The sequence below is a fragment of the Pseudalkalibacillus decolorationis genome (assembly GCF_024609785.1).
Lineage (GTDB): Bacteria > Bacillota > Bacilli > Bacillales > Fictibacillaceae > Pseudalkalibacillus > Pseudalkalibacillus decolorationis.
Genome location: NZ_JANHJQ010000011.1, coordinates 57672 through 169985, shown reverse-complemented (window position 1 = coordinate 169985; position 112314 = coordinate 57672). Strand labels below are relative to the sequence as shown.

Genomic DNA, 112314 nt, shown 5'->3' with positions numbered 1-112314 from the left:
TCGTTGGGTAGGTTCCAATTGATATAATTCATGCAGGTCAAACAGGCTTTCTTGTCGTATAATAGTCATAGGGAGTCTTCCTCCAGTCTTAGAGTTTGTTTGGTCACTTACTCATTTCGACTTGTTAGGGAGGTACTCCTTTTTATGTGTCTTAAACCCCTTGAAGCTCTAAGGAGTTAATTTATGAAATTGATTCAATTGTAAAAAGATTTTAAAAATAGGCAAAAGTCTTTTGACAATTGATTCAGAATGGTATAAAATTTCTAAGGAACTAATAAATTACAATTAATTGAAAGGAGCGTGACGTCATGCGTAGGTATGTAGATATTTCAGTACAACTGGTCAGTTCAGATTCTCGTGTATACAACTTAACAAGGCATGGCGTGGAACGTTGAGATTCCTTTCTTAATTTAGGATTCGTGTCTTTTCAGCTCATGCCACCTCTATCGGCGTGGGCTTTTTATATTTTCTATTAACCTTTGGTGTAGAAGAAGTATGTTGCCCCCGTGTAACATACTTTTTTTATTATAGATAATGTTCAAAAGCACCTAGTGGTAATTTTGTAGCGACTTTTTGAACTCTCATTATTTAAAATTTGAAAGGAGAAATTTTGATGAATGTAACGAAAAAGAAGGAAAGAGAAGTAAGTCTGCTGGGTCGGATTAAAGGCGGTTAACAAACGAATGGTGTGTGGATGAAAGGAGAGAAAGCATGTTTTCAGTATTAGGCAAATTAGGGTGGTTTTTCAAAAAACATTGGAAGCGATACACGATAGCAATTATTTTGCTCCAAATAGTAAACGTTTTTGAGGTTATTCCTCCGAAATTAATCGGGATAGCGATCGATGAAATGACAATCGGAGCAATGACAAAAGAGCGATTATTTCAAATTGTAGGGTTTTATTTAGGCTTGATGATTGTCAATTATATATTGTGTTATGTATGGATGTACCAGTTGTTCGGTGGTTCTTTTCTCGTGGAAAGAACAATGCGTTCAAGCTTTATGCGACACTTACTTAAGATGACACCGACGTTTTATGAGAAATATCGAACCGGTGATCTGATGGCCCGTGCCACGAATGATTTAAAAGCGATTTCGATTACCGCGGGCTTCGGGATTCTTACACTTGTTGACTCAAGCTTATTTATGATTACGATACTGTTAGTTATGGGATTCACAATCAGCTGGCAGTTAACGATTGCAGCACTATTACCACTGCCGATTATGGCCCTCTTGATGAATCGTTATGGAAAGCTTATTCATAAACGGTATACATTGGCACAGGATTCCTTTGGGGAACTGAATGACCAGGTGCTTGAATCGGTTTCAGGTGTAAGGGTGATCCGTGCTTATGTTCAGGAAAAGGCAGATAACAAACGTTTTGCTAATATGACAGATGATGTTTATAAGAAAAATATAGAGGTTGCTAAAATTGATTCGTTATTCGAGCCGACAATCAAAGTCCTTGTTGGAATCAGTTACTTAATCGGATTAGGCTATGGTGCCTATCTTGTTTTCCATAACACGTTAACGCTCGGACAGCTCGTTTCATTTAACGTCTATCTTGGAATGATGATTTGGCCAATGTTCGCTGTCGGAGAATTAATTAATATTTTGCAGCGCGGTAATGCTTCATTAGACAGGGTTAATGAAACGTTGGATTATAAGCCAGACGTAAAGGATACCGAAGATGTTGTCTCATTTCACAATCCAGATGAAATTATTTTTGATCAAGTAACCTTCCGTTATCCGAGTTCACAGGTTGATAATTTAAAGGATATCTCTTTTTCATTAAAGAGAGGCCAAACACTTGGTATCGTTGGGAAAACAGGGAGCGGAAAGACAACTCTCGTGAAACAATTTCTAAGGGAATACCCACCGGGGACTGGAAAGGTGTCGATTTCCAATGTACCGATCGAAGAAATTTCACTTTCACAGCTTCAAAGCTGGTTAGGGTATGTACCACAACAGCAAATTCTGTTTTCACGATCTGTTAAAGAAAATATTTTATTCGGAGTCTCTGATACATCAGAGAAACGGTTAAACGATGTTGTTGAGCTTTCCTCGTTGGCAGGCGATATCGAAAACCTCCCGCAAGGCATGCAGACACTTGTAGGGGAAAAAGGGGTTGCCTTATCGGGTGGACAGAAGCAACGTATATCGATTGCTCGTGCTTTATTGGTGAACCCGGAAATTTTACTATTAGATGATGCAATGTCTGCAGTTGATGGGAAGACAGAAGCAAAGATTATTAACAGCATACGTAATGAACGGGCAGGTAAGACGACACTGATTACAACACATCGGTTGTCAGCAGTACAACATGCGGACTGGATTCTCGTATTGGATGAAGGCCGGATTGTTGAAGAAGGAACACATAAACAGTTATTGGAAAGTGGAGGCTGGTACTTAGAACAATATGAACGTCAACAGCTAGAAGCTGGTCTCTCAGAAGGCGTGGTGTAAAAACGATGAACGTAGGAAAACGGCTATATAAATACGCATTGCATTATAAAAAGACGATTATTATTGCATTAATCATGCTCGCACTTGCAGTAGGAACAGAACTTACGGGTCCTTTTATTGCAAAAAAGATGATCGACAACCATATTCTCGGAATTGAGGAGCCGTGGGTAAAAGTCAAAGATTCTGGCGAGGATACCGTTCAATATAAAGGAGATCTTTATGTTCGTACTGAGTATTACGAAGGGGATTCATCGGAAAAACCAACAGTAAGAATCCTCCAGGTGAAGCGTGATTATTACTTTATTGACGAACCTGTGCCCTTTGATGGGGAACGTTCCATTGATAACGGAACAATGACCATTGAAAATGGGGAGAAAAGTGCAACTTATGAAGTCGATGAACTGACGAATAACCAACTTCTTGGCTTTTACCAGCCAGAAATTAAAAGGCTTATTTACCTTAGTGCACTTTATCTTGGTCTGATGGTTATCGCATCATTTTTCACTTATGGACAGAGCTATTTGCTGCAACGATCGGCGAATCGAATTATTCAAAGAATGAGAACAGATGTCTTTGGCCAAATCCAACGATTACCTGTCAACTACTTTGATAATCTTCCTGCGGGTAAGGTGGTTTCAAGAATCACGAATGATACCGAAGCAATACGCGAGTTGTATGTTACGGTATTGGCACAATTTTTTACTGGGATTATCTATATTCTCGGAATCCTTACTGCCTTGTTTTTCTTGGATGCACGACTCGCATTAATCTGTACGATTATTATCCCAATTCTATTTGTTTGGATTATCATGTACAGAAAGTTTGCGTCTAAATATAACCATCTGATTCGATCGCGGTTAAGCGATTTGAATGCGATGATTAATGAATCGATTCAAGGGATGACGATCATTCAAGCTTTCCGTCGACAAAAGGAAACGACAAAAGAGTTTGAAGAGGTTAACGAGGAATATTTTCAGTATCGTAATAAGTTACTAAACCTTGAAGCGATCATGTCACATAATCTAGTGAATCTGCTTCGAAATGTCGCATTTGTAACATTAATCTGGTACTTTGGTGGTGCTTCGTTAACAGCAGGAGCAGCGGTTTCAGTTGGTGTGTTATATGCATTTGTCGATTATTTAAACCGAATGTTCCAGCCGGTGACTGGGATTGTAACCCAACTAGCTAATCTTGAACAGGCACTTGTATCTGGAGAACGCGTTTTCCGATTGTTGGACCGGGAAGGTGAGAACGTCTCGAACACAGCCCTACCTCGTTATAAAGGGAATGTCGTGTTTGATGATGTAACGTTCGCCTATAAAGAGAAAGACTATGTTCTGAAAAACATTTCATTTGAAGCGAAGCAAGGTGAGACAGTTGCTCTTGTAGGTCACACTGGATCAGGTAAGAGCTCGATCATGAACCTGCTGTTCCGCTTTTATGATATTAAACACGGTAAGATTATTATTGATGGTCAGGATATCCAGAAGATTTCAAGGCAGGATCTTAGAAAGCATATGGGAATTGTCCTTCAGGATCCATTTTTGTTCACAGGAACAATTGCATCGAATGTAAGTCTTGATGACCCTTCTATTACTCGTGAGCAAGTTGAAAAGGCGCTGAAGGATGTTGGAGCAGAACCGTTTATTAGCCAGCTTCCGAAAGGGTTTGATGAACCGGTTGTTGAAAAGGGAAGTACCCTATCAGCTGGTCAGCGGCAACTCATCTCCTTTGCACGGGCACTTGCCTATAATCCAGCGATTCTTATTCTCGATGAAGCGACAGCTAATATCGATACAGAAACCGAAGCGATTATTCAAGAAGCTCTTGATGTCCTTAAGAAGGGACGGACGACGTTTATTATTGCCCATCGACTATCTACGATCAAAAGTGCAGATCAGATCCTTGTCCTTGACCGCGGACAAATTGTTGAACGTGGAAACCATGATCAACTCATGAAAACACAAGGGAAGTATTATCAAATGTATCAATTACAGCAAGGAATGAAGGAATCGAAAGCAGTATAATTGAATATATTAGAGGACTAAGGGGCTGACCCAGAAGGACATTCATTTGTTCCTCTAGGGTTAGCCCTTTTGATTTCACGTTAAGAAAGTATAAAATTTTGCTAAAGAAATAATGTGGTTTATAAAATTTTTAACCAAAATTTTAAAACTAATAGAAAAAGGTTAACCGGAATCAAAAATAGAATTAGATAGATAAACTGAAAACCTACAAAAGGACATACAATGGTACTATGGGAAGTAGGTTATAGAGGCAAGAAATGGGGGGTGTTGATTTTTGAAACGTAAAGAAATTTATTCATGGTCGATGTATGATTGGGCAAGTTCGGCTTTTGCAACAACCATCATGGCAGCTGTTCTTCCTATTTATTATTTTGATGTAGCTGCAAAAAACTTGGATAGCACAACAGCAACCGCTTTTTGGGGATATTCACAATCGATTGCAGTACTTATCGTGGCTCTTTTAGCACCAATCCTAGGTGCAATTGCAGATTATTCTAGTTCGAAGATGAAATTTTTACGATTCTTTGCTTATATGGGCATGGTTGCGAGTGTACTACTGGCATTTGTTGGTGAAGGGGATTACATTCTCGCATCACTTTTGTTAATCTTCGGTACAATTGGATTTTCGGGTGGAAATGTTTTTTATGATGGATTCCTGCCTGAAGTAGCGCAGCGAGATGATATTGATAGAGTTTCAGCTAGAGGCTATGCATTTGGTTACCTTGGAGGGGGCGTGCTGTTACTTATTAATCTCGCGATGATTATGTTCCCGAGCGTATTTTTCCTCCCAAATGCAGGGGTTGCATCACAGATCTCTTTTGCGAGTGTGGGGATCTGGTGGTTTATCTTCTCAATACCAATGTTCAAAAATATAAAAGAAAAAAAGCATGAACAGCCGAAGATGGAAGGCTCTTATGTAAGTATTGGTTTTAACCGTCTAAGAAAAACATTTAAAGAAATTCACCAGTACAAACAGCTATTGTTATTCCTGATTGCATTCTGGTTATTTAACGATGGGATTTCAACTATTATAAAAATGGCGACAATTTACGGTAGAGACATTGGGATTGGTACAACGGACTTAATTGCTGCGCTTCTAATTACGCAGTTTGTCGGCATTCCATTTGCATTTTTGTTCGGTTACCTTGCAAGACGAATACAGGCGAAAAGAGCATTGTATATTGCACTATGGACTTATGTTCTTATTGTGTTACTCGGTTACTTTATGGAAACAGCGGCACATTTTTACGCGTTAGCCATACTAGTCGGACTTGTTCAAGGCGGTGCCCAGGCACTTAGTCGTTCAATTTTTGGAAGTATGGTTCCAGATAACCGGCATGCTGAATTTTTTGGCTTTTATGGAATATCGGCAAAGTTTTCAGCCATATTCGGACCATTTGTGTTCGGACTTGTTGGACAATTGACAGGTTCAAGCAGACTGGGAATTTTCTCACTCGTCATCTTCTTCCTTATCGGGATTTTCCTATTGAGCAAAGTGGATATCGAGCAGGGGAAAAAAGAGGCAGGTAGTAAGGTTGTAAATGGTGAGATCCCAATGTAACACGTAATTAACGTGTAAAAAAATCAGAGAGTCGACTCTCCGTTATGAGTGTCTCACTCTCTGATTGGTATTTTGTGATTATAAGATTGGTTCAAAGTTTATACATTCTATAGCTAGTGTACAGTCTTTGCCAGTGTCGTAGGATATGTTGCCAATTTTTTGTTCGAGTTGATCAATTGCATCAGCCGAGTCTTCAAACCAATAGGCTCCAAGCACTGATAAAACCTTAATACCTTCTTGTTCGGCTTGTTCAAGTAAATCAAAAAAGGTCTGCTCAGAGTGCTCATCTACTTGAGCAGGGTGTGACCAACGGGAGTTTGATTCATTTAAGTAATCGCCACTTCCAATGTCTTTCTGATAAGAAAATGGATCGACTCGTTCTTTCAAGAGTTTCCTTTTCCAGCCTAGTGGATCATATAAAATTTTGAGTGCTAGCTGCATATGGTTATAAGATCGTTCGATATAATTGATTGGAAGCTCTTTGTGAAGGTCCGGGAAGAAAGTTTGAATCGCCTCTGCTAGCATTGCTTCTACAGATGTGTCTAGTTGACTGCCGATATCAAGCTGCTTATAGACAGGTGTATTCCAGGTTTCGATACCGCGAAATTTCTTCATTAATAATGTATCGATAATGATTTCAAGTTTTTGATGGCGGTTGCCTTCATTCCCTGATCGGAATATGATGTATGGATGTGCATTCCGATCTAGTATGTGGTGTGTAAGGAACCCCGTAGTAAAGGCAACTAACTTGCGATCATTTAAACGAGCTGTCGTATATTGGATCAACTTCATTAAAAATGGCCCACATTGTTCGTGAGGATTCGATCTCCTACTTTTGCAACTGGTGTCGATTTCCATGGCCAAAAATTATGATAAAAAAATGGATCTGGCCCTTGGGTTCCGAAACGGAAATAAGGACCTGTTTCATGGTCAAGCCCTATAATTCCGGTTTTTTCCAAGAGCTTCTCGCCAAAATGAATATGTGTCCAAACGTTTGGCATGGTTGTTCCGACCTTTCTCCAATAAAGTTACCTTCTGGGGTTAAAGGTTGATGCTAACCCAATTTGTCTACCTAAGAACGGCTAATCTAGCTTGTTTATCGGTCGATGCTCCTACTGAGTAGCCGATACGTTGCCCCATTTTAATGAATTGCCCAAGGGAGATTGTTTCGTCCATCTGCAGTAAGTTACGTTCAAATAAGACGATTACAGTAGACCCAAACTCAAAATGTCCGATTTCTTCACCTTTGTTAAAATAGGGGAGGCTTTTGAGTTTTTGATTGATGAAACATCCTTTATGCAGTCGTTGAACCTGCTCTTTGTAGGCAACCTGTACACTCCCGACAATAAATGCACCAACTTTAACAATAGCTACGTTCCCTGCTGCAGTATTCATATACGTTATGAGACGTTCGTTTTTTGCATAAAGTTCGTTGATGGATTGAACGCCTAAACGATTAACTGGGTACAGACGTCCAGGAATGTATGAAAACTCGGTTACGTTGCCACTGATAGGCGCATGAACACGATGATAATCCCTAGGGCTTAGATAGATAGTCATGAAGGATCCATTTTGGTATGTTTCTGCTTTTTCTGAGTTAGCGAGCAAACCCTCAACAGAATAAGTAACCCCTTTTGCTTGGATTAAAGATCCATCTTGTACAGCCCCGGTTTGTGTAATCATTCCATCTGAAGGGCTGATAATGGAATGGTCTTTATTGTCAATGGGACGCGATTCAGGTTTTAATTTTCGCGTGAAGAAATGGTTCAAACTCCTAAATTCCTTCATAGGTTTTTCTATGGAAGCGAGATCGATTTTATAATATTTAGCATATGGTTTTATTGCTAATTTGCTTAATCTTGTCCTTGTAATTCTTCCGGTTAGGGATGAAACGTGATGCTGTGGTAAACAGCTTAAGAACCTACCAGTAATGTATTTCATTTAAAACTCCTTAAAAGAGGTTAAGTTCATTTCATGTTGCTATTAGTATTTACGAAAATTGTATTTATGAATACCAACATTATACTGTTTTATTAAGGACGTGTTAAGCAAATGTTGAATGAATACAATATTATTTATCCGTATGGGGGAGAGACTAACATTAATAGAGGTTGTGTCCGCCTTTTTAACACGTTAAGAAAGTATAAAAATACTTTCTATAGTATAAGCGCAACTAAGGCTCAGCCGGCGCCAAAGGCTTGGCTTTGCCAAGTTTTCTTTAACACGCATTACTAGTTGTTTTTTACAAAAGGGTTTTCACATATACAAAAGTTCGGTACTATAGATTCATTATGAGTAAAAACTAATAAAAGGTTGTTAACTGATGCAGAAAAAAAGTTTCCGAAAATCAAGGCTTACATCTGTCCAATTAATCGTTTTGTATTACCTTGGAGCTGTCATTATGGCGACATCGCTATTAAGTTTGCCTTTTGCACACAGGGATGGTGTTCAATGGTCATTTATAGATGCGTTATTCACAGCCGTTAGTGCAATAAGTGTTACAGGATTATCAGTTATTTCAACGGCTGAAACGTTTAATGAAATCGGCTATTTTATTCTTGCCTTTGTTTTACAGTTTGGCGGGATAGGAGTTATGACATTAGGTACATTTATTTGGTTGATCACTGGTAAGAAAATCGGATTGCGTGAACGCCAATTAATTATGACGGACCAAAACCGTTCAACCTTGCAGGGTTTAGTCAATTTGATGCGTGAAATATTAGTATTAATCTTAGTAATTGAATTGATTGGTGCACTTGTATTGGGAGTGTATTTCCTTAATTACTTCCCAACTTGGCAGGAAGCATTTATGCATGGTTTCTTTGCTTCGGTAAGTGCAACGACAAATGCGGGGTTTGATATCACCGGTCAATCGCTTATACCCTTTGCAAATGATTATTTTGTGCAATTTATAAATATTATCCTCTTAATTTTAGGTGCAATTGGATTTCCGGTTTTAATTGAATTAAAGGAATATATTACATCGAAGAAAGGAAAGTATCAATTTTCGCTTTTTACAAAACTAACTACTCTCACATTTTTCTTGCTTGTTGTAGTTGGAACATTTCTTATTATTGTATTAGAATACAAGTTCTTTTTTGCAGGGAAAAAGTGGCATGAAGCATTGTTCTACGCTTTATTTCAGTCGGTCTCAACAAGAAGTGGTGGGCTAGCAACAATGGATATGAACTTATTTACTGAACCGACTCAGTTGGTTATGAGTGCTATGATGTTTATCGGTGCCTCTCCAAGCTCTGTTGGTGGAGGGATTCGAACGACTACGTTTGCGATTGTGATTCTCGCAATTCTTTCATTCGCAAAAGGGAACCAAACAATTAAAATTTTTAAGCGTGAACTTTTAGCAGAGGATATTCATAAGGCTTTTGTAGTAATCAGTGTTGCCATAATGTTATGTGGTGTCTCAGTTATAACACTAATGATTACGGAGTCCGCTACATTGGTCGCGATTGTTTTTGAGGTTACATCAGCTTTCGGAACATCTGGTCTATCAATGGGAATAACCTCAGAGCTTTCGACTATTGGCAAGGTTATTATTATCATGCTGATGTTTATAGGACGTGTTGGAATCTTATCATTCCTATTCTTAATTCGAGGGAATATTGTAAAAGAAAAATACCATTATCCAAAAGAACAAGTCATTATCGGATAAGTTTGTAAGGAGGCTAACCCAATCAATCGGTTAGCCTCTTTTTTCTTTCACGTTAAGAAAGTATAAAAGTTTGCGGCATGGATGTAATGTCCAGCTTCAGCGCCCAACCACTTGGATCACTTCAGGCCTCCTGCGGCGGCAACAGCCTCCTCGTCGGTCTTCCAGTGACCTTCGTGGCTAAGCAGGGCGCTTGCGCTTTTCTTAGAAAGAATTTCCAAACTTTTTATGTATAACCCGTTTTGAATGACACAAACTATGCTTACCAAGGAGGAGGTGAGATTAATGGCTCAAAATAACAGCAATCAATTAGTAGTACCTGGCGCTCAACAAGCACTTGACCAAATGAAAACTGAAATCGCTTCTGAATTTGGAGTACAACTTGGAGCAGACACTACTTCTCGTGCTAACGGTTCAGTTGGTGGAGAAATCACTAAGCGTCTAGTTCAAATGGCTCAACAAGGACTTGGTGGAAGATAACCATTATATTTTGGCTTTGAAGGGGTGGATTCTGTCCACCTCTTTTTCCACACATTAAGAAAGTATAAAAATACTTTCTATAGTATAAGCGCAACTAAGGCGATCGCCTGCGCTAAGGCTTGGCGCTAGCCAAGTTTTCTTTATCTAATTTTCAAAACACGTTAAACAACTATAACTTCCGACAGCCTCCATGATAGCCATCCAAGTGAACTGCATGGCATCTGGGGCGCTTTCGCATTTCTTAAGTTGTAAATGCCAACTAAGACGATCGCCAGCGCTAGCCAAGTTTTCTTTATATCAAATAGAAAAGGAGTTCATAAGAAATGTCAATGTGTCCTATTTGTAACCAGCTAAGCGTAACACAATATCGTTGTCCAAGCTGTCTTGGTAAGATGGAGGATAGTGGAAGGGTTATGGACTATTATGATGACTATAGCGCTTACCTGGAAATCGACGGTATGAAATTAGAGGACGGATATCCGGAGGACGAAAAAGAAAAACAATGTCCTCATGTTTTCTATTGTTCGCAATGCACCACAGAAAATGTGTTGTTAATCCATGAGTGGAGAAATGAATGCAATTAAAGAAACCTATGAAAAAAAAGGGTAACAGCAAATGTGCTATCGACCCTTTAAGAACTCACTCGAAGTTTGCGTTCTAGATACGTTTGTACCAAACCTAATAATGTGGTTAATGCCCAATACATAAACAAAATCTCAAGGAAAATCCAAAACACAACCAGATTAGAAGCAGCAATTTGCTCCGCTCGTGCCGTTAGTTCTGGGACAGCAAGGACAGAAGCAAGAGAAGAAGCTTTAACAACGTCAATTAGAGAGTTCCAGACAGGTGGAATTGCTCGTCTCCACGCCTGTGGAAGGATTACTTCTTTTAATGTTTGCCATTTATTCATCCCGAGTGAATACGACGCTTCCCACTGTCCTTTTGAAATCGAGAGGATTGCAGCTCTATATGATTCCGAAATATAGGCGCTAAAATGAAGAATAAGGCCGATAATGGCAGCTTGAATTCCGGTTAAGGTATAAAGCCAAGTAAGCCCGAAATATAAAATAAGTAATTGTGTCAGCAGAGGAGTTCCTCTAAAGAATGATACATAAAACCGTGCAATCATCGATAAAATCCTCGAGTTTGATATCCGTAATAAAACAATAAGTAACCCAAGCAGGAGTGAACCAAAGATAGCAATGACACTTAAGAAAACAGTAACTTTAACTCCCTCCAGCAAAAACGGAAGGGAGTTAATCATTAGTTGAAGAGTTTCGTTATTCACTTATATCTTCCCCAAAATACTTTTGAGAAAGTTCGGCAATTGTACCGTCTTCTTTCATTTCTTTTAATGCATTGTTTACTTTCTCGATAAGCTCATCTTGATTCTTCCGGAATGCAAATGCCATTTTCGTTTTGTTAAAAGGTTCACCAACAGGTTTGACTTTGTAGTTTGAGTCTTTCAACTCTTGTTGGACAAAGAGTCGATCATTTAATGCTGCGTCAATCCGTTTGACATTTAGATCCGCAAGTACTTGTGCAATACCTTTGTAGTATTTAATTTTCGCACCCGCTTCTTCCGCAGCCTTCGCATAGTTACTACCTTGTGTTGTACCAACTGTTTTTCCTTTAAGGTCATCAATACCTTTAATTTCGGTATTTTCTTCATGAACGATGACTTGTCCACCAGATATAGCATATGGGTTTGAGAAGCTATATTTTTCTTTGCGTTCATCTGTAATCGCGACCTGGTTTGCAATCATATCAAATCGTTTTGAATCAAGAGAAGAAAACATACCCTTCCATTCTGTAGGAACAAACTCTACTTTCATACCAATTCTTTTACCGACCTCACGTGCTACTTCAACGTCATAACCCGTAATTTCATTTGATTCAGCATCCCGATAACTGAAAGGCGGGTACGTTGCCTCTGTTCCGATTGTGAGTGTTTCGCGCTTTTCTCCTGTTTCAGTTTTATCTTCCCCTGTGCCTGTCCCGCAGGCAGCTAACAGCCCTACGATTAGTGTAAAAGATAATACAGTCAGCCATTTATGTTTCATTATGGATTCCTCCTTAAATTGATAATAATGAAGATAATTGCATAGTTGCAATGTCTAGCTCCAGCACCCAACCCCTTGGATCACTTCAGTCCTCCTGCGGCGGCAGCAGACTGAATTACTCCATGTATATTCCCACGCAGGGCCGAACTTGTTTGGACCGAGCCTCCTCGTTGGGCTTTCAGTGACCTTCAGAGCTGAACAGGGTGCTTGCGTTTTTGTTACATGTTAAAAAAGTATATAAATTAGGCTGCACGGTCGCTTCGATTCCTCCACAAACACAAAAAGCGTGTTATGTTACAGAATCTCCAGCGCTTGTCCTAAGCAGGGCGCTTCCGCTTTTCTTATTCCGATAAAAACGGTAGGAAAACTATTTACGCTTTATAATTGTATTCAGGAAGTTCATCAAAGTCAATCATTATGTATTATGTTCAAAAATAGCTCATTGTAAAAAAACTTGGCTAAGTCAAGCATGGCGTGGACTGAGCCTTAGTCCCTAAAGGAATCACCTAAAGGCCAAGGCTTGGTGCTAACCAAGTTTTCTTTAAGTCTAAAAAATGTCTCAAAAGGTTCGATAAAAACCTTTTGAGACAGTCCCAGATAAAATGTTATGGTCGAATTCTTTCCTCTGATGTGGCATCGAAGAAGTGACATTTGTTTAAATCAAAAGCGAGTTCAAGTTTTTGTCCATTTTGTATGTCGGATCTCGAATCCACCCGTGCAATAAAGTCTTGACCAGCTATTTTAGAATATAAGTATGTTTCTGCACCCATCAGCTCGGCTACATCGATGGTTGCAACGAGCTTGGATTCTTGTGAGGATTCGATAAAAATCGGTTCATCATGAATATCTTCTGGACGAATCCCAAGAATGATTTCTTTTCCAACATATCCTCGTTCACGTAGTACTTTCATTTTACCTTCAGGGACAAGAACTTTCACCTCATTGATTACAAGATGGCGTTCCTCAAGTCTGCCAGTCAGGAAGTTCATGGCTGGTGAACCAATAAACCCGCCTACAAACACATTATCAGGTGTGTCATAAACCTCTTTCGGAGTACCAACCTGCTGTATAACACCGTCCTTCATAATAACGATACGGGAGGCCATTGTCATCGCTTCAGTCTGATCATGGGTAACATAGATCGTAGTGGATTGTAGACGTTGGTGAAGCTTTGTAATTTCAGAGCGCATTTGCACCCTTAGTTTCGCATCCAAGTTAGAAAGTGGCTCATCCATTAAGAACACCTGTGGATCACGGACAATCGCTCTTCCAAGAGCCACACGCTGACGCTGACCACCTGACAACGCTTTTGGTTTGCGATCCAGGTATTCTTCGAGACCGAGAATCTTCGCTGCATTTTTAACACGAGTTTCAATCTCGCTTTTACTAAATTTACGAAGCTTTAAGCCAAATGCCATATTATCGTACACATTCATATGAGGATAGAGTGCATAGTTTTGGAATACCATTGCAATATCTCTGTCTTTTGGAGCGACATCGTTTACACGTAGATCTCCAATAAACAAGTCACCTTCAGTGATATCCTCAAGACCTGCAATCATTCGAAGCGTTGTGGACTTTCCACACCCCGAAGGACCGACAAATACAATAAACTCCTTATCCTTGATGTCCAGGTTGAAGTCTTGTACCGCTGTTACATTCTTTTCGTACTTTTTCATGATACTGTTCATACGAATATCTGCCATTAAATACGACCTCCTAAATATGTAAACGTTTTATTTATATCTTTAGTGTACGTATAATTGGAAAAGTCGTAAATTGTAGAGTTGCACAAAGTTTATCGAATTGTTTTGTGCATATTGTACAAATATTCTAAAAATTAATTCTTTAAAAGTAGTAAATAAGCCGTTACTGCATCGGGAATTGTCTTTACATCAAGACCAGTTTGTTCTGTAAACTTGTCCATACGATATTGCAAGCTATTCCTATGAATAAACAGATTTTTGGCAGCCAGTGAATAATTTAAGTTGCACTTTAATAACATTTTGACCGTGTCTTTTAACTCTGGTTCAATTGTATGAAAGATGTGGTTACGAATAAAGTTATAATCATCATCGTCCATTTGACTAAGTAAATAGTTCGGAAAAGAGGACGCGAGGGTATAAACCTGATTTATATTTTTCAAAGATAAAAATGATTGAAAGATCCTCGCTTCTTTTTCAAAGCTCTCAACAGAATCCTGAAATGTATGAAAGGCAGTACCAATAAATACAACAGCTTTTATAAAAAAGTCACTTTCAATCGTTTGCATAAGTCCTTGGAATTGTTGTGCAGATATAGGCTCATCTTTAAATGGCTCGATGACAATAAGAGAATATGTATTTTTCCATACGAAAATGAGATCGTCTGACAGCATGTTTTCAATAGCCTCTTGAAAGAGCTCTTGGTCCGCGTCTTTACTCAAAATTCGGAATTGGAGAATTCGACTTGGCTTCAATGGAGACTTCGAATCAGGTTGCGTACCTTCAAATAAAAGCTGTTTCCACATTGTTTGTTCGGTTGAAAGCTGTAAATAATATGCGGGCAGGGGAGTTACAAAGATTTCAAGCAGGTTTACTTCGTATTCTGTTAAGGAGTGTTTACGTATACCAAAAGGCTGATCTTGAGGGGTTTTATACCATCTATAATTATTTACAGATTCTACATCGGAAAACTCTTCAACAATGCGATCCCCGAACATTTCCTTTATTTTATCGATCATTTTGAGTGTTCCTTTCCTTTTCAATTCTGATAACATTAATTATAGGGGAAGTTTAAAAAGGGTCAACCCTTTAAGAGTCAACCCTGATGGCGATTATTTCTATTCTTTTTCTGATCTTTTTCAGTGATAACAACGGGGGGATCCTCTTCGACCAGGTCTAAGCTTTGTTCGATTTGTTCATGATCATACTTACCTGTAACGGTTCCACCCGCCATCCCTTCATTAATCATGCGGTCTACATCCATATACGCTTCTTCTTTTCCCTCGTACTGAGGTCCTTTATCAGGCATCGATAACAGCTCCTATATAATTTTTAAAGAAAACTTAGCAAAGCCAAGCCTTTGGTGCCGGCTGAGCTTTAGTCCCTAAAGGGATGACCTAAAGGCCCTTGCATTATACTATAGAAGGTATTTTTATACTTTCTTAACGTGTAAAAAAGGATTCATGCAAAACTTCGGGTTATTCTTTTATAGTATGACTGATCGAGGTAGTGAATATGTCTGAAGCATCAAATCCTGTAAGCAGCAATGCCTGACGATAAAATTGCCTGGTAGCTTTCGTCTGGATGTGGGGCTCATCAAAGACCATTGGCTTCGAATTGACCTCAAAGATCCAATAATGAGAAGAACAGTCTAAACCGAGATCCATTGAGAATTCTCCCACCGGGGGGCAAGCTTTATCAAGTGACAATCCGACATTTGTTGCGATTTGTTTAACAACATCTGTGTCGACCTGAACATCTTCAATTGATAGAATTCTTCCACCTTCCGGAACATGGGTTGTCAGTTTTCCATAGCCTGCACACCTTACACCAATTCCGGTCATGGTCCATTCATCTGCCACCTTCTGCATAAGCACTCGGAAGTCGTAAGGATACCCTTTATATCGAATACGGCTAATCAACGGTTGCATTAAGTGTTGTGTGGAAGTTAAGCAGTGATTTACAGATAGTTTCTCGAGGTTCTCATACGTACAATGTTTTGTGTTTGAGAAAAACAAAACCTGATTGTTTTTCTTTTTCATTAAACTGAATATCCCTTTCCCCTGAGAGGAAGAGGTTGGTTTGATAATAATCTTCCCATAGGCATTAAGGAAGTTTTGAACATCATCAATGGAAGTAATCAGCTTCGTTTCTGGTAGGTACGCTGCCAATTGAGATTGTTCTTTTAAAATACAATGGGTCTTCCACTTTGAAAAAAATCCGCTATTAAAAAAAGGAATCGAATGGTTGCTAATTGCATGAAGGAATGAGTGATAGTTTGGGTTCAGCTCATCTATTTGGTAAGCAATTCGATTGTACACAAAATCGGGTATGGGGAAGCGTGCATTTATCCATCGGTTGGTGCTTAGATCGTAGACAAAACCTTTAATCGAGTCTTTGTGGCAATCATTTATAGTGAAAATGAAAACAAGCCCACCCTGTGAATGGACGAACGTAGAGAGACGTTGGTACGTTTCTAAATTTCCTACAAAGGGAAGACCGGTTTTTTTTGATGAAAGGATACCTATAACTGGACCTGCTTTCATCTTGGCAGTGTTCCTGAGAGGAAAGGTAGAAGAACGTGGAGGTGCAGGAGAAAAAGGTACTTTCTCATTATTTGCACCCCAAACAATTTCATGACCCTTTGCATGGTGCACCCATTGTTTCAAGGTTTGATTCCAACTAACATCTATCATTGGATCACCGTTTGTATTCGATTCTTGCGTTGTTCAAATAAATAGATCGAAAATTCAATGGGAAGGCTCCTTGTTTTATAATCATATCCCTTCATATCAGGGTGTGAAAAGATGCTTCGCCCAGGTTTAGAATTCGCCTCAAACATCCATATATGTCCTGCTCGGTCGACCCCTAGGTCAAAACCAATTTCACCAATAAGTCCGTCAATCGTATTACTGAGGGAATCACTAATTTCTAAAGCTATTTGATGAATATCGTTCACGGTAGATTTTGGCTGACCAATTTCATGAAACAACTCTTGCACACTAAGTACACGACCACCATTTGTGACATGGGTTGTTATACTTCCATCTCCTGCTAGCTTCGCTGCCATCGCACTTACTCGCCATGCTCCTGATCGATCCCGGTTTGTATGAATACGAAAATCAATCGGCTTTCCATTCCAACTGATCAGTTCAATACCACGTTGAGCCATGTAAGAGCTCATACCATTAGGAAACTGCTTATGAAGTAATCTCCGTAAGCTCGTATATCGTCTCAACCTGTTTTTCGAATTGGTTTGGAATTTACAATAATAATGTGTGTCATCTTTCCTTTTAAACAGGTGTTGGATGCCGATTCCAAGACTCCCGTTTGTTGGTTTAATATATACGCTCCCGTATTGATTAAGTAGTGATCCGATTATGCTTTCGTCAGGATCAATGTGTGTTTCTGGTAGGTTTTTTTGTACAGTTTGGGCTTCCGTAAGGAGCTGGTGAATGTTCCATTTATCGAAAAAGCCTGGGTTAAACCAGTCTATAGAATAATCTTCTTGAAAGCGGAGTTTCGTTTCTAATGATACGTTCATCGATTCCGTTTTTCGATTCGGTAACCGATCATAAATACTATCAGGAAAAGGATATGCTTGTTGAATCCATTGATTATTTTTATAGGTATATCCGTATATCAGTTCAGCTTTCCAATCAATATGATGCGCTCCAAACACAAATGCTGTACTTCCCATTTTTCGAGCGGTTACTAACATTTTCGCAAACATAATAGAGCGGTCTTTCAGCGGACGGGCATTGGAACTTGTAAATCCTGCAGTGAAAATCCCAACAATGGGGCCAATTTTCAAAGCCTCCTTGCTTTCAATAACATAAAAGGATTGTTCCTCAGAGATTTGTAGTTTTTTTGCCAATGAATTCGTAATCATAAATTCATGTTTTTGATCAGGATGAGGATGAAAGGTACAGTTTAGCTTGTTAGCGCCAAAAATGATGGTTGCAGGGAATGCCTGCTGTTCGACCCACCTCTGAAACAGTGAAAAAGGGACATATACGATCTCTTCCTTTTCCTCAATTATACGTAAATGCTGTGGTACATTCATCACAATCTCTCCTTATGTGTAAAATAGAGATTAATTAATGGAAGATAGGGATTCGGAAGAGTGAAATGAGGTTTCGGCTAAAAAACGTGCAAATTGAAATACCCCTCTTGCAGAAGGACGAATCCCGGATGTTCGACTTTCAACTAAGTATTGTTTCGAAGGCTTTGTATTAATTTCAATAATCCATGGGTGTCCTTTCGTATCTACGCCGATATCGATTCCGAGCTCCCCAAATATCCCTCCGGCATGTAAGCTAATACATTCAGAGACGTCTATAGCGATTTCGAACATTGTTTGGATTAACTGGTGTGTCTTCTTTTTATCAAAAAAACGTTCTAAAATCTCGATACTTGGGTACACCTTTGCCCCTTGTGAAAGGTTGGAAACAAAGCGATCTTGAGCAGATAGACGCGCTATACTTGATGAGATATACCATTTGCCTTTGTCGTTCCTGTTACAAAGAATACGAAAGTCGATTTTTCCACCTTCATACTCAAGGAGTGGAATCCCTTGCTGTACGATATGGGTTTCTTTTGGGAGAAGGTCTTCGAAGAATCGAATTGCCGTCTTTTGCAAAACAGTAGATTTCATCGTATTTCTTTTACTAGAAAAATCAAGTTGAACCTGCTCGGTGTTGGTTTTTTGAACTCTAATAATTCCTTTACCTTCTCGTCCGTGTATCGGTTTTAGAAAAACAATAGGGTGTTTATCGATTAATACTAAAGATTCAATCCCCTCGTATAAGTGTGTCTCCGGTAAGTATGCAGCAACCGTATCTAATTCAATTAATATGCGAAGGGTTTCCCATTTAGATAAAAAATGATCATTGAAAAAGGCAATTCCGAGATCCTTGCACCGCTCAAAGAACTGGCTGTATTTCTCAGAACGCTCGATGCTTCTACTTGAAATTCGATTGTATATAACATCTGGCAGAGGAAATGTACTTTTGGTGATCCCGGTTTCATCAAGCGTATAGCCATGAATCCGATCTTCTTCAATATCATCTAGTGAAAATAAATACAATGTCATTTGGTGTTCTAGACAAAGCAAATAAAGTTCCCTGGAAAAATCGCTTATATTGCCAAACATCTGTATATGATCGGGCGTTTTCTCTGTCAACAGGCCGATAATTATACCTAGTCGCAATTCCTGTAAATGTGGAAAATATGTGAATGTATAATGCCCTGCTTTTATTGGAAAACAATGAGACCTTCCGAGAGCTGAAGGGAGGTGAATATGAGAACCTTCATCGATGGTGAAAAGGTGTTTACATCGTACCTGTATCCGCTCACTTCCCAACCTAAGCCAAATATTTTGCCCTTCCTTGATATCTAATTGCTCAAGCAGATAGGTACTTAATAAAATTTGATAAGGATTTGAAGAGGATGTATGAATTGACCTAAGCTGTGCAGAAATCCGTTCCATTGTTCGAACTCCCTTTATTCATAGCAAATAGACTTGCATTTATAGGTTAAGAAAGTATAAAATTTGGATGCATAGATGTCCTGTCTAGTTTCAGCGCCCAACCACTTGGATCACTTCAGGCCTCCTGTCAGGTTACGAGAAGCGAGAAGTTCAAGGAAGTGAAGTTCAGAGGACCGGAGTTTAGTTTATCTAAATGAGGACCGTATGAACAAAACTGACGAAGAAATTCGACGCTAATCGTAGGTTGACTCAGGCGGCAACAGCCTCCTCGTCGGCCTTCCAGTGACCTTCGTGGCTAAGCAGGGCGCTTGCGCTTTTCTTATAGGCAACTGCGGATATCGTATACTATGTTAAGAAAGGATTAACGGTGACATCAATAAGTAGCAATTTATCATTCGTCTAACTGAACGGAAGGTTGATATACATGGAAGTACTATGGGTTATTATCATGATGATTATCGTAGGAGCAGCAATCGGTGGATTTACAAACTTTCTAGCTATTAAAATGCTCTTTAGGCCTTATAGTCCTATAAAAATTGGCCAATTTCAGCTGCCCTTTACGCCTGGATTGATACCGAAGAGGAGAGAAGAGCTCGCAATCCAACTCGGTGATATGGTAGTAAAACACTTGATAACTAAGGAAGGCTTACAAAAGAAGTTGACTGAATCAGAGTTCCGTGATGAGTTGATTCGCTGGGCTCAAAGTGAAGTCTCAGTCCAGTTGAAGAGTGAGAAAACTATTAACGATTTCGGTTTAACCTTGTTGAATATTGAGAGTTTTGAGACCCAGGTAGAAGGTAAGATCAGAGAACTTCTTGACGAACGGTTTTCAACAGTATTTCATGCATATGAAGCACAATCACTTGGTGCTGTTATACCAGATTCATTACATCGACGTGTTGAGGCTTATATTCCACAGTCAACTCGATTTATTCAAAATAAGTTGATCGTTTTTGTGGAGAGCAGTGAAGGAAAGCAACAATTCAAGCAACTGGTTGATGAGTTTCTCGCAGGAAGAGGCATGCTTGGTAATATGATTAATATGTTTTTAGGAAACGAAAGCTTAATTGATAAGGTGCAGTCTGAGCTTGTGAAAATTCTTGAAAAAGACACTGTGGCACGTATGATGGAACGAATTTTAAAAAAAGAATGGGAAAATGTAAAGAATAGGCCAGTGGGTGAACTTATTGAGCAGTTAAATCTTGAAGAAACGAAACAGGAGGCAATCGACTGGATAGTGAAGCAAATCAATGTAAACGAGTTATTGAATAAGCCAATGGTAGAACTGACGGCAGTTTATCGTGAGCCAATTATCGGAAAAATCGTTCCTGCTCTTGTGGATCGTTCCCTAGTATATGGTGGTGATCAGATTGAAGGAATCATGGAAAAGCTCAAGTTATCTGAACTCGTTCGTCATCAGGTCCAAACCTTCTCACTCCAACGTGTTGAGGCCATGGTGCTCTCTATAGCAAGTAAGGAATTAAAAATGATCACCTATCTAGGAGCATTACTCGGCGGAGTGATCGGGCTTCTACAAGGGTTGTTGGTTTACTTCATTACCTAAAGATTGTTATAGTGTGTAAGAATCCGTTTTGTTACGGCGTAAAATGAACCCTTAGGAGGCTAATTATGAGTAAAAATGTCCATGATGCGGCATATGATTTAGAAAAAGCATTAGGTGAAAGCGATGATTTTCAAGAGCTTAAAAGCCTTTACGCTCAAGTAAATGCCGACGAAAGTGTTAAAAGTATGTTCGATAACTTCCGCAATATGCAAGTTGAGCTTCAACAAAAGCAAATGCAGGGAGAACAAATTTCTGAAGATGAGGCTCAAAAAGCACAACAGCTTTTTGAACTCGTTCAGCAAAACGATGTAATATCGAAGTTGATGAGTGCTGAGCAGCGCGTAAGTATGCTCATTCAAGACATCAACAAAATCGTTACAAAGCCACTGGAAGAATTGTACGGAACTCCAGAGCAACCAGAACAATAAAAAACAGATCTAAGAGGATGATTCACCTTATTAGGGGAGCATCCTCTTTTTCCTTTTCTTAAATGTGTATCCAGAGCCAGTTTATCATCATTTGTGTGCTGAACTTTTGTTTTAAACAGCTAAACTCGAGGTACTTTCTGAAAATCCCTTATCTAGATTTTCTTACAAAATGAGGCCGACCTCTTGTTCACTCCATATCCATAGCTTTTTTGCTAATTCCGGATCCTTTGCTCTTGAAGATACTGGAGCTATTTTTTTTTTATAAAAGTATTCACCGCTAATTGCTCGTACTTCATCACTCGATGCCAGATAGATTGCTGTTTCTGCACCTTCAGCAGGGGTTAAGAAGAAAGAGCGCAATAGGGTATGTACAGATTTACCAAAACCAGTTTTCCGGTTCACACCAAGACTAGTTCCCACTGCACCAGGGTGAACACAATTAGTGGTCACATTCGTGTCTTTTAACCGACGAGCAAGCTCTTTTGTAAATAAAATATTAGCCAGTTTCGAGTGGGCATATCCTTTCCAAACTCTGTATCCTTTAGAAAGGTAGGGGTCATCGAATTGAATTCGACCAATTTTATGTGCTCCTGATGATAAAACGATGATTCGTCCCTGTGGAGCGCTTATTAAAAGGTCAAGCAGTAGATTTGTGAGTAAAAAGTGACCAAGGTGATTAACTCCCATCATACTTTCAAATCCATCAGATGTTGTTTCCCGCTTCACTGAAACGACACCAGCATTATTAATCAAAACATCTACTCTATCGTAGTTGGCACGGAACTTTTCCACGAATGCACGGATACTTTCCAATGAGCCGAGGTCACAGATCAATAGTTCAATTCGATCGGATCCGCTTTGTTGTTTTGCTTCTTGTAATGCACGCTCACCACGCTTAGGGTCTCGGCATGCCATGATAACCTGGTAACCTCTCTTCGCCATGTTCACAGTTGTTGCCAGCCCCATCCCAGAATTCGCTCCAGTTATAATTACATTTTTATTCTGCATGACCGTCTCCTTTGTTTAGAGTTGTGTTTCCAACTGAATTTAACATTACTTGAGTAAAGAAAGTATAAAAGTTTGCGGCATGGATATAATGTCCAGCTTCAGCGCCCAACCACTTGGATCACTTCAGGCTTCCTGCTGCGGCAACACACTGAAGTACTCCATGTATATTCCCACGCAGGGCCGAACTTGTTTGGGCCGAGCCTCCTCGTCGGTCTTCCAGTGACCTTCGTGGCTAAGCAGGGCGCTTGCGCTTTTCTAATTGCTTTTATACCTTTTCAACCAATCCACAGCAAAATCCACAGAATCCTTTTGATTAAAAAGCAAGCTTGGTGCGGAACCGATTTTTCCTTCTAGTATTTCTGTTTCTTTTTTAAAATCATTTCCAATTCTCTCGAAATCTTCATCATCATAGTCGATTTCACTATACGTTTTCCACATTTGTTCCCCATTTACTGCAACTGGAGCACCTTTAGTTATATGCTTCCGTACACCTGAGAGCGTTTCAGCTAAATGAAACGATGTATGTGAATCGAATCCTGTGCCAATAAAAAGGACAGAGGCGTTAAGCTTGCAGGCCTTTGCTAAGGGTGATTGTTGACCGAATCCATAATCTAGAGAATGATTGCTCGTGATATATTCCGCATCCTTACCCCAGGCAGATACAGAAACGGAAGGATGGCAGCTCCGTAAAACCCCTGGAAAGGTTCGGAATTGCTCAGGGATCTTGCCTAAGTTATACGTTGAAGTCGTCTTTGGATCGAACGGAGGCATCGTTTGACGAACGGTTTCCCACCAAGATTCAGGAATGGCAGGATTCCCCCATTCTGATGGATCGGAAAGATCTGCAGAATGTGCTTGAAAGAGTATGGTTCCCTCATCAGTAACGGTTTCCATCAAAGCAAGGATCACAGTCTTTGCCCCACCGTTTACCCAACCAATCGATTTTAATGATGAATGGACGAGAAGCACCATACCTTTTCTCACACCGAGCGATTGCATGTCTTTTATTAACGATTCTTTAGTTCTAGGATAATCTGTTCCCTGGACAAGACTTTTCATATCCATATGTATACCCCCTGATTTAACGAATGTTAGCCAAGTATTCTTTAGAAAGGATTAAATTCATTGTATAGCATCCGGATTATTCTGTCTTGAATTGGAAGCTGATCGCTTTATTGTCAGGGAATTGACGTAGTTCTATATTGAGGTCAGCAGACATAGAAATAACAAAGGAAGAGTCCAATATCATCTAGGAAAGATTGGGGGGATTATCCTGGTTTATCGCATGCTTGTCTTAGACATCGATGGAACCCTGCTGAGAAGCAACTTCAAGATTGATCGGACTACCAAAGAAGCTATTGAGTATGTAAAGAACAAAGGGGTATACGTTACACTGGCTACAGGACGGAATTTTCCTTCAGCACAAAAGATTGCAAGAGCATTAAAGCTGGATAATATTTTGATTACACATAATGGAGCATTTCTTGCGTCGTCAATTGATGAACCGTTTTTCGAAAAGCGTATTTCATCAGAAAATGTTTTAGAAATCGTTAAAGTGTTGGAAAAGTATGATGCTCACATCCGTCTCTTGCATGAACGTTATTCAATTGGGAATCAGGTTCAGCAAAAATCACAAATTGTAGCTAAGATGACGATGGGGATTGGGGATCCATTATTTTATCCAGTTACCTTTACCGAACAATTAAGTGATCATTTAGAAACAAAACCAATGACGTTGCCAAAAATTGATGTTCAGTTTTTTAATAAAGAAGAACAGGACCTTGCTTACGAAGAATTGACTGAATTAATCGATGATATCCGAATTACTGCGTCTACGAGATGTTCATTTGAAATTATCGACAAATCGATCAGTAAAGCAAAAGGACTTCAGCTTCTTGCCCAGCATTTGGGAATATCGAGAGAAGAAGTCGTAGCTGTTGGCGATTATACGAATGATCTTGAGATGATCCGACATGCCGGACTTGGGGTAGCAATGGGTAATTCTACAGATGAGATGAAAAGAGCAGCGGACTGGATTACTCGCTCGAATAATCAGAACGGTGTCAATTATATGATTCGTGAAGTATTCCGTAAACAAATGAAGCTGCAAATCGAAGAACCGCTCGAATACTAGCGGATAATTTATGTTAACTTTTAAACACAAGCCTGACTGTAAAGCTTAGCGCTATACGGCCAGGCTTATTTCGTTATTAACGATCATAGGAGGTTTTGTGACACGAGGTGTTGAGTGAGATTCATTGTGTCAAAAAAATAGGTAAAAATCGTACGGATGCAAATTTTGTAGTTTTTTATCGAGGAAAAGATTATTACAATATTGTAAAATGAAAGGTTTTCCTATTCTTTTTCGAGAATAAGTGAGATGCATCTTATTTTTGAGGAGGATGAAAATGGAAAAAGTTTTAGACGTTCAGTTAAAGCCAAAAGTCGCAGAATTTTTGAACGGTACGAAAAAGTTGTTCATCAATGGGGAAATGGTTCCCTCGGCATCGGGCAAAACATTTAAGACGTTAAACCCCTCAACTGGTGAAGTCCTTGCAGTAGTGAGTGATGCAGGTGAAGAAGATGTAGATCGTGCAGTAAATGCTGCACGTAAAGCATTTGATGAAGGACCTTGGACAAAGATGAGTGCAGCCTCGAGAAGTCGTTTGATTTATAAGCTTGCAGATCTAATGGAAGAAAATAAAGAAGAACTAGCACAATTAGACACACTCGATAACGGGAAACCGATTCGTGAGACGATGAATGCCGACGTTCCGTTAGCAATCGAACATTTTCGCTATTATGCTGGTTGGTCGACAAAAATTGTTGGACAGACCATTCCGGTATCGGGTAAGTATTTCAATTATACACGTCATGAACCTTTAGGAGTCGTAGGCCAGATTATCCCTTGGAACTTCCCGCTTTTAATGGCGGCCTGGAAACTTGGAGCGGCCCTAGCTAGTGGATGTACTGTTGTGTTAAAGCCTGCTGAACAAACACCATTATCCGTATTATATCTAGCGGAATTAATGCAAGAAGTAGGATTCCCTGAAGGTGTTGTCAACATTATTACAGGATATGGTGAAACAACAGGTGCACCGCTCGTTGAACATAAGCTTGTCAATAAGATTGCTTTTACCGGTTCAACAGAAGTAGGGAAGATGATCATGCGTACAGCTGCGGATGACATGAAACGGGTAACACTTGAACTTGGTGGGAAATCGCCAAACATTATCCTCCCAGATGCCGATATGACAAAGGCAATCCCAGGAGCGATGATGGGAATTATGTTTAACCAAGGACAAGTATGCTGTGCAGGATCCCGTCTCTATATTCAAAAAAAGGAATTCGATAATGTTGTAGCTGATCTCGTTTCCCATTCAGAAAAAATCAAGCAAGGTGTAGGGCTAGATCCTGATACAGAAATGGGACCTCTTGTATCTGAAGAACAACATAATCGCGTAATGAGTTATATTGAAAAAGGAAAGAGTGAAGGTGCAGAAGTTGTCACTGGTGGAACGAAACCGTTTGATCAAGGGTATTTCGTGTCACCAACGGTTTTTGCTGATGTAAATGATTCGATGTCGATTGCAAAGGAAGAAATTTTCGGTCCTGTTGTAGCGGCAATGCCGTTTGATGACCTTGATGACGTTATTAATCGTGCAAACCTATCTGATTATGGACTCGCTGCGGGTGTATGGACAGAGAATGTACGAAATGCCCATTATGTTGCTAACCGCTTAAAAGCTGGAACAGTATGGGTTAACTGCTACAATGTCTTCGATGCCGCATCACCATTTGGTGGGTACAAACAATCAGGGATCGGACGAGAAATGGGTTCTTACGCCCTTGATAATTACACAGAGGTAAAGAGTGTCTGGATCAATATGGGATAATTGAATAACTTAAAACCGGGCATATCCAAAAAGGACATGCCCGGTTTTTTAATACGTTAAGACAGTATAAAGTTTTGCTGCATTGATGCAATGTCTAGCTCCAGCGCCCAACCCCTTGGTTCACTTCAGTCCCCTTCCGGCGGCAACAGCCTCCTCAGTGGCCTTCCAGTGACCTTTGTGGCTTCCCAGGGCGCTTGCGCTTTTCTAAGTAGGATTACTAAAGTTAAATGTTTTTTTCGATATAGTTAGGGTATCTTATGAATAAAAGGCCAAAGGAGGAATCATAATCGTGAAGCGAATTTTGTCGGTGCTATTGTTATCATTTGGTTTATTAATCGGATTGGCTGCCTGTGGTGGTGGCGGTGAGGAAGAGGGTTCTGAGCCACCAACTGAATCTGACGGCGGTGGTGAAAGTACGACAGTCGATGTAGAAGCAGCTAAAGCAAGCTTCCAACAAAGCTGTGCATCTTGTCACGGGAACAACCTTAGAGGGGAAGGTAATGCCCCTGCACTTGATACCATCGGAAAAGAACATACCCAAGAGGAAATCTTAGCACAAATCAAAAACGGTGGTGGCGGAATGCCTCCGAATCTTCTTGAAGGAGAAGAAGCAGAAAATGTTGCAGCATGGCTAGCGAGTAAGAAGTAAAAAGGAAAATAAAAAATCAGACCATCCAATTACATAAACCAAATGGATACGGTCTGATTTTTTATTTCAAGATTCTTTCACAAACACAAAGAGGTGTTTTGAATGAAAGAAGATAGATGGCACGAATAAGGAGGAATCGTTCCCTTTTTGTACGCAAGAAGCAGCTCGTAGGCACGAATAAGGAGGATTCATCCCCTTTTAGTACAAGATGCAGCACAAGAATACAGCCCTCGGTCACGGTATGAGTATTGATGGATGGAGGAGGAGATCCCTCTGTACCTCCGAAGTTTTCCTGCGAAATCTGTGGAGGCGAAATGTCCTGAGTACTACAAAGGAAAACATGGCGTAGATTACAAGCTATCGGATGTGCTTTGAACAAAAAAGGACCTGAGTGGAGGTGTTCTTCCTTCACTCAGGTTTTTCTTATCGATGGAATAACACGAGTTCTCCTGCAGGTGAGGTTACTCTACTCGTATGGTTCTCATAGTTGTTTTCCTCTAAAATTTTCTGTCCAGTCTTTTTCGCTTCATTATTGTCAGCCGCTTCGAATGACTCTTCATAAATCTTTTCGCCACTTTTTTCAAAAACAGTTACGATGTACATTTTCATGATGGTCCTCCTTCATCTGCTTGCTATTCTTATCTTATATTATAATTCTTTCTGTTACTTTTTGAAAGATTGACGATATATAATGGATTCCTATTTAACGAATAGAATAGATAACTATGAAACCTTTTCCATTTAGCGTCGTTATATACATTGAGAGGAGAGAAAGTCATGAGCTTAAATATTGAATCTGTTACGAAGAAATTCGGAAGCTTTACTGCAGTAGATGATTTGTCGTTTAACATACCAGAGGATCAAATCTTTGGTTTGTTAGGAGCGAATGGGGCAGGAAAGACAACAACGTTTCGAATGATGATCGGACTACTAAACCCAACAATGGGGGCAATTACTTGGGATGGACGCCCTTTAACAGAAAAAACGTCCCACGTAATCGGATATTTCCCAGAGGAAAGAGGGCTATATCCGAATTTAAAGGTATCTGATCAACTTTTGTATTTAGGTCGTCTAAAAGGAATGAGCAAACAAGAAATCCGCATTCAAGTGAAGAAATGGTTGGAACGGTTCAAAGTACCAGAATACGAGAATAAAAAGATAGAAGAATTATCGAAAGGAAATCAGCAAAAAATACAGTTCATCGCTGCTGTTCTTCATAAACCGAAATTATTGATCCTAGATGAGCCATTCAGCGGACTTGATCCAGTCAATGTTGAACTTTTAAAAGAGGCCGTTGTCGAGTTAAAACGTGAAGGGACAACAATCGTGTTCTCGAGCCATCGAATGGAACATGTAGAGGAGCTTTGCGAGTATCTTTGCATTCTACATAAGGGGAAGCCGGTTGTTCATGGTTCTCTAAAAGATGTAAAGCGTTCGTTTGGGAAAAAGAATGTAACGGTTTATGCAGATTTTGATCTTGAGTACTTACAAGAACTATCGGGTGTGACACGCTTTAAAAAGGTGACGGAAGGTGCATTCCTTCAAGTAGAGAATGAGGATGTTTCCCAACGAATTTTTGAAATGATTAGTAAAAAAGGTTTTGTTCGAAAATTCGAGCTTGAAGAGCCTTCCTTGAACGATATTTTTATTGAAAAAGTAGGTGCCTCTTATGAATAAATTGCTTATCGTCTTAATGCACACATATAAAACCCGTATAAAGTCTAAAGCCTTCATCACAACGACAATCATATCATTGCTATTAATCGTTGGGCTTACAAACATGCAATCGATAATTGGGGCTTTTAACGATGAAGAAAAGATAACAATAGCTGTCTTAGATAAAAGCGGGGAGCTCTATGAACCGTTTGCTGAGCAGTTTAAGATTGCAAAGGTAGAAGATTTAGAAGTTGTAAAGGCCAATAAAAGTGAGCAGGAGCTGATCGACAAAGTTCAAGATGGCGATTATGACGCATTGCTTGTCCTTCAAAAAAACAGTCAGAATATGCCTGAGGCAACGTTTAAAGCGGAAACCGTTTCCGGCGCAGGTTGGATCGATACGCTTGAACAGACCCTCCAACAAACGAAGACTGTCCTTGCTACGAAAAATTTAGGGGTTGATCCGGGGCAGGTTGCAGAAATCTATGCACCAGTAAGCTTTGATACTGTAGCTTTAAAGGACAGTGCAAAATCGGAAGAAGAATTGAATCAAGCAAGGTCCATTGTATATGTCTTATTGTTCTTAATCTATTTTTTCGTTATTTTTTATGGAAGTATGATTTCGACGGAAGTGGCTACCGAAAAATCATCACGGGTGATGGAAATATTAATTTCGAGCGTTTCACCGGTTAAGCAGATGTACGGTAAAATTTTTGGTGTTGCTCTTGTTGGCTTGACACAGCTTGCGCTTATCTTTATGGTTGGGTTTATTTCCATAAAAAGTGCTGCAAAAGGTGAACATTCAGGATCTACAATAGATAGTTTCAGTTCCTACATTCAGCTGGACCAACTACCGATTTCAACGGTTATTTATGCAATTGTATTCTTTCTACTTGGGTTCTTACTTTATGCGACCCTGCTAGCAATGCTTGGATCACTCGTTAACAAGGTAGAGGAAGCGAACCAAGTGATTACACCAGTCATTTTACTTATTGTGGTGGCATTTATGATTGCAATGTCCGGACTAGCAGCTCCTGATGCATCATTTGTTACTATAACATCGTTTATTCCTTTCTTCACTCCGATGATTATGTTTCTGAGGGCAGGAATGTTAAATATTCCAATTTGGGAAGTGATGCTCGGTATTGGTATCCTTATTGCAACAATCGCTCTTTTTGCTGTCATAGCGGCAAAGGTATATCGTGGAGGAGTATTAATGTATGGAAGTGCAACCTCATTTAAGAATTTGAAAAAAGCGTTACAGCTCTCGAAAAAATAAATAGTTGAATGTGAAAAAACTGACTCAGAAAGGACGGGCGGTTTCCCCAAAAATGTTTTGGTGATCCGTACCCTGATCTTTGTGTCAGTTTTTTGATTTTTAATAAAAGGTAACCAGATAGAGCAAAACTTTAGGGAAATCACCACGCTAACGAACAAACGCTCGTATTAAATGTGGTAAAATAAGAGCAAGCATATTTCGGAAGGGTTGGTGCTAAACATTGACCACTATACGGTTTATACATACAGCTGATTTACACATTGATACTCCTTTTATAGGTCTTAGTAATCTCCCGAAAACGATTTTAGAACAGGTGAAAAAGAGTACGTTCACATCGTTTGGACGGATTGTTGCGAAGGCAATTTCTGAAAGGGTCGATTTTATCGTAATCGCAGGGGATTTATATAATGGAGCAAACCGAGGATTGACCGCTCAGATGTTTCTTAGGAATGAGTTTCAAAGGCTCGCCGATCATGGAATTCAAGTTTATATCATTCACGGGAATCATGATCATTTATCGGGTGAATGGGCCCAAATAACATGGCCAGAAAACGTTCATTATTTTAATGGACCTACACCGTCTATGATTCCGTATACACGGGAGGGAGAGGTTCTTGCTCATTTATATGGCTACAGCTATCCCAAACGTGCTGTAACGGAAAATATCGCATCACACTATAACAGGGTGGAGGGTGCGCCCTATCATATTGCTCTTTTACATGGAACTGCCGGAGGATCAACTGAGCACGCAAATTATGCACCATTCTTGGTTAGTGAGCTTAATCAACAACCGTTTGATTATTGGGCTCTAGGCCATATCCATAAGCAGAAAGTCCTCCATGAAGATCCTACCATTATCTATCCCGGTAACATCCAAGGGTTAAACCCGAAAGAGACCGGAAAAAAAGGATGTTTTCTTGTTGAATTATCGAATTACAAAACAACCCACACATTTTATGAAACTTCCCCAATAGGTTGGGAAATACTTGAACTAGATATTGACGATATGAATGAGGTCGATGAATTAATTCAATTTTTACAAAAGGAAAAAAACATAATTCGTCGTTCTCAGAGAAATGCAATCATTACGATAAAGCTATCAGGCGGTGCAGCTGTTCTTGAGTATTTGAGTAAAAGGTCTGCCGTAGATGAATTGGTACAAATTCTTCAGGATGGTGAGGATGAAGAGGGAGTTTTTGTTTGGATCCACCGTATCACAGTAGCAGAGAACAGGAAAAACATAGCGGATATTGCAGAATCACACTTTGTTAATGAAATCATTTCAGTAATTGAGGAAACGGACAATTTAAAAGAAGTTCTTTCCCCTTTATATAAGCATCGTATAGCAAGAAAGTTTTTGGATAAAGATGATCTTGAAGAACAAGAAATACTAGAAGAAGCAAGACGACTATTGCTAGATTCAATGATACAGACGTAGGAAAGGGGATGGTAGGATGAAGGTGCAGAAATTGCAAATTTACGGGTTTGGACGTTTTTCGGACGAGTCCTTTTCATTTGAACAAACTGGCATCCATGTTGTGTATGGTAATAACGAATCTGGTAAATCAACGATACTAGCTTTTATTGAATACATGCTATTTGGATTTCCAAAACGGACAGAAAAACGTATTCGCTATGAACCGAAAACGACCCAAGCCTATGGAGGAAAAATCACACTTGATACCGAAAAGTACGGATTAGTTACGATTGAACGAAAAGGGAACTCAACAGGATCGGTTCACATTATTCGGGAGGATGGAACGGAAGAGAAAGAGGCTTTTTTGCAGACGCTACTTACTGAAGTGAACCATCTGACATACCAGAATATTTTCTCATTTAATTTGGATGGCTTACAACGGATTGATCAGATTAGAAGTGATGAGATTGGGAATTATTTGTTTAACGCTGCAATGACTGGAGCACAAGAACTTAACAAGATTTCTGACTTTCTAGAGGACCAACAGGGTCAGTTGTTTAAACCGAATGGAAAGAATCCCGTCTTAAATCAAAAGCTGTCTCAGCTAATGGAACTGGATCGAAATGTGAAAAGCTGGTCGATGAAACTGGATGATTATAATCAAATGAAGGAAGAGCATAATCGTGAACAAGCTCATCTTCGAGATCTGGAACTTAATCGTAGAAATCTGGATGACAGAAGAAAAGAACTTGCACAGATTCAATCGTTCGTACCTCTGATTGAGCAAAAAGCTTCTATCCAACATCAAATTGCTGCACTGCCTTCAGCAACTCCTTTTCCTGAAAATGGTCTTGAACGATTTAAGAACTGGGTTGGAAGGAAAGTGGAAGCAGAAAGTGAGCAGTCCCATTTAAAGGAACTATGTAAGAGAAAGCAACTTGCATTGCAGGGAATTAAGAGATTTGAAGAGCTGCTCATTCATACGGACGCAATTACAAAAGTGGAGAAAGCCTTCGAACAATATAAAGTAAGAGAATCAGACTATCAGACGTTAAGACAACGCCTCTTGCATCTAGAGGAAGAGATTGAGGCGGAGCGGATTGGAATCGGTGAAAACTGGGATAATGACCGAATCCTAGCTGCCGATACAGGGATTGTCATCAAACAACAGATCAAACAAGTCTTAAAAGAACATGACCAGCTTCTATTTGAACAAAAAACACTTGATGCGGATTTGCATCGCGCGAAGACTTCAATAGATGAAAATGAGCGGCATCTAGAAGCCATACAGAAGCAACTGCTTTCACAGGAGGAAAAACAAGCCTACGAGAAAAGGCTTGAACAAATAACCGAGGAATCACCTACTCAATTGAAGCTCCAATTAGAGACATTGAAAAGGATGAAGGATTCCTCTCAAAATGTGTTTATGAACCCATTGTTGATTAAAATAATGGTAATCGTCGGTATAATCTTGATGGGGATCTGGTTTTACCAGGGGGATATTGTCGAGGGCAGTATTATCGGTGTCAGTCTCATTGGTTCAGGTATCGTCTTGCTTCGTAAAAACAAGAATGGTGAATTAGAACACCTACATAAGCAGATTACGAACCTTGAAAGTGAAATTAATAACCTTGAAAAAGCGACCCCTGTAGAAAAAACGGGTAATTTCGAAGACATTCGGAAAATTTTAAAAGAACAACAACATCTCTCCTTTCGCGAACAACAGTTAAACGAACAGGTCGGAGAGCTAGAACGGAACTACCAGGAGGTTGCTTCAAAATATGATTATTGGGAGCTTCAATTTCACAAAAAGAAAGAAGAACTAAACCGCTGGAGAGAGCATTTCCGGATTCCAGAGTCGATTTCAAATGATATGATACTTGATGTGCTTGAACGGGTCGAGCAATTGAAAAAGCGGATTAACGAAATGAAACGAATAAATGAGGATTCTGTCCAGCTTCAAAAAGGGTTAACTCGTTTTGAAGCTGAAGTTTATCGATTAAGAGATGTTGCGGAGATAGCAGAGGATAACATAGAGACAATCGTGTCGCGCCTCATCCTGCTATTGGAAACCGAATGGAAAAGGAAGAAGCAGACAGAGCAATTAATTAATGATATCCATATGTACGAGGAGCAGGACGCAGCGTTAGTGAAGAAGATTCACAATTATGATCAGGAATGCAAATCCCTTTTTAATAAAGCGGAGGTGAAGGGTGAAGAAGCGTTTTGGGTAAAAGGGAGAGCTTATGAAAGCTATCAATCCTTGAAAGGGAAACTCCTCATGGTGGATTCGCAGCTTCAAATGGCAGCATCTAGGGAAAAAGTCAACCAATTAACTGAAAGAATCCATGAACTAGCCCAGTTGGAACAGGAGATACAAGACGTTCACAAAGACCTACAAAAATCAGATGAAAACATTGAAATAACCCGAAATGAATGTTCACGTCTGCATGCACGGTTAACGCATTTAGAGGAGGACGGCTCTTACTCTGATCTAATCCATCAGCTACAGATTTCAAAAAGTGAGTTCCACGATCAGGCGAAGGAATGGGCAATATACCGCACTGCTGAGTACCTCTTAAATCAAGCCAAACAAAACTATCAATCAAGAAAACAGCCAAGTGTAATTAAGCGTGCAGAAGTGTATTTTAATAAACTAACTAATGGTGAATATGTTAAGGTGATTGCTCCAAAGAGTGAGGAAAGTTTTCTAATAGAACGTAACGATTCGATTCTCTTCCGGCCTGAAGAATTAAGTCGTGCCACAGCCGAACAGCTCTATTTGGCTCTTCGATTTGCTCTCGCAGAAGAGTATGATAACAATCAATCGTTTCCGTTTATCATGGATGATATTCTTGTAAACTTTGATGAGTCGAGACGGGAAAGTGCCATTCAACTGATTAATTCCATTACATCGAAGCGACAGGTAATCTATTTTACGTGCGATCAGCGAACCGCAGATACATTGTCAGTTGATCCAATCGTATTAACCACCAGATCTAGCAATGAAGTTTTGAATACCCATTAATAGGAAAGAGAGGCAAAAAGATTATGGCTGACTACACAATTTATCTAGTAGAGGATGAAGAGCACCTTTCATCGGTACTTAAAGCTTATCTTGAAAAAGAAGGCTGGAATGTCCAGGTGTTCCATGACGGGAAGACGGCATTAGAGCAAGTTGGCACCGAGCCTCATCTCTGGATTCTTGATATCATGCTACCTGATATTGACGGATATGAAATATTAAAATCGATTCGAAATGAAGCAGATACTCCTGTCATTTTTACCTCAGCTAGAGATCAGGACCTTGACCGTATCATGGGTCTCGAACTCGGAAGTGATGATTATCTGTCTAAACCATTTCTACCAAAAGAGCTTGTTATCCGGGTAAGAAAGCTTCTTGAACGTATCTATGAAGGGCCGAATGGAAAGTTTCAAGAACGTCATGTCAATGGTTATCACATTCATCCCGTTACTCGTAAAATTGCGATGGGTAAAGAATGGATCGATTTGACCGCTAAGGAAATGGATGTTGTTTTGTACTTAACAGAGCATGTCAATGAAACCAAATCGCGGTCTGATATTCTTGAAGGGGTATGGGGAGGCGATTATTTCGGATCGGAGAGAGCAGTAGATGATGTTATCCGTCGTATTCGCAAAAAGATGCCACGGTTGAATCTTGAGACTTTATATGGTGGCGGGTACAGGATCGAATCCTCGTGAAACGTCTGAATTTAGCTCAACGCATCTGGCTCTCTTTCTTTTTGCTCGTATTTGTAGTAGGGTTGTTTGTTGTCATTATCTATCCATTATCGATTCGGGAAGCGTTAACTGAAGAGTCTTACAAGATGATTGAGGAGCAACAAGAACGTATCATTAAAGGTCCGACAAGCCCTAAGGAGGAACTCCCGGAATCCAACTTGAATTTTATTGAAAGACGAGAAGCGATACGATCTGTTGGCCACCTCTTGCTTGGGAACCAATCTTACTTGCTCGAAGGTGATTTTGTTCCCGCAGAAGTTCAACATACAATCTGGGAAAAAGCAATTTCGCAACAAGAAAACAATGAACGCTATCAGCTCGTTTATCGTGATGCTTCATTGTTCTATGTTATCGAAAAGATTGAACTGAACGGAAACAATGCTTTTCTTGTTTCTTACATGTGGGACACATACCGAAATCAGTTAGTCCAACAGCTTTGGAAACGTCTAATTTGGATTTTTGGGTTCGGAATTTTAATAAGTATCATTCCTGCATTATGGTTGTCAGGTTATTTACGTAAACCGTTAAAGGCATTAGGTGAGAGATTTGAACAGATCGGACATCGTAACTGGAAGGAATCGTTTCGGTGGACAGAGGATCAGGACTTCCAGAAGTTATCTGACCAATTTGAACGAATGAGACAAAATTTAATTCGCAATGATGACTCCCAGAAACGGTTTATCCAACATGCATCCCACGAACTGAAAACACCTATTATGACAATTAAAAGCTATGCTCAATCTGTAAAAGATGGAGTCTTACCTGAAAAAGATCTCGAAGGTATGATGAATATCATTATTGAGCAATCAGACCGAATGGAAGAACGAGTGAAGGACATGCTTTACTTTTCGAAACTAGATACGCTTGTTGACTTAAAACCAAAGAAATCTGAAATTCAATTTGGTTCCCTTGTTGAAAACGTTGTTGACCGTTTCTGGTATCAACGTGAGGATCTTGATATACAGATCAAAGGAGAATCAGTAACGTTTAAAGGTGATCCAGATCAATGGGAGGTCGTGTTTGAAAATTTAATCCAAAATGCGAACCGTTATGCGAAGACTTACATCAAGATTTCTGCGGTACAGCTAGCTGAAAAAACGGAAATGGTTATCAAAAACGATGGCGAGAGGATTCCGCTCGAGGACCTAGAGAGAATATTTGAACCGTTTCAAAAAAGCCAGAAGGGACAGTTTGGATTAGGACTAGCTATTGTCAAACGTATTGTTGAACTTCATAATGGTACTGTAGAGTTACATAATCATGAGGATGGTGTCGTAATTCGTATTACCGTATAGAGCAGTGATCGGAATTGGAAATAGAAGGATGATTTTATGGAACATAGAAAAAAGCGGAAGACGGGACCATTAGTTCTGTTAATGTTCAATCTTTTTATCATAATGGTGGGGATTGGGTTAGTTATCCCAATTTTACCTTATTATGTGGAAGCCTTTAATGCTACAGGTAGAGACCTTGGGTTTTTAGTTGCTGTCTTTGCTTTTATGCAATTTTTACTTGCACCTGTTTGGGGAAGACTTTCGGACCGGATTGGAAGAAAGCCGCTGATTACACTCGGTATGTTTGGCTTTGCCGCTGCGGAGTTTATCTTTGCATTTTCTACTGACCTCTGGATGCTCTATGCCTCACGAATCTTAGCTGGGACTTTTGGTTCTGCGATTATGCCGACAGCTATGGCCTACGTTGCAGATGTCACAACTGAAAAAAATCGGAGTCAGGGGATGGGTCTTCTAGGTGCGGCCATGGCACTCGGTATTGTAATCGGACCAGGTATCGGTGGATGGTTAGCTGAGCAGGATTTATCTTTACCGTTTCTAGTTGCTGGAATTGCCGGAACAGTTGCGGGTGTAGTATCTGTCTTTTTACTGAAAGAGACTCTTTCTGCAGAGGCGAAAGAAGAGGCAAAAAATGCGGAGAAAGTTAACCATTTTACTAGGATGTGGAGAGCGCTTACAGGGCAAGTTGGTTTTTTACTAGTCCTCGTATTTGTAATGAGCTTTGCGCTTGCAAACTTCACATCCATATTCGGATTTTATGCATTGAAACGATATGGCTATGATCCAGGTGAGGTTGGGATCATTGTAGCTGTAACAGGAGTCGTCGGGGCAATAGCGCAAGGAACGCTTGTAGGTCGCCTAACGAAGCGGTTTGGTGATGAGCGAGTTGTAACTGGGGCATTACTTTTGAGTGCAATCGGATTTATTCTCATGGTGTTCGCATTTAACTATGCCACAGTCATGCTTACAGTATCCATTTTCTTTCTGGGGAACTCCGTTTTACGCCCTGCACTTAATTCGTTTATATCCAAAATGGCTGGTAAAGAGCAGGGTACTATAATGGGACTAAACAATTCATTCCTTAGTCTTGGAAATGCAGCAGGTCCTGTACTAGCAGGATTTTTGTTTGAAGTGAACATTCATATTCCATACCTGGTCGGAGCAGCCGTTCTATTAATTGCCCTCGTTGCCGTTAAGGTTTGGGAAACAAAACGAGAACATGAAGCAGTAGACAGTCATTGATCTAAGGAGGGGACAGGTTTGAAAAAGGGAATTCAAAACTATCAAGTAGGGGATGTATTTGATCAATACTTACTTGTAAGATCCGTCACGAAAGGGGTGACGAGTACGGGGAAGCCATTCTTAACAATCATTCTTCAAGACCACACTGGTGATATTGAATCAAAGCTTTGGGATTCAACACCAGAAGATGAGCGATCCTACGTGCCTGAGCAAATTGTAAAGGTTATTGGAGATTTAACGAGTTATCGTGGAAAAGCACAGCTCAAAATAAAACAAATTCGACCAGTAACTGAGCAAGACGGGGTTAGCGTTCATGAATTTGTTGAAACAGCACCAATTCCACAGGATGAAATGATTGATGTCATCACACAAGCCATTTTCGAAATGAAGAACCCGAACATACAACGGATTACAAGACACCTTGTTAAAAAGCATCAAAAAGCATTTTTGGAGTTTCCGGCTGCTACAAAAAACCATCATGAGTTTGTTTCTGGGTTAGCCTTCCATGTTGTATCTATGCTGCGGTTGGCAAAATCCATTTCAGGCCTTTATCCTTCTTTGGATACTGACTTACTCTATGCAGGGGTTATTTTACATGACCTTGGTAAAACGAAAGAACTATCGGGCCCTGTTGCTCCTAGTTATACGACGGAAGGGAATTTACTCGGTCATATCTCGATGATGGTCGGTGAGATCGGGGACGTAGCACGTGAGCTAGGAATTGATAGTGAGGAAGTTACTATATTGCAGCATATGGTTTTGAGCCATCATTCAAAAGCAGAGTGGGGGAGTCCAAAGCCACCTTTAGTTAGGGAAGCAGAAATTTTACACTATATTGATAATATTGATGCCAAAATGAATATGATGGATCGGGCGTTAAGTAAGGTACAACCCGGTGAATTTACTGAAAGAGTTTTCCCTCTTGAGAACAGATCCTTTTATAAGCCGGCCTTTGAAATTACTGAACCTGCAACAAATAAATCATAATGGATTTCACCTAAGAATAGGTTAGTAACGAGTATATGTCATAATCCCTGTTATTCGTTCATATCTTTGTAGTAAGAAGCTTGTCTGCAAAGGAGGAATGATTTATGCGTCGACTATATGTGGTAGCAACGGTAGTGCTTTTCTTTGTTTTATTACAATGGACAGGGGTTTATGCAGGATTAACACCTATTTTAGCTGCAGTACCGTGGTGGATTTTCTTTGTACTAGCTGCTATTGGGTATTGTGGATATCGAGTATGGTTCCACATGAATGAGGATCAGAAGCTCGATCGTGTACACATTGAAGAAGAAGGTAAGGTATACATGAAACGGATGGAGGACGAAAAGGAACGCAGGAACCAAGCATCCGGTGAATAACTGACTAAAGAAAATAACGGATTGGGAAGAAGAGGCTGAGCTATTCAAGCTTCTTCTTTTTTGAAAGAAAGTATAAAATTTTGCTGCATGGATGCAATGTCTGACTCCAGCGCCCAGGTGTTCGAGGTCGCTTCGATTCTTCCACAAACACAAAAAGGCGTGTTGTGCTACAGAATTTCCAGCGCTTGTCACACCTGAACAAGGCGCTTCCGCTTTTCTATAATGTCTAGCTCCAGCACCCAACCCCCTGGATCACTTCAGCTCCAATCAGTCAGGTTACGAGGAGCGAGAAGTTCGAGGAAGTGAAGTTCTGAGGACCGGAGTTTAGTTCGCCTAAACGAGGACCGTTGGAACAAAACTGACGAAGAAATTCGTCGCTAATCGTAGGCTGACAGGCGGCGACACACTGATTTGTATCCTGTGTATTCCCACGCAGGGCCGAACTTGTTTGGACCGAGCCTCCTCGTTGGCCATCCAGTGACCTTCGGGGCTACCCAGGGCGCTTGCGCTTTTCTCAAAAGGTAAGAAAGTATAAAATTTTGTAGGCATAGAAGTGATGTCTAGCTCCAGCGCCCAGCCACTTGGATCACTTCAGTCCTCCTGCGGCGGCGACAGCCTCCTCGGTCGGTCTTCCAGTGACCTTCGTAGCTAAGCAGGGCGCTTGCGCTTTTCTCAGTAGAAAGTATAAAATTTTTGCCGCGTAGAGGTGATGTCTAGCTCCAGCGCCCAGTTACTTGGATCACTTGAAACCTCCTGCGGCGGCGACAGCCTCCTCGGTCTGCAAGTGACCTTCGTGACTAAACAGGGCGCTTGCGCTTTTCTTAAAAGATAAGCGTATAAAATCATTGACTCATCGATGTAATGTCTAGCTTCTTTTTTCAGGTTAGGTTCGGTGATTACTGATAAACGTAGGAGCACAAGATGCAGCTTGAGGGTACGAATAGGCAGGATTCGTTCCCTTTTCATGCACAAGAAGCAGCTCAAGGTCACGAATAGATGTGATTCGTTTCCTTTTTGTACATAAGATGCAGCTTGAGGTCACGAATAAGTGCGGTTCGTGACCTTTTTGAGTACAAGAAGCAGCTCAAGGTCACGAATAGGTGTGATTCGTTCCCTTTTTGTACATAAGATGCAGCTTGAGGTCACGAATAAGTGCGGTTCGTGACCTTTTTGAGTACAAGAAGCAGCTCAAGGTCACGAATAGGTGTGATTCGTTCCCTTTTTGAGCACAAGCTGCAGCTCGAGGTCACGAATAAATGTGATTCGTTCCCTTTCCATGCACAATATGCAGCTTAAGGTAACGAATAAGTGGGATTCGTCTCTTTTTGTGCACAAGAATACAGCTCTTGGTCACAAAACTACGTGAATATTGGATGGATGGAGGAGATCCAACAGTTTCACCAAAGTTTCATAAGGAACATGTGAAGGAGAAATGTATCCAGTGTACTACAAAGGGATACAAGGTGTAGGATACAAGCTATCGGATGTTCTCTGACCAAAAAAGGGACCTGAGTAAGACGCTTTTCTCGACTCAGGTTTTTCTTAGTAGAAAGTATAAAATTCCCACATAGATGTACGTTTCTAGCTCTAGCTTTCAGCTTCCAGCCCTTCGCATCACGTAAGCCCCTCTGCTGCGACGACAGCCTACTCACTAGCTTTCCAGTGACTTTCGGGGGCACCGATAGCGCTTGCGCTTTATATCCATACAAAAACCCTAAGTGGGAATCACTCCACTCAGGGTTTTATATATTTCTTATTTTTCTTTTTCTGTTGTTTCCTTTTCTGTTTTCTTATCTTTGAAGAGATCTTCGTACTTTTCGACTTTTACATCGATTTCTGCATCTTCCATTACTTTATCGATTGGGTTCTCAGGATTTTTCTGTGCTTCTTCTTGGGCCTTTTTCTGAAGAAGGGCTTTCTTGATCTGATACTTTGCTTCTTCAAATTTTTGTGTCTTTTGCTCTTGTACTTCGATGACGTGATATCCATACTGAGATTTGATTGGCTCAGAAACTTTTCCAGGCTCTAATGAGAATGCAGCCTTATCAAATTCAGGAACCATCTTGCCTCTTGTGAAGAAACCTAAGTCTCCACCTTTATCTTTAGAACCAGGATCTGTGGAATATTCCTTAGCAAGGGCTGCAAAGTCTTCGCCATTCTTCAGCTTTTCCTTGACTTCTTTCGCTGTCTTTTCATCTTTTACAAGAATGTGACGTGCTTTAACTTCCTTGACCTTATATTCTTCTTCGTAAAGCTTTTTCATCTCTTTTTCAGTAACTTCAATACCTGCAGTTTGAGCTTTAAAGAAAACCAAGTTCCGCTTTACTACTTCACGAAGCTCGTCCTCTCCTTTAATGCCGCTTTGCTCTAGAGCTTTCTTGAACTGGTCTTCACCACCAAATTGCGTTTTAAGGTATTCGATTTCCTTATCAAGCTCTTTGTCACTCACTTTATATTCTTCTGAAAGAACCTTGTATTGTACGAGTTCCTTTAGCAGTTGTTCTGATTGAGGCTGTTTCGTTAGTTCCTTGTAAAACTCATCTTTTGTGACATCACCAGCACTTGTTTCGACAAGAACCTTACTATCTTCGGCTGAACTACTGTCATCACTACATGCTGTTAGACCAAAGATCGTAGTTGCTGCAGCAAGGGGAAGGATCCACTTTTTCATCGACATACACTCCTATGAAGTAGAAAATTTTTTCACATGTATTACTATAGCATATCCCTGTATAAAAAATACAGAGTGCTGGGCAAATATGAGAAAATATACACAATTATTGGAACTTCTGTGCAAACGCCCTTTTTTACAAATATAGGGCATTGGTCTAATCAAGAAAGGTAGTAGACTTATACACTATATTGTATCACTAAAGGAGGGATTGGAATGGGTTACGGACATGGAAGTGGCTTTGCTTTAATAGTAGTACTGTTCCTTTTGTTGATAATCGTTGGAGCAAGTTACGTTCGTTAGTAAAATGAAATTTTAAGACTTAAGGATAGCTGCCTATGCCCCGTACAAAGATCGTGCATAGGATATCGTAACACCGGAATAGGGGGTGACATCATGGGTGGATACGGAAGTGGTAGTGGCTTTGCGTTAATCGTTGTATTGTTCATCCTATTGATTATCGTAGGCGCAGCTTGGGTTTGCTAATACAATAATCTAAAAATGATTTGAGGCTGACTCTGGTCAAGTGTCCATACACTTGAAAGTCAGCCTCTTTATTTCGCTTTAAGCAGAAAGTATTTTGCTGCATAGATGCAATGTCTAGCTTCAGCGCCCAGGTGCTCGAGGTCGCTTCGATTTCTTCCACAAACACAAAATCGTGTTATGTTGAAGAATCTCCAGCGCTTGCACTCTCAAGCATAAGTGCAACTAAGTTAACCGCTGTTTGCGTTTACCAAGTTTTCTTTATCGCACCTAAACGGACGCTTCCGCTTTTCTTTAACAATCGAGAATATAGGCAATAGTCCTAAAATTACGTTTGTAGGTGCTATTCAATGGGTAATAATAATGATTATGAAGCATAAAGTACGTCAACATATGAACTAAGTAGTAAGATTGTTATCATAATATTAATCCATCGAAAGACATTTACCTGACGCTCATCTGGAATGTTTTTTTCTATACATAAACGATTAGTTAGTGAATTGAACACGAAAAGAATCAAGGATGCGAATACAATATAATAAATAGCGAGTGTCATATCTGGAACCTCCGAAACACGAGATTGTATACTTAACATACCAGAATATTAGATAAAAGAACAGTATCAACCACTATAGGTTGGGGGACAGGAGGAGAAAAATTTGAAGAACCAGTGGAAATCGGCCTTTTTTATTTTGTTAGCTATCATGATTATTGTACCCATCATAGTTGTGTCCCTTATTTTTGCAGATGGAGACTATAACAATGATTCAGAGAATATGGAAACGGTCCAGGGGGAGCAAATCTTTACGATTAACTCATCTAAAGAACAGTTGAATTTCTTAATTAAGGAACAGTTATCGAAGCTGAAAACCGGAACATCCAAATTTGATTATGATGTAAAATTATCCGACAAGGTTACCGTAAGTGGATTTTTTACATTCTTTTCAGATCAGGTTGAGTTTTCAATGGACTTTGAACCCCAAGTTCTCGACAATGGAAATTTGATTTTGAAAGAGGAAGCGATTCGGTTAGGAGCACTGAGTCTTCCTGGAGATAAAATACTTGAATTTATAAAAGGAAGTACTGACTTACCACCATGGGTTGAGATTGATGATAATAAAGAAACCATTCTTGTAAAGCTCACAGAAATTGAACTTAAAGAACGGTTATACTTAAAAGCTAAGTCTTTTGACCTTGAAAACGATGATATCCAATTTGAAATGTATTACAAAACCAATTAAATCCCACTAAAACCATATTACTTACCGGACAACCACTCAAAAAGGGTTGATGGTTATATCCAGATTTGTCTACCTTACTAAAAGTAGTCTGGCTATATACATCATCAACCCTCTTTAGGTGTGCTTCAATGGTTATACCGTTCTTCTCACAATGATTTGAAATCCACTGTTCCCATCTTCAAGAAATGAATCCTTTGGCGCGTTCCACAAATGCTGAATGTAAATCATATCTTTTACACTTAAAAAGATATTAAGTGTCGATATGATTGCAAATAAATGCAAGTACTGAGGAAAGAACAAAGGACCTAATAAAGCGCCTGCAGTTATAAGAAATAAAGGCATGGACACTGTAATAAGGGCTACTCTTCTTGAGATGACACTTGGTATACGACAATAAAAGGAAAATCGAGTATCTCCAACGGCAACACTTGCTCGTTTTCCACTGAGCCAAAGCGGCAAGCAGTGGAGAGTAACATGTATAGGTAACACGATAATAGCTGAGAATAATACCGGTAATATTCCAGTTTGTATATATATTGTGTCCGGATGATACATGCTAAAGGACATGAAATATACGATAAAGTACGTCAAGCTGAAAAGACATGACATGAACCATAAACGTAATTTACCGTAATCTCTAATTAAATTGATTGATTTAAAGCAATTCATAATGGATCACCTTCTTTAATAAATTAGAATCTTACGTGTGGAAAAAGGTGAAATACCTTACGTGAAATCAAAACCACGTACATACATTACGACGATTTGCTTTAAAAATCAATAGGTATTTATAAATTTTTACAAGTTCTTAAAAATAGAACTGATTTTTAGTGAATAACAGAGTGATAAAACCCTTTGAGTGAGGTGGATTTATCGAAGAAAACACGGTGAAACTAAGAGGAGTCAGATTGGAAATTTCCAACCCCTCTTTCAACGCTCAAAGAACTGTACAAATAAGGTGAATGAATGTATGTCATTGAAATCACTCATGAATTATTAAGGAGTAAGTACTTTTTCTAGGTCTACTTTTTTCAATGTGGATGATAGATGCCCATCGGTTTCCTCGAATTCTGTGTTGAGTTTATTCTCAGTAGTATCAAGAATTGCCATGAACTCACTTCCGTACACACTTCTGATAACAGCCATCAATTCATCAAATTCAGGAAATTTCCCATACAATTCACGAATCTTTAATGACGCTCCAAAAATGCCGTACTCATCAGGATTATATTCTTCAATTGTTCGTAAAAGGAGTGATCGACCATCTTCGGTAAGCTTAACATACGTATTTCGCTTATCATTCTCTTTTTTAGAAAACGTAAGATATCCTTGTACCTCGAGTTTTTTTGAGAAGTTAAAAGCGGTTGATACGTGCATAACACCAAATTTGGAGATATCAGAAATCGATGCACCTTCTAGTTGATAAGCAATCCAAAGGATATGGTGTTCATTAATGTTTAGACCAAATGGCTTAATCCAGCTTTGCCAATCCTTTTCGACGCATTTCCACATCGCTTTACTAACTTGTGCGACCTTATGGCTGAACATCATTGCTTCTTTCATTGAAAAATCTCTCTCATTTTCCATAATGAACCTCCATTCTGTATTTATTATGACAGGTAATGTAAACATTTTAAAGATGTATATCTAATAATTCAAAACTCTTTAAATATGTGTTCAAAAAGTAGACGAATCAGAAACAAGAAGTTCAAGGCACGACAGTTTTGAGGACCGGAGCGTATGGTGTTAATACGTGAGGACCGGAAAAACCGAGTAACGTAGAAATTCGCCGTTTATCATTTGGATTCTTTTTGAACGTCCTCTTTAAATCGATCCATTCGTTCGAGTCTCTAAAAATAGAGTACTGCCATATGTATCGGCAAATTATCAATAACATTTGAGTACATTTTCCTATTATTTCTTAAATCATTATTAACCAAAGAATTAGCGCCACGAACGATAGCAAAGTGTGAAGCGTTAGTAATAATAGAATTTCTTTACATGAAGGGGAAATCCTGCAAATACCAACAATATTAATAGGCTAACTCAGAAGAGTTAGCCTATCTTTAGAAGCTACTATTTTTTTGCAAGTGGTTTCTTTGTTTCCTCTTGAAGTTCAGTGACAGTTTCATTAATTGCTTCAACATCTATCTTGATATTTTCGATGTTTGGCTCAACGTCTCTTTTCCAAGTGCGAATATCTTCTTTTAGGTCGGTCGCAACTTCTTTAAAAGCCTCCACACCTTCTTTAGAAACCTGAACAATTTGCTCTTTAAGACTAATTCCTTCTTGTTTAACCTCAAGCATGGTTTGTTTTAATTTATTCGTCGAATCCTTTAAGTCTAAGCGCAGTTCCTTCCCAGACTTTGGTGTTGAAAGTAATGTTACTGCCGCAGTTACAATACTCCCAACTGCAATACCCATTAATACAGATTTTTGTTGCTTCTTCATATAATCTTCTCCCTTCATCATCTAATCGTTCTTATCTTCATGGATTATCATGTATCGATCGGCCAAATAAGATAAGTCTGTATGTTTACAATTCGCGAAGCCGCCAGTGAACCCTTCAATAATCGTTCGACCTTTTCTTCAAAACCTTTCCTCAAAATCGACAAAGTTAAACAATTTCAAAGGAATATTTATAGGTGCATAAACATAGGTTTTGATATGGGGAGGGATGCGCGTGATTTATGGAATTATTGTACTTGCTATTGTGGGTTTATTGTTGTTTTATTTCATGTTCCGTATGTATGTAGCTACAAACCGTTACTCGTTCCGGAATGTCAAAGTCTATAAAAAACAAAGTGCTGGGCGCATACTTGGTGTGATTGGTAGTGCTTGTTTATTAATCGGTATTCTGTTATTTGTGTTCAATTATTAATAGAAGCTTAGATTAGTGTGCCTTTTATCTGTGTAGGTTATGTAGCTGTCTGCTGTTATGAATTACTTGGCAAGTATACCTTATGAGATTAAGATAGAGTAAAATGTGGAAAATAAGGTATACAAGGAGGCAGCAGCTATGTGGAAAAAATTAAAAATCTTTTTTTACTTCAAAAAAATGATACAGCGTGCTCGTACGTTAATTCGAAATCGAGAAGAAACAGGTGAAATGGTTCGAAAAGTACGATCTAAACTCAACAAACAGGAGATCCGTGATTCCTTAAAAGGATTTTTGGGCAAGGTCCAAGCTCTAGTACGACTTGTTGATCAATATCGTCTTGGTAACTACCGTGATATTTCCAAAAAGTCAATCATACTTGTTGCAGCGGGGCTTTTATATTTTCTAAGCCCAATTGACGCAGTTCCAGATATTTTAGCTGGGATAGGGCTAGTAGATGATCTTGCGGTAATCACTTATATTTGGAAGACGGTGGATAAAGAAATCAAACAGTTTCTTCATTGGGAAAAGGAAAAGCCTCAGAATAACGATCCTAAACTCGATGAAAATGATGCGATTAGCTAACCATGCTAGGTAATAAGTAAATTTTAAAAGGTCAAAGCGGCAAAGGATCCGTTTTGACCTTTTTACTCTTATACTATAGAAAAGAGGCTGACTCAGCTTCGCAAAGTCAACCTTTTCAAATTCTTTTATTTTGCAATGACCTTCTTTTGTTGGGTGGCCACATTAGATCGTTTTATAATTGATTGGGCAACTGGATATAATATCACCATCGCAAATGTGTTCAGTGCAGCTGTTGGTAGCACTACGGTTATAAACAGAGCAGTAAATGGCGCAGGTAATCCCGTGAGAACTGCTGCTGATAGGAGAAATATAGTTCCACTAAAAATTGTCCCGATTGCGGTTAAGCTTGCTGCTAAAGCAACATTACCTTGGAACTTTTTCATAACCAGAAATAGCCCAAGCACGATAAATGCTGTAATCGGCTTATCAATTATATTAGCGATCTGTCCTCCCGGAAAGCTCGTTGTTAACGCTGAAATAACCCCTGTTGAAAGTGCAGTGACCGCAACAGTCTTTTTTTCCGGAAAAAGAAAAATCGCAAGAAACATCATCGTCAGAAGCATATCAAGCTTCATGGCCCCCAAAATTCCAGGGATGACGGCATGTAAGACAAATCCGACTGCTAACAAAACCCCAATTAAAGCTAATTGAAACGACTTCATTCTAACCCTCTCCTCTTCTCAACTCGACTCGTCTACTCCAATAGTGCGCTATCGCCTAATGCGAGTAAAAACGGTTGTAAATATTTTATCAGCTAAACGGCTTTTTTACAAGTGATTTTCACCCAATCTCCATACGAAAACATTCCGATTTCTTCTGAACCAATTTAGCCAATTAACAGAAATGACAAAATGATTTGACTTATAGCTAGACGTCAGCAAATTCTTTATACTTAACGTAACAAAAGTAATATAAGGGGGTTGCTTTCATGTATAGAGATAATAAGCCAATCAATGTCAGTCCTTATGACCACCCTGATATATATCCGGGTCCAAGGCCGAACTCATCTTTTATTTATTATGAAGGAAAAGCGCACCGGATTGTTGAACAAAAAGGGGTTTCTATTGAGGACCTTGTAGTAGAGTATTCAGATTCTTCATCGTTACAGGGATCGTTTGCTGAACAAGCAAGTTATAAGAGGTCCATCGGTGATTTCTTGCATGATCAAGAACTATCCCCATTGGAAGAACGGGTTCCACTCGTTGCATACGGATCGAATATTTGTCTTGCACAACTAAGCTACAAGTTTAATCTCAATAAGGGTCTGAATGATTTCGTACTTTGTTTACGTGGTGCGATGTCTGATTCGGATATTGTTTATGGATCATTTTTAGCACCATATGGATCATTGCCGGCAATAATTGCACCTGTAAAAAATGCACTTACTGAAATTTGGCTGACATTTGTCGATCCTGAACAACTTGAGCACATGAATCGAACAGAGGGTGGCTATGTCCTTCGCGAACACCAAGGACAGAAGTTACTAACAGCAAATGGGGAACAGTTTGGCAGTGTTTATGCCTATTATTATCCTCATGCATTAGAGGTGGAAGGCTGTTGGTACCGCTTCCCAGATATAAAAGGAGAGTCGAGTTTAACATCAATGTGGCAAGCCGATATGCTTAATAAAGTCAAACAAAATGTTGGGTTTCCTGGTACGAGAGAAGAGTTCATCCACCAGCTTCGTTGGAACACATCATTTTATCGGGAAATGCAGCAATGGTTAAAGCAGTTTGATTCGCAGTTTGACCATCCAGATTGGAACGAACCTGAGATTGTCAGAACATGTGGCGGCCTTAAGCGTTCGCTGTTAACGAGTAAATCGGCTCAAATAAAAGAATACCTGTCTATTTACTCGAATAAATGAAGGATTTCCGATTACGGAAATCCTTCTACTAGCTACTAATCGATATAACTATGAGATACCTTCAGAAATTTGACTTGCAATATTTTGCAGGTCGTCTGAAGAATATTCTTCTTGATGAGATTTCCAAATAGTACCGAATCCATCACCTTTTCTGTAACGAGGTAAAATATGTACATGATAATGGAAAACAGTCTGACCTGCTGGTTCTTCATTGTTGTTCAATAAGTTAAGTCCAATCGGCTGAAATACATGCTTAATCGAGTTTGAAATCTTCGGGATGACTGAATAGATTCGTTCAGCAACCTGTGAAGGTAATTCATAAATATCCTTATGGTGTTCTTTTGGGATCACTAGGGTGTGTCCTTTTGTAACCTGGCTGATGTCGAGAAAAGCTAGCACGTGTTCATCCTCATAGATCTTTGATGAGGGTATTTCACCGTTAATAATCTTACAAAAAATACAATCTTCCATTCGTTACACACACCTTTCAGGTCGTTTTCATTTTAAAATAACATGGTACGTCGCGTAAAAAATAGGACGCCTCACTTTACTGTTCATTGTATCATAGGGATCTGTAAACAGATAAAGAAAACTCGGCGATTGCCGAGCCTTTAGGCGAAGTCAGAGCCGTAGTTGCGCTTATACTATAGAAAGTATTTATACTTTCTTAACGTGTAAAGAAAACTCGGCGATTGCCGAGCGTTTAGGCGAAGTCAGAGCCGTAGTTGCGCTTATACTATAGAAAGTATTTTTATACTTTCTTAACGTGAAAATAGGGCTGACTTATTTTTGTCAGCCCCGGAGAGGTCAGAGAAGAAAAGAGAAATATGAGATAATGAACAATGGCTTGGGAAAGTGGCCATTGCTGTTGTATGGAGAGACGTCGATAAACGAATTTACTTACAGCCATACGCTGTAAATAACTCTCCATGGAAGTTGGAAATACAACAGAAATCTCTTTCTCTTTTCTCTGGAAGAAGGGGGGATACCTTCTTCACTGTTCATCATAGCCATCTTTATTCAGATTCATACAATGAACTTTAAATGACAACACGTCTAAACTCGGGTAAATTTGTTAGAATAGAAACAAACGAATAGAAATGGGGTTCAAGATGACTAACGTACTTGAAATCAATAATCTTTCGGGTGGATACAGTCAACTACAGCCGGTATTACATGGTCTTAATTTTCATGTGAACGAAAGTGAAATCGTAGGGCTGATCGGCTTAAATGGTGCAGGTAAGAGTACAACGATTAAACATATACTCGGTCTTATGGAGCCGATTTCAGGTTCCGTGCAAATAAAAGGAAAGACATTAATGCAAGGACCAGATCACTATCGTGCCGAAATAGCATACATACCAGAAACCCCCGTATTGTACGAAGAACTTACACTATGGGAACACCTTGAATTAACCGCAATGGCTTATCAAATTGATGATGCCGATTTTCATAAGCGTGTCGATCCATTGTTAAAAGAGTTTCATATGGAAAACAAAACGAAATGGTTTCCGAACCAATTTTCAAAAGGGATGCGACAGAAGGTCATGATTATGTGTGCCTTCTTAATTCAGCCTTCTTTGTTTGTTGTCGATGAACCATTTGTTGGGCTTGATCCGCTTGGCATTCAGTCGTTCCTTGACTTATTAATCCAAGTGAAAAACAATGGAACGGGCATTTTGTTATCAACACATATTTTATCAACAGCTGAACGGTATTGTGATCGTTTTGTAATTTTACATGAAGGCAGGATTCTTGAAATCGGTACACTTGAGGAAATTCAGCAAAAAATGAAGATGCCGAATGCGACACTAGATGAAATCTACGTAAAGATAACTAGAGGAGTTTAAATAATGGATCCTAAATCTTTATGGAAAGAACGTGCCAATAGTTACTGGATGATGGCTATTAGGTATTTACGGTACATAGGAAATAGTGGATTCCTGTTCTCGGTCTATGTTTCATTCATACTCGGGAGCTATTACTACAGTATTTTAATTCAAGCACTTCCCAAAAACTTTCCTGCAGTGGAATTGATGACGATTGTATTGTTATTTTTTGTCTTGAAGGGGAGCATACGTACATTTATCAAACCGCCAGATTCAATCTTTTTGTTGTCCGCTGAGCAAAGGTTGAAGCCTTATTTTCAGCGGTCTCTAGTGTACTCTTTTATCGTGCAATCATTTGTGATTGTGGTTATTTTTCTCGTGTTGGGTCCCTTATACTTTTCACAAATTACAGGGGATATTACTATCTATCTCGGTAGTTTGCTGCTAGTTATTTTGTTGAAAGGCTGGAACTTGCTTTCAATATGGGAAGAGCTGCGATTGCCGAACAATCGATTTAAACAGTTGTCACCATTTGTCCGAGGTACGACTAGTCTGTTTCTCTTGTATACAATCTTAGATCAGCGCTGGCTGTTAACAGCGGGGTTACTAATTGCTATCTGTGTCCTTTATCTTGTCATGTATAGAAAACTAGCAAATGAGCATCCGCTGAAATGGGAGAGATTGATTGATCTAGAATCAGAGTCGTTAATGTTTTTTTACCGAATAGCAAATATGTTTGTTGAGGTGCCTAGCATAAGTAGGAGAGTGAGAGAGAGAAGGTGGGCCAATTTCTTGATTCCTATCCTGAGCGGTAAACGCGAACGGGTGCATGCATATATGTATACGAGAGCGTTCATAAGGTCAAATGATTATTTAGGAATCTATTTTCGCCTAACCTTGGTAGGAGCTGTGCTTGTATACTTTTTATCAGAAGGTTTTCTCCTATGGGGGTTTGGAGTCCTGTTTATCTATATGACTGCCCTTCAACTAACAACACTTTGGCCACATTTTGATGCAAAGGTTTGGGTGAATCTGTACCCGGTCTCTCAAGGACTTCAGTTCTATGCATTTCAACAGCTTCTTTTTCGATTATTAGTTATACAAACGATGATTTATACGATAGTAAGTTATTTCAATCACTATTCTCTAATCCAATCTCTCATCGTATTGGTTTTAGGGTTACTGGTTGTTCTAATTTTTGTGAAAATCAGACTGAAAAAACAATTAAGTAAGCGGTTTGTCTTAAGTAAGTAAACGGGGAGTCGTGAGGGTGCAATGGGAGTATATGAGGAAAAAGTGATGCAGGAATTAATCGATTGGGAGAAGGAGATGTTAAAGCGGTCTCCAATCTATAAACGTACGGCGAAACGCGTCCAAGAGCGAATTAATAAAGTGATACCAGATCGTATTCAAGAGACGATTACAAATAGTATCCGCCACATGGTTCAGGCTACACTGTCAGGGTCGGAATTCACAACGAAAAGATTGCCGATTATTGGGATGTCATTAGAGGAGCGGGATCAGCTATTAGTAGAAAAACAAAAAACGTTCAAAAAAACGGCGATGGCTGAGGGGGCAGGTACGGGTGCTGGTGGGATTTTACTTGGACTAGCAGATTTCCCTCTTCTTTTAGCGATTAAAATGAAATTCCTTTTTGAAGCGGCACGGATTTATGGATATGATACAAAGAATTATGCTGAGCGCATTTATCTGTTACACGTGTTTTTATTAGCATTTTCAGACGATGATGTTCGAAAAGAAACATTCTTAACGATAAAAGAGTGGGAGGATTATGCGGCTCGCTATGGGAAGTCGATTAATGATGAGTGGGACTGGGAAAGGTTTCAAATGACCTACCGAGATCATATCGATCTTATAAAAATGCTGCAGATGCTTCCAGGTCTAGGAGCGATAGTCGGAGCCTACGCAAACTTTCACTTTCTCGAGGATCTCGGAAATACAGCGAAAAACTGCTTCCGACTACGACATTTGGAATCAGAGAAAAGGATGAATTAGAAAATGGGACTGACTTAACATCGGTTTTTCTAGATGTCTTAGGTCAGTCCCATTTATATAAATTAGGGGGGTGCTCAATTACTTATGATAAACGAGGGTCGTTCAGTAAGTGACCCATTTCTTCCATATGATGAGTTTCGTCTGCGATTAAGTCTTCTAACTTAACCACAAGTTCCGTCATTTTCAGGTTTGCAGCTTGTTCTTTTCTTTGCTCATAACGCTCAATCGTTTCTTTTTCAGATTTACGTGCTTCCTCAATCATTTGTCGAACGTCTGTAAGCTGCTTTACTTCTGCAGGGGTAGTCGTTGGATTACCACCTAGTGTACTTATTTTTTCAGATAAGTATAATGCGTGACTTTGTTCATCAGCAATTTCATCTTGGAAGAAGGGCTTTAGCACCTGTCGATACATTCCTGAAACGACAGCAGCATTATACGTATACATGATTACTGCCGAATATTCGTGAGCAAGGTCTTCGTTTAATCCATCAATTAGTTCTTGTAGTTCTTTGTCCATTTTTACTTCATCCTTTCCAACTAAAAAGTATTCTGATGTCCCGTATATAATGTACCCGTTCCTTTTTGATAATAAACCTAATTAATTATTGGGACCTTGATCCATTCTCTTGTGACTGGTTCATAGGTTTAACCTTAACGATATCGGGAAAAGGACAACCAGTCCCATTTTTAACACGTTAAGAAAGTATAAAAATACTTTCTATAGTATAAGCGCAACTAAGGCTCAGCCGGCGCCAAAGGCTTTGGCTTTGCCAAGTTCTTTAGAAGGGTTGTGAAACAGAGAGATGAGTAAAATTGCAGTAGTTTTGACTGATATGTTTGAAGATGTGGAGTATACCGATCCTGCTCATGTATATAAGGAGGCAGGGCATGAATTATCCGTTATTGGCACAGAGAAGAATGAGGTGACTGGAAAACAGGGTAAAGCGACCGTGAAAGTTGATCAAACAATTGACCAGGCTGATGAAAATGACAACGATGCTTTGTTCATACCAGGTGGCTTTTCCCCAGATATTTTAAGGGCAGATGATCGTTTTGTAGAATTCGCAAAAAAGTTCGTTTATAGAAACAAACCGATTTTTGCTATTTGCCATGGGCCGCAACTCTTAATCACAGCAGACGTATTAAAGGGTCGTAACATTACAGGCTATAAATCAATACAAATGGATCTGAAACTTGCTGGTGCCAATGTATTTGATGAGCCCGTTGTTGTTTGTGGCGGAAACCTCGTTACGAGTCGAGAGCCTGATGATCTTCCAGCATTTATTGAAGAGACAAAGAAAATTTTAAAATATGTAAAGATGCATATCAGAAAATAATAGGAGGAAATAGATATGAATGAAAAAAATCATATGGTTGATAAAGATGAAAAGGTCCATGTTGATGAAGTATCTTCAACAGTAAACCGGATTCCAGCTGAAGAACGAGACGATATTCTGCAAAACTTTGATTCATTTAAAGAATATCTAGGTAAACGAGTTCGACTAGGTGAAAAGATGGGAATGTCAGAGGAGAAATTAGCGCAAGCGGCGGAAAAAGTAGCATCCTACCTTGCTGAAAATGAAGATCCGAGAAACCGTGAAGAGAAATTGCTACACGAGCTCTGGCACGCAGGGAATAAAGAACAGCAGCACATGCTCGCTCATATGCTCGTTCGAATGGTGGGTTAACAGAATAGATAGACTTTAAGAAAAGCGCAAGCGCCCTGTCTAGCCACGAAGGTCACTGGAAGACCGACGAGGAGGCTGTCGCCGCCGCAGGAGGTCTGAAGTTATCCAAGTGGCTGGGTGCTGGAGCTAGACATCATAGAAAAGCGGAAGCGCCCTGTTCAGGTGTGATAAAGAAAACTTGGTAAACGCTAAGGCGATTACCTTAGTTGCCCTTATGCCTGTGGTACAAGCGCTGGAGATTCTGCAACATAACACGCTTTTTGTGTTTGTGGAAAGAATCGAAGCGACCTCGAACACCTGGGCGCTGCAACTAGACATTACATCTATGCATCAAAAAGTTATACTTTCTTTACTTGTGAAAAAAGATGGTCCACAGTAGTACAAAGTGGACCATCTTTTTATCCAAGAGAAGCTCGCGTGGAGGAAAACATCTCAACTACACGTCTGTCTATGTTTTTGCTCCGTTATTTAACGGGATATTCTCCAACCGCGACGTTAATATGTGCTGGTAATATGGAAATCGTTGAAGGTGTCTGAAAGGTGCGTTCTCCGTCACAATCGATGGTTCTCTGTGGCTTTGTTTTTATTGAAACCTCTTCCGTTTGAAAGTATAATATTCCCTCGTTGTTTGGAACATTGTTCATCACCTTAGCCCGGAGTATATCCCAAAAAGTCTGCAGACGACTTGATTCGACAACAAGCACTTCCAATTTACCGTCCTCAATATCAGACCCTGGGAAGAAGGCGCGTATGCCACCAGTAAATGGACCGTTTCCGACAAGTACCATCGAAGCATCCCCTTCATAGCTGCATTCCTTTGATTCAATCCGGAGGTGAAACGGTTTCTCTTCATTGACCGTTTGAAAAACACTTAAGTAATAGGAAAGCCGTCCGAGGCTTTCCTTCACTTTAGGATCAATATTGGTTGATACATCTGTGATAAGACCGATTCCCCAGAAATTTAAAAAATACTGATGTTCGCATTTTCCAACATCAATTGCTCTGAATTGTTGCTCGCAAATTTGTTCTGTAGCAATTAAAGGGTTCTGTGAAATTCCGAGTGCTCTTGAAAAATCATTACATGTACCTGCAGGGATAATTCCGAATGCTGGCCTTTTATCAAGCGGTGCAAGAGCATTGATTAATTCATAGATCGTCCCATCTCCACCCGCACCAATAACAAGGTCAACATCTTCTCCTATTTGTTCAATTCGACGTGCGGCATCACCCTGGTCTTGTGTTTTGTATAAATTCACAAATGGAAAATGATGCTCAAGAGTAGCAAGTATTTGGTCTAATTGTTTATGAAGTTTATCGTTACCGGCTTTGGGGTTTAGCACAACTTCAACTCGTTCTATTCTCAACATCATCTTCACTTCCTTTTTTTTATGAGTAAAGAAAGTATAAAAGTTTGCGGCATAGATGCGATGTCTAGCTGCAGCGCCCAGGTGTTCGAGGTCGCTTCGATTCTTCCACAAACACAAAAGGCGTGTTATGTTGCAGAATCTCCAGCGCTTGTCACACCTTAACAGGGCGCTTCCGCTTTTCTTAACTCGAAGCTATTAAATTATAGGTTTTTAAGTAGGGCTTTCCAGAGAATACAGATTGCGGTAAGGCATTGCTAGTATCACGTTCTTTATGAGCTTTTTCATAGGAGGATGATGATCTCCATGCTTCAAAATCTCGTTCGTCCTTCCACATCGTTGCAATCACATATGTTTCTGTATCTAGCGGTCGAAGAATAGCAAGACCTTCACAACCCGGTTCTTTTTCAACAAGTCCTGCACGTTCTTTAAATCGATCTTCAAACAACGGCCTCCCTTCAATGGACACCGGAATATTGTTAAACACGGCATACCCAGCATTTTCAAAGCTCCCGGATTCCTCAATCGCTTCATACGTATGTCCTGATTCGAAAACGCTATCTCCGGTGGTTTTATGTATGAGCATCGCGTCTCCAGAGTGTTCGAGTAAATAGAATTTTCCTTCTTCGTTTTGGTGTTTTTCCATGTAATCCTTCAAGTAATCATCCGTTCCATAAGCAATATGATAGTTCATATTTATCCGTCCTTTCCATTTTCAAAAACATTTTCTCAACTTATTATGAACAAAATGAGATTTATTCATGATTTACCCAATTTCGTGAAATACTAAACGAAACTAAAAGCTGGAAATACACGTAAAGTTTGGTTAAGGTGGTAAAGGATTTTAAAGAAGTTGTTCAAAAAGTCCGGTAAAAATAGCTGTCGAATTTCTTCGTTGCTTGGAAAAGGAGTATTCCGGTGTGCGAGGTATCGCTTCCGTAGAATATTCTTGTGCTCGATCTCTGTGGACTTGCACAGGACGTGAAGTACTAAGTCGAAGTTCCATATGTACCTGCGTCTACAAGCGTATTCTTGGATGTAAGCTTCCTCGGTACAACTCGTAGTATTTATGCAAGTACCGCTCGTCGTTCCGGTTCTCAAGATTTTCGCGCCTCGGGCTCACACGATGTGAGTCAGTTGGGTTCACAGGATGTGAATCAGATCAATGTTGTTACAGGATGTAACGTTTTTAATTGATCTTCCTTAATTGTAACAGGACGTTACGAATTTAGTTGAACTTCAAATATTACGGCTCTTTTTGTCCTCCTTTTGAACACGTACTTATATAAATAAGGAGTTGTTGCGTTGTGAAAAAACGAACAACGCGCATTATTATCGCGGCGATAGCACTTATATTTTTGTCATTACTCGGTTATATGGGAATTATTTTTGCCGGGAATTATGTCATTGATGAAAAAGATCTTGTGATGAGCTCTGCAACCACTCTTGTAGATGATAAAGGGGACGTCATTACAAAGTTGTATGCGCAAAATCGTGAGCTTGTCGAGATTGAAGACATACCTGAGCATGTTCAACAGGCGTTTATTGCGGTAGAGGATCGTCGGTTTTATGATCACTCTGGAATCGATTATCAGGCGATAGGACGTGCACTGTATAAAGATATTTTGGCAGGAGGCAAGGTTGAAGGGGGAAGCACGATTACCCAACAGCTTGCTAAGAATATTTTTCTATCACACGATAAGACGTGGTTAAGAAAAACGAAGGAAGCAATTATTGCAATCAATCTAGAACGAAAGTATACGAAGAAAGAAATATTGGAGATGTACTTGAACCAAATCTATTTTGGACATGGTGCCTATGGGATTCAGTCCGCTTCTAAATTATTTTTTGATAAAGAGGTGGGGGAACTAACACTCGAGGAAGGGGCACTCTTGGCTGGGCTTCCAAAAGCACCGAACGGGTATTCACCCATTGATCACCCGGAAAAAAGTAAAAAAAGACGAGATCTAGTACTCTCACTCATGGCAGATGTTGACTTTATTAGTGCTGAACAAGCGGTTAGGGCACAAGGGAAGACGATCTCTCTTCATGTTCATCGGTTAGAGAAGAATCCCGCTTACTTAACTTATATCGATATGGTTTTAGATGAAGCGAAGAAGAGATACTCGCTTTCATCGATGGAGGTCTTGAAAGGTGGATACAAAATCGCAGTACCTATGAATCCTGCTGCACAGAAAACATCTTATAAAGCATTCCAAAATGATACGTACTTTAATGGCAGTGACAAGAGTGTCTCTCCACAAGGTGCGTTTGTATTGATGGATCCTAATAAAGGCGGAGTACTTGCAGTTCAAGGAGGTCGCGACTATGTGCGACAAGGCTTTAATCGAGTAACAGCGAAACGACAACCCGGTTCCACGTTTAAACCCCTTGCTGTCTATGGTCCTGCACTTGAGATGAAGAAGTGGGAGCCCTATTCACTATTGAAAGATGAACGCCTTGATTACGGTGGATACACTCCGGAAAACTACGATGGAAATTATCAAGGTACTGTATCTATGTATGAGGCGATTGTTGATTCAATTAATGCACCCGCTGTTTGGTTATTGAATAAGATCGGAATGTCGAGGTCACTAGAGTATTTACAAAAACTCGGAATGGACGTCAATGAGCGACAGCTTGGGGTAGCTCTTGGTGGATTGGATAAGGGTGTTTCTCCATTGCAGATTGCAAGTGCATTTTCAGCATTCGCAAATGAAGGTAGTCGTGTTGAACCCTATTTTATTCAAGCGATCTATGATCGAGATGGCAAATTAATAGAAGAGACAAATCCAAAAGAAAAAAAGGTTTTTTCCAAACAAACGGCTTGGTATATGACAAAAATGCTTCGTTCAGTGATGACAGACGGTACTGGTAAGAAGGGGGATGTTAACACTGACCTTGCAGGAAAAACAGGGACAACAACTTTTGAGCAAGTAGATGGAGCAAATAAAGATTTATGGTTTGCTGGATATACCCCAAAGGCAGTTGGTGCTGTTTGGATAGGGTATGATCGGACGACAAAACAACGGTACATGGAAGGTTCAAGCTCTGATCCAACGGTTATGTTTAAAGACATTCTGAAGGAAATTCCGGAGCAGCAGAAGCTGGCATTTCAAAAACCAAAAGGGGTTAAAGACCTAGAGCCACCAATTGAAATGGTGGCGATTGACGATTTGAGTGCTCAATTTGCATTCAGCCGTTTTGGAGTGCCTGGTGTGGAATTGACATGGACCGCATCAGAGGATGAGCGGCTTATGTACAAAATTTATATAAACACAGAGGACGGTCCTGAAAAGGTGGATACAGTCATTGGGGAAGGTAGTTATACGGTGGTGTCGCCAAAATTATTCACATTCCCAGAGTTTTATGTAGTTCCATATAATCCCCTTACAAAAAAAGATGGGGAACCATCTAACACTATATCAACATCCGCTTTTAATTGAAGAGAAATGCTTGATAAATACATGTAAAAAGAACTGATTGCTTACGCTTTTTCACTGCGTTTGAGTCAGTTCTTTTGCACGTTAAGAAAGTATAAAAATACTTTCTATAGTATAAGCGCAACTAAGGCGATCGCCAGCGCTAAGGCTTGGCGCTAGCCAAGTTTTCTTCACACGTTAAGAAAGTATAAAAAATACTTTCTATAGTATAAGCGCAACTAAGGCGATCGCCTGCGCTAAGGCTTGGCGTTAGCCAAGTTTTCTTTACATGGGAATAAACTATTTTCAAACTGTGTCGATAGTTAGAAGGACAGCGTGTTTTTGTTACTGGGTAAGGGAGTACTATTGTTCATGGATGTAATGTCTAGCTTCAGCGCCCAACCCCTTGGATCACTTCAGTCCCCTGCGGCGGCAACACGCTGACTTACATCATGTGTATTCCCACGCAGGGCCGAACTTGTTTGGACCGAGCCTCCTCGGTGGCCTTCCAGTGACCTTCGGGGTAGAACAGGGCGCTTACGCTTTTCTAATTGGGGGGAGAAAATTGTTCAAAAAGCTACAAAGTAAATTGATGCTTGTAATGGCAATTCTTTTAGCCGTATCATTATTTCTGGTTGCTTTACTAACTTATTCACAGGTGAGTGACACGATCGAAGGTAACGTAGAAGTACAAACCTTATCAATGGTGGATCAAATGTCGAGTCAGATTTCTTTATATCTAGATAACATAGACCAGACGTTGAATCGATATAGCGATGATAATCGGGTCATTGACCATTTAAAAGCAACGAATGCAGGAGAAGAATCAAGAAAAACAACATGGGATGTATTAGATAAGGATTTTTCAAATTATTTAACACTGAACAAAAACGTCGGGTTTTTGTATACAGCAAGTACTTCGAAACAAATGGACACCACTCCAGTTCTCGATTTACCTGATGACTATGATCCAACCAGCCGCCCTTGGTATAAAAGCGCGATGAAAGATAATGAGAAAGTAACCTGGACTAAACCTTATGAAGATGCGGCTTCTGGAGAGTATGTACTGACAGCAGCAAAAACCGTACTTGATCCGAAAACAGATGAGGTCATTGGTGTAGTTGCGATGGATATAAGTTTGAATAACCTCGCAGCAGTTGTTTCAAGTACATCTGTCCAATACGACGGTTACGCGTTCTTACTCGATCAGTCCGGAATGGCAATGGTACATCCGGAACTTAAGGGAGAACAGCTATTAGAAAAATATGAATATGCCGAAAAAATGTATAAATCAGGGTCTAAAGACGGGGAAATTAATTACACTGAAAAGAAAAAGGATAGACTCCTTTACTTTGACACAATCGAATTGACTGGCTGGAAGGTCGGCACTTCTTTTCCAAAGAGTGCTTTAACTCAGGAAGCTAGAGATATTCGTAATAGTATCTTACTTATTGCGCTCGTGATCGTGATTGTGTCAATTGGTGTTAGTTATTTTATCGCACGAAGTATCACAAAGCCTGTCAAGCAATTAAGAGACCAGGTCAATCGGGTAGCAGTAGGTGATCTAACTGTTAAGGTTAAGAGTAAAAGTAAAGATGAGATTGGGGAGCTAACGGCTCACTTTAACGTAATGGTAGATAAAATGCGTAATTTAATCCAATCTGTACAGTCGTCTTCCTATCAGGTAACAGCATCATCGGAAAACTTAAGTGCAGTTGCAGAAGAAACGATTGCATCAAGTGAAGAAGTTGCACGTGCCGTAACAGACATTGCTAGTGGATCAACTCAACAGGCTTCTGATGTTGAATCGACACTAAATCGTGCTGTGAATCTATCAGAAGAAATCGAGAAGGTTAATCTGCAAGCTCGTTCTATGAAACAGTTGTCAGCAACAGCGGAAACAGCAAATGAAAAAGGGATGGAACAGGTTGCAACATTGCGTTCCAAAAATGATGAATCCAATAAAGTACTAACTTCTGTTGAAGGTGTTTTTTACGATCTTAATGAGAAGATTAAGGAAGTAGAAGAAGTAATTTTAACGATAAATGAGATTTCTGAAAAGACGAACTTACTTGCATTGAATGCAGGAATTGAAGCTGCTAGAGCGGGAGAGAGCGGAAGGGGATTTGCTGTTGTTGCCAATGAAGTCCGGAAACTAGCAGAACAGTCCTCTGTTGCAACAGAGCGAGTTAAGACTATCTTGAAAGGGATCGAAACGGAATCCAAGCGGGTCGGAGTGGAAATGGATCATACAAAAGCCATCTCTAATGAACAGAATGAGGCAGTAGGGGATACGGAAAGTGCGTTTATTATGTTAGGTGAATCTATGAAACAAATGGTCTTATTCATCGATTCGATTGGTGCGGATGTAGATAAAATGAATGGTCATAAAGAGGCTGTCATGGAATCCATCCAAAACATATCAGCAGTTGCACAGCAAGCTGCAGCGTCATCTGAAGAGGTTAGTGCATCAACTGATGAACAACAACGAGCACTGGAGACAGTTGGTGAATCGGCAGAAGCATTAAGTGAAGCAAGTGGCCAATTAATGGAATTGATCAAACAATTTACGGTGGTAGAACAGGAGAACGGAACAGACATACAAATCGTAAATAATGAGAAGAGTTAAGAATATAGTAGAATGGAAGCTAGCTAGACATTACATCTATTTTTAAAGTCCTAATATAAGATGGGGAACGTCAATTAAAGCCGTTCCCCTTCTTTTCTTACTCTATTTCGGATGGATCCTTCTCTTTACCTCTACTTTTATTGTGTTTATTTAAATATTTTTCAACTAAATACATTCCAAGCATTAAAATCACAAGTCCATTTCCAATGAACTGAAAGACGAGCTGATATGCGGGCTCGAAATCATACATGATCAGAACGATTAAATAAAACAAAAAAAACGGAAGGATCATCAATTGTTTTTTCCGTTTTGATTCAATTTTAAAGAATTGACTAATTCGATTAACAGATAGAATAACGACTGCCCAATAAAATAATGTATACGATAAATTTAAGGAGCCACCAGTCTTATGAATGAACATCGTCGTTACAACAAGATGAATTCCGAGTAACGACAGGATAATTAGGAAGTATAGACATGTATATAAAATCATTCTCAGCATAAACAGGTTCGGAAGCTGATCAAATAAAATACGCTCCTTCTGTCGTAATTGCAGTTTGTTATAAACAAACATAAAAATGATTGTTCCAACAATAATGCTGAAAATATAGGACGATTCTAAATCATGCATATAGAGACTGGATATGCCATCAATCGTTAAATCCGAAAAGAATAATCGTTTAATAAAGACAAGTAAATACACTAGGCCATAACCAATAAAGAAGATTGCCCCAGTTTTATACCATTTTGATTGTTTCGATTCTCTATACCTCATTTAATTTCTCTCCTTACCTAATGGAGTTTCTATCTGTCTAACTCCACTTTCATTCTTTCGTTTAAGGTTTTTAAAATGTGTGGATGAATGAAATTAATGTTCAACCTATACAGTACCATATTTATTTCCAATTAGGATACTAAGCCTTTGGAATTACGACTAATTTATGACAGTTGAAGCGCGATTGTATACTTTTAATAAACAGACTAGTATAGTTAATAATGGTTATAATCTGTGTCGAAAAGTCGAATAATCTTGGATGACATATGACAACAAATCTTTTTTATTTTACAATGATGTGAGACTAAAATAAATGATCGTAGGTAAGAGATGAAAGGTGATTATAAATGGGAAAAGGATTTAACGATCAATTCTTGCGTGCTTGCCGAGGTGAAGAGGTAACACACGTACCGGTTTGGTATATGAGACAGGCAGGACGTTCACAACCTGAATATCGTAAATTAAAGGAAAAATACTCCTTATTTGATATTACACATCGACCAGAAGTTTGTGCTGATGTGACGCGTTTACCCGTCGAGCAGTACGATGTTGATGCTGCAATTCTCTATAAAGATATTATGACGCCACTGCCTGCAATTGGGGTGGATGTTGAAATTAAGTCGGGCATTGGTCCTGTTATCGACAATCCGATTCAATCAAAGTCGGATGTAGATCGTTTGGGAGAAATTGATCCCGAGCAAGATGTACCGTATGTATTGGATACAATTAAACTGTTACGAGAACAGCTTTCCGTCCCGTTAATCAGTTTCTCAGGTGCACCTTTTACATTAGCTAGCTATATGATTGAGGGTGGACCATCAAAGAATTACTATAAGACGAAAGCGTTTATGTATTCTGAGCCTGAAGCATGGTTTGCCTTAATGGACAAGCTGGCTGATACGATTATTCGATACGTGAAATCGCAAATTAAAGCAGGCGCACAAGCCATTCAAATTTTCGATTCGTGGGTTGGTGCTCTAAATGTAGCTGATTATCGCATATTTATTAAACCAGTAATGGCAAGGATTTTCTCAGAATTAAAAGGAGAGAACGTTCCATTGATCATGTTCGGTGTTGGAGCAAGCCACCTTGCGAATGAGTGGAATGAACTTCCTATAGATGTTGTTGGACTCGATTGGAGACTGCCGATTAAAGAAGCAAGATCGATCGGTATCGAAAAGACGGTTCAAGGAAACCTAGAGCCGGCAATCCTTCTAGCTCCTTGGGATGTAATAAAAGAACGGACAAAGGAAATATTGGACCAAGGGATGGAATCTTCCAAGTTTATTTTTAACCTTGGGCATGGCGTCTTTCCAGAGGTTAACCCGGATACATTAAAGCGTTTAACAGCGTTTGTCCACGAATATTCGTCGAAATAATAAGACGGGGTGATGAAATTGGCAAAACGTAAAATGGGAATTTTGGTTATGGCCTATGGGACACCGAGAAGTCCTGAGGAAATAGAACCATACTATACACATATAAGAAGAGGTAGAAAGCCAGCGCCTGATGAATTGCAGGATTTAAAAGATCGGTATGAAGCAATTGGCGGAGTGTCACCACTGGCAAAAATCACAGCTGAACAGACACAAAAGCTTGAAGACGCTATGAATGAGATGCATGATGATATTGAATTCAAATCGTATCTTGGACTTAAGCATATTAACCCATTCATAGAGGATGCGGTCCGTCAAATGCATAAAGACGGGATTAAAGAAGCGATCAGCATCGTTCTTGCTCCTCATTATTCTACTTTCTCTGTAAAGTCCTATAATGGCCGAGCAATTGAAGAGGCTGAAAAGCTTGGTGGACTTAACATAACTCCCGTAGACAGCTGGTATAATGAGCCAGGATATATATCCTATTGGGCGAATAAGGTGAAACAAACATTTAAACAAATCTCTAAATCTGAGCATGAGCGGACTGTAGTTATCTTTTCTGCACATAGTCTTCCGCAGAAGATCATTCAAATGGCAGACCCTTACCCGGATCAATTACAGGAAACTGCCGATTTGATTGCAAAAGAAGCAGGGATCCCTAATTACACAATCGGGTGGCAGAGTGCAGGGAATACGCCAGATCCATGGATTGGACCTGATGTACAAGATTTGACTCAGGATTTATTCGAACAAGCGGGTTATCATCATTTTATATACTGCCCAGTAGGTTTTGTAGCAGAACACCTTGAGGTTTTATATGATAATGATTACGAGTGTAAAGTTGTGACTGATCGATTAGGCGCTAATTATTATCGACCGGAGATGCCGAATGCAAAACCTGAATTTATCGAATGCCTTGCACGTGTTGTCTCGAATAAACTCGAAAGCCGTGACCGATTATGAAACGAATTGTCATTGTGGGTGGAGGGATCACTGGTCTTTCCGCCGCTTTTTATTTACAAAGGGAAATTCAACAACATCAATTAGATGCGAGTGTGACACTTTTGGAAGCAGGGGATCGTCTAGGTGGTAAGATCCAAACGGAATATCGAGATGGTTTTGTAATCGAACGTGGACCAGATTCGTTTTTAGCTAGGAAAAAAAGTATGAGTGAACTGATTGAAGAGGTCGGGCTTGCAGGTGATCTTGTGAATAACCGCACGGGTCAAGCTTATATTCTCCATAGTGGGAGCCTTCACCCAATCCCTGAAGGAGCAGTTATGGGTGTGCCGACAGAAGTGAGTCCTTTCATAAAAAGTGGGTTGTTTACATTACCCGGGAAGGCTAGGGCTGGAATGGATCTTTTTTTACCGGCAAAAAAGGTTGAAGGGGACCAAGCAGTCGGTACATTCTTCAGAAGAAGATTAGGCGACGAGGTCGTCGACCACTTGATTGAACCGTTGTTATCGGGTATTTACGCAGGTAACATAGACCGACTTAGCCTACAATCGACTTTCCCACAATTTCAACAAGTGGAGGAGCAGCATCGAAGCCTAATTCTCGGTATGAAAAAGACTCGACCAAAGAAACAGCCTAAATCAACAAAAGGTGTTTTCCTTACGTTGAAGAGTGGGTTATCTTCGTTAGTGGAGGCACTAGAACTTCAAATGACTGATAAAGTACACATTCGGAAAAACAGTCCTGTTACCGCGTTTGAAAAAAACAACGAGGTTTATCATGTAGGACTTGAAGATGGGAGCACAATCGAAGCGGATCAGGTTATATTTACAATACCTGCGTTGAAGGCTGCTACATTGTTTGATAAGGAGATCCAGTCCCAGCTACAAAGTGCACCTGCCACCTCTGTTGCAACAATTGCAATGGCATTTCCTGAAGCTTTAGTACCGAATGATCTGAACGGAACTGGGTTTGTCGTCTCCAAGAAATCATCTTCCTATACGATTACAGCGTGCACATGGACGAATAAAAAGTGGCCGCATACGACACCAGATGGGTATTTCTTGCTACGCTGCTATGTTGGAAAAGCAGATGACCAGTCTATCGTTGACAAAGATGATGAAGCAATTCTTGATGCGGTAATGACTGATTTGAAGCAGATTATGAATATTAAGGATCGACCTGAATTTTATTATGTAACGAGATGGAAGCATGCGATGCCTCAATATCTTGTAGGTCATAAAGAAAAAAGAGAACAACTTGAAAAGATACTTGATGAAAAATACCCAAGGATACAGTTGGCGGGTGCTTCATTTGATGGGATTGGTTTACCTGATTGTATTCAGTCTGGGGAACAGGCAGCAAGGAAAGCAATCGAGGGATTAATAGGTAGATGAGGAAAGCAATTCAAAAACTACTAGATAGGATATTCGAAAACCTGATATTTAGATGTACTTTTATGCTCCCCAGTAGCAGAATCGCTAGAGCATCAAAGAAATGATCGGATCAAAGCGGAAAACATTCCGCTTTGTACAAAAAATAGGAAGAAAGACTATTTTTTGATGTTCGGATGTTGATTTATTGTCTGGATATTGAGTAATTCATCCGTATATAAGATTAATCGTCCAGATATCGAGTAATTCATCCGTATATAAGATTAATCGTCCAGATATCGAGTAATTCATCCGGATTCAGGATTAATCGTCCGGATATTGAGTAATTCATCCATATATAAGATTAATCGTCCGGATATTAGCTAATTCATCCGGATTCAGAACTTATCAGCTCAATTCAAGGTTTACCAACAATACTCAGAGCTAATCAACCAAACTTCAGATTTACAACAGCCTAAATATAAAATAGAGGCAATTAATCGCAAACAACCCTTTCATTCGATTTCCAACCGATTTAATGTTTCATTGTACATGCCGAATGATGTCGATTTGTGGTAAACGGAAAGCATTTATTCTGGTATAATAGAACTATTGTAAAGATTATTGCTAATAACTGGTAAAGTCTTAGAATAGTTGAGGGATTTCATATGGCTGATATAATCAAACCAATCGTAGTAAATATTTCGTTAATCGTCTCTTTAGCTTTTTTAGCAAACATGGTTTATCCTTTTCGAGACAATGATGAACTAACTTTGAAGAAGCAACTTGTCTTCGGATTACTTAGTTCAATTGCTGCGGTATTATGTATGGTCTACCCAATTGAAACCTTCCGTACGACGGTCTTTGATCTACGTACAGTCCCTCTCATCGTCGTTACCCTCTATGCCGGTATTGTTCCAGGTGCAATTTGTGCGTTTGTTATTAGTATGGGACGTCTCTGGATTGGTGGGGAATATGCATGGGTTGGTGTATTAATTACGGTAATTGCTTTATTGATCGCATTCGGCTATTCTCGGTCGTTTTCTGAGGCAAACAAGAAATGGAAGCCGGCCCTTATAGCTGGATTCTTATTTTTTCTATTCTATCTTATGATCATTAATACATATCTTGATTTTCTTCCTACCTATTTTTACCTGGCATATTTTATACCGTTTTATCTTACATACTTTTTAATGGTTATTTTGATTGACCGCTTAATTAGAATCAATATAGAGTTGGACGAAACAATCTATTTAGGGAAATTGTCAGTGCTCGGCCAAATGGCAGCTTCTATTGCACATGAAATAAGGAACCCACTAACGACAATACGTGGTATGCTCCAATTCCTGTCTAGTGATACAACAGATAAACAGCTCAAGCGGTATGCTCCATTGTTAATTGATGAGCTTGACCGAAGCAATAAAATCATCACCGACTATTTAACTCTAGTAAAACCTGGTAGTATTGAGCTTGGTAAGCTTAACCTACGAGAAGTAGTAGAGGATACAATCAATCTGTTGTTACCGCTTGGTGCCTATCATAATGTAGAAATAAAAACGGAGATTACCGTTTCTTATATGGTCAAAGCACATGAACAACATTTTAAACAATGCTTGATCAATATCATTAAAAATGGAATTGAAGCTATTGATGGGAAAGGCATCATCCGGATTAAAGTTAAAAGTAAGAATTCAGATGAAGTCTCGCTTTCAATAGAGGATAACGGGAAGGGTATGACTAGAGAGGAACTAGAAAAGATCGGTTTGCCCTTTTATACAACCAAAACAAAAGGGACAGGGCTAGGTTCGATGATCACCTACCGTTTGATTCGTAATATGGGTGGCGTACTCCAGTATAAGAGTGTAAAGGATAAGGGCACCACCGTTACGATTACGCTACCGATAAGTGAATGACAGGGTAACTTCAAGGTTTTGCGTTCTACCTCTTTAGCATAAAATTGACTTCATTTGATTTGGTCCTAAAGGCGGAAGATAGTAATAGGCAGACTCAAAAGTTTTCAATAGAACTTTTGAGTCTGCCTCTTTTACTTACATTCGTTACCTAGTAGTCGTGTCTGCGCTCGAACCGGACGATTCTGTAGATCCAGTTGAATCATCGTCGTCGGAAGTAGTGCCTGTTCCCCCACCGGAGTCATCACCCGTATCATTATCCGATCCTCCACCAGAGCCTGAGTCTTCATCAGAACCTCCCCCAGTATCTCCTCCAGAGTCATCACCACCCGTATCTCCATCGTCGCCTCCTCCAGAGCCGTCGCCCCCAGTTCCGTCTCCAGAGTCTCCACCGGAATCACCCTCCCCTGAGCCTTCACCGGAACCATCTGTTTCATCATCGGAATTCCCATCTCCTGAGTTATCACCAGTGTTACCATCATCCGCCTCTCCAGTTCCATCATCATTAGCTGAACCATCATCCGCTTCTGAATCCCCAGTTTCTTCAGTATTCTCATTTTCATTACTGTCATCAGATTCTGTTTCATCTTTTTCATTATTTTTCTTTTCATCTTTCTCTTTTGCATCTTGTTTTTCTTTTTCGCTTTCTTTTTTCTCTGTACCCTTTTCAGTATCTTCGTCTTTGTTTGAATCATTATCTTTCTTAGGTGGGGCAGGGTTATATGCATTCGGTAAATCGGTTCCTTTAACGAAAAGCTCTTCTGTAATGCTAGACTGCGATGTAGAGGCTGAAGCCTTTCTGCCAGTTCTTTCATCAATTTCTACTTCGACTACAGTTGAAGGCTTTTCAAAATCTTTCGTTTCCTTTCGATCAGAAACATGTGCCATCACTTTTTTGAAAATAATTTGTGAAATAACTGAATCCTTGTTTGTAACGTACTGTTCTTGTGTTGTTTTATCGTATCCAGTCCAAACAGCAGCCGTATATTGTGTTGTGTATCCGGCAAACCAGGCATCTGTTGAGCCACCTTCAATCCCTTCAGGTGGATTCGTTGTTCCAGTTTTACCTGCCAATGGAAGACCGTCGATATTGGCACGAGTACCGGTACCGCTACGAACAACGTCTTTTAACATGTCTGTAATCATGTAAGCTGTATACTGATTCATAGCTTTTTCACCTTTAGATTCAAATGCTTTTGTTTTACCTGTCGGATAAACGACTTTCCGTACAGTGTAAGGGTCATGGTACATTCCTTCATTGCCAAACGTTGCATACGCGCCGGCCATTTGCAGAGGAGAAACCCCATATTTGAACCCGCCGATTGCATAGGATGGATAAGCGTGGTCCAAAGGAATTCCTAGTCTACCTGCAAATTCTTTTGCTTTCTCATTTTCAACTTCCATGAATGCTTTAATTGCGGGGATGTTGTAAGATTTAACAAGCGCTTCACGCATTGAGATCATGCCATGGTATTCTTGATCCCAGTTTTGAAATTGTTTTCCGTTAATCTCGAGTGCCTCATCCTTAATTTGATGATACGTTGACCACTGTTTATATTCAATTGCAGGTCCGTAGGCGAGTATCGGTTTAATCGTCGAACCGGGTTGTCTGCGGGTGTCAGTAGCGTAATTGAATCCTCTTTTGACATCAGATTCGTTCCCATTTCGATTACCACCAATTGCACGAATTGCACCGCTTTTAGTATCTAAAAGAACAATTCCAGCTTTGAATTTTTCGTTAGGAAACTTTACATGTTTATTAGTTGAAAGTACTTCCTCTGTGTACTTTTGTGTTTCGGTGTCCATTGTTGTATAAATTTTCAGACCTCCTGTATAAAGGGCTTTCTCGGAAATGCCTTTTTCAGTTAGATCGTTAATAACTTGATCGATAAACGATTCATACTTAGGTCCTTCGGATTGATCTACTAGGAGTTTATCAAGCTGTGTAGTTTTTGCTTTTTCAGCTTCTTTGCTTGAAATATAACCATGCTGTTCCATTAAAGAGAGAACGATGTTTCTTCTTTCTATAGCACGTTCAGGATATTTAACGGGATCATACCCACTCGGACGTTGGGGAAGACCCGCAAGTAAGGATGCTTCTGCAAGTGTCAGTTCCTCAACCTTTTTACCAAAATAAACATCTGCCGCAGCGCCAATTCCATAGGCACCATGCCCAAAGTAAATTTTGTTCAGGTACATTTCTAGTATTTCATCTTTGGAATATTTTTGTTCGAGTTTAATAGCAAGATAGGCTTCTTGTACTTTTCGCTCAAGGGTCTTTTCAGGTGATAAATAAGTATTCTTAATAACTTGTTGTGTGATCGTACTACCGCCTTCAGCACCCCAGCCTTCTTTAATATTTGCAAGAGCAGCACCAGCGATACGCTTAGGATCCAGTCCAAAGTGTTCACGGAACCGTGCATCCTCTGTTGCGATAAAAGCTTCTTGTACATGTTGCGGAACATTATCTATTTGTATTTTAATTCGATGCTCTTTCCCAGCCAAATCGACTATCTTATTGTCATTCATATCATAAATAGCTGAAGATTGAGGATTGTTCAGTTTATCTGGATCGAGCGGCGGTGCACCTTGAATTAGTGCAAAACCAGTAATACCACCTGCAATGAGTATAAGTAGAAAAACGAGAAAGGTTGCTAGGAAAACCTTTATGTATCCATTCTTTTTTTGTTGTTTTTTCCTAGTTTTCCGTTTTGTTAACCGTGAAGGCATAACCATCCAACCCTTCAAAAGATTAGTAATTGTTATTGCTAAAAGTACCCTCGGACGCCATTTAATAAACATTTGATCTATAAACAGATTGAAATCTATCAATGATTTAAACGCGTTTAATTGATTCTATTACGGGTAAATTAAAAAAGATATAAGATGATTCTATTCGAACAGGGGGAGCAAGATGATTGAATTTAAAAAGGTAGGCAAAACCTTCAAGGATGGTTTTGAAGCCTTGAAAAATATTAATCTCCATGTACATAAAGGTGAGCTTTTGACATTAATAGGCCCAAGTGGTTGTGGGAAGACGACAACCATGATGATGATCAATCGATTGTTAGAACCGACCTCAGGAGAAATTCATGTTAATGGAAAAAATATTAAAGATCAAAATCCTGTTGATTTGAGGAGAAACATCGGATATGTGATCCAACAAATTGGTTTGTTTCCTCATATGACGATCGAAGAAAATGTAGCGTTAGTACCGAAACTAAAGAAATGGTCAAAAGATAAATATATGAAGCGTGTCGATGAGCTATTGAAACTTGTTGGGTTAGAACCAGAAGTATTTAAGAAACGATACCCATCTGAACTTAGTGGCGGGCAGCAGCAACGGATTGGGGTAATTCGTGCCCTAGCGGCAGAACCACCAGTCGTACTTATGGATGAGCCGTTCAGTGCGCTTGACCCGATAAGTAGAGAACAACTTCAGGATGAGCTGGTCACCCTTCAGGATAACATACAAAAGACAATTGTATTTGTTACACATGATATGGACGAAGCTCTTAAGATTGCTGATCGAATTGCCATTATGCAAGGCGGTGAAATTATCCAGCTAGATACTCCGGACCAAATTCTGCGTCACCCGAAAAATACGTTTGTAGAAGAATTCATCGGTGAAGAACGTCTTAATAAACATTCGAATGGGAAGACAGCAGAGTCTCTGATGTTTGAACGTATAGCAACCGTTAAGGCGAACCGGGGCCTTGCTGAAGCTTTACAGGTCATGAAGGAGACGACAGTTAATAGCCTTATGGTCACGAATCGTGATGGAGAATTAGAGGGAGTCCTTTATCTTCATGACCTTGAACAACATTATCCCGATGAAACGAAGAAGGTAATCGATATCATGACTTCTGTGAAAACGAAGGTAGCCATAGATACACCATATGCAGAAGTTGCTGAAATATTTGCAAAAGAAAATCCGGCTACCATCCCTGTTCTGGATAACGGCCGTCTTGTGGGCTTAATTACACGTTCAAGTATGATGAGGGGACTTGCAGGAATGAAACAACAATCTGAAGAGAGGGTGTGAGAGAATGGATTGGGGAGATTTCATCGATACCGTTCGAGATGATTGGCCAGAAATTCTTATAGCGGTTCAGGAGCATTTATATTTATCATTCATTTCGATATTAATTGGGATATTGATCTCGGTACCAGCTGGAATAATTATTTCACGCTTAAAGAAGATTGCTGAATTCGTAATTGGAATCACCGCAGTTTTTCAAACGATACCAAGTCTCGCTTTATTTGGATTTTTACTCCCGGTTCTCGGCATAGGTACTACACCAGCAATCATTGCACTTACCGTCTATGCCTTGCTGCCAATTTTAAGAAATACATATACCGGCATAATAGGGGTTGATGAATCTCTAATTCAAGCAGGTAAAGGAATGGGGATGACATCCAATCAAATTCTTTGGAAAATCGAGCTACCACTTGCCTTGCCGATCATTATGGCAGGGATACGAACGGCAACCGTTTTAACGATTGGGGTTGCCACTCTTGCTACCTTCATTGCAGCAGGTGGACTTGGAGATATCATTTACCGAGGACTAAGTACGATCAACAATGAGCTAGTTTTGGCGGGGGCAATACCTGCAGCCTTACTTGCTATCTTGTTTGACGCGATACTAAGAGGAATTGAGAAAATGGTTACACCTAAAGGACTTAAGTAATTAAAGGACGAAGAAATGTAGAATATGTAAATTTACAAGGAGGCAAATATGGTGAAAAAAATAATAACACCGTTTCTATTGTTTATTCTTATACTTGCTGGTTGTGGAAACGGAGCAAGTGAGGATACGCTCGTGATTTCAGGAAAAAAATGGACAGAACAGTATATCCTTCCTTACATCTTAGGGGAATATATTAAAGCAAATTCAGACTATGATGTAAAGGTGGAGGAAGCGCTAGGGGAAGTAAACGTACTAACGAAAGCCATGAAGAGCGGCGATATTGATATGTATGTGGAGTATTCCGGAACTGGCTATCTTGCTGTCTTAAAAGAAAAGTATGATCCCAATCAAACAGCAGAAGAAATTTATCAGGCAACAAAAAAAGGTTATAAGGAAGAATTAGATATGATCTGGCTTCCACCATTAGGCTTTGAAAATACCTATGCAATGGCAATGAGAGAAGAAACATACAATAAGGTTGGGGTGAAAAAGCTTTCTGAATTAGCGGCGAAATCCAACCAGCTTATATTTGGAGCACCACCCGAATTTTACGAGCGTGCAGATGGATACGACCCATTTGTTGAGAAGTACGGATTGAACTTTAAAAGTGCAGAGAGCCTTGATCCGAACCTAATGTATACTGCAGTGAAAAATGGAGATGTCGATCTTATTTCTGGCTTTACGACAGATGGAAGAATTGCACGATTCAATTTAAAGGTATTAGAGGACGATAAGAATTTCTTCCCACCATATTACGCTGCACCGGTTATTCGTAAAGAAGCGCTAGAGAAATTCCCTGAAGTGGAAAAGCTGATGAAAGAGCTTGCAGGGAAAATATCATCTGAAGAAATGTCTGAAATGAACGCAGAGGTTGATATCGACGAAAAGGAACCAAAAGATGTTGCAATAGAATTCTTGAAAAAAGAAGGTCTGATTGATTAAATGAACGGAAAGAGGTTAACGAAAAGAGTTAGCCTCTTTCAATATCTATATAACTAAAGGTGTAGAGACTAATTCTTTAGTAGTACTAAATTCAAGAATAGAACTAATTAACGTTTGTGTCTTCTGCTCGATTGTATTCGACATGTTTCTATCCGAAAATAGAATTGTAAGAATAATATAACAATTCATTCGGGAGGGAAAACATGAAACGGATATTTGCTACATTACTAAGTTTATCATTACTTGTAGGGTTGTTCTTTGCATCACAAACTCATCAACATGTCCAAGCATCTACACTTGAAGTCGATGAAGCTCTAACAGATGTATTAAACTCTGCCGGAAATAAGTTTGTCGTGGAGGCTGTTGTTACATTCTCACAAATGCCTTCAGATAGTCAGGTCCAGGAATTGAGTGATCTAGGACTGATGACAAAAACGTATAAGAATCTACCAATGATCGCTGTGAAAGGAACGACGCTTGAACTTAAATCCTTATTGGATTCAGGGATAAGTGCTCTTTCCATTTATTACAACAAAGACCTTGAATACAAGCTTCGGGACAGCCGAAAATTAATAGGTGCTGAAAAGGTTTGGAACGATCTCGGCTATACCGGCGAAGGCTCTACTGTTGCCGTCATAGATAGTGGAATTGATGCCACACACCCGGACCTTCCATTTGGTGAAAAAGTCGTTCAAAATGTAAAATTTCTTGTAGGTCAAAGTTTGTTTTCGGATAGTTCCGATTCACTTTATTTAGAAGACGTAGTCAATACAGATACGACTTCTGGTCATGGAACGCATGTAGCCGGAACAATTGCAGGGGCGGGGACAGCAAGTGATGGCCTTTATACAGGAATTGCCCCTGATGCTAAGTTAGTTGGACTTGGCACGGGTGAGGGAATTAATATCCTCTGGGCATTAGAGGCATTCGATTATGTCCTTGAAAACCAGCAGAAATACGGAATTGATATAATCAGTAACAGCTGGGGTTCAACAGGAGAGTATTCACCTGATGATCCGATCAATGTCGCGAGTAAAAAAGCACACGATGCGGGAATGGTTGTCACCTTCGCAGCAGGAAATGAAGGACCAGGTGATAACACCTTGAACCCGTATTCTGCAGCTCCATGGGTTATTTCTGTAGCTGCTGGAACGAAGGACAAAAAGCTAGCTGATTTTTCATCAAGGGGAATTCCTGGGGATGAGCTTGTGCACCCGGATATCACAGCACCAGGCGTCGATATTGTTGCTACGAAATCCTCTACAGGTCTAGTAATAAATGCGCTCGGAACAATGACAGATATAACGTATATCGCCCCAGAGCACTTGCCATATTACACAACATCAAGCGGCACGAGTATGGCAACTCCTCACATTTCCGGGGTAGCTGCATTAATGCTTGGGGCAAACCCTGACTTGACACCAGATCAAGTACTTAATGTGCTACAATCAACGGCAGACCCAATGGCAGGTTATGAACAACATGAAGTCGGAGCAGGCTATGTGAATGCATTCAATGCTGTGAATGCTGTTTTAAAATAGTCAATGGATTAAAAAGGACTTACCGCAAGATGCCATACATGGCACTTATAGTAGGTCCTTTTCATTTTTGTGGAAATGTTTTTCATGAGTAAAGAAAGTATAAAAGTTTGCGGCATGGATGTAATGTCCAGCTTCAGCACCAACCACTTGGATCATGTGAAGACTTATATAAATTTGAAATTAGAAAGTTCAGAATGTTCCCAAATTACCATTGACAGTACTTTCTTGTTTACCTAATATTAAAAGTGATTAGACAAAGAAAGGGGTAGGTTGAATTGAGCAGTTTATTACTTGCAGCAATAGGTATAGGGATATTCCTTTTAGGATATCGGTATTATTCAAGGTTCATCGCTGATCGTATCTTTCGTCTCGACCCCAATTTTGTAACACCAGCACATAAATATAAGGATGGTGTTGACTTCGTACCAACGAACAAGTTTGTATTATGGGGTCACCATTACAGTTCCGTAGCTGGCGCAGCACCGATTATTGGACCAGCAATTGCCGTTTATTGGGGCTGGCTCCCTGCAGTAATCTGGGTCGTTGTAGGAACGGTCTTTGCCGCTGGGGTTCATGATTTTGGTACACTCGTGCTTTCGGTTCGAAACAAAGGGCAATCAGTTGGCACACTTGCGGACAAGTTAATTGGGAAACGAGCAAAGGTCTTATTTCTATTTATTATTTTAATACTAGTTTTAATGGTAAATGCAGTGTTTGCATGGGCAATTGCTAATCTATTCGTGAATTTCCCAGCAACAATTTTGTCCATATTCATCCAGATTCCTTTAGCTGTATGGATTGGATATTCCGTCTATAAAAGGAAAGGAAATATGTTGATTCCATCCATTATTGCATTAGCAGTTATGTATGGATCGGCTATTTTAGCAACAAAAGTACCTGCTCTTCAAGTCGACCTTGTAAAATGGTTCGGTGGAGAGGAAACCACAGTTATGTTCGGTCTGAACGGTGTCTCGATGGCATTCTTTGTCTGGATTATCGTCTTAATGGTATATGTATACATTGCATCGACATTACCAGTATGGAAGTTGTTGCAGCCTAGAGACTACATTAATTCACATCAATTAGTGCTAGGACTCGTTATTCTCTATTTAGGCGTCCTGTTCATGAACCCGGAAATAACAGCGCCTGCTACAAATCCAAACGCGGATATATCCATGTTTCCATTACTCTTTATAACCATTGCCTGTGGTGCAATTTCAGGTTTCCACGGGCTTGTCTCATCTGGGACATCCTCTAAACAGCTTAATAATGAAACGGAGGCAAGGTTCGTCGGTTATCTTGGTGCAGTAGGAGAGGGGATGCTAGCCCTTCTTGCTATTATAGCCGTTACGACATTGTTTGCGACCGGTGCCGATTTTAGCGCAGCCTATAGTAGCTTTGCTGCAGCTAGCAGTGGGGGACTTGGCAACTTTATTCTTGGTGCTGGTCAGCTCGCAACAGGTGTCTTAATACCGGCTGATATTGCATCGACAATTGTGGCGGTTATCGTTATTAGTTTCGCGGCGACATCACTTGATACATCTGTACGCCTAATGCGCTATATTATTGCGGAGCTTGGAAGTGAATATAATCTCCCAGTGTTAACAAAGGCTCATGTGGCAACAACGATTGCCGTTGTTACAAGTGCTGCTTTAGTGTTGCTTCCTCAAGGACCTAAAGGATTTGGTTCAGGTGGATACCTGCTTTGGCCACTGTTTGGAACATCGAATCAGCTACTAGCGGGTATCAGTTTACTATTAATATCAATATGGCTTAAAAATCAAGGTCGAAACTTTATGCCAACCTTTATCCCAATGGTATTCCTACTGTTTATGACGATTTGGGCAATGGGTAAACAGGTTATCTTCGAATGGTCCGGGATAGGTACAGTGGATACGAGTATCCTGTTGTTCATCTTCGGTGCAGCGATTCTTGGATTTGCGATCTGGGTTATTATTGAAGCACTTGCGGTCCTGTCCAAAAAGCAAGGCCCAACTGATATTAATAAGTCTGCATAACAATTGAGCTAACAAGGTGTTGATAACAATGGTAGACAGAAACTGGTCATTTAAAAGGTTAATAGAATTGTATGATGAAATAATAAGCCATCCACATAAAACGGAGATTAAGCGTGAACTACGTGACGAGGATGATATCTTTCTGTTGCTCTGCTTTTCTGAACTACTTGGGATCCCAAATCCAGTTTCCTACTATACATTGGAGCTATATCCGACTATCCTCGAGCGTTTTCACGATTGGCATTTGCGAATGGGGATGGAGAAGTCACCATTAGAAGGCATCCGGTGCTGTTAATGCAGAAAAGGACGTGACTATCGATGAAGAAGATCATTAGCAAACAAATCGTATTTTTTGGTGGCAAAGGTGGGGTGGGAAAATCAACATCCTCCTCCGCTTATGCTCTTACGACAGCAAGGAAGGGGCAGAAAACATTGCTCGTTTCCACAGATCCGGCTCATAATCTAGGTGATATTTTTCATGTGAAGTTAAGTGGTAAACCAATAGCATTGACCGATCATCTATGGGGAATTGAAATTGACCCGGACGAGGAGTCGAAACGTTACTTAACTGGGGTAAAAAAAAATCTTAAAGGCCTCGTTAAACCGAAGATGATTGAGGAAGTTCATCGTCAAATCGACCTTGCCGGCAGTTCACCAGGCGCGGATGAAGCCGCAATGTTCGACCGAATTGTTTCGATTATTTTAGATGAAAAGGATTCATTCGATTTAATTGTGTTTGACACGGCTCCGACCGGTCATACGATCCGATTGTTAACCTTACCGGAATTAATGGGTGCGTGGATCGACGGAATGCTGAAACGAAGAGAGAGTATGAACGAGAATTATTCATCGTGGATGGGAGATGGGGAACCGGTAGAGGATCCGATCTATGACATTCTTGAAAAGCGGAAAGAACGGTTTGCAAACGTACGTAAGGTGTTACTTGACCCATCTCAAACAGAGTATGTATTTGTGTTAAATCCTGAAAGACTGCCCATTTTAGAAACGGAAAAAGCAATTCAAACACTAGAAAAACATGACCTTAACGTACGGACAATTGTTGTGAACAAACTATTACCTAATGAAGAAACGGGATCGTTCTTTCAGAAGCGAAAAGAACAAGAAAGAGAGTACGTAGCCTGGATCAATCAAACATTTGACCAACAAGAAAAAATATATTTGCCATTGTTGGATGGGGACGTATCAACAATGGATGCTCTCGAGGAAGTTAGTAAAAACATGCAAAAGGAATTGTATTTTCAAAGCTAAATAAAGCCAGCGTTTAAGCGAACTGAGTGGTTTCTAGCCACTCAGTTCTTTTTGAGTAGAAAAATTCAATATTCATGAAACCCTAAAAAGTAAAATATGAAAACGCATTGCAAGATCACCCAATCTCTGGTAATATTATTCACCTGTCTGACTTTTCAGGCGAATATAACTAAGGGGGTAACTGAACTTGAGTGAGAAAGAGATTCAAAGTGCCTTTGTCATTGAGAAGCAGCAACTCGAAAAAATTGCTGTTGAGATTGAGAACCAAGTGTTGCGCTTAGAGAAAATTCCGCGTTATTTCGGAGAGGATATCACTGAACAAGCGTTGGATGATCGACGAGAAGAAAGCCGAAAAAACCTAGCAATCGCACAGGAGGAGCCATTTTTTGGACGTCTTGATTTTAAGGCAGATGAGAGAGAATACTCTGAGGCGATTTACATAGGGAAAGTAGGGGTCTCGAAGGAATCAACTACCGATATTCTCGTTGTTGATTGGCGGGCTCCAATTGCAAGTATGTTCTATTCTTTTAGTGGGGGAGAAGATAAAGCGTTCTATACCTCACCTGAAGGAACCGTTGAAGGCGATCTGTTTTTAAAGAGAAATGTTGTTATTCGAAATCGTGAGCTGCAACGTGTTGTCGATACGTATGTGAAGGACAGCGAAGAGGCAAGCGCGACAGACGAATTTTTGCTTTATCGACTTGGGGATAAGAAGGATAACCGACTACGGGATATCGTCTCTACCATCCAAGCTGAGCAAAACCACATTATCCGGGCTGAAAAGAATCAACCTTTAATTATTCAAGGGGTTGCAGGGTCTGGAAAAACGACGGTTGCACTACATCGATTAGCTTACCTGCTCTATCACCATCGCGATTACCTTACTGCAAATCAGATGATTATTTTTGCTCCGAACCGAATGTTTTTAGATTATATTTCGAACGTGCTTCCAGAGCTTGGGGTAGGAGGCATCCAACAAACGACCTTTAACGAATGGGCACTAGATGTATTGGATGAACCTATCAAGGTAATAACGGACACCACGGACCTCGAAGAACGATTTTCTCCAAAGTCTGGAGAGAAGAAGGTAGATATCGATCGTCAATCCGGTAGATTAAAAGGTTCTATAAACTATAAAAAAGTCATTGAAGAAACGTTGATTAGCTTTGAAAAAACGCTGATACCCAGCGAAGGTTTTGAAATATGGAACGGTTGTTCTTTGAAGGCTGTGGCAATTCAAAAATGGTACGAGGAAAATAAACACTTTCCGATTACGGTACGTAGGAAGCGTGTTACAAAACGGTTGAAATCATGGATAGAAAATCAGGTCGAACGTGCTATGCCACATGAGCGGAAAGAGCGAAAGAAGCAGGCGAATAATCGACTGCGATCCTATTTGAAGTCATGGCCTGATTATAGTGCGTTTTCATATTATAAAGATCTATACAAGAATGCAAAGCACGATGGTCTTGCAAAAGCTCTTCACGATTATCTTCCTCAAAAAGTTATTGTAGCTACACGAAGTCTCTTAAACAAGAAGACAATTCCTGCAGAAGACTTACCTGCAATTTTGTGGATTCATAAAAAACTATTTGGCATCGATAAATTATTTATGTATCAGCATGTTGTCATAGATGAAGCTCAGGATTTCTCCCCTTTTCAAATTGAGGTCTTAAAAGAAAATACAAAAGAAAAATCATTTACAATTCTCGGTGATATCTCTCAAGGAATCCATTCTTATAAAGGTATTAAACGTTGGCAGGAAATGATCGATGTTTTTGATGAAAAACAACCTGCCTATTTTCAGCTGGAACAAAGCTATCGTTCTACGTTAGAAATCATTGAATATGCCAATAAGATTCTAATGAATATGGAACATACCGGTGGACTCGCAAAACCTGTCTTCCGGAGTGGAAAGCCGGTAAAAGAAATCCAGCATATCCAGAAGGATCGGTTTTCAACAATTGTCTCAACATTGAATGAAATTAAAGCATCCGAAGTAAATAGTATTGCAATTGTTTGTAGAACAGCATGTGATTGCGCTGACCTATATGATGAATTAAAAGCAGCAGGTGTGAATGCTAGTCTGATTACAGCTGATCAAAGGAATTACAAGGGCGGCATATCGGTTATACCAGTCTACCTAACGAAAGGATTGGAGTTTGACGCCGTCATGATGATCGATGTCGATTCTGAAAATTATCGGTCTAATGACGATGATGCAAAGCTGTTGTATGTAGGTTGTACAAGAGCACTTCATCAGTTGTGCGTTTTATATGAGGGTGTCCCTACTTCTTTAATTAAAACGAAATTAAACCTTTAAGAGGTTGTTCAAATTAGAATGTTTTATAGCCGATCATAACGGGGAAATCTAATTAAGACGGTAGAGGAGGGATATTATGAATAAAGAGAACAATAAAAATAAGCATAATCTAAAACGTACTCTTTTTGATGATCAAACAGTCGATCCAATTCCTGAAGAAGATCAGAAGTTAGAAATAGAGGAAGAACGCAACAAAACAAAGACAAAAGATAACTCTTCAAGTGAAAAAAAGCATAACAATGAGAAATAACTAAAGAGAACAAATGATAAACGGGCAAGACTCATAAGGAGAGAGCATTCCTTATGGGTCTTGCCTTCTTAACACGTTAAGAAAGTATAAAAGTTTGCGGCATGGATGTAATGTCCAGCTTCAGCGCCCAACCACTTGGATCACTTCAGTCCTCCTGCGGCGGCAACACACTGATTTACATCATGTGTATTCCCACGCAGGACCAAACAGAGTTTGGTTCGAGCCTCCTCGTCGGTCTTCCAGTGACCTTCGTGGCTTAGCAGGGCGCTTGCGCTTTTCTTATTTCATCATCTGTTTTCACTTAAATCCGTTTTATGGAGATGGCCTTCCGCATTTTGTTTACCGATGCTTGGGAGGCTTCTTTGTTTTGCATCATCACGTTCACATATAGCCCATCAATGATACATAATTGTGCAATACGTGATGCGAGTGCTTCGGAGCGATAATCGGTTTCTTCTGAGGTCGTAAACAATGGTACATCTACCTGCTGACTTAATGGTGATTTGGCAAGTGTCGTGATTCCGATCGTTTTTACATTGTTTTCTTTTGCCACCGCTAACACTTGTAAAAGATCCTTGTTTGTTCCTGAATGTGAAATGAACACAGCGGCATCTTCTTCCGTTAATTGGGAGGCACCCATCAACTGCAGATGCGAATCGGAATATGTTGCAGTCTGAATACCACTCCGCAGAAACTTATGGTGAGCGTCCATGGCTACGATTCCTGAACCACCGTTCCCATAAAATTCTACTTTTCTTGCATTCATCAGCATCGTAACAGCACGGCGATAAGGCTCGGTATCCAATAGGTGAATGGTTTCTTCCAAGGTTCGAATATTGGATTGAAAAACTTTTTGCGCCACTTCTTTTTCATTGTCCTTTTCACTGATTGTTTCATGAATATCTTTTACTGGATTAACAATTTCAGAAGCAAGTGCAATCTTCATCGCTTGATAGCCTTTGAACCCAATTCGTTTACAAAAGCGAAAGACAGTTGCTTCCGCAATTTCAAGATCATCGGCAATCTGGCTAATCGTCGAATGAATAATATGCTTCGGATGATTCAAAATATAATCAGCTATCTTCTTTTCCTTTTCACTAAATCTTCCATAGGAAGAGCGAATTCTCGAAATACAATGCATTTGGTTCGTTGGTTCCATTAGTCTTACTCCTCTCTAAATTCTCCAAATAGAGGTTGTTCAAAAAGTCCGGTAAAAATAGCTGTCGTATTTCTTCGTTACTCGGTCTCTCCGGACTTGCACACGGACGTGCTGACTTCGACGTTTTCACAGGACGTGAAGTAGTTAGTCGAAGTTCCATATGTACCTGCGTCTACAAGCGTATTCTTGGATGTAAGCTTCCTCGGTACAACTCGTAGTGTTTATGCAAGTACCGCTCGTCGTTCCGGTCCTCGAGACTTTCGTGCCTCGGGCTCACACGATGTGAGTCAGTTCAACGTTGTCACAGGACGTGACGAATTTAGTTGAACTTCAGATATTACGGCTCTTTTTATCCTCCTTCTTGAACGCGTACTATTACTAGTATATACCATTCTAATATGAAAAAAAATTTCTTGAAAGTGCTTGCAAAGAAAAAATATTTTTGTATAATTAGTGACAAAAGAAATAAAATTTCACAAGGAGGCTTTTTTCATGCAAATTGGTTTAATCGGTCTCGGTAAAATGGGATACAATCTAGCTTTAAATTTACTAGATCACGGACACCAGGTACATGCATTTGATGTAAACCAATCTTCAGTAGAACAATTCGAAAAGGATGGAGGTAGAGGGTCACACACCATTAGTGAACTCATCAATAGTTTGGAGAAGCCGTGTACGGTTTGGGTTATGGTACCCGCTGGTGAAGTAACGGAATCTGTTATTTCTGACTTAAAGCTATTGTTAGATCCTGAAGACATCGTGATCGATGGAGGAAATACCAATTATAAGGAATCGCTTACCCGCGCGGAAAGTTTTGCTGAGAAGAAAATTTATTTCTTAGATGTGGGAACGAGCGGTGGTATTAATGGTGCACGAAATGGTGCATGTATGATGATCGGCGGGGAAAAGGCAGCTTTTGAGAGGGTTGAACCGGCGTTCCGAGATGTCAATGTAGAGAACGGATACCTTTATACAGGCCCTTCAGGAAGCGGCCACTTTTTAAAGATGATTCATAATGGGATCGAATATGGAATGATGCAAGCAATTGCTGAAGGATTCGATATTCTCGAAAAAAGTCCATTCGACTATGACTATGAAGCCGTTTCAAAAGTATTCAACAATGGATCTGTCATTCGCTCTTGGCTGATGGAGTTAACTGAAAATGCTTTTTCAAAGGATCAAAACCTTGATGAGATTAAAGGGGTTATGCATTCTTCAGGAGAGGGGAAATGGACTGTCGAAACAGCACTTGAATTACAAGCAGCTGCACCTGTTATTGCTCTGTCTCTAATGATGCGTTACCGCTCACTGGAGGATGATACCTTCGCAGGTAAGGTTGTTGCGGCATTACGAAATGAGTTCGGCGGTCATGATGTTGTGAAGAAATCAAAATAACAGGGGGAATTGGAGATGTCAGGTGGAGGCTTAATTTTAGTTGCAATCTTAGGAATTGTGATTCTGCTATTTCTAGTCATGAAAACGAAATTGCAGGCTTTCGTTGCTTTATTGATCGCTAGTATTCTAGTAGGTATTGGTGCTGGCATGGATCTTAGTGCAGTGCTGGAATCCGTCCAAAAGGGAATGGGCGGGACACTCGGATTTGTAGCTGTCGTTGTCGGATTAGGGGCGATGTTTGGACAAATGCTTGAGGTGTCTGGCGGTGCAGAACGTTTAGCGCAAACACTCATTAAAAAGTTTGGTGAAGGGAAAGCACAATGGGCCTTAGGGATCACCGGGTTTATTGTTGCGATACCCGTATTTTTTGATGTAGGCTTCATTATTCTTGTTCCGATCGTTTACGGTCTAGCTAAGAAGACAGGAAAGTCATTATTGTATTACGGTATTCCGTTGTTAGCTGGACTTGCAGTTACTCATAGTTTTATCCCGCCAACGCCAGGACCGATTGCTGTAGCTGAGTTGGTAGGTGCTGATTTAGGCTGGGTTATTCTTTTTGGTGCAATTGCGGGTATCCCTTCTATGATTATTGCAGGGCCGATCTTCGGGAAGTATATTGCCAAAAAGATTCATGTGAAAGTTCCCGAATATATTGAGATCGAAGAAAGAGAATATGATCGTGAATTACCTGGGTTTGGTACAGTTGCCTCGCTCATCTTGATTCCGTTAATTTTAATCTTGATGAATACGCTTACAGGTGTAATCTTACCTGAAGGAAACAATGTTCGTGAGTTCCTAACCTTTTTAGGACATCCATTTGTTGCACTTATTATCGCTACGGTTCTTGCGTTTTATATTTTAGGGGTAAAAAAAGGCTATTCGAAAGACGAAGTACAACAGATTGCTACGAAAGCACTTGAACCAGCGGGTATTATCATTCTTATTACAGGTGCGGGTGGCGTGTTTAAGCAGGTCTTGATTGATTCTGGTGTTGGTGACGTATTGGGTGAAATGATGGCTGGGTCTTCACTACCACCACTTCTACTTGCATTCTTGATTGCTGCATTTGTTCGGATTGCACAAGGTTCCGCTACCGTATCGATGATTACAGCGGCGGGAATTATGTCACCAATCATTGAAACTTTGGGCTTAACTGGTCCTATCCTTGGACTCATGGTAATCTCAATTGCAGCAGGTGCGACGATTTTATCACATGTAAACGATTCAGGATTCTGGCTTGTAAACCGTTACTTCGGATTAGACGTCAAGGATACACTGAAATCATGGACGATGATGGAAACGATTATTGCACTCGTCGGATTTGCAGTTGCATTCACAATCGGCATTTTTATCTAGCATTGGATAAACTCACTTCTAAATAACTATTGAGCTTTAACTGAAAGGACGTTTTTCATGCAGCAAGAACGGTATATAGGTGTGGATATTGGAACAACGAGTACAAAAGCAGTCATGTATGATAAAAGCGGAGAACTCATTGCACAGCATGATGTAGAATACCCATTGTACACACCAGAAGTGTCAGCAGCAGAACAGGATCCAGAGGAAATTTTCCAAGCCGTACTCAAATCAATCCGAGCAACAGTTGAGAAAAGTGGGGTAACGAAGCAACAGATTGGTTTTGTCTCATTCAGTTCAGCGATGCATAGTGTGATCGCTGTAGACGATCGTGGTCGTTCACTCACCAATTGCATTACCTGGGCCGATACCAGAAGTACGAAATGGGCGGATCAATTAAAAGCAACGACAGAGGGTCATGAAATCTATCGCCGAACCGGAACACCCATTCATCCGATGTCGCCGCTGACAAAGCTGATCTGGCTCAAGGAAGAACAACCGACTCTCTTTAAGCAAGCAACTAAGTTCATTTCAATGAAAGAATTTGTTTTTCATCGTTTGTTTGGGAAATTTGTCGTCGATTATTCAATCGCATCTGCGACAGGAATGTTTGAACTTGAAAAATTAGCTTGGGATGCAATTGCGCTTGAGACTGCTGGTGTTACTGAGGATCAGTTATCGAAACCCGTTCCGACAACAGAATCTCTGATTGGAATTTCTGAATCATATGCTGATAAAATGGGGTTGACGACAAATACACCGTTTATTATCGGTGCGAGTGATGGGGTACTGTCCAATCTCGGAGTGGATGCTATTGAACCTGGTGCAGTAGCAGTAACAATCGGTACAAGTGGAGCGATTCGTACTGCATCTACCCGTCCAGTTACGGATCCTAAAGGTCGGACGTTCTGTTATGCACTAACCGAAGATCTTTGGATTATCGGTGGTCCTGTCAACAATGGAGGGATGACCTTCAGATGGGTGAGAGATGAATTGTGTTCATCAGAAGTCGAGTCGGCTAAACGATTAGGAGTCGATCCATACGAAGTGTTAACGGATATCGCTTCTCGGGTAAATCCGGGATCTGATGGGCTGCTGTTCAATCCATATTTAAGTGGTGAGCGTGCACCGTTATGGAATGCAAAAGCGAGAGGATCCTTTTTCGGACTTGCACTTCATCATCGGAAAGAACATCTCATCCGTGCTGTACTTGAGGGCGTTATTTTTAACTTACATTCAGTGATGTTAACGCTTAAGGAATTAATCGGTATGCCAAATCGAATTCAAGCTACAGGTGGATTTGCTCGTTCCGAATTGTGGAGGCAAATGCTAGCTGACGTTTTTGATCAAGAGGTCTATGTACCAGAAAGTCATGAAAGCTCTTGCTTGGGAGCTGTTATTCTCGGATTGTACGCCCAAGGTGAGATCGATTCACTTCAACAAGTGTCAACAATGGTCGGTTCTGAGCACCATCACACACCAAACCCAAATAATGTTCAGCTTTATAATGAACTGATGCCAATCTTCATTCGGATATCGAGAAAATTAGAAGAAGAGTATGAGGCCATTACCGAGTATCAAAAGAAACACGTATAGTGAGTCAGGTAAAACAAAGAAGGAGCGGACCCGACATCTATTTATTTTCGATGTTTGGGTCAGCCCCTCCCATTTTTGGGTGGAATTTTGATTTAATGGAGAAGAATTAAAATTGATCAGCAAAATTTGTCATCCTTTTTGAACGCACACTTATAACGATTTCAATGCCTCATTAATATCTTGGTCGCCAGTGAGAATTTCAAATATCTTACCGTGGGTATTTTGAACGTCTAATGATTCAACGATGACTTTTGCAACATCTTCACGCGGTATGTCTCCTGAATAGTCTTCAAGTTTTTCAGCGATTCTAATTTTACCATTACCAGAATCATAGGATAGACGACCGGGCCGAACAATTGTATAAACGAGTGAACTGTTGATCAGTTTTTCATCCGCATTCCCTTTTGATTTATAATAATGTTTCATGTCATCAGAACCAACTTCAGGCTTATCAGCACCAACCGTACTTAGCATTACAAACCGTTTAACACCATGTTTTTCAGCCGCCTCTATAAGTTTAATGGCGCCTTGTTCATCAACAAGGGTGGTTTTATCTGGTCCAGTCTTAGAACCTGATCCTGCTGCGAAAATAATCGCGTCACAGCCTTCTACTGCATGGTCGAGTTCCTTTTCTAAGTCTGCCAGAATCGTGGTCGATGCTCCGAGCTTTTCGAGAGTTTCAGCTTGGCTATTATCACGAACCATTGCAATAGCCTCATGGTTATCATTCTTCCCTAAATGATTAAGAATCGAACGTCCAGTACTTCCGTTTGCTCCTGCTACTAGTACTTTCATCGTATCATTTCTCCTTTCAATTACTGCATCTTAAATTACTATTCCACATTATGAAGTAGATTAAACAGTTATAGAGGTTGTTCAAAAAGTCCGGAGGCTAACAGGATGTTAGTCAGTTCGATGTTACCACAGGACGTGGTGGGTTTAATCGAACTTCACATAATAGCTGTCGAATTTCTTCGTTCCTTGAAAAAGGAGAACACTTTTCCTGCGTGCGAGGTACCGCTCCCGTAGGTTACTCTTGTACTCAGTCTTTTCGGATTTGAACACGCAGTTATAAGGTTAGCGTGACTGCTAGAACTTATTGTGGGTATTCTATACAATAAAGGAAATAGACAGATTAATAAGGATGAAATCAAATGAAAGTGACAGTTGTTGGATACTGGGGTGGTTTCCCGAAAGTAAAGGAAGCAACATCAGGTTACCTATTTCAAGAGGATGGCTATAATTTACTTGTTGATTGCGGGAGTGGGGTGCTTTCTCAGCTTCAGTCATACATAGAGATTGAACAAATTGATGCCGTGATATTATCACATTATCATCATGATCACATTGCGGATATTGGACCGCTTCAGTTTGCCAGACTTGTTAAGTCGCATACAGGTGAAAGTCTTCCTGCTCTCCCTATTTACGGCCATCGATTTAATGAGGAAGAGTTCCAGCGTCTGACTTACAAAGACTATACACAAGGTGAGGAGTACAATCCTGCCTTGCCGATTCAAACAGGTCCATTTAAGGTTACCTTTTTACAAACCAAGCACCCAGTTCCTTGTTATGCGATGGCGATAGAAGGAAATAATAGGAAAGTGGTGTATACCGCCGATTCGGCTTACCAAAAATCGTTCATCTCTTTTTCCCATGGGGCAGATCTTCTCCTCTGTGAGTGTAATCTTTATAAAGGGATGGACGGAGCGAAAATCGGTCACATGACGAGTGCTGAAGCAGGTAAGCTTGCGAGCGAGTCTCAAGTACGGAAGCTTATTCTTACGCATCTCCCTCATTTTGGCGAGACTAGACAGTTGGTTACTGAAGCGCGTGAGTACTATAATGGGGATATTGAGCTAGCATCATCCGGGCTTATTTGGGAGAAGGATTGACAATTATAATAATGGAGGTTAAATCACGTGTTACTATTTATCGATAATGAAAATATAACTGATCCAACAATGAATCTTGCTATCGAGGAATACGCGTTGAAACATTTGAACATCAACGATACGTACCTTTTATTTTATATAAACGAGCCCTCCATAATTATCGGGAAAAATCAGAACACAGTTGAAGAAATCAATTCATCTTATGTAAAAGAGCATGGCATCCATGTTGTTCGGAGACTATCCGGCGGGGGTGCTGTATATCATGACCTTGGGAATTTGAATTTCAGCTTTATTACGCGAGATGATGGAAACAGCTTCCATGATTTCAAAAAGTTTACCGAACCAGTTATTAAGGCATTAAACCGACTTGGGGCACGTGCTGAATTAAGCGGACGTAATGATATTCTTGTCGAAGGTAAAAAGATTTCTGGGAATGCTCAGTTTTCGACAAAAGGGCGTATGTTCAGCCATGGTACGTTAATGTTTGATTCACAGATTGAGAACGTTGTGTCAGCACTTAATGTTAATATGGATAAAATCAAGTCTAAGGGAATCAAATCGATCAGAAGTCGTGTTACCAATATTCGTGAACACCTTGATACCGACATGACCAATGAGGAATTTAAGGATACACTGCTTCGTTATCTTTTTGATGAAAATAAGAACATTCCACAATACCGGCTAACAGAGGAAGACTGGAAGGTTATCCGAGGCATATCTGAAGAACGGTATCAGAATTGGGCTTGGAATTATGGAAAGTCACCGAAGTTTAATGTCCAGCATTCCCATCGCTTTGAAGGTGCAGGACAATTAGATGTTCGATTGGATGTTGAGAAAAACATAATTCAACACTGTAAAATATACGGAGATTTCTTCGGCGTCGGGGATGTTAAGGACATTGAACATCGACTGATCGGTGTTCGGTACGATCAAGGCGAAATTGAAAAGGCATTAGAAGGAATCGATATCCATCACTATCTCGGTAAAATTACGAAAGAACAATTCCTAGGATTGGTTCATTAAAAATGAGAAAACAATAAATATACAAAATAATTTTTAGGCTTCCCGTTTTTTTTGAGGGAAGTCTTTTTTGCACGTTAAGAAACTATAAAATTCTTAAGCTGTAGAATAACTTTTGATTCAAAATGGTCGTTAGATTGGTGATTGTACATTTTAGGGACCTGTCTGAAGCCAATTTAGCGTTAAAAGGAGCAATTACTCTTCTTCCAGAGTACAAGAGGATCATATTTAATAAAAAACCTGTAGATTTAACAGCTTATTCAGTATAATTCATCCGGAAAATCTGGAATTAGTCCGTATTAAGGATAATTAATCCGGAAAATCTGGAATTCATCCGTATTGAGAATAATTCATCCAGAAAGTCTAGAATTCATCCAAACTGAGAATAATTCATCCGGAAAATCCGGAATTTATCCGAACTGAGAATAATTCAACTAAAAGATTCGCTAGCCAAGTTTTCTTTATTACTCAAAAAAATATAGGCACATCAAATAGGTGGGTGAATATCATGTAAATGTGAATAGGAAGGAGCTGAAACAAATTGGCTGAAGAACGCAATCAAGAAGAAATACACGATGAGCGGGCAAAGCACATGAAAGATAAATGTAATCAATACATGCATTACCACGTGTTAGTTGAAACGAAGGATGGGAACAAATTCGATGCAGTCCTTACTGGGGTTAAGGGAGATAATGTAGAATTACTTGTACCCGAAATGATGGAACCAGAGTCCTATGAACGAAGTAACACGAGACAGTACTGGCGACCAAGATATCGACGATTTGGTGGACTATTGTTGCCGCTAGCAGGATTGGCCGCCCTATCACTGATTCCTTATTATCGCCCGTATCCATATTATCCTTACAACCCATACCCATATTATTATTAACTCCCTAACCCGGGGAGTTTTTTCTTTAGTAGATGAAGAAAATATAAAATTTTGCTGCCACAGTAGTTACATAAATATTCAGACATATTTGACAAGTAAGCGATTTCTAGTTAAAATTTTTATATACCATAATAATGATAGTTCGAATTTTTTACGTTATATAAGATGTTCAAATAGTAAACACCTAAGAGCTCTGGGTTACCTTTTGAGCATGTACTTAGCATTGGGAGGGGACAAAATGATTTATAATGTTAAGATGGAAACGCTGGATGCCAGTCAGAAAGAACGTATCCAGTTGGAACGATTACAGAATACAGCGAATTCGGTTTATGCAAATGTACCTTTCTACAAGGAGAAGTTTGACTCTCTAGGAGTAAATCCTAACGAGATTCAGAGTCTCGATGATTTAAGGAAACTACCTTTCACAGTCAAACAGGATTTAAGAGATCATTATCCGTTTGGTCTTTTTGCTGTGGACCAGAGTGAAGTCGTCCGATTGCATGCATCATCCGGAACAAGTGGAAAACCGACTGTTGTCGGATATACTCGAAATGACATCAATGTTTGGAGTGAAATCGTAGCCCGCTCTATAGCCGCAGCAGGTGGTGAACCTAGTAAAGTATTGCATAACGCATATGGTTACGGCCTTTTCACTGGTGGATTAGGACTACACTACGGTTCTGAAAGGCTTGGAATGGCTACGGTTCCGATTTCAGGTGGAAATACTTCAAGACAAATACTTCTTATTGAAGACTTTCAACCACAAGTAATCTGTGGCACCCCTTCCTATATATTAAATATTGCAGAAATAATGGAAAAAATGGGCAAAAATCCAACCGATACGAGCCTTCAATACGGCATTTTTGGTGCAGAGCCATGGTCAGAGGAAATGAGACAAACACTTGAATCAAAACTCGGAATTAAAGCAGTTGATATATATGGTTTAAGTGAAGTAATGGGGCCGGGTGTTGCGATTGAATGTCATGAAGCACAGGACGGACTGCACATCGCCGATGATCATTTCTTTGTTGAGGTGATTGATCCTGAAACAGGGGAGCCTGTTTCAGATGGCGAATATGGGGAGCTTGTTTTTACAAGTCTGACCAAGGAAGCCTTTCCGATCATAAGATACCGTACAGGAGATATTGCAGCAATCAATCGGACTAAATGTCAGTGTGGGCGAACTTCTGTAAGGATGTCTAGAGTGAAGGGGCGAATTGACGATATGCTAATCATTCGCGGGGTAAATGTTTTCCCTTCAGAAATTGAAAATTACTTGTTGCAGGTTACTGAAATTATGCCGCACTATCAAATTCAATTAATGAAAAAAGGTACATTAGATCATGTTGAATTACATGTAGAAGTGAACGGGGATCATTTTAAAAAGTGTCAGGAAAATTTAGAGCATGCAGAGATCTACAGCTTGAAAGAAAAGATTCAACATCTTATAAAATCGAATTGCTTAGTTTCAATTAAAGTCCAGGTATTAGGTCCAAATTCAATTCAGAGGTCTGAGGGGAAAGCGGTTCGAGTCATCGATCTTCGAAAGGAATCGGTCATGCAATAGCGTTAAGTATAAAATTTAAAGTTTAAGCGAAAATCATTGAAAATATTATAACGATAATTTATAATAACGTTAAATAAACGTAATATCCGGAAGGTGATCTAAATGACAATCGAGACAACGTTTGATCGGTTAACAGAAGAAGAAAAATATGAGCACTTCTTAAACCGAATTGACGCGGGGGAAAAAATCGAACCGAATGATTGGATGCCCGATGATTACCGTCAATCTTTAATTCGACTTATTTCCATGCACGGAATCAGCGAAATTATGGGAGCGCTTCCAGAAAAGGAATGGGTTCCAAAAGCACCTTCATTACACAGAAAACTAGCTATTATGGCAAAGGTACAAGATGAGATGGGACACGGACAGCTTTTACTTCGTGTTGCAGAAGATCTTATGGAACCACTTGGAAAAAACAGAGAAGATATTATGCAAGATTTATTTTCAGGAAGACTGAAATTCCATAATGTCTTTCATATGAAAGCGCCTACATGGGGAGATGCAGGAATTATTGCATGGCTCGTTGATGGAGCAGCTATTATTTCGCAAAGTATGATGTTGAATTCCTCATACGGACCATATGCAAGAGCATTGAAACGAATTTGTGCAGAGGAAGTTTTCCATGCGCAACACGGTGAAAGTATTATAATGGCGCTTGCTGAGGGAACTCCTGAACAACGCGAGTTACTCCAGGATTCTTTAAACCGTTGGTGGACAGCATTGCTTATGTTCTTTGGTCCTAAAGCGAAAGAAAATGCATCTACTTCACACGTGGATAAAAACATGAGATATAAGATTCGTGAAAAAACAAATGAAGAGCTTCGTCAAGAGTTTTTTACAAAATATGTTCCTAGAATTTGGTCGCTAGGCCTTACTATTCCTGATGAGACCATTCATTTTGATGAAGAACAAGGGTTGTGGGTTTACCAAGATCCGGATTGGAGCGAATTTAAACAAATTGTAACTGGGAATGGTCCACAATCGAAAGAAAGATTAGAGCTTCGAGAAGTATCTTATGAAAACAATCGCTGGGTTCGTGAAGCTTTAAATCCGACAGCAAAAGCAATTTAGACAGAGTGGATAGGAGGGAAACCCATGAGCGATACAACAAAAGAAGGATTTTACAGTGTGTATGAAGTATTCAGCAAGAAAACAGACAAAGCACCATTGCAGCATCAGTTCAGCCTGTTAGCACCCAATGAAGAGATGGCGCTCATTATGGCAAGAGAAAATTTCTTCCGTCGCGAGTCTGTGGCAGACATTTGGGTCGTTAAGAGAAACAATATCCGTTCAATGACTCAAGAAGAGCGTGAGACATTAAAGCGCCTCGACGATAAGGACTACAGAGAAACAAAAGGGTACGGTTACTTAAAGAAAAAATGGCGTAAATATCAACAAGAGCAATTTACTGAGGAGAATTTACTCAGCGACAGCAAGGGGGGGAAAGCTGAATGACACAGGATAAAGCACTCGTAGAACTACTATATTCTCTTGCAGATGATGATTTTATTCTTGCATATCGCGGTTCTGAATGGCTGGGGTTAGCACCGCATATTGAAGAAGACGTTGCTTACTCTTCTATTAATCAAGATATGATGGGGCACGCAACTAGACTATATAGAATACTAGAAGAACTTGGCGAAGGGAAAGCCGATGAAATCTCACATTTACGAAAACCTGAACAGTTCCGCAATGCAATTCTTCTAGAAGAAAGAAACGGTGAAGGTACTTACTTAGAAAAGCCAGACTTCGACTGGGCCTTCGCTGTTGTGAGAAACTACTTTTACACAGTCCATAAGAAAATCCGTATGGAATCACTTAGGAAATCAAGCTATGAACCTCTTAAAGACACAGCATTAAAGGTTAGCATCGAGCTGCAATATCACTTGATGCACTGGGACATGTGGTTTAAACAGTTAATGACAAGTACAGATGAGGCTAAACGTCGTATGACATCAGCAATTGAACGTTGCTGGATTGAAATGAACGGTGTACTCTCACTTGGACCAATGGCTGATGAAATGACTAGTAAGGGTTACGTAGCTAGTGAAGAAGACATGCGTGAAAAATGGTTGACTCATATGAAGAAGACGTTCGAAGAAATTAATGCTCCATTTCCTAAACGACTAGCAATGTCGAAAGGTAACGGACGTCAAGGTGAACATACTGAAGACCTTAAGACTGCTCTCCAAACGTTATCGGAGGTTTATGAGACGAACCCAACGGCTGGCTGGTAATTGGCTTTGCCAGGTTTTCCTAATATATAAGTTTAGAGCAGGGAGGAGGGGAACGATGATCGAAACAGAGCATGAAAGTTTACTAGAAAGTATCCATGGTGTGCTGAAAACCGTCACTGACCCAGAGATTGATTCTGTAAGTGTTCTTGATTTAGGGATGGTCGAGAATGTTGAGGTAGAGGGAAGTTCAGCTAAAGTATCTGTATTGCCGACCTTTACAGGATGTCCAGCCCTTGACATTATACAACGTGATATTGTGAATGCTGTCATCGAAGTCGAGGGTGTCGATGAGGTTGAAGTCAGCTTTTTATCGAACCCTATCTGGACAACAGACCGAATAACTGAACTAGGTAAATCTCAGCTAAAAGAATTTGGGATCGCACCTCCTCCGGCTAACCATAATCCTGGGGAACCATGGGAAATCCCTTGTCCATACTGCGGGTCAGTCTTTACGACAATGGAAAATCTATTTGGTCCAACCGCATGTCGTTGTATTCTTTATTGTAAAAGCTGTAAAAATCCATTTGAGGCAATGAAACCCGTCGCCAATATAGGGGACGAATAAGGAAGGGTGTTTATAATATGGTAAAATTGATCGCATTGTACAAGAATCCAGAAAACAAAGAACAATTTGACGAGCACTATTTCAACACACATGGACCGATTACCGCAAAGATACCTGGATTACGAAAGATGGAAGTAACCAAGATCGTAGGTTCGCCAATGGGAAAAAGCGAGTATCATATCCTTTGTGAAATGTACTACGACAGTCATGAAGCAATGAAAGAAGCAATGAAAACCGACGAGGCGAAGGCTTCTGGTAAAGACTTAATGGGATTTGCAGGTGACTTAGTAACTCTCATGATCGGTGAGGAAGTTGATGGTGAATAAGGAGACGATCAAAACCTGGGCAGAGGATGGTGTTGGGGTCATACAGCTAAACCGTCCAAAAGTGCTAAATGCACTGAACCGCAGGATGGTCACTGAAATTCTCCTTACACTTGAGGAATGGGATAAAGATGACTCAGTTGCGGTCATTGTTGTAACAGGGAACTACAAAGTGTTTGCTGCAGGAGCTGATATCGATGAGATGGCTGGGGATGATTCAATCTCCCTAGAGCTCCTGAATCAGTTTGCGGAGTGGGACCGAATTGCCTGGGTCAAAAAACCAATCATAGCTGCAATTAACGGATATTGCCTTGGTGGGGCTTTCGAGCTTGCGTTGAGCTGCGATCTAATTGTAGCAGCTGAGGATGCCCAATTTGGATTTCCAGAAATCAACCTTGGTGTGATGCCGGGCGCAGGCGGAACCGTTCGACTTACAAAGTTAATGGGACGTGCTAAAGCGTTGGAATGGTTGTGGACTGGGGAATATATGTCTGCAAAGACGGCACTTGAAAATGGGGTTGTTAATCGGACGGTAGCACGTGAGCTTGTTTTTGAAGAAACGATGAAGCTTGCGCGTAAAATTGCAAAACAAGCACCGCTTTCACTTCGAATGATTAAAGAATCGGTTAATAAATCGGTGGATCATTCAACTTATGAAGCGATGCAGTTTGAGAGAAAGAACTTCTATATGTTATTTTCGTCAGAGGATCAAAAGGAAGGCATGAACGCATTCATAGAAAAAAGAAAACCTAACTTTAAGGGGAAATAAGGAGCGGTAAAGAAATGTATGAAACCATTCAGTACGAAATGAAGAATAACGTAGCATGGATTCGATTAAACCGCCCCGAGAAGTTTAATGCCTTCACTGAACAAATGAACCTGGAAATAACAAAGGCATTAAAAGAGGCTGATAGAGATACAGAGGTTCGTTGCCTAGTAATTACCGGGAACGGCCGGGCGTTTAGCTCAGGAGAAGATTTGGCGGGGGTCAAACAAGATACGGATCATGCAGAAATTTTGCGAAAACGGTATAACCCGATGGTACAAAAACTCGCAAGTGTGGAGAAACCAATTATTGCAGCGGTTAACGGAGTTGCAGCAGGGGCTGGTATGAGTCTAGCGCTTGCATGCGATTTCCGATTATTATCAGAGAAAGCAAATTTTATAGAAGCGTTCATTAATGTAGGACTTGTACCTGATTCAGGGAATTTATTTTACTTACCTAGATTAGTAGGTCATGCGAAAGCGTTAGAATTAGCTGTTATGGGAGAAAAGGTATCAGCAGAAGAAGCGAAAGAGGTTGGCCTTGCTACGAAGGTGATACCTCTCGATCAATGGGAGGAAGAAGTATCTGCATTCGCGGAAAACCTTGCGAAAAAACCTACGAAGGCAATTGGTCTTATTAAGCGCTACCTACAAAAAAGCTGGGAAAGTGATTTGGATGAAATGCTTGAAAATGAAGCATATGCTCAACGTACAGCAGGGCAAACGAAAGATCATGCCGAGGGTGTACAAGCTTTCTTAGAAAAGCGTAAGCCTGAATTCAAAGGCAGCTAAAAGAAAAGCGGAAGCGCCTTGTTCAGCCCCGAAGGTCACTGGAAGGCCACCGAGGAGGCTGTCGCCGCCGCAGGGGCAAGGGGTTGGGCGCTGGAGCTAGACACCATAGAAAAGCGGAAGCGCCTTGTTCAGGTGCGATAAAGAAAACTAGGTCAGCGCCAAGCTAGCGAAGGCGATTGCCTAAGTTGCGCTTATGCTTGGGAGTGAAAGCGCTGGAGGTTCTGAAACATAACACGTATTTTGTGTTTGTGGAAGAATTGAAGCGACGATCTGCGTACCTAGGCGCTGAAGCTAGACACCACAACCATGCAGCCAATTTTTATACTTTCTTACTACAAATAAAGGAGTGTCACATATGAGTACAACTAAAGAACAAAAACAGGTGAACACAGAAATAAAACGTGACGTTTACCAAATGATGATTAATGGACAGCAGGTTGACAGTATTTCAGGAGAAACTTTTACGACTTACAACCCTGCAACAGGTGATGTTTTAGCTAAGGTTGCAAAAGCCGGAACTGAAGACGTTGATCAAGCTGTAGAAGCAGCACGAAATGCATTCGAAAAAGGAAAATGGCCTAAATATCCGGTTGGAAAGCGTGCTCGTGTATTAAACAAAATCGCTTCCATTATGCGTAGCCGTTTTAACGAACTCGTTGAATTAGAAGTACTGAACAGTGGTAAATCATTATCTGCAGCCCAAGGACAAGTCATGCAAGCTGTTGAGAACTTTGAATTTTATGCAGGCGCAATCGTTGGACATCGTGGACATGTGAACAACATGCCTGGACCTTTTACAAACCATACTATGAATGATCCGATTGGTGTTTGTGCACAAATCATTCCGTGGAATTACCCATTGATGATGGCTTCGTGGAAAGTTGCACCGGCGATCGCAGCAGGTAACTCAATCGTGTTAAAGCCAGCAAGCTTAACACCTTTAACTGCGATCATTTTAACTGAAATTTGCCATGAAGCAGGCGTGCCTGAAGGAGTTGTCAACATCATAACAGGCCCAGGATCGACTGTTGGGTCGCATCTTGTTGAACATCCCGGTGTGGATAAAGTAGCATTCACAGGTGAAACGAACACTGGTAAAGACATCATGGCGAAAGCTTCTGAAACATTGAAGCGTGTAACATTAGAGCTCGGTGGTAAATCTCCGAACCTCGTATTTGAAGATACAAACCTAGACGCTGCTGTGGATGGTTCATTATTCGGTATTTTCTATAACACAGGTCAATCTTGTGAAGCACGTTCCCGCCTGTTCGTACATGAAGACGTTTACGATGCATTTATGGAAAAATTCATAGAAAAGGCGAAAAAACTAACATTAGGTAACCCCCTTGAGCAAGGTACTCACATTGGTTCAATTATTAGTGAGAGCCAAGTAAATGTCATTGACGGTTACGTTAAAGAAGCAGAAAAAGAAGGTGCTAAGGTTGTCGTTGGTGGAAGCCGTGCCAAGGTAGATGGGTTTGAAAACGGTCATTGGTACTTGCCGACTATTATTACAGATGTAACGAATGACATGAAAGTAGCTCAAGAGGAAATCTTCGGGCCAGTTGTCGTTGTTATGAAGTTTAGCGATGAGAAGGAAGCAATCAGCGTAGCAAACGATACAGTATTCGGACTTGCAGCAGCAATCTGGACAACGGATCATGCTCGTGCAAACCGTGTAGCGGCTAAGCTTAAAGCGGGTACAGTCATGGTGAACTCACCATTCTCTGCATTCCCTGGAACACCATTTGGTGGATACAAGCAATCTGGCTTTGGTAGAGAGCTATGTATTGAGACACTTGACCTATATACAGAAACCAAAAGTGTAATCTCATATATTGGTGGTAAGCCACTAAATCCGTTCGGAATTTAATTGATCTGAAACGTTATATTATCCGTGTGTAAATGATGGGGCTGACTCTTTAGGGGTCAGACTCCTCCGTATTCAATAAGAGTGTTTAATGACTTCGGGTCAGTCCGATATTAAAACGGAATTCCCTGATGTCTTTGGATACACTTTTATATGGAGGTTGCCTGACCCCCTGATATGAGCAGTCCCCTTCTAATTGAAAGGGAGTGAAAGAGAATGATAAAACACCTAACAGTCATCGGATCAGGAGTAATGGGACGAGGAATTGCATATGTTGCTGCGGTTGGTGGTTATGAAACCACACTTGTTGATATTTCTGAAAAAGCGTTAGATAGTGCACAATCTGAAATTAACGCTATTTTTGCTAAAGGGGTTCAACGAAATAAACTGACAGAAGAAGAAGCGAACTCTAGCATGGGACGTATGTCATACTCTTCTGATCTGAAAACAATCGTTTCTAAGACAGATATGGTTATTGAAGCAGTCCCGGAGAAATTAGAAATTAAGAAAAATATCTTTGAAGCGATTGATCAACATGCACCTGATCAGTGCTATTTTGCGACAAATACATCGACTATGAGTCCAACGGAAATAGCGTCGTTCACAAATCGCCCAGGCAAGGTCATTGCCATGCACTTCTTTAATCCAGTTCATAAAATGCCACTCATTGAAATCATAAAAGGACTTGATACAGCTAAAGAAACGGTAAAGGCTGCTAATGAAGTTGCCGCTAGAATGGGAAAAGAAACGGTAACAGTTAATGAATTCCCAGGGTTTGTTACGAGCAGAATCAGTGCGCTTGTTGGAAACGAGGCATTTTATATGCTCCAAGAAGGTGTTGGAGAACCCGAGGAAATTGATAAAGCAATCAAGCTTGGATTAAATTATCCGATGGGACCATTTGAACTTGGTGATTTAGTTGGCTTGGACACAAGACTGAACAACTTAACATATTTACATGAAACGCTTGGTGAAAAATATCGTCCTTGTCCCCTTCTCGTTAAGTATGTGAAGGCAGGGCGTATTGGTAGAAAATCAGGTATGGGCGTTTACGATTACCGTGAACAAGAGCAAGGAGGGAAAAACAATGCGTGAAGTAGTCATCGTTGATGCAGTCCGAACGCCGATTGGCCGTTATAAGGGTGCCCTGAAACAGATTCGTCCTGATGATTTAGGAAGTACGGTTATCAAAGCACTAATGGAACGAAACTCAGATCTTCCTGCTGGAGAGGTTGAGGAGGTTGTATTTGGTAATGCCAATGGAGCCGGTGAAGATAATCGGAATGTTGCCCGAATGTCTGCTCTTCTCGCTGATCTTCCAGTTGAGGTAGGTGGTACAACAATCAACCGTTTGTGTGGTTCTGGCCTAGATGCAGTGGGCTATGCTGCTCGTGCAATCATGGCTGGCGAAGGTGATGTATTCATCGCAGGTGGAACGGAAAGCATGACGAGAGCACCATTTGTGATGGGAAAGACAGAGCAAGAATTTCCGCGTGGAGATTTGAAGATGCATGATACTACAATCGGTTGGCGCTTTGTAAATCCGCTATTAGATGAAAAGTATGGAACAGATAGTATGCCTGAAACCGCAGAGAATGTTGCAAAAGACTACAACTTGTCTCGTGAACAACAAGACCAGTTTGCTTACGATAGCCAACAGAAGGCAAAACGGGCAATGGAGTCGGGAAGACTGAAAGAGGAGATCATACCTGTAACTTACTTTGACAGAAAAGGAAACGAGATCGTGGTTGATACAGATGAACACCCACGTCCGACAACTTCATTAGAAAAGCTGTCCTCACTTCGCTCCATTTTTCCAAATGGAACAATCACGGCAGGAAATGCTTCAGGGATCAATGATGGTGCTTCTGCTTTATTATTGATGAGTAAAGAGAAAGCAGAAGCGCTTGGTCTTAAGCCGATGGCAAAATATGTTACGTCTGCTACTGCAGGACTGGAACCACGTGTAATGGGATTAGGCCCGATTTATGCTTCACAAAAAGCGTTAAAGCGTGCGAATTTAAGTGCGAGTGACCTCGGACTAATTGAATTAAATGAAGCGTTTGCTTCCCAGTCCCTTGAATGTATTCGTCAGCTTGAGCTAGATCCATTAAAGGTAAACGTAAACGGGGGAGCTATTGCTTATGGACATCCACTTGGTGCAAGCGGCGCTCGGATTTTAACCACACTTTTACACGAAATGAAAAAGCAAAATACTCAGTATGGTCTTGCAACGATGTGTATCGGTGTAGGACAAGGAATTGCTGCAATTGTTGAAGGGTACAACAACTGAACATAGGAGGAAAAACGGTATGTCATCTATTTTATATGAAGTAAAAAATCATATTGCTTATGTAACGCTTAACCGACCTGATGTTCTAAACTGCTTTAACTTTGAAACACTTCAGCGTCTTGGTGATGTTGTAGAGGATATTCATCATAATCCTGAAGTACGTGTTGCAATCTTTACTGGGGCAGGAGAAAAATCATTCAGCGCAGGAGCTGATTTAAAAGAACGTAAATCACTCTCGGAACATGAAGTTCGAAGAAACGTGAACAAAATTCGCGAGGTATTTTCAGCAGTCGATAAACTTCCACAACCTACGATTGCAGCAATGAATGGGTATGCATTTGGTGGAGGTTTTGAGCTTGCGCTAGCTTGTGACTTTAGAATTGCGGTTGCAGGAACAAAGATGGGGTTAACTGAACTTGGTTGGGCAATCATTCCAGGAGCAGGTGGTACACAAAGGCTTCCGAGACTGATTGGACAAGCAAAAGCAATGGAGCTCATTCTTACAGCGAAAAAACTAAGCTCTGAAGATGCATTGGATTATGGGATTTTAAATGAGGTCGTATCTGGAAGTGAACTGATGCAAACAGCGGAGAAATGGGCAGAAAGAATGCTCTTGAATGGCCCGATTGCATTGAAACAGGCGAAATATGCGATCAAGCAAGGGATGAATGTAGACCTTGAAACAGGTCTAAACTTAGAAGCAAAGGCTTATGAGATCACAATTCCAACAAAAGATCGTGTAGAAGCGCTTGTAGCCTTTGGAGAAAAACGTCCACCGCAATTTAAAGGGGAATAACAAACTGTTTTGGAAATATACATCCTTTTAGCGGTTCAGCAGTTTTAGCCAAGGGCAAAGTTGTAGTATTATAGAGAGATGATTTAAGACTGAATCGGAAAAGGGTGAGCACCATGGAAACGAGTTTAAATACTAGATCAATGATTTTTACCTTATATGGCGATTACATTCGTCATTATAGCAACGATATATGGATCGGCAGTTTGATCAGGTTATTAAAGGAATTCGGTCATAATGAACAGTCTGTTCGTGCTGCAATTTCGAGAATGAACAAACAGGGCTGGGTTACTGCGGAAAGGAAAGGAAACAAGAGCTATTATCAACTGACAAAGCAGGGCGCACAACGTATGGAAGAAGCGGCAAACAGGATCTTTAAATTCCAACCTGTAACGTGGGATGGAAAGTGGAGAATGTTCACATATACAATTCCTGAGGAGAAGAGGAACATCCGGGATGAGCTGAGGAAGGAACTTGTCTGGAGTGGTTTTGGTCTTCTATCGAACAGCTTTTGGATTTCTCCAAATCAACAAGAATCACAGATTGAGCAAATGATTGAAAAGTATGAGATACGTGAGTATGTTCACTTTTTTTCATCGGAATATAAGGGTCCTCATTCTAGTAAGAAGCTTGTAGACGAATGTTGGGATCTTGGCGATATTAATAACCGCTATGATGATTTTATTAAAACGTATAGCCAAAAGTACGTGATTGATAAACATAAGATTGATAAAGGTGAAATGACAGATGGGGAATGCTTTGTGGAGAGAACGAAGCTTGTACACGAATATAGAAAGTTCTTGTTTGTGGATCCTGGCCTTCCGCAGAAGCTCTTACCATCGAAATGGCTTGGCGATCACGCTGCGAGCTTGTTCAGTGATTATTACAAAGCTCTAGCCCAGCCAGCGAGTCGATTTTTTGAAGATGTGTTTAGTGAAGGAAATGAAATTAAGAATAGGGATAAGAAGTATGATGCGTTGAATCATCCTTTGATGGTCGATTCAAATCAATAATACGAAACGATAAGGAGCAAGCCTCATTATGAGACTCAACTCCTTAAACGTATTTCCCTTTATTAATTTGTTCACGGAATTCTTGTCCCTTTTTCTCATAGGTGTCAATCGTGAGTTGAATGAGTTCTAGATCTTTGTCGGTCAGCTCACGTACGACCTTCCCTGGGGATCCCATTACCATTGTTCGAGGGGGGATCTTTTTTCCGGGTGGAATAAGCGTGTTGGCACCTACAAAGGCGGATTCACCAATCTCAGCTCCATCAAGAACGGTTGCACCCATTCCGATTAATGCCCCTTTACGGATCGTACAACCATGTAGAATGACGTTATGACCTACTGATACTTCATCTTCTAATACGAGTGGAAATTCTTCGTATAGATGACAGGTGCAATTGTCCTGTATGTTACAACGTTCACCGATTGTAATCGGCGCTTCGTCACCGCGAATGACGGTATTGAACCAAATGCTTGAATTTCTGCCGATCGAAACATCACCAATTATATGTACTCCTGGGGCGATGAATACAGATTCATCTACTTTTGGGGAGTGGTTGTTATAAGGGTATAGCATGTGGATAACCTCCTTGCTTTTACTACATTATATCATACCGACAGAAAGGATCAGGTCTTATGAACCCAATTTGTCAGTTACTTAACATCCAATATCCGATACTTCAAGGTGGGATGGGAAACGTCTCAAATGCCCCATTAACTGCAGCTATCTCAGAGGCGGGTGGACTAGGGACGATTGGGATTGGAACTCTTTCTCCAAATGAAATTGAACAATTAATTGTGAGCACAAAGGAACATACTGATAAGCCGTTTGCAGTCAACATTCCATTAAGCGTGACTCCCTATGTAAAAGAGACGGCGAAGTATATGTTTCACTATCAAATTCCAATAGTTGTATTATCAGCAGGAAACCCAGCACCATACATTCCAAAGTTTAAAGAGAAGGGTATTACAGTAGTCTGTGTCATTGCATCTGTAAAACACGCTCAAAAAGCTGAGCAGGCTGGCGCCGATATTATTGTTGCTGAAGGATATGAAGCCGCTGGGATTAATGCAACAGAGGAATCTACAACGATGACGTTAATACCGCAAGTTGCTGATGCGGTTGAAATACCAGTTGTAGCGGCTGGTGGAATTGGTGATGGTCGTGGACTAGCAGCAGCACTATCGCTAGGTGCTGCAGGCGTACAAATGGGGACACGATTCATCGCGACACAAGAAGGTGCTTTCCATGAGAGCTATAAACAAAAGCTAGTTGAGGCGGCCGATACAGAGACCACAATTGTCGGCAGGAAGTATGGAAAGATTCGTAGACTACTTAAAACCGCTTATGCGGAAGAATTGCTAAATGATGAGGCAACAGGAGTCGATATACAGATTTTTATCAATAAAACGACAGAGGAATATCACCGAAGAGGTGCTATTGAAGGTAACTTTATTGAAGGATTCATTAATTCAGGTCAAATTGCGGGCTTACTAAATGATATACCTACAGTAGATGAATTAATTCAACGTATGATGAAGGAAGCCAAAGAAGGATTTAAAAGCGCTGCAAGTTTTATATAAGGTTGTTCAAAAAGTCCGGTAAAAATAGCTGTCGAATTTCTTCGTTCTTTGAAAAAGGAGAACACTTTTCCTGCTGAACACGCACTATAAGACTGATTCAAACACAGTTTTCTTAAACAGGCCAATTTTTTAAATTGTTTGACGATTTATTGACAATCTGTTGAACCCTTTGATACTATAACGGTAAATTCGCGAATTGTAATTTAACTGAAATATACTTAAAGAATAAAGAATATTTTGTTAAATGCAGTTCATAGAGCGTTTACTTAAAGGGGGAAACGGTGTGAGAAGGTTTTGGAAATCATTAGTCGGAGTATCGTTGGCAAGTGTTATGGTTTTGAGTGGTTGCGGGTCATCAGAGGATGCTTCTAACGGAGATGAAGGGAGCGACGGTGCTAAGAAATCAGTAACGGTCGCAATCAATCAGTTTGTTGAACATCCCTCTTTGGATGCAGCAACAGAAGGGTTTAAAAAAGCACTTGCAGAGAATGGTTTCACAGAAGGGGAAAATCTTAAATATATTATCGATAATGCACAGGCAGATATGAACAATATTCACACCATTGCTAAGAAGCATGTTTCAGAGGAAGTCGATCTAATCTTCGCAAATGCGACTCCAAGTGCTCAAGCGAGTCTTCAGGCGGTTCAGAAGGCAAAGGCAGAAATACCAGTACTATTTACATCTGTTACAGATCCGGTCGGTGCTGGATTAATTGAAGCGATGGACAAACCAGGAGAATGGATTACGGGAACTAGTGATACTCATCCTGATGCGATACCAAATACGATTAAGTTTATCGCGGAGCAAACAGATGCGAAAACAGTCGGGCTCATATACAATCCTGGTGAACAGAACTCAGTTGCCCAGGTTGATATTGTCAAAAAGGCTATGGAAGGAACAGGCTTGAAAGCAGCAGAAGCAAGTGTTGCTACAACAGCTGATGTGAAACAAGCAGCGGAATCACTCGTTGGGGATGCCGACGTATTTTACATTATTACAGACAACACAGTCGTTTCCGCATTAGAATCCGTTATTAAAGTCGCCCAGGAAGAAGATATCCCGATGTTTGCAGGTGAACTTGACTCTGTTAATCGTGGGGCGATGGCAGCTTATGGATTTGACTACGGAGATCTAGGATATGAAACAGGTGTGATGGCAGCAGCAATATTAAAAGGGGAAAAGAAACCATCTGATTTCGAAGCCCAATATCCTCAAAATTTGAAGCTTGTTATTAATAAAACTGCAGCAAAGGAAATGGGAGTAGAATTGAAACCAGAATGGGATGACATGGCAGAATACGTAGAATAATCACAAAGAAGAGGATGTTCAAAATTAGTCCAAGAGCCACGTAGTTGGTCAGTCCAGCGTTATCACACGATGTAAAGTTTTAATTTCGATATTGCTTATAGGATGTGGCACTTTTAAACAGCGAAGGTTTTGATTATCCTCTTTTTTGAACACATACTAGGAAGGGGAAGGTAACATGTTCTCTATGTTATTTCCAGCTTTTGAATCTGGTGTCATTTATGCGATTATGGCACTTGGTGTTTACCTCTCTTTTCGTATTCTGGATTTCCCTGATTTAACTGTAGATGGCAGCTTTGTCACCGGTGCTGGTGTTGCTTCCATTATGCTTGTAAACGGGCAATCACCTGTTTTGGCTACTATTGCCGGAATGGGAGCAGGTTTTATTGCAGGTTGCATTACAGGGGTTTTGCATACGAAAGGAAAAATCAATCCACTGCTATCCGGTATTCTTATGATGATTGCCCTTTATTCAATCAACTTGAGGATTATGAATGACCGCCCAAATATTCCATTACTAGGGCAGGAAACACTCTTCTCGATGTTCCGATCTTTCTGGGAAGGGTTGGGAATCGATGAAGCACTGAATTCAGTTTTTGCAGGAATTGGCCTTGATCCTACAACTTGGTCGATCATGGCGTTAATGATTTTAGTTACGTTTACGATTAAATTTTTCACAGACTGGTTTTTACGAACAGAAATTGGATTGGCGTTACGGGCTACAGGTGATAACAAGCAAATGATTCGTAGCTTTTCAGCGGATACGAATAAACTGACTGTACTTGGGTTAGGGGTTTCCAATGCGTTTGTAGCCCTTTCAGGAGCCTTAATTGCACAGTACAATTCATTTGCCGATATCGGTATGGGGATCGGGATGATTATCATTGGTCTTGCATCTGTTATTATTGGAGAGGCTCTCTTTGGTATCAAAACAATCATGCGTACGACCCTCGCTGTTATAGGAGGAGCCATTATTTATCGAATTGTAATCGGATTAGCATTAGAACTTGGCTTCAAAGCAGGTGATTTGAAGCTTATTACAGCAATGCTTGTGGTCATTGCACTTGTACTACCTAAGATACTCGAAGGACAAAAGGAGCGGGCACGTAAAAAGCGAAAGCGATCTGAGTTTGAAAAGACGTACGCATTGGGCCCTGAAAAGGAGGGAGATAACGTTGCTTCAACTAAATCAAATTCACAAAGTCTTTAACGAAGGGACGTTGGATGAAAAAATCGCCCTCTCCCACATTAATCATGCCCTTGATCCAGGAGACTTTGTTACGGTAATCGGTAGTAATGGTGCAGGGAAATCTACGTTAATGAATGTGATTTCAGGAGTTCTCAGTCCCGATGTAGGTGAAGTTGTGATAGAGGGGAAGAATGTTACGAATCTACCTGAACATAAGCGAGCTGCTTTCATAGGAAGGGTGTTTCAAAACCCGCTAGCAGGGACAGCGCCATCGATGACGATTGAGGAAAATATGGCAATGGCTTATGCGCGCAATAAAAAAAGAGGATTCCGAGCAGGAGTGACGAAAAAGTTAAAAGGATTCTTCAAGGAGTCGTTAGCAACGTTACACCTTGGACTCGAGGATCGTTTGAATGCAAAGGTTGGCATGCTTTCAGGCGGTGAACGGCAAGCGCTTTCACTTCTGATGGCCACATTTACTGAACCGAAAATATTACTGTTGGATGAACATACAGCTGCCCTCGATCCATCCAGAGCAGAACTTATTACAACGTTGACAAAAGATATCGTGCAGCAGCATCAATTGACAACGCTGATGGTGACCCACAACATGCAGCAAGCATTGGATTTGGGTAATCGATTGATCATGATGGATAAAGGACAAATTATCCTTGAAGTCAGTGGAAAAGAGAAAGAAGAACTGACGATTGAGCAATTACTTCAAGAATTTCAGCGTATTCGCGGTTCAAAAATGACAAGTGACCGCGCCTTGTTAAGTTAGGTGTCACGGGGATAGATGCAGCTGCTATTTATGAACAGTTGCCTATCCTTTTTATTTCACGTTAAGAAAGTATAAAAGTTTGCGGCATGGATGTAATGTCCAGCTTCAGCGCCCAACCACTTGGATCACTTCAGGCCTCCTGCGGCGGCAACAGCCTCCTCGTCGGTCTTCCAGTGACCTTCGTGGCTAAGCAGGGCGCTTGGGCTTTTCTTATGTAAAACAATAGAGATAAAAATTTCAGGAGAGTTACTGGAGGTACCTTATGGGACAACAAGAGCAATGGGGATCAAAGTTATCATTTATTTTAGCAGCAGCGGGTTCCGCGATTGGATTAGGAGCAATCTGGAAGTTTCCGTATGTTGCAGGCTCAAGTGGTGGAGGAGCATTCTTCCTCGTATTTTTAATCTTTACGTTTTTAGTAGGTTTCCCTTTATTATTAGCAGAGTTTGTTATCGGTCGTAGTACACAAAAGGAAGCCATTTCAGCGTATCGTACAATTGCACCTCGTTGGACATTTATTGGCCGAATGGGTGTATTTACTGCATTTATACTACTATCATTCTATAGTGTAATCGGTGGCTGGATTCTATTATATTTTGGGGCAACACTTACCGGATATACAATGGGTGTTGATAATTACGAACAGTTGTTTGGATCAATTATTTCAAATCCATGGACTGCGATTGGAGCACAGCTCGCGTTCATGTTCTTAACGATTATCGTTGTTGCTAAAGGGGTTAAAGAAGGTATTGAAAAGGCATCTAAGTGGATGATGCCAGCATTGTTTATTCTCTTTATCGTGTTAATTGCTCGGTCGCTAACGCTTGATGGTGCAATGGAAGGTGTGAAATATTTCCTTCAACCTGACTTTAGTAGATTAAATTCAGAAGGGGTACTTTTCGCACTCGGACAATCCTTCTTCTCATTAAGCTTAGGTGTATCCGTTATGGTTACGTACAGTTCCTATTTATCGAAAAAGGAAAGCCTTGTAAAATCTGCATCTTCTATCGTGATGATGAACATTTTTATTACGATACTTGCAGGTCTTGCAATATTCCCTGCTGTATTCTCCTTTGGATTTGAACCGACTGAAGGGCCAGGGCTCCTGTTCATCGTATTGCCATCTGTATTTGCACAGATGCCTGGTGGGGTTATCTTTTTCGGAGTATTCCTTGCCTTATTCCTGTTCGCAACCTTAACTTCTGCATTCTCAATGCTTGAGATTATCGTTGCTTCCGTTACGAAAGACTCAGGTAAACAAGTTCGTTCTAAAGCTTCATGGATGGTAGGACTAGCAATCTTTGTAGTCGGAATACCAGCCGCATTATCGTTTGGTATCTTAGGAGATATCAAGATGTTTGACAAAACGATCTTTGATTTAATGGACTACCTAGTAAGTAATATTATGTTACCTCTAGGAGCATTGCTGATTTCAATCTTTGTTCCTTGGAAGATGTCTCGTGCGGTGCTTATCGAGGAATTGACAGACGGCAGCAGCTTTGGGAAGAAAATGCTTGCCCTTTGGATTTTAATCTTAAAATTTGTTGTTCCAGTCGTTATCATCATTGTATTCCTTGATGCGCTCGGTGTACTTGATATGATTTTTGGTAAGTAAAATATTGAGAAAGAGCAGCCGGTTTCGTGGGTTGCTCTTTTTACATTTGGATAGTAAATCAGAACTTCGGATAATAATTCACTAAGTTTGGATAATATATCGCTAGGTAACTAGGCTGAACAATGGTTAAGATTTAATTCATTGGTCGATTATATAGTAAAATGAGGCTGACAACTTAGAGTGAAAATGAAAGGGGAAATATAATGTTAAACAATAAAGTTGCAATTGTAACCGGTGCATCACGAGGTGCAGGAAAAGCAATCGCCGCGAGACTTACTACAGAAGGTGCAAAACTAGCGATCATTGGCTCAACGGAACAAATCCATGAATCGGCAAAAGAATTGATTGAAAACGGTGCGGATGTATTGAGCATACAGGCAGACGTTTCTAATGAACAACAGGTGAAAGCTGCGTTCAAACAAACGTTGGATCATTATGGACAAGTTGATCTTTTGGTTAACAACGCTGGACTTGGATTTTTCAAACCAACTGAAGAGACTACACTTGACGAATGGCAACATGTATTCGCTGTAAATGTTCAAGGGGTTTTCTTATGTACGAAAGAGATTCTTCCGTTCATGAAGGAAAAGAAGACAGGTACAATTATTACAATCTCTTCCGACGTAGGGCGACGTACGATTGCAAACGCAGCGGCATATACTTCCTCGAAATATGCTGTACAAGGATTTATCGGTTCAGTTGCACAGGAGGTTCAGAAATATGGAATTCGCGCAGGTACAATCAACCCGGGGGCGATCGATACATTTTTTGCGAATAGCCGGCAAGGAGAATCACATAAAGAGGACTGGTTGAAGGTCAATGATATCGCAGAAGCGGTGTGTTATATGGCATCGGCCCCGAAACATATGGTCGTGGACGAGATCATGCTCCACCCGCTTTCACAGGAATATCCTAGAATCTAATAATCGAAATGAAGGAACTGAGAAAGTACGTGAGAAAAAGAATACGCATTGTGGATATATGTACAAACCAGTTGATTAAAATACGACATAGTTACTTGAAAAAAAGGAAACAGCCTTGTGTTGTTTTTCTTTTTTTTTTTGACAATATTTATAAAAAGTCTATTTGGCCATTTCCATTAATCAACTTCAATACTTTAGTGCTTTTCTTCGGTTAATTGCATTTCACTTAACAAAATGATATTATATCGTTAAATAAACGTTATATTTATTATGAATAATATTATAGATATAAACATACGTAGTGGATGCAAAGGAGGCGGTATGTTTGAAGCCAGGAATGGAAGTGGGACAGAAGGCTACCATTACAGCCCAGGTAACACCTGACATGTATGCACAATTCGAAGGAAACGTTGTCCATCCAGCTTATTCGACTGTATCAATGGTTTATCACATGGAGTGGGCTGCAAGACAAATCATATTACCATACTTGGAAGAGCATGAGGAAGGGATCGGTGGTGGTATCAAAGCAAACCACTTAAACCCGACGCCTGCTGGAAGTACCGTCACGATTACAGCCACCCTCAGAGAAATCAAAGGAAAAGCAGTAATCTGTGATCTAGAAGTGCGTAACGAAAAGGAAATGATCGGTGAAGGGGAAGTTACACAATACATCCTTCTTAAAGAAATGATTGAAAAAAAGATACAATCAATGAAAGTCTAATTTTTTTTGCTTTCAAATGAAAGCGGTTACGAGTTTTAAAGTTTAGAAGATTATCAGTATTGGGGGATTTTACATCATGTTTGAACGTATAAATGGGCACGAGCAAGTATTATTTTGTAATGATCCAGACACAGGGTTGAAGGCGATCATCGCCATACATAATACAACCCTGGGGCCTGCGCTTGGTGGTTGTCGGATGAGACCTTATGCTTCAACAGATGAGGCGATTGAAGATGTACTACGCCTCTCAAAAGGGATGACGTATAAATGTGCAGCAGCGGATGTGGATTTTGGCGGAGGAAAATCAGTCATAATCGGAGACCCGTTAAAAGATCGCACTCCAGAGCTATTCCGTGCATTTGGTCAGTTTGTTGAGTCCCTGAATGGTCGTTTTTACACAGGTACTGATATGGGAACAACACCAGAAGATTTCGTTCATTCTTTGAAAGAAACGAACTGTATCGTTGGTGTTCCAGAAGAATATGGCGGAAGTGGTGACTCTTCTGTTCCAACAGCACAAGGTGTTTTATATGGATTGAAGGCGTCTAACAATGTTCTTTACGGATCGGATGACCTCGCAGGGAAAGTGTATTCGGTTCAAGGTCTCGGAAAAGTTGGCTTTAAAGTTGCTGAAGAGCTTTTAAAAGCCGGAGCGGACATTTACGTGACGGATATCAACGAAAATGCAATTAAAACCATTGTTGAAATAGCTGAAGGACTAAAGGGAAATGTGAAGGTTGTGGAAGGAAACGAAATATACAGTGTTCCTGCTGATGTCTTCATTCCATGTGCACTAGGTGGAATCATTAATGACGAAACCATCGAGCAGTTGAAAGTTAAAGCAGTCGTTGGGTCCGCAAACAACCAGCTTTTAAGAGATGAACATGGTTCGTTTTTACAGGAAAAGGGTATTCTCTATGCTCCCGATTACATTGTTAACGCAGGGGGACTTATCCAGGTTTCTGATGAGCTTTACAATCCAAACAAAGCAAGGGTTCTTGCTAAAACAAGAGCCATATACGATACATTGATGGAAATCTATCAGAACTCCAGAGAAAAATCAATTTCAACTGCTAAATCTGCAAACCAGTTTTGCGATGATCGACTATCAAGCCGTATGAAGAGAAACAGTTTCTTTAGTCACAAAAAGCGCCAGAAATGGGCTGTACGTAATTAAGGAGGAATCTTATGGACACGCAATTTCCTATAAAGCAGATTTTAAATGAAGATGGAATCGTTGTGAATTCGGAATATGAAAGTGAGATGACCGAATCATTAACGAAAGAGCTCTACACAAAAATGTTGCGAGCTCGTTTGTTTGATAAAAAAAGCGTTAACTTACAACGTCAAGGAAGAATCGGAACTTATGTGCCTTTTGAAGGACAAGAAGCGGCTCAAATTGGAAGCGCTCTCGTATTAAAAGAAGGAGACTGGATGTTCCCGACGTATCGTGACCATGCTGCTACGCTAACGTATGGTCATTCCCTCCGTAATCTTTTCTTATATTGGAAAGGATACCCTATGGGCTGTGTACCTCCAGAAGGGAAGAAAATCTTTCCA

The 112314-nt window shown here is 40.3% G+C and carries 103 protein-coding genes (1 of these 103 cut by a window edge); 74 read left to right on the top strand and 29 right to left on the bottom strand.

Annotation, left to right across the window (positions count from 1 at the left end):
- Window positions 1-711: 711 nt before the first annotated feature.
- The 3 genes from NON16_RS12625 to NON16_RS12615 all read left to right on the top strand — a co-directional run bounded on the left by NON16_RS12625 (window position 712) and on the right by NON16_RS12615 (window position 6054).
- Entirely contained in the window at window positions 712-2466 is a 1755-nt protein-coding gene (locus NON16_RS12625; RefSeq protein ID WP_257349483.1) for an ABC transporter ATP-binding protein, read from the top strand.
- A 5-nt stretch (window positions 2467-2471) separates the two neighbouring features.
- The gene (locus tag NON16_RS12620; protein ID WP_257349482.1) at window positions 2472-4493 is read left to right on the top strand and encodes an ABC transporter ATP-binding protein; all 2022 of its coding nucleotides are present in this window, start codon (window positions 2472-2474) and stop codon (window positions 4491-4493) included.
- A 274-nt stretch (window positions 4494-4767) separates the two neighbouring features.
- Entirely contained in the window at window positions 4768-6054 is a 1287-nt protein-coding gene (locus tag NON16_RS12615; protein ID WP_257349481.1) for an MFS transporter, read from the top strand.
- A gap of 78 nt (window positions 6055-6132) precedes the next feature.
- On the opposite strand, the gene NON16_RS12610 is transcribed toward NON16_RS12615, so the two are convergent.
- The 3 genes from NON16_RS12610 to asd form a co-directional block, all read right to left on the bottom strand.
- On the bottom strand, window positions 6133-6846 hold the full coding sequence (locus NON16_RS12610; protein ID WP_257349480.1) for a hypothetical protein: 714 nt from the start codon (window positions 6844-6846) through the stop codon (window positions 6133-6135).
- The gene (locus tag NON16_RS12605) at window positions 6846-7055 is read right to left on the bottom strand and encodes a hypothetical protein (RefSeq protein WP_257349478.1); all 210 of its coding nucleotides are present in this window, start codon (window positions 7053-7055) and stop codon (window positions 6846-6848) included. The genes NON16_RS12610 and NON16_RS12605 overlap by 1 nt, the downstream gene beginning before the upstream one ends.
- Window positions 7056-7122: 67 nt before the next feature.
- On the bottom strand, window positions 7123-7995 hold the full coding sequence (gene asd / locus NON16_RS12600; RefSeq protein ID WP_257349477.1) for an archaetidylserine decarboxylase: 873 nt from the start codon (window positions 7993-7995) through the stop codon (window positions 7123-7125).
- A gap of 382 nt (window positions 7996-8377) precedes the next feature.
- Here asd and NON16_RS12595 point away from each other — a divergent pair, with 382 nt between their 5' ends.
- From NON16_RS12595 to NON16_RS12585, 3 genes are all read left to right on the top strand, one after another.
- On the top strand, window positions 8378-9724 hold the full coding sequence (locus NON16_RS12595; RefSeq protein WP_257349475.1) for a TrkH family potassium uptake protein: 1347 nt from the start codon (window positions 8378-8380) through the stop codon (window positions 9722-9724).
- A gap of 282 nt (window positions 9725-10006) precedes the next feature.
- Window positions 10007-10201: an alpha/beta-type small acid-soluble spore protein gene (locus NON16_RS12590; protein WP_257349474.1), complete on the top strand. Its 195-nt coding sequence runs from the start codon at window positions 10007-10009 to the stop codon at window positions 10199-10201.
- A gap of 323 nt (window positions 10202-10524) precedes the next feature.
- Entirely contained in the window at window positions 10525-10785 is a 261-nt protein-coding gene (locus NON16_RS12585; protein WP_257349473.1) for a hypothetical protein, read from the top strand.
- A 47-nt stretch (window positions 10786-10832) separates the two neighbouring features.
- Here NON16_RS12585 and NON16_RS12580 read toward each other — a convergent pair whose 3' ends face one another.
- The 8 genes from NON16_RS12580 to NON16_RS12545 form a co-directional block, all read right to left on the bottom strand.
- Window positions 10833-11489: an amino acid ABC transporter permease gene (locus NON16_RS12580; RefSeq protein ID WP_257349472.1), complete on the bottom strand. Its 657-nt coding sequence runs from the start codon at window positions 11487-11489 to the stop codon at window positions 10833-10835.
- Window positions 11482-12264, bottom strand: coding sequence for a transporter substrate-binding domain-containing protein (locus NON16_RS12575; protein ID WP_257349471.1), 783 nt, complete (start codon window positions 12262-12264; stop codon window positions 11482-11484). Before NON16_RS12575 ends, NON16_RS12580 begins: the two co-directional genes overlap by 8 nt.
- Window positions 12265-12869: 605 nt before the next feature.
- A complete protein-coding gene (locus NON16_RS12570; protein ID WP_257349470.1) occupies window positions 12870-13970 on the bottom strand; it encodes an ABC transporter ATP-binding protein in 1101 nt (366 codons plus the stop codon).
- A 134-nt stretch (window positions 13971-14104) separates the two neighbouring features.
- The gene (locus tag NON16_RS12565; RefSeq protein ID WP_257349469.1) at window positions 14105-14986 is read right to left on the bottom strand and encodes a PucR family transcriptional regulator; all 882 of its coding nucleotides are present in this window, start codon (window positions 14984-14986) and stop codon (window positions 14105-14107) included.
- Window positions 14987-15063: 77 nt separating this feature from the next.
- The gene (locus NON16_RS12560) at window positions 15064-15276 is read right to left on the bottom strand and encodes a hypothetical protein (RefSeq protein ID WP_257349468.1); all 213 of its coding nucleotides are present in this window, start codon (window positions 15274-15276) and stop codon (window positions 15064-15066) included.
- A gap of 169 nt (window positions 15277-15445) precedes the next feature.
- Complete coding sequence (locus tag NON16_RS12555) at window positions 15446-16663, bottom strand: YheC/YheD family endospore coat-associated protein (RefSeq protein WP_257349467.1); 1218 nt, start codon at window positions 16661-16663, stop codon at window positions 15446-15448.
- Window positions 16660-18033: a YheC/YheD family endospore coat-associated protein gene (locus NON16_RS12550; protein ID WP_257349466.1), complete on the bottom strand. Its 1374-nt coding sequence runs from the start codon at window positions 18031-18033 to the stop codon at window positions 16660-16662. Before NON16_RS12550 ends, NON16_RS12555 begins: the two co-directional genes overlap by 4 nt.
- A 30-nt stretch (window positions 18034-18063) precedes the next feature.
- Window positions 18064-19458: a YheC/YheD family endospore coat-associated protein gene (locus NON16_RS12545; protein ID WP_257349464.1), complete on the bottom strand. Its 1395-nt coding sequence runs from the start codon at window positions 19456-19458 to the stop codon at window positions 18064-18066.
- Between the two features lie 424 nt (window positions 19459-19882).
- Here NON16_RS12545 and NON16_RS12540 point away from each other — a divergent pair, with 424 nt between their 5' ends.
- Both NON16_RS12540 and NON16_RS12535 read left to right on the top strand, forming a co-directional pair.
- A complete protein-coding gene (locus tag NON16_RS12540; protein WP_257349463.1) occupies window positions 19883-21022 on the top strand; it encodes a DUF445 domain-containing protein in 1140 nt (379 codons plus the stop codon).
- A 65-nt stretch (window positions 21023-21087) separates the two neighbouring features.
- The gene (locus NON16_RS12535; protein WP_257349462.1) at window positions 21088-21450 is read left to right on the top strand and encodes a YlbF/YmcA family competence regulator; all 363 of its coding nucleotides are present in this window, start codon (window positions 21088-21090) and stop codon (window positions 21448-21450) included.
- Between the two features lie 162 nt (window positions 21451-21612).
- Here the strand turns inward: NON16_RS12535 and NON16_RS12530 are convergent, their stop codons facing one another.
- Together NON16_RS12530 and NON16_RS12525 are read right to left on the bottom strand one after the other, a co-directional pair.
- The gene (locus NON16_RS12530) at window positions 21613-22458 is read right to left on the bottom strand and encodes an SDR family oxidoreductase (protein ID WP_257349461.1); all 846 of its coding nucleotides are present in this window, start codon (window positions 22456-22458) and stop codon (window positions 21613-21615) included.
- Window positions 22459-22713: 255 nt separating this feature from the next.
- A complete protein-coding gene (locus NON16_RS12525) occupies window positions 22714-23523 on the bottom strand; it encodes an AAC(3) family N-acetyltransferase (RefSeq protein ID WP_257349459.1) in 810 nt (269 codons plus the stop codon).
- Window positions 23524-23743: 220 nt separating this feature from the next.
- On the opposite strand from NON16_RS12525, the gene NON16_RS12520 reads away from it, so the two are divergent.
- From NON16_RS12520 to NON16_RS12510, 3 genes are all read left to right on the top strand, one after another.
- Complete coding sequence (locus NON16_RS12520; protein ID WP_257349458.1) at window positions 23744-24592, top strand: Cof-type HAD-IIB family hydrolase; 849 nt, start codon at window positions 23744-23746, stop codon at window positions 24590-24592.
- 274 nt (window positions 24593-24866) lie between these two features.
- Complete coding sequence (locus NON16_RS12515; RefSeq protein WP_257349456.1) at window positions 24867-26354, top strand: aldehyde dehydrogenase family protein; 1488 nt, start codon at window positions 24867-24869, stop codon at window positions 26352-26354.
- Between the two features lie 289 nt (window positions 26355-26643).
- Complete coding sequence (locus tag NON16_RS12510; RefSeq protein WP_257349455.1) at window positions 26644-27003, top strand: c-type cytochrome; 360 nt, start codon at window positions 26644-26646, stop codon at window positions 27001-27003.
- Window positions 27004-27426: 423 nt separating this feature from the next.
- Here NON16_RS12510 and NON16_RS12505 read toward each other — a convergent pair whose 3' ends face one another.
- Entirely contained in the window at window positions 27427-27612 is a 186-nt protein-coding gene (locus NON16_RS12505; protein WP_257349454.1) for a YhzD family protein, read from the bottom strand.
- Window positions 27613-27780: 168 nt separating this feature from the next.
- Here NON16_RS12505 and NON16_RS12500 point away from each other — a divergent pair, with 168 nt between their 5' ends.
- From NON16_RS12500 to NON16_RS12460, 9 genes are all read left to right on the top strand, one after another.
- Window positions 27781-28680 carry an ABC transporter ATP-binding protein gene (locus NON16_RS12500; protein ID WP_257349453.1) on the top strand — a complete coding sequence of 300 codons (900 nt, stop codon included), beginning with the start codon at window positions 27781-27783 and terminating at the stop codon, window positions 28678-28680.
- On the top strand, window positions 28673-29938 hold the full coding sequence (locus NON16_RS12495; RefSeq protein WP_257349452.1) for an ABC transporter permease: 1266 nt from the start codon (window positions 28673-28675) through the stop codon (window positions 29936-29938). Before NON16_RS12500 ends, NON16_RS12495 begins: the two co-directional genes overlap by 8 nt.
- A 220-nt stretch (window positions 29939-30158) precedes the next feature.
- The gene (locus NON16_RS12490; protein WP_257349450.1) at window positions 30159-31376 is read left to right on the top strand and encodes a metallophosphoesterase family protein; all 1218 of its coding nucleotides are present in this window, start codon (window positions 30159-30161) and stop codon (window positions 31374-31376) included.
- A gap of 16 nt (window positions 31377-31392) precedes the next feature.
- On the top strand, window positions 31393-34383 hold the full coding sequence (locus NON16_RS12485) for an ATP-binding protein (protein ID WP_257349449.1): 2991 nt from the start codon (window positions 31393-31395) through the stop codon (window positions 34381-34383).
- A gap of 23 nt (window positions 34384-34406) precedes the next feature.
- Window positions 34407-35078 carry a response regulator transcription factor gene (locus NON16_RS12480; RefSeq protein ID WP_257349448.1) on the top strand — a complete coding sequence of 224 codons (672 nt, stop codon included), beginning with the start codon at window positions 34407-34409 and terminating at the stop codon, window positions 35076-35078.
- On the top strand, window positions 35075-36412 hold the full coding sequence (locus NON16_RS12475; RefSeq protein WP_257349447.1) for a sensor histidine kinase: 1338 nt from the start codon (window positions 35075-35077) through the stop codon (window positions 36410-36412). Before NON16_RS12480 ends, NON16_RS12475 begins: the two co-directional genes overlap by 4 nt.
- Before the next feature lie 36 nt (window positions 36413-36448).
- Complete coding sequence (locus NON16_RS12470; protein ID WP_257349446.1) at window positions 36449-37651, top strand: MFS transporter; 1203 nt, start codon at window positions 36449-36451, stop codon at window positions 37649-37651.
- Window positions 37652-37669: 18 nt separating this feature from the next.
- Window positions 37670-38638: a 3'-5' exoribonuclease YhaM gene (yhaM, locus tag NON16_RS12465; RefSeq protein ID WP_257349445.1), complete on the top strand. Its 969-nt coding sequence runs from the start codon at window positions 37670-37672 to the stop codon at window positions 38636-38638.
- A gap of 104 nt (window positions 38639-38742) precedes the next feature.
- Entirely contained in the window at window positions 38743-39015 is a 273-nt protein-coding gene (locus tag NON16_RS12460) for a sporulation YhaL family protein (RefSeq protein ID WP_257349444.1), read from the top strand.
- Between the two features lie 1753 nt (window positions 39016-40768).
- On the opposite strand, the gene NON16_RS12455 is transcribed toward NON16_RS12460, so the two are convergent.
- Window positions 40769-41686 carry a peptidylprolyl isomerase gene (locus NON16_RS12455; RefSeq protein WP_257349443.1) on the bottom strand — a complete coding sequence of 306 codons (918 nt, stop codon included), beginning with the start codon at window positions 41684-41686 and terminating at the stop codon, window positions 40769-40771.
- A 216-nt stretch (window positions 41687-41902) separates the two neighbouring features.
- On the opposite strand from NON16_RS12455, the gene NON16_RS12450 reads away from it, so the two are divergent.
- Both NON16_RS12450 and NON16_RS12445 read left to right on the top strand, forming a co-directional pair.
- A complete protein-coding gene (locus tag NON16_RS12450) occupies window positions 41903-41989 on the top strand; it encodes a YjcZ family sporulation protein (RefSeq protein ID WP_257349488.1) in 87 nt (28 codons plus the stop codon).
- A gap of 93 nt (window positions 41990-42082) precedes the next feature.
- On the top strand, window positions 42083-42172 hold the full coding sequence (locus NON16_RS12445; protein ID WP_257349441.1) for a YjcZ family sporulation protein: 90 nt from the start codon (window positions 42083-42085) through the stop codon (window positions 42170-42172).
- A gap of 364 nt (window positions 42173-42536) precedes the next feature.
- Here the strand turns inward: NON16_RS12445 and NON16_RS12440 are convergent, their stop codons facing one another.
- Window positions 42537-42725, bottom strand: a complete 189-nt coding sequence (locus NON16_RS12440) for a hypothetical protein (RefSeq protein WP_257349439.1) — start codon at window positions 42723-42725, stop codon at window positions 42537-42539.
- 103 nt (window positions 42726-42828) lie between these two features.
- Here NON16_RS12440 and NON16_RS12435 point away from each other — a divergent pair, with 103 nt between their 5' ends.
- A complete protein-coding gene (locus NON16_RS12435) occupies window positions 42829-43410 on the top strand; it encodes a YpmS family protein (protein WP_257349437.1) in 582 nt (193 codons plus the stop codon).
- A 132-nt stretch (window positions 43411-43542) separates the two neighbouring features.
- Here the strand turns inward: NON16_RS12435 and NON16_RS12430 are convergent, their stop codons facing one another.
- From NON16_RS12430 to NON16_RS12420, 3 genes are all read right to left on the bottom strand, one after another.
- Window positions 43543-44079 (bottom strand): DUF3267 domain-containing protein, encoded by a 537-nt coding sequence (locus tag NON16_RS12430; protein ID WP_257349436.1) that lies wholly within the window; start codon window positions 44077-44079, stop codon window positions 43543-43545.
- 327 nt (window positions 44080-44406) lie between these two features.
- On the bottom strand, window positions 44407-44997 hold the full coding sequence (locus NON16_RS12425) for an HTH-type transcriptional regulator Hpr (protein ID WP_257349435.1): 591 nt from the start codon (window positions 44995-44997) through the stop codon (window positions 44407-44409).
- A 489-nt stretch (window positions 44998-45486) separates the two neighbouring features.
- Complete coding sequence (locus NON16_RS12420; protein WP_257349433.1) at window positions 45487-45861, bottom strand: YtxH domain-containing protein; 375 nt, start codon at window positions 45859-45861, stop codon at window positions 45487-45489.
- A gap of 232 nt (window positions 45862-46093) precedes the next feature.
- Here NON16_RS12420 and NON16_RS12415 point away from each other — a divergent pair, with 232 nt between their 5' ends.
- Together NON16_RS12415 and NON16_RS12410 are read left to right on the top strand one after the other, a co-directional pair.
- A complete protein-coding gene (locus NON16_RS12415) occupies window positions 46094-46291 on the top strand; it encodes a hypothetical protein (RefSeq protein WP_257349431.1) in 198 nt (65 codons plus the stop codon).
- Window positions 46292-46429: 138 nt separating this feature from the next.
- Window positions 46430-46873, top strand: coding sequence for a YkvA family protein (locus tag NON16_RS12410; RefSeq protein WP_257349430.1), 444 nt, complete (start codon window positions 46430-46432; stop codon window positions 46871-46873).
- 125 nt (window positions 46874-46998) lie between these two features.
- Here NON16_RS12410 and NON16_RS12405 read toward each other — a convergent pair whose 3' ends face one another.
- On the bottom strand, window positions 46999-47535 hold the full coding sequence (locus NON16_RS12405; protein ID WP_257349429.1) for a tryptophan transporter: 537 nt from the start codon (window positions 47533-47535) through the stop codon (window positions 46999-47001).
- A 266-nt stretch (window positions 47536-47801) separates the two neighbouring features.
- Here NON16_RS12405 and NON16_RS12400 point away from each other — a divergent pair, with 266 nt between their 5' ends.
- On the top strand, window positions 47802-48740 hold the full coding sequence (locus NON16_RS12400; RefSeq protein ID WP_257349427.1) for a hypothetical protein: 939 nt from the start codon (window positions 47802-47804) through the stop codon (window positions 48738-48740).
- Between the two features lie 48 nt (window positions 48741-48788).
- On the opposite strand, the gene NON16_RS12395 is transcribed toward NON16_RS12400, so the two are convergent.
- Complete coding sequence (locus NON16_RS12395; protein ID WP_257349426.1) at window positions 48789-49211, bottom strand: HIT family protein; 423 nt, start codon at window positions 49209-49211, stop codon at window positions 48789-48791.
- A gap of 641 nt (window positions 49212-49852) precedes the next feature.
- Here NON16_RS12395 and NON16_RS12390 point away from each other — a divergent pair.
- The 3 genes from NON16_RS12390 to NON16_RS12380 are packed head-to-tail and all read left to right on the top strand — an operon-like array spanning window position 49853 to window position 52585.
- Window positions 49853-50590, top strand: coding sequence for an ABC transporter ATP-binding protein (locus NON16_RS12390; protein ID WP_257349425.1), 738 nt, complete (start codon window positions 49853-49855; stop codon window positions 50588-50590).
- A gap of 3 nt (window positions 50591-50593) precedes the next feature.
- Complete coding sequence (locus tag NON16_RS12385) at window positions 50594-51823, top strand: ABC transporter permease (protein WP_257349423.1); 1230 nt, start codon at window positions 50594-50596, stop codon at window positions 51821-51823.
- A gap of 21 nt (window positions 51824-51844) precedes the next feature.
- Window positions 51845-52585, top strand: coding sequence for an EcsC family protein (locus NON16_RS12380; RefSeq protein ID WP_257349421.1), 741 nt, complete (start codon window positions 51845-51847; stop codon window positions 52583-52585).
- Window positions 52586-52667: 82 nt separating this feature from the next.
- On the opposite strand, the gene NON16_RS12375 is transcribed toward NON16_RS12380, so the two are convergent.
- Window positions 52668-53102, bottom strand: coding sequence for a ferritin-like domain-containing protein (locus NON16_RS12375; protein WP_257349419.1), 435 nt, complete (start codon window positions 53100-53102; stop codon window positions 52668-52670).
- Between the two features lie 286 nt (window positions 53103-53388).
- Between NON16_RS12375 and NON16_RS12370 the strand changes: the two genes are divergently transcribed.
- Complete coding sequence (locus NON16_RS12370) at window positions 53389-53922, top strand: type 1 glutamine amidotransferase domain-containing protein (RefSeq protein WP_257349417.1); 534 nt, start codon at window positions 53389-53391, stop codon at window positions 53920-53922.
- Between the two features lie 15 nt (window positions 53923-53937).
- Window positions 53938-54273 carry a DUF3243 domain-containing protein gene (locus NON16_RS12365; protein WP_257349415.1) on the top strand — a complete coding sequence of 112 codons (336 nt, stop codon included), beginning with the start codon at window positions 53938-53940 and terminating at the stop codon, window positions 54271-54273.
- Window positions 54274-54737: 464 nt separating this feature from the next.
- Here the strand turns inward: NON16_RS12365 and NON16_RS12360 are convergent, their stop codons facing one another.
- Window positions 54738-55643 carry a diacylglycerol/lipid kinase family protein gene (locus tag NON16_RS12360; protein WP_257349413.1) on the bottom strand — a complete coding sequence of 302 codons (906 nt, stop codon included), beginning with the start codon at window positions 55641-55643 and terminating at the stop codon, window positions 54738-54740.
- 178 nt (window positions 55644-55821) lie between these two features.
- Window positions 55822-56331, bottom strand: coding sequence for an antibiotic biosynthesis monooxygenase family protein (locus tag NON16_RS12355; RefSeq protein ID WP_257349411.1), 510 nt, complete (start codon window positions 56329-56331; stop codon window positions 55822-55824).
- A gap of 613 nt (window positions 56332-56944) precedes the next feature.
- Between NON16_RS12355 and NON16_RS12350 the strand changes: the two genes are divergently transcribed.
- Both NON16_RS12350 and NON16_RS12345 read left to right on the top strand, forming a co-directional pair.
- Window positions 56945-59083: a transglycosylase domain-containing protein gene (locus NON16_RS12350; RefSeq protein WP_257349409.1), complete on the top strand. Its 2139-nt coding sequence runs from the start codon at window positions 56945-56947 to the stop codon at window positions 59081-59083.
- Between the two features lie 541 nt (window positions 59084-59624).
- Window positions 59625-61688, top strand: a complete 2064-nt coding sequence (locus tag NON16_RS12345; RefSeq protein WP_257349407.1) for a methyl-accepting chemotaxis protein — start codon at window positions 59625-59627, stop codon at window positions 61686-61688.
- Between the two features lie 97 nt (window positions 61689-61785).
- On the opposite strand, the gene NON16_RS12340 is transcribed toward NON16_RS12345, so the two are convergent.
- On the bottom strand, window positions 61786-62463 hold the full coding sequence (locus NON16_RS12340) for a hypothetical protein (RefSeq protein WP_257349405.1): 678 nt from the start codon (window positions 62461-62463) through the stop codon (window positions 61786-61788).
- A gap of 347 nt (window positions 62464-62810) precedes the next feature.
- Between NON16_RS12340 and hemE the strand changes: the two genes are divergently transcribed.
- The 4 genes from hemE to NON16_RS12320 all read left to right on the top strand — a co-directional run bounded on the left by hemE (window position 62811) and on the right by NON16_RS12320 (window position 68085).
- Window positions 62811-63842 (top strand): uroporphyrinogen decarboxylase, encoded by a 1032-nt coding sequence (hemE, locus tag NON16_RS12335; RefSeq protein ID WP_257349403.1) that lies wholly within the window; start codon window positions 62811-62813, stop codon window positions 63840-63842.
- A gap of 18 nt (window positions 63843-63860) precedes the next feature.
- Window positions 63861-64805 carry a ferrochelatase gene (gene hemH, locus NON16_RS12330; protein ID WP_257349401.1) on the top strand — a complete coding sequence of 315 codons (945 nt, stop codon included), beginning with the start codon at window positions 63861-63863 and terminating at the stop codon, window positions 64803-64805.
- Window positions 64802-66196 carry a protoporphyrinogen oxidase gene (gene hemY, locus NON16_RS12325; RefSeq protein ID WP_257349400.1) on the top strand — a complete coding sequence of 465 codons (1395 nt, stop codon included), beginning with the start codon at window positions 64802-64804 and terminating at the stop codon, window positions 66194-66196. The genes hemH and hemY overlap by 4 nt, the downstream gene beginning before the upstream one ends.
- A gap of 644 nt (window positions 66197-66840) precedes the next feature.
- Window positions 66841-68085: an ATP-binding protein gene (locus NON16_RS12320; RefSeq protein WP_257349399.1), complete on the top strand. Its 1245-nt coding sequence runs from the start codon at window positions 66841-66843 to the stop codon at window positions 68083-68085.
- Between the two features lie 144 nt (window positions 68086-68229).
- Here NON16_RS12320 and NON16_RS12315 read toward each other — a convergent pair whose 3' ends face one another.
- Window positions 68230-70812 (bottom strand): transglycosylase domain-containing protein, encoded by a 2583-nt coding sequence (locus NON16_RS12315; protein ID WP_257349398.1) that lies wholly within the window; start codon window positions 70810-70812, stop codon window positions 68230-68232.
- A gap of 184 nt (window positions 70813-70996) precedes the next feature.
- Between NON16_RS12315 and NON16_RS12310 the strand changes: the two genes are divergently transcribed.
- The 9 genes from NON16_RS12310 (at window position 70997) to NON16_RS12270 (ending at window position 81116) form a co-directional block, all read left to right on the top strand.
- A complete protein-coding gene (locus NON16_RS12310) occupies window positions 70997-72127 on the top strand; it encodes an ABC transporter ATP-binding protein (RefSeq protein WP_257349397.1) in 1131 nt (376 codons plus the stop codon).
- Window positions 72128-72131: 4 nt separating this feature from the next.
- The gene (locus tag NON16_RS12305) at window positions 72132-72773 is read left to right on the top strand and encodes an ABC transporter permease (RefSeq protein WP_257349395.1); all 642 of its coding nucleotides are present in this window, start codon (window positions 72132-72134) and stop codon (window positions 72771-72773) included.
- Window positions 72774-72821: 48 nt separating this feature from the next.
- On the top strand, window positions 72822-73715 hold the full coding sequence (locus tag NON16_RS12300) for a glycine betaine ABC transporter substrate-binding protein (protein ID WP_257349393.1): 894 nt from the start codon (window positions 72822-72824) through the stop codon (window positions 73713-73715).
- Between the two features lie 203 nt (window positions 73716-73918).
- The gene (locus tag NON16_RS12295) at window positions 73919-75256 is read left to right on the top strand and encodes a S8 family serine peptidase (RefSeq protein WP_257349392.1); all 1338 of its coding nucleotides are present in this window, start codon (window positions 73919-73921) and stop codon (window positions 75254-75256) included.
- A gap of 275 nt (window positions 75257-75531) precedes the next feature.
- On the top strand, window positions 75532-77274 hold the full coding sequence (locus tag NON16_RS12290) for a carbon starvation CstA family protein (RefSeq protein ID WP_257349390.1): 1743 nt from the start codon (window positions 75532-75534) through the stop codon (window positions 77272-77274).
- A gap of 28 nt (window positions 77275-77302) precedes the next feature.
- Window positions 77303-77569, top strand: coding sequence for a cory-CC-star protein (locus NON16_RS12285; RefSeq protein WP_257349388.1), 267 nt, complete (start codon window positions 77303-77305; stop codon window positions 77567-77569).
- A gap of 23 nt (window positions 77570-77592) precedes the next feature.
- The gene (locus NON16_RS12280) at window positions 77593-78543 is read left to right on the top strand and encodes an ArsA family ATPase (protein WP_257349386.1); all 951 of its coding nucleotides are present in this window, start codon (window positions 77593-77595) and stop codon (window positions 78541-78543) included.
- Between the two features lie 202 nt (window positions 78544-78745).
- Entirely contained in the window at window positions 78746-80866 is a 2121-nt protein-coding gene (locus NON16_RS12275) for a HelD family protein (RefSeq protein WP_257349487.1), read from the top strand.
- Window positions 80867-80942: 76 nt separating this feature from the next.
- Window positions 80943-81116 (top strand): hypothetical protein, encoded by a 174-nt coding sequence (locus NON16_RS12270; RefSeq protein ID WP_257349384.1) that lies wholly within the window; start codon window positions 80943-80945, stop codon window positions 81114-81116.
- Window positions 81117-81417: 301 nt separating this feature from the next.
- Here NON16_RS12270 and NON16_RS12265 read toward each other — a convergent pair whose 3' ends face one another.
- On the bottom strand, window positions 81418-82275 hold the full coding sequence (locus tag NON16_RS12265; RefSeq protein WP_257349383.1) for a MurR/RpiR family transcriptional regulator: 858 nt from the start codon (window positions 82273-82275) through the stop codon (window positions 81418-81420).
- 492 nt (window positions 82276-82767) lie between these two features.
- Here NON16_RS12265 and gnd point away from each other — a divergent pair, with 492 nt between their 5' ends.
- The 3 genes from gnd to gntK are packed head-to-tail and all read left to right on the top strand — an operon-like array spanning window position 82768 to window position 86622.
- Window positions 82768-83670 (top strand): phosphogluconate dehydrogenase (NAD(+)-dependent, decarboxylating), encoded by a 903-nt coding sequence (gene gnd / locus NON16_RS12260; protein WP_257349382.1) that lies wholly within the window; start codon window positions 82768-82770, stop codon window positions 83668-83670.
- A gap of 15 nt (window positions 83671-83685) precedes the next feature.
- Window positions 83686-85026 (top strand): GntP family permease, encoded by a 1341-nt coding sequence (locus tag NON16_RS12255; RefSeq protein WP_257349381.1) that lies wholly within the window; start codon window positions 83686-83688, stop codon window positions 85024-85026.
- 57 nt (window positions 85027-85083) lie between these two features.
- Window positions 85084-86622 carry a gluconokinase gene (gene gntK / locus NON16_RS12250; RefSeq protein WP_257349380.1) on the top strand — a complete coding sequence of 513 codons (1539 nt, stop codon included), beginning with the start codon at window positions 85084-85086 and terminating at the stop codon, window positions 86620-86622.
- Between the two features lie 150 nt (window positions 86623-86772).
- On the opposite strand, the gene NON16_RS12245 is transcribed toward gntK, so the two are convergent.
- Window positions 86773-87417, bottom strand: coding sequence for an SDR family oxidoreductase (locus NON16_RS12245; protein WP_257349379.1), 645 nt, complete (start codon window positions 87415-87417; stop codon window positions 86773-86775).
- Between the two features lie 359 nt (window positions 87418-87776).
- On the opposite strand from NON16_RS12245, the gene NON16_RS12240 reads away from it, so the two are divergent.
- From NON16_RS12240 to paaX, 16 genes are all read left to right on the top strand, one after another.
- Window positions 87777-88514: an MBL fold metallo-hydrolase gene (locus tag NON16_RS12240; protein ID WP_257349378.1), complete on the top strand. Its 738-nt coding sequence runs from the start codon at window positions 87777-87779 to the stop codon at window positions 88512-88514.
- Window positions 88515-88541: 27 nt separating this feature from the next.
- A complete protein-coding gene (lplA, locus tag NON16_RS12235) occupies window positions 88542-89537 on the top strand; it encodes a lipoate--protein ligase (protein WP_257349377.1) in 996 nt (331 codons plus the stop codon).
- 538 nt (window positions 89538-90075) lie between these two features.
- Window positions 90076-90423, top strand: a complete 348-nt coding sequence (locus tag NON16_RS12230; protein WP_257349376.1) for a hypothetical protein — start codon at window positions 90076-90078, stop codon at window positions 90421-90423.
- A 238-nt stretch (window positions 90424-90661) separates the two neighbouring features.
- On the top strand, window positions 90662-91990 hold the full coding sequence (paaK, locus tag NON16_RS12225) for a phenylacetate--CoA ligase PaaK (RefSeq protein ID WP_257349373.1): 1329 nt from the start codon (window positions 90662-90664) through the stop codon (window positions 91988-91990).
- Between the two features lie 102 nt (window positions 91991-92092).
- A complete protein-coding gene (gene paaA, locus NON16_RS12220; RefSeq protein WP_257349372.1) occupies window positions 92093-93061 on the top strand; it encodes a 1,2-phenylacetyl-CoA epoxidase subunit PaaA in 969 nt (322 codons plus the stop codon).
- A 24-nt stretch (window positions 93062-93085) separates the two neighbouring features.
- A complete protein-coding gene (gene paaB, locus NON16_RS12215) occupies window positions 93086-93445 on the top strand; it encodes a 1,2-phenylacetyl-CoA epoxidase subunit PaaB (protein WP_257349371.1) in 360 nt (119 codons plus the stop codon).
- Entirely contained in the window at window positions 93442-94227 is a 786-nt protein-coding gene (paaC, locus tag NON16_RS12210) for a 1,2-phenylacetyl-CoA epoxidase subunit PaaC (RefSeq protein ID WP_257349370.1), read from the top strand. Before paaB ends, paaC begins: the two co-directional genes overlap by 4 nt.
- A gap of 55 nt (window positions 94228-94282) precedes the next feature.
- Window positions 94283-94792 carry a 1,2-phenylacetyl-CoA epoxidase subunit PaaD gene (paaD, locus tag NON16_RS12205; RefSeq protein WP_257349369.1) on the top strand — a complete coding sequence of 170 codons (510 nt, stop codon included), beginning with the start codon at window positions 94283-94285 and terminating at the stop codon, window positions 94790-94792.
- Between the two features lie 17 nt (window positions 94793-94809).
- A complete protein-coding gene (locus NON16_RS12200; protein ID WP_257349368.1) occupies window positions 94810-95118 on the top strand; it encodes an EthD family reductase in 309 nt (102 codons plus the stop codon).
- On the top strand, window positions 95108-95884 hold the full coding sequence (locus NON16_RS12195; protein WP_257349367.1) for an enoyl-CoA hydratase/isomerase family protein: 777 nt from the start codon (window positions 95108-95110) through the stop codon (window positions 95882-95884). Before NON16_RS12200 ends, NON16_RS12195 begins: the two co-directional genes overlap by 11 nt.
- Window positions 95885-95898: 14 nt before the next feature.
- The gene (locus tag NON16_RS12190; RefSeq protein ID WP_257349364.1) at window positions 95899-96672 is read left to right on the top strand and encodes an enoyl-CoA hydratase-related protein; all 774 of its coding nucleotides are present in this window, start codon (window positions 95899-95901) and stop codon (window positions 96670-96672) included.
- 355 nt (window positions 96673-97027) lie between these two features.
- The gene (locus NON16_RS12185; protein ID WP_257349363.1) at window positions 97028-98545 is read left to right on the top strand and encodes an aldehyde dehydrogenase family protein; all 1518 of its coding nucleotides are present in this window, start codon (window positions 97028-97030) and stop codon (window positions 98543-98545) included.
- A gap of 213 nt (window positions 98546-98758) precedes the next feature.
- Complete coding sequence (locus NON16_RS12180; RefSeq protein WP_257349361.1) at window positions 98759-99637, top strand: 3-hydroxyacyl-CoA dehydrogenase; 879 nt, start codon at window positions 98759-98761, stop codon at window positions 99635-99637.
- Window positions 99630-100835, top strand: coding sequence for an acetyl-CoA C-acyltransferase (locus NON16_RS12175; protein WP_257349359.1), 1206 nt, complete (start codon window positions 99630-99632; stop codon window positions 100833-100835). The genes NON16_RS12180 and NON16_RS12175 overlap by 8 nt, the downstream gene beginning before the upstream one ends.
- 19 nt (window positions 100836-100854) lie before the next feature.
- On the top strand, window positions 100855-101631 hold the full coding sequence (locus tag NON16_RS12170; protein ID WP_257349357.1) for an enoyl-CoA hydratase-related protein: 777 nt from the start codon (window positions 100855-100857) through the stop codon (window positions 101629-101631).
- 113 nt (window positions 101632-101744) lie between these two features.
- Window positions 101745-102641 carry a phenylacetic acid degradation operon negative regulatory protein PaaX gene (gene paaX, locus NON16_RS12165; RefSeq protein WP_257349356.1) on the top strand — a complete coding sequence of 299 codons (897 nt, stop codon included), beginning with the start codon at window positions 101745-101747 and terminating at the stop codon, window positions 102639-102641.
- A gap of 43 nt (window positions 102642-102684) precedes the next feature.
- Here paaX and NON16_RS12160 read toward each other — a convergent pair whose 3' ends face one another.
- Window positions 102685-103212, bottom strand: a complete 528-nt coding sequence (locus NON16_RS12160; RefSeq protein ID WP_257349354.1) for a gamma carbonic anhydrase family protein — start codon at window positions 103210-103212, stop codon at window positions 102685-102687.
- 59 nt (window positions 103213-103271) lie between these two features.
- Between NON16_RS12160 and NON16_RS12155 the strand changes: the two genes are divergently transcribed.
- The 9 genes from NON16_RS12155 to pdhA form a co-directional block, all read left to right on the top strand.
- The gene (locus NON16_RS12155) at window positions 103272-104219 is read left to right on the top strand and encodes an NAD(P)H-dependent flavin oxidoreductase (protein WP_257349353.1); all 948 of its coding nucleotides are present in this window, start codon (window positions 103272-103274) and stop codon (window positions 104217-104219) included.
- 283 nt (window positions 104220-104502) lie between these two features.
- On the top strand, window positions 104503-105528 hold the full coding sequence (locus NON16_RS12150) for an ABC transporter substrate-binding protein (protein WP_372508797.1): 1026 nt from the start codon (window positions 104503-104505) through the stop codon (window positions 105526-105528).
- Window positions 105529-105703: 175 nt separating this feature from the next.
- The gene (locus tag NON16_RS12145) at window positions 105704-106735 is read left to right on the top strand and encodes an ABC transporter permease (RefSeq protein WP_257349352.1); all 1032 of its coding nucleotides are present in this window, start codon (window positions 105704-105706) and stop codon (window positions 106733-106735) included.
- Entirely contained in the window at window positions 106701-107495 is a 795-nt protein-coding gene (locus tag NON16_RS12140) for an ABC transporter ATP-binding protein (RefSeq protein ID WP_257349350.1), read from the top strand. Before NON16_RS12145 ends, NON16_RS12140 begins: the two co-directional genes overlap by 35 nt.
- Window positions 107496-107757: 262 nt before the next feature.
- Entirely contained in the window at window positions 107758-109110 is a 1353-nt protein-coding gene (locus NON16_RS12135; RefSeq protein ID WP_257349348.1) for a sodium-dependent transporter, read from the top strand.
- Between the two features lie 203 nt (window positions 109111-109313).
- Window positions 109314-110033, top strand: coding sequence for an SDR family oxidoreductase (locus tag NON16_RS12130; protein ID WP_257349347.1), 720 nt, complete (start codon window positions 109314-109316; stop codon window positions 110031-110033).
- 325 nt (window positions 110034-110358) lie between these two features.
- Window positions 110359-110754 (top strand): thioesterase family protein, encoded by a 396-nt coding sequence (locus NON16_RS12125; RefSeq protein WP_257349346.1) that lies wholly within the window; start codon window positions 110359-110361, stop codon window positions 110752-110754.
- Between the two features lie 76 nt (window positions 110755-110830).
- A complete protein-coding gene (locus NON16_RS12120; protein ID WP_257349345.1) occupies window positions 110831-111931 on the top strand; it encodes a Glu/Leu/Phe/Val dehydrogenase dimerization domain-containing protein in 1101 nt (366 codons plus the stop codon).
- 11 nt (window positions 111932-111942) lie between these two features.
- Window positions 111943-112314, top strand: the 5' portion of a protein-coding gene (gene pdhA / locus NON16_RS12115; protein ID WP_257349343.1) for a pyruvate dehydrogenase (acetyl-transferring) E1 component subunit alpha. 696 nt of this gene lie beyond the right edge of the window; the window shows 372 of its 1068 coding nt (coding positions 1-372); its start codon is at window positions 111943-111945; the stop codon falls past the right edge of the window.

Coding starts and splice junctions, on each gene's coding strand:
- NON16_RS12625 (WP_257349483.1), top strand. CDS start 712: ATGTTTTCAGTATTAGGCAAATTAGGGTGGTTTTTCAAAAAACATTGG.
- NON16_RS12620 (WP_257349482.1), top strand. CDS start 2,472: ATGAACGTAGGAAAACGGCTATATAAATACGCATTGCATTATAAAAAG.
- NON16_RS12610 (WP_257349480.1), bottom strand. CDS start 6,846: ATGAAGTTGATCCAATATACGACAGCTCGTTTAAATGATCGCAAGTTA.
- NON16_RS12605 (WP_257349478.1), bottom strand. CDS start 7,055: ATGCCAAACGTTTGGACACATATTCATTTTGGCGAGAAGCTCTTGGAA.
- asd (WP_257349477.1), bottom strand. CDS start 7,995: ATGAAATACATTACTGGTAGGTTCTTAAGCTGTTTACCACAGCATCAC.
- NON16_RS12595 (WP_257349475.1), top strand. CDS start 8,378: ATGCAGAAAAAAAGTTTCCGAAAATCAAGGCTTACATCTGTCCAATTA.
- NON16_RS12590 (WP_257349474.1), top strand. CDS start 10,007: ATGGCTCAAAATAACAGCAATCAATTAGTAGTACCTGGCGCTCAACAA.
- NON16_RS12585 (WP_257349473.1), top strand. CDS start 10,525: ATGTCAATGTGTCCTATTTGTAACCAGCTAAGCGTAACACAATATCGT.
- NON16_RS12575 (WP_257349471.1), bottom strand. CDS start 12,264: ATGAAACATAAATGGCTGACTGTATTATCTTTTACACTAATCGTAGGG.
- NON16_RS12570 (WP_257349470.1), bottom strand. CDS start 13,970: ATGGCAGATATTCGTATGAACAGTATCATGAAAAAGTACGAAAAGAAT.
- NON16_RS12565 (WP_257349469.1), bottom strand. CDS start 14,986: ATGATCGATAAAATAAAGGAAATGTTCGGGGATCGCATTGTTGAAGAG.
- NON16_RS12560 (WP_257349468.1), bottom strand. CDS start 15,276: ATGCCTGATAAAGGACCTCAGTACGAGGGAAAAGAAGAAGCGTATATG.
- NON16_RS12555 (WP_257349467.1), bottom strand. CDS start 16,663: ATGATAGATGTTAGTTGGAATCAAACCTTGAAACAATGGGTGCACCAT.
- NON16_RS12550 (WP_257349466.1), bottom strand. CDS start 18,033: ATGAATGTACCACAGCATTTACGTATAATTGAGGAAAAGGAAGAGATC.
- NON16_RS12545 (WP_257349464.1), bottom strand. CDS start 19,458: ATGGAACGGATTTCTGCACAGCTTAGGTCAATTCATACATCCTCTTCA.
- NON16_RS12540 (WP_257349463.1), top strand. CDS start 19,883: ATGGAAGTACTATGGGTTATTATCATGATGATTATCGTAGGAGCAGCA.
- NON16_RS12535 (WP_257349462.1), top strand. CDS start 21,088: ATGAGTAAAAATGTCCATGATGCGGCATATGATTTAGAAAAAGCATTA.
- NON16_RS12530 (WP_257349461.1), bottom strand. CDS start 22,458: ATGCAGAATAAAAATGTAATTATAACTGGAGCGAATTCTGGGATGGGG.
- NON16_RS12525 (WP_257349459.1), bottom strand. CDS start 23,523: ATGGATATGAAAAGTCTTGTCCAGGGAACAGATTATCCTAGAACTAAA.
- NON16_RS12520 (WP_257349458.1), top strand. CDS start 23,744: ATGCTTGTCTTAGACATCGATGGAACCCTGCTGAGAAGCAACTTCAAG.
- NON16_RS12515 (WP_257349456.1), top strand. CDS start 24,867: ATGGAAAAAGTTTTAGACGTTCAGTTAAAGCCAAAAGTCGCAGAATTT.
- NON16_RS12505 (WP_257349454.1), bottom strand. CDS start 27,612: ATGAAAATGTACATCGTAACTGTTTTTGAAAAAAGTGGCGAAAAGATT.
- NON16_RS12500 (WP_257349453.1), top strand. CDS start 27,781: ATGAGCTTAAATATTGAATCTGTTACGAAGAAATTCGGAAGCTTTACT.
- NON16_RS12495 (WP_257349452.1), top strand. CDS start 28,673: ATGAATAAATTGCTTATCGTCTTAATGCACACATATAAAACCCGTATA.
- NON16_RS12485 (WP_257349449.1), top strand. CDS start 31,393: ATGAAGGTGCAGAAATTGCAAATTTACGGGTTTGGACGTTTTTCGGAC.
- NON16_RS12480 (WP_257349448.1), top strand. CDS start 34,407: ATGGCTGACTACACAATTTATCTAGTAGAGGATGAAGAGCACCTTTCA.
- NON16_RS12470 (WP_257349446.1), top strand. CDS start 36,449: ATGGAACATAGAAAAAAGCGGAAGACGGGACCATTAGTTCTGTTAATG.
- NON16_RS12460 (WP_257349444.1), top strand. CDS start 38,743: ATGCGTCGACTATATGTGGTAGCAACGGTAGTGCTTTTCTTTGTTTTA.
- NON16_RS12455 (WP_257349443.1), bottom strand. CDS start 41,686: ATGAAAAAGTGGATCCTTCCCCTTGCTGCAGCAACTACGATCTTTGGT.
- NON16_RS12450 (WP_257349488.1), top strand. CDS start 41,903: ATGGGTTACGGACATGGAAGTGGCTTTGCTTTAATAGTAGTACTGTTC.
- NON16_RS12445 (WP_257349441.1), top strand. CDS start 42,083: ATGGGTGGATACGGAAGTGGTAGTGGCTTTGCGTTAATCGTTGTATTG.
- NON16_RS12440 (WP_257349439.1), bottom strand. CDS start 42,725: ATGACACTCGCTATTTATTATATTGTATTCGCATCCTTGATTCTTTTC.
- NON16_RS12430 (WP_257349436.1), bottom strand. CDS start 44,079: ATGAATTGCTTTAAATCAATCAATTTAATTAGAGATTACGGTAAATTA.
- NON16_RS12425 (WP_257349435.1), bottom strand. CDS start 44,997: ATGGAAAATGAGAGAGATTTTTCAATGAAAGAAGCAATGATGTTCAGC.
- NON16_RS12420 (WP_257349433.1), bottom strand. CDS start 45,861: ATGAAGAAGCAACAAAAATCTGTATTAATGGGTATTGCAGTTGGGAGT.
- NON16_RS12410 (WP_257349430.1), top strand. CDS start 46,430: ATGTGGAAAAAATTAAAAATCTTTTTTTACTTCAAAAAAATGATACAG.
- NON16_RS12405 (WP_257349429.1), bottom strand. CDS start 47,535: ATGAAGTCGTTTCAATTAGCTTTAATTGGGGTTTTGTTAGCAGTCGGA.
- NON16_RS12400 (WP_257349427.1), top strand. CDS start 47,802: ATGTATAGAGATAATAAGCCAATCAATGTCAGTCCTTATGACCACCCT.
- NON16_RS12395 (WP_257349426.1), bottom strand. CDS start 49,211: ATGGAAGATTGTATTTTTTGTAAGATTATTAACGGTGAAATACCCTCA.
- NON16_RS12390 (WP_257349425.1), top strand. CDS start 49,853: ATGACTAACGTACTTGAAATCAATAATCTTTCGGGTGGATACAGTCAA.
- NON16_RS12385 (WP_257349423.1), top strand. CDS start 50,594: ATGGATCCTAAATCTTTATGGAAAGAACGTGCCAATAGTTACTGGATG.
- NON16_RS12380 (WP_257349421.1), top strand. CDS start 51,845: ATGGGAGTATATGAGGAAAAAGTGATGCAGGAATTAATCGATTGGGAG.
- NON16_RS12375 (WP_257349419.1), bottom strand. CDS start 53,102: ATGGACAAAGAACTACAAGAACTAATTGATGGATTAAACGAAGACCTT.
- NON16_RS12370 (WP_257349417.1), top strand. CDS start 53,389: ATGAGTAAAATTGCAGTAGTTTTGACTGATATGTTTGAAGATGTGGAG.
- NON16_RS12365 (WP_257349415.1), top strand. CDS start 53,938: ATGAATGAAAAAAATCATATGGTTGATAAAGATGAAAAGGTCCATGTT.
- NON16_RS12360 (WP_257349413.1), bottom strand. CDS start 55,643: ATGATGTTGAGAATAGAACGAGTTGAAGTTGTGCTAAACCCCAAAGCC.
- NON16_RS12355 (WP_257349411.1), bottom strand. CDS start 56,331: ATGAACTATCATATTGCTTATGGAACGGATGATTACTTGAAGGATTAC.
- NON16_RS12340 (WP_257349405.1), bottom strand. CDS start 62,463: ATGAGGTATAGAGAATCGAAACAATCAAAATGGTATAAAACTGGGGCA.
- hemE (WP_257349403.1), top strand. CDS start 62,811: ATGGGAAAAGGATTTAACGATCAATTCTTGCGTGCTTGCCGAGGTGAA.
- hemY (WP_257349400.1), top strand. CDS start 64,802: ATGAAACGAATTGTCATTGTGGGTGGAGGGATCACTGGTCTTTCCGCC.
- NON16_RS12320 (WP_257349399.1), top strand. CDS start 66,841: ATGGCTGATATAATCAAACCAATCGTAGTAAATATTTCGTTAATCGTC.
- NON16_RS12315 (WP_257349398.1), bottom strand. CDS start 70,812: ATGCCTTCACGGTTAACAAAACGGAAAACTAGGAAAAAACAACAAAAA.
- NON16_RS12310 (WP_257349397.1), top strand. CDS start 70,997: ATGATTGAATTTAAAAAGGTAGGCAAAACCTTCAAGGATGGTTTTGAA.
- NON16_RS12305 (WP_257349395.1), top strand. CDS start 72,132: ATGGATTGGGGAGATTTCATCGATACCGTTCGAGATGATTGGCCAGAA.
- NON16_RS12300 (WP_257349393.1), top strand. CDS start 72,822: ATGGTGAAAAAAATAATAACACCGTTTCTATTGTTTATTCTTATACTT.
- NON16_RS12295 (WP_257349392.1), top strand. CDS start 73,919: ATGAAACGGATATTTGCTACATTACTAAGTTTATCATTACTTGTAGGG.
- NON16_RS12285 (WP_257349388.1), top strand. CDS start 77,303: ATGGTAGACAGAAACTGGTCATTTAAAAGGTTAATAGAATTGTATGAT.
- NON16_RS12280 (WP_257349386.1), top strand. CDS start 77,593: ATGAAGAAGATCATTAGCAAACAAATCGTATTTTTTGGTGGCAAAGGT.
- NON16_RS12270 (WP_257349384.1), top strand. CDS start 80,943: ATGAATAAAGAGAACAATAAAAATAAGCATAATCTAAAACGTACTCTT.
- NON16_RS12265 (WP_257349383.1), bottom strand. CDS start 82,275: ATGGAACCAACGAACCAAATGCATTGTATTTCGAGAATTCGCTCTTCC.
- gnd (WP_257349382.1), top strand. CDS start 82,768: ATGCAAATTGGTTTAATCGGTCTCGGTAAAATGGGATACAATCTAGCT.
- NON16_RS12255 (WP_257349381.1), top strand. CDS start 83,686: ATGTCAGGTGGAGGCTTAATTTTAGTTGCAATCTTAGGAATTGTGATT.
- gntK (WP_257349380.1), top strand. CDS start 85,084: ATGCAGCAAGAACGGTATATAGGTGTGGATATTGGAACAACGAGTACA.
- NON16_RS12245 (WP_257349379.1), bottom strand. CDS start 87,417: ATGAAAGTACTAGTAGCAGGAGCAAACGGAAGTACTGGACGTTCGATT.
- NON16_RS12240 (WP_257349378.1), top strand. CDS start 87,777: ATGAAAGTGACAGTTGTTGGATACTGGGGTGGTTTCCCGAAAGTAAAG.
- paaK (WP_257349373.1), top strand. CDS start 90,662: ATGATTTATAATGTTAAGATGGAAACGCTGGATGCCAGTCAGAAAGAA.
- paaA (WP_257349372.1), top strand. CDS start 92,093: ATGACAATCGAGACAACGTTTGATCGGTTAACAGAAGAAGAAAAATAT.
- paaB (WP_257349371.1), top strand. CDS start 93,086: ATGAGCGATACAACAAAAGAAGGATTTTACAGTGTGTATGAAGTATTC.
- paaC (WP_257349370.1), top strand. CDS start 93,442: ATGACACAGGATAAAGCACTCGTAGAACTACTATATTCTCTTGCAGAT.
- paaD (WP_257349369.1), top strand. CDS start 94,283: ATGATCGAAACAGAGCATGAAAGTTTACTAGAAAGTATCCATGGTGTG.
- NON16_RS12200 (WP_257349368.1), top strand. CDS start 94,810: ATGGTAAAATTGATCGCATTGTACAAGAATCCAGAAAACAAAGAACAA.
- NON16_RS12195 (WP_257349367.1), top strand. CDS start 95,108: ATGGTGAATAAGGAGACGATCAAAACCTGGGCAGAGGATGGTGTTGGG.
- NON16_RS12190 (WP_257349364.1), top strand. CDS start 95,899: ATGTATGAAACCATTCAGTACGAAATGAAGAATAACGTAGCATGGATT.
- NON16_RS12185 (WP_257349363.1), top strand. CDS start 97,028: ATGAGTACAACTAAAGAACAAAAACAGGTGAACACAGAAATAAAACGT.
- NON16_RS12180 (WP_257349361.1), top strand. CDS start 98,759: ATGATAAAACACCTAACAGTCATCGGATCAGGAGTAATGGGACGAGGA.
- NON16_RS12175 (WP_257349359.1), top strand. CDS start 99,630: ATGCGTGAAGTAGTCATCGTTGATGCAGTCCGAACGCCGATTGGCCGT.
- NON16_RS12170 (WP_257349357.1), top strand. CDS start 100,855: ATGTCATCTATTTTATATGAAGTAAAAAATCATATTGCTTATGTAACG.
- paaX (WP_257349356.1), top strand. CDS start 101,745: ATGGAAACGAGTTTAAATACTAGATCAATGATTTTTACCTTATATGGC.
- NON16_RS12160 (WP_257349354.1), bottom strand. CDS start 103,212: ATGCTATACCCTTATAACAACCACTCCCCAAAAGTAGATGAATCTGTA.
- NON16_RS12155 (WP_257349353.1), top strand. CDS start 103,272: ATGAACCCAATTTGTCAGTTACTTAACATCCAATATCCGATACTTCAA.
- NON16_RS12145 (WP_257349352.1), top strand. CDS start 105,704: ATGTTCTCTATGTTATTTCCAGCTTTTGAATCTGGTGTCATTTATGCG.
- NON16_RS12135 (WP_257349348.1), top strand. CDS start 107,758: ATGGGACAACAAGAGCAATGGGGATCAAAGTTATCATTTATTTTAGCA.
- NON16_RS12130 (WP_257349347.1), top strand. CDS start 109,314: ATGTTAAACAATAAAGTTGCAATTGTAACCGGTGCATCACGAGGTGCA.
- NON16_RS12120 (WP_257349345.1), top strand. CDS start 110,831: ATGTTTGAACGTATAAATGGGCACGAGCAAGTATTATTTTGTAATGAT.